Source organism: Erythrobacter longus (assembly GCF_000715015.1).
In the GTDB taxonomy this organism is placed as follows: domain Bacteria; phylum Pseudomonadota; class Alphaproteobacteria; order Sphingomonadales; family Sphingomonadaceae; genus Erythrobacter; species Erythrobacter longus.
Window position 1 is genome coordinate 169925 of record NZ_JMIW01000002.1, and the last position, 112856, is coordinate 282780.

The following is a 112856-nucleotide window of genomic DNA, read 5'->3' on the forward strand; positions in this document are numbered from 1 at the left end:
CTGGGCGGTAACATCGGCATCGACTTTCCAAGCCTAGAGGCCAAATCGGATCGGCGCGCGGTCGATGAAGCGTTGGCCAAAGCGCTGGACGACTGGCCGCATGAACGCACCGCGATGAATGGGTTTGGCTTTGTCCAGATTGTTGCCCGGTTGGAAGGCCCCTCCCTGCTCCACCGCTTCGCCACATCGCGCACTGGCATGTGCGCCCGTTATGCGATGCGCGTCGCAGAACGCGCTGAGGGGATCGGGCCTGCCCTGCTTCTCACCGTGCACCCTGCCCTGAAAGCCAAGCTCAAGCCAGAATGGCTCAGCGAGCTTTCAGCGCGCAAAGGTTGCGAAGTGCGGATAGAAACCAATCCGGCCCTTGCCTTGGAAGCGCCGAGCGCACAAATCTTGAGCCAATGACTAAGACCCGCCCCAGCCGCCCATGCCCCATGTGTAGAAGGCCTCGCTCCGAGGAATTCACACCCTTTTGTTCGCAGCGCTGCAAAGACCGCGATCTCGCACAGTGGTTTGGCGATGGATATTCCCTTCCCGCCGAGCCTGTGGACCCGGAATCCATCGCGCAAACGGACTGGGACGGGCAAGAATAGGCAAAAGGCAGAGATTACTCTCATTTCCCTCTTGCCAAGTTCGGCAAGCCACGCCATAGCGCCGCTCTCATTTGCTCGCCGGGGTTGATAGTCAGCCTCGTCGCCGCAGCGAATGCCCGGGTAGCTCAGGGGTAGAGCAGCGGATTGAAAATCCGCGTGTCGGTGGTTCGATTCCGCCCCCGGGCACCATTCGCTGATGTAGGGGAATTCACGACGATGTCCCGCCGCTCCAAGTTATACGAAGGCAAGGCCAAGATCCTCTATGAGGGTCCTGAACCCGGCACGCTTATCCAATATTTCAAGGATGATGCGACCGCGTTCAATGCCGAGAAAAAGGGCACGATCAACGGCAAAGGCGTGATCAACAATCGCATTAGCGAGCATGTGTTCACACGGTTGTCGCACATCGGCATCCCCACCCACTTTATCCGTCGCCTCAACATGCGAGAGCAATTGGTGCGTCAGGTCGAAATCATCCCGATCGAAGTGGTGCTGCGCAATGTGGCTGCTGGCTCGATCTGCAAACGGCTTGGCCTCGAAGAAGGCGAACCGCTGCCTCACACCCTGATTGAATATTACTACAAAGACGATTCGCTCGGCGATCCTCTGATCGCGGAAGAGCACATCGCGTGCTTTAACTGGGCAAGCCCTGAGGAAATGCAGGACATTTCTTCGATGGCAATCAGGATCAATGATTTCCTGTGCGGTATGTTCGCAGCAATCGACATTCGCCTTGTGGACTTCAAACTTGAGTTTGGACGACTTTTCGACGGCGATTACAGCCGCGTGATCCTCGCTGACGAAATCAGCCCGGATGGGTGTCGGCTTTGGGACACGGTATCGGGCGAGAAGCTCGATAAGGACCGGTTCCGCCGCGATATGGGCGGCGAGGAAGAGGCATACCGCGAAGTCGCGCGCCGCCTTGGCCTGTTGCAAAACGAGGATACGGGACCTGGCGAGGTGCTGGACCTGTCCAGCCATCGTTCACGCCTTCGCGGCACGCCTCCCGTCAAGAAATAAGAGCTAACGGCGCGTTCATCGCGCGTCGTTTAACCTTCCCCCCTTGCAGATCAGGATTTGTGCTGGACGCTTTTGTCCAAGTGCCTATTCTTTGCCTTGGGGGGGTTTTGGCATGATTGCATTTTTGCGGATTTTGTTGGGCTTGGCAGCGCTTGGCATCGCCCTGCCCGACGCAGCCCAAGCGCAAAAGGTCGCTCTGGTCATCGCCAATTCTGACTATGATCACACCTCGCAGCTCGCCAATCCGCCCGCTGACAGCACACTGATCGCAGGCGCGCTTCGCCAGATCGGGTTCGACACCGTAGAGCTCGCTGAAAACCTCGATCAGCCAGATTTTATGAAAGCCTTGCGCGATTTTCGCGAGCTTGCCGATGGAGCGGATACAGCGCTCGTATACTACGCAGGCCACGGAGTTGAGAGCAAAGGGCGCAACTGGCTTGTCCCGACCAGCGCCACCTTGGCGGCAGAAAAAGACATGCCGTTCGAAGCGGTTGAATTGAACCGCGTGCTCGACACCCTCGAAGGCGCAAAACTGCGCATTGCGATCCTTGATGCGTGCAGGAACAATCCCTTCGCCAATCGTTGGGAGGGAGAAAGCCGCAATGTATCGCGCGGCCTCGCCCCGCTTGAAGTGGACGACATGCTGGTCATTTATGCAGCAGCCCCGGGCGCCTTTGCCTTTGACGGAGCGGACGGGAACTCACCCTTTGCCCTCGCTTTGGCCCGGCGCATTGTGCAGCCGGGTTTGCCTGTCCAATTGCTGGGCGGGATGGTGCGCGATGATGTTTTGCTGGCTACCGATGGAGAACAACGCCCCTTTATCTCTGCCTCCATGACCGGACAGCCGCTGTTTCTGGTCGATGGGCCTGACACGCAGATGGAATGGCTTGCCAGCCTCAATGCGGGCGTGGCCTCGCAGGAGCCCTCCAACCAGCTTGCCCTCGTCGATTTTGCCAGTGCAACAGACCGCATTGCCTCCAGCCGCGGCGTATCAGCACAAGATACCACGCTGCTTGATGAGAAAGTCTGGCTCGAAGCTCTCGCCCGCGACCGGGTTGAGGGATACCGCGCCTATCTGAAGCAATTCCCCGATGGCACATATGCAAGATTTGCGAGAGAAAACATCGAGCAATTACTCGATCCGACGGCTAACGGAGGGGAGCTTAATAGCGACAAGCCCTGGATCATCTCCTTGGGCGCGGCATTACCGGGGCGCTATGCGGTGGACCTTGGCGAACCCTTGCCGATCGACGGTGTTTGGCGTCTTTCCACCAATGACAAGCGGATGCGGATCGAGCGAGGCCGCGCGTTTGCGGTTGATGGATGGAATTACGCGCTGCTTTTCCGGGTCAACCCTGAACAAGTGACAATGACGGATTTGAGGCGCGAGAGCCCGGGCGTCTATCTTGGGCGCGACATCCTCTTGAATGGCGCTTCAAAGCTTACGCTGCGCGCAGATGGCAATCTCGGCGTCAGGATCGCAAGCTTCCCATTCCCGGTTGAGTTCGTGCTCATTCGCGAAGCGCTTGACGATCCAGCGATGTTGGACGAGGAGCTTCCCCAATGAGCCCCAATAGGGCTGTGCGTGGCGGTGGTCATTTCGTTCACCCAGAAACCACCTGACAACCGCGATTTACTGGCTAGATTGCGACGCCTGAGAGAGACCCGAGAGACAAGCCCGAGATGAGTTTAGGCCTTTGATGAATTTTGCAGCCCGCGTATTTGCCGCTGGTCTATTGTTGCTTTTGCCCGTCGCCCCTGTGTTTGCGCAAGATACGCAAGGCGAGGTCAGCGAAACCACGACAACAAAACACCTCTGGCCGTTTGAGGCGAGCGACATTCCGGTCGATCCGGGCTTTGTTTTTGGTCAGCTTGAAAACGGAATGCGCTATATTCTGCGCGAAAATGCAACGCCCGAAGGCACCGCTTTGGTGCGCATGCGGATTGGTTCTGGCTCGCTCGAAGAAACCGAAAGCGAACGCGGCCTTGCGCATTTCCTCGAACATATGGCGTTCAACGGATCGACCAATATTCCCGAGGGCGAAATGATCCCGTTGCTGGAACGCGAAGGTCTTGCCTTTGGCGCGGACACCAATGCAACCACCGGGTTTGAGGCGATCACTTATATGCTCGACCTCCCGCGCAATGATGAAGAGCTTCTAGGCACTGCCATGATGCTTATGCGCGAGACCGCGAGCGAGCTGACGATCGCGCCTGAGGCGGTGGAAAGAGAGCGCGGCGTCATCCTTGCCGAGCGGCGCGACAGGCGGGGATTTGCACAACGTGCGCGCGAGGACGGGTTTGAATTCATCTCGCCCGGTGCCCGTTATACCCAAAGGCTCCCTATTGGCACGCTTGAGGTGATTGAGAACGCCACGGCAGCAGATCTTCGCGGCCTGTATGAACGCACCTACACTCCTTCGAACACGGTAATGATCATCGTTGGAGACTTTCCCGTCTCCGTCATGGAACAGGCTATTCGCACGCGCTTCGCCGATTGGGCGCCTGCGCCTGCGCCGCCCGAGCCGGTGAGTGGTCCGGTCGACACAGCGCGCAAAGGGGCAAGCGATATCTTCATCGATCCCGCCTTGTCAGAAAGCGTGACGCTCACACAGCTTGGCCCCCATATTGACGAACCCGACACGCTTGCGCGGCGCAAGGCCTCGCTTTTGCGAGGGGTGGCTTATGGCGTCATCCGCAGGCGACTGGCCCGACTGGCGCGCTCATCAACCGCTCCGTTTCGGGGTGCGAGCTTCTCCCAAGGATCAATCTTTAAAGATGCGCGGACCAACACGCTCTCTATTGCAAGCGAAGACGGAAAGTGGCGCGAAGGCATGCTGGCAGCGGTTCAAAGTATACGCGAAGCCGCAACCTACGGGTTCACAAAAGCCGAGATCACAGAACAGTTATCCAACATCCGCACGACCCTTGAAAACCGAGCGGCGGGAAGCGACACACGGGCTAACAGTTTTTATGCGTCGGCTGCGATCAACTTGGTCTCCGATGAAAGCGTGCCGACAACTCCGGAATTTCAGCTCGCGTTCTTCAACGATTTGGAAGATGCAATCACACCCGGCGCTGTCCTTGCCGCTTTTCGCGATAGGTACATCCCATTGGGTGATCCGCTGATCCGGTTCCAAGGCAGGACCGCCCCTGAAGGCGGCGAAGAAGCGCTGCAAAGCGCCTTTGCACAAGCGATCGCCCTGCCCATTGCGCCCCCGCAAGAAGGCAGCGCAAAAGAGTTTGCCTACAGCGATTTTGGTGAACCGGGTACGGTTATCATTGATAAACGCGATGAGCGTCTGGGCTTTCGCACAATCACCTTTGCCAACAATGTGCGCCTCACCCTAAAACAGACCGACATTCGCGAAGACAGGGTCGCGTATAGACTGCTGCTGGATGGCGGCGCCTTGATGAATACGCGCGAAGATCCCTTGCGCACCTATCTCATCGGGTCGCTTTCTGCAGGCGGGCTTGGCGCGCATAGCCGCGATGAGTTGCAGACCATTTTGGCCGGACGAAGCGTTGGTTTTAGCGCGTCGAACACGGCCGACACGTTCAGCTTTACAGGAGCGACCACGCCGCGCGATCTTGCGCTGCAAATGCAATTGCTGACCGCGGCCCTCACCGATCCGGGGTACCGCGAAGAAGGCCTTCAGCAATTCAGGCGCGGCATCGACAATTTCTTCCAGACGCTCGATTCCACCCCGTTTCGCGCCCTTTCCAATGCATCAGGCGCAATCCTTTCCGACGGCGACCCCCGGTTCAGCCTTCAGACCCGCGATGAATTCTTCGCTCTGAATTACACAAAGCTGGATGAGGCGATTGGTGACAGGCTTGCATCAGGCGCGATTGAGCTGTCTTTGGTGGGCGATTTTGACGAGGAAGAGGCGATTGCGAGGGTTGCATCAACCCTTGGCGCATTGCCACCGCGTGAGCCTGAGTTTCGTCTCCGTAAAGACGCGCGCGAACGTGCCTTTACGTCCAATCGCACTCGCCACGTCCTCACTCATACTTGCGAACCCGATCAGGCTTTGCTGCGAATGGTTTGGCCCACTGATGATGACGCCGACTTTACCGAAGAATTGCGCATGTCCTTGCTCGCCCGGATGGTCCGCATCGAGCTAACCGACCGGCTTCGAGAAGAGTTGGGACAGGCATATTCGCCCAATGCGTCCAGCTCGATGAGCAAGATTTACCCCGGCTATGGCACGTTCACGCTGACGGCGTCGGTAGATGTGACAGAATTGGAAGCGGCGCGCGGTGCAATTGCCAAGCTTATCACGGACCTGCGCGAAGAACCTATTGATCCCGACCTTATCCAGCGCGCGCGCCAGCCTTTGCTGGAAGCTTATGACAATGCGTTAAAATCACTTGGTGGCTGGCTCCAGCTTGCCGACCGGGCGCAAAGCGAAAGCGACAGGTTGGAACGCTGGTTTAAAGGACCTGACACATTGCGCGCCATTACCGCTGATGATCTGAGCGAGGCTGCACGCAAATATCTATCGCCTGAAAGCGCGGTAGAATTTGTGGTCCTGCCCAAAGGGGAAAGCGACCAAGGCGTTTTGGCTGTACCCTCGTCATAAGCCAGAAAAAGGAAAGGCTGACAGGTCGCCTCCTGCCAGCCTACCCATTGGGAACATTACCCTTTGGAAGCTTCAGCGCTAGCGCAATGGCGAACGCATACCAAGCCCCAAATCCCAACAAGCCCACGGTTGAGACATGAGTTTGATCCAAAGCGATCTGTTTTGATCGTGGGTGATTGTGCAACTTCGCAAGATTGCACGTGCAGTTTGAGACGCTATAGGCGTGGGACAACAGATAACAATCGGCTGATCGGCCCCAATCCTTAGGACACAAAGCCCTATGAAAGTTCGCATCCTCGTTCGTCTTAAGCCTGGCGTGCTCGACCCGCAGGGACGCGCAGTGCACCATTCCCTCGATGGCCTTGGCTTTGAAGGCGTCGAAGATGTGCGCATTGGCCGGATGATCGAAATGGATGTGGCTGAGGGTACAACGGACGAAACACTCACCAAAATGTGCGAGCAGTTGCTGGCCAATATGGTGATTGAGGATTTCGCGATTGAACGCCTTGACGATGCGAAGGAGCCCGCCTGATGGGTTTCAAAGCAGGCGTAATCACCTTCCCGGGCTCCAATTGTGACCGCGATATGGCGGTGGCGCTTGAAGCGGTATCGGGAGAGCCAGCAATTCGAATTTGGCATGGCGATGCCGATCTACCTGACGGGCTCGATTTCATCGCATTGCCCGGCGGCTTTTCTTACGGTGATTACTTGCGCTCAGGCGCGATGGCAGCCCGCAGCCCAGTTCTGCGCGCGGTGGTAAGTGCCGCCAATCGCGGTGTTCCCGTGCTTGGCGTATGCAATGGTTTTCAGGTTCTGACGGAAAGCGGTCTTTTGCCCGGCGCCCTCATGCGTAATGCAGGCCAGACCTTCGTATGCAGAACAGTCGATCTGGAAGTCGTCAACACAACATCGATTTACACCAGCGGTTTTGAACAGGGCCAAAACTTGCGCATTCCGGTCGCGCATCACGATGGCAATTACTTCGCAGATGAAGCCACCCTCGACGCGCTTGAAGGCGATGGCCGTGTGGCGTTTCGTTATACAGACGACGTGAACGGATCACGCCGCAATATCGCAGGCGTATTGAGCGCCAATGGCCGCGTGCTTGGCATGATGCCGCACCCGGAACGTGCGATTGAACCTGCTTCGCACCCCTCGCTTGGCGGCGAAGATGGACGCGCTCTGTTTGAAAACGTGATCAACAGCCTGGTTGCCGCTTAAGCGCGTTTCATCCGGGTCCAGTTGTCGTCGAAAAGACGTTTCGCATCATCAGCCGGCATTGGGCGACCAAAATAATACCCTTGGATTTTATCGCACCCAAGGTTGCGGATAAGTTCGGCTTCTTCTGAGGTTTCGACGCCCTCTGCCGTGGTTGTCATATCAAGGCTTTTCGCCATCGCGACAACGGCATTGATAATCGCAAAACTTTCATTGCTGCCCTGCGAGGCGCCTTCGACAAAAGTGCGGTCAACCTTGATCGTTGAAAAGCGGAGCTTGCGCAAATAGCCAAGCGATGAATAGCCAGTCCCAAAGTCATCCAATGCGACCGAACAACCCAAAGCCATCGCTTGTTCAAGCGCATTTCGGGCAATGCTGGCATCGCGAAGGAAAATACTTTCCGTCACTTCGATCTCAAGGCGCTCAGGCCGAAGGCCACTGGCAGAAAGAGCATCGATCACTTCCTGATGGAAATTGGGCTCGAGCAATTGTTCCGGCGATACGTTTACGTTCACCTTTACATGCTCTGGCCATTTACGCGCTTCGAAACAGGCCTGGCGAAGAACCCATTTGCCAATCGGGACAATCAGGCGGGTATCTTCTGCAAGAGGGATGAATTTGCCCGGACTTACAAAGCCATGCTCTGAACTGTTCCAACGCACTAAGGCTTCAAAACTGACAATGCTTTCAGTGCGCGCATCAACCACTGGCTGATAGTGCAAGATAAATTCATCGCGGCCCAGCGCGTTGCGCAGCGACACCTCTAACTTTCGCCGTTCCTCTGCGAAGGCGTGCAAATTCGGCTCAAATCGGTAATGAGAGCCGCCGCCAGTATCCTTGGCCCGGTACAGCGCCAAGTCGGCATTGCGCATCAGTTCCTCGACCGTCTTGCCATCGCGTGGACCAATCGCAGAGCCAACGCTCGCTCCGACATACAGAGTGTGATTGTCGACCTGATACGGCTCTGAAAGGCTGGAGATCACCCGCTGAGCGAGGCTGCGCAGATAATTCAGATCGCTTGCATCCCGAATAACAACCGCAAACTCATCCCCGCCGAGCCGGCCAATAATGGCGTTGTCGCCCATGAGCGTTTGAAGCCGCGCAGAAACCTGTGCGAGCAGCTTGTCGCCGGTCATATGACCAAGACTATCGTTCACTGCCTTAAACCGGTCGAGATCGATCATCATCATCGCGCAGCGTGTGCGCCAATGGTGCGCATACTCAAGCGCATCACCCAGTGCCTCGGTCAGCATCAAACGGTTAGGCAGCGAGGTCAGCGTGTCATAGCGCGCAAGATACTCGATTTTCTCCGACGAATGGCGCTGCTCTGTGACATCAGAGCCAACGCCGCGAAAACCGGTAAACTTACCCCGTTCATCGCGAATGGGTGTGCCAGAAAGCTCCCACCAACGCTCAACGCCTTTAATCGAGACCTGCACAAATAAATTGGCGAAATTCTCGCGATTGCGCAGCTTCTCAGCCAGCTCATGTAGACTTCGCGGGAAATCACCGCTTTCCCATTTGTCGCCTGCGATAAGCGCCAAAAGCGGTTTGCCTTCGACTTCGGCATCTGATGAATTCAAGGCAAACGCAAAACGGGGGCTGACCGATTGGAGGCGTCGTCGGGTGTCGATTTCCCACAACCAGTCCGCTTCGTTTTCCTCAAATTCGCGCAACAGAAGCGATACCACTTCTTCTTTCTCTGCAATCACGCTTTCTGCGATACGGGCGCTCATATGCGATCTACCCACTTCAACTGCGCCCAACATGGTGCAGATCGTGAACAGTATGACACCGCCTGAGATCACCAAGTCGCCCATCAACGCGAAGGGCACCGCTGCCCCAATCCCATTAAGCACGGTAACAATCATCATGTTGAACGGTGTGGTCGTGTAGAAATAAACCCTTGCTGCCATGAGCAGAAGGACGATCACCATGATCGTAACCGCGCTCTCTTTGGGGCCATAGGGCGCAAACGCCACAAAGGGAACCAACCACAGCAACGCAGTCGCAATAGTGAGGCCCGAGTGAATACGGGACTTGGCCGCCTTCGCAGCCTTGCTGTGAATGTTCTTTGCGCTGCGGTCCATCCACATGCTGTACAACTGGGTGCCGACAAGCGCCGCGAACCATATTCCAAGCCCAACGGCGGAAATCAAACCGATGTATATCTGGACCACGAACAGTCCAACCAAGGCGTGCACGTAGGCACGGTGGAACGTCAGCCGGCCAAGGTCACGATCCTCCAACCCCCGCAACCGTGACCAGTCGCTTTGGCCTTTATCCGAAAAGCCAAGGACGGTGGAGGTGGGCATTTTTCGCGCAATTGATGGCGGTGGGAAGAGGTCGGGTGCGTTCACGCAGCCTTGGTTAATCGCCAAAGGTTATGACACGGTAAAGCCCGAAGCATTGCGTGCAGAAAAAATTAAGCGGTAATCCGCCGATTTTCCAAAGCTATTCAACCGTCACCGATTTCGCCAAATTGCGTGGTTGATCGACGTCTGTGCCCTTAACAACTGCGACATGATACGCCAGCAATTGTACCGGAATTGCATAGACTAAGGGCGCAATCAGAGGGTGAACCACTGGCATTTCGATCGTGGCTAAACATCCCTCGCCCGCTTGCTTAATCCCGGCCGCATCAGAGATCAAAACGACCTTTCCGCCGCGCGCCCGAACTTCCTCCATATTGGAGACAGTTTTTTCGAACAACGGTCCAGACGGTGCAATCACTACTACGGGCACATCATCATCGATAAGCGCAATAGGCCCATGCTTCATCTCGCCAGATGCATATCCTTCGGCATGGATATAACTGATTTCTTTGAGTTTTAATGCACCTTCGAGGGCCAATGGGTAGTCCTGCCCGCGCCCCAGATAAAGGACATCGCGGGTCTGGGAGAACAATGGCGCCATGGCGGCAATATCGTCGTCGTGATTGAGCGCTTCATTGAGCGCTGCTGGTGCTTCTAGCAGATGGGTGACAACCTCGCGTTCTTCTTCGCGCGTCAGGCGTCCCTTTTTGACTGCCATGTGGGCAGCTAGCGCGGCAAGAACCGCGAGCTGGCAGGTGAAAGCTTTGGTCGAGGCAACGCCGATCTCAGGCCCGGCGTGGGTCGGCAAAAGAAGGTCAGCTTCGCGCGCCATGGAGCTGGTGGGCACATTGACCACCACCGCGATTATCTGACCATTTTCCTTGCAATGGCGCAGCGCTGCGAGCGTGTCGGCGGTTTCACCGCTTTGCGAAATAAAGAGTGCGAGCCCCCCTTCTTCAAGTACGGGGTCGCGGTAGCGGAACTCGCTAGCCACATCGATATCAACGGGCACACGGGCGAATTTCTCGAACCAGTATTTGGCGACGAGGCCTGCGTAGTACGACGTGCCGCACGCAACGATGGTCAGGCGGCGAATGGCGGACAAGTCAAAGTCAAATTGGGGAAGCGCAACCGAAACATCTTCCCGGCGCAGATAAGAGGAAAGCGTTTGCGCAACCACGGTGGGTTGTTCAAAAATCTCTTTTTGCATGAAGTGGCGGTAATTGCCCTTCTCAACCGCAGCGGCAGAGGCACCGGACGCTTGAATTTTACGCTCAACCGGCTCATTTTTCGCGTCAAATATCTGCGCACCTTCCTTGGTGATGACAACCCAATCGCCTTCTTCAAGATAGGAAATACGCTGGGTCAAAGGCGCCAATGCAAGCGCATCAGAGCCCAAATACATCTCATCTTCACCGTGCCCAAGCACGAGCGGGGAGCCAAGCCGCGCTCCAATCAGGAGATCAGGGTGCCGGCGAAAGGCAATCGCAAGCGAGAATGCACCGCGCAGCTTGGGCAGGACTTCGGCGACCGCTTCTTGCGGTGTAGCGCCCTTTTCAATGCGCGAGGATATCAAATGCGCGACGACTTCGGTATCGGTCTCGCTCGCATAGGTGCGGTTTTCGTTCTTCAGCTCTTCGCGAAGCGCCTTGTAATTCTCGATGATCCCGTTGTGAACCAGAGCCAGTTCTTCGGTCGCATGAGGGTGCGCATTGGCGGCTGTCGGAGCGCCGTGCGTGGCCCAGCGAGTGTGTGCTATCCCGGTTGTCCCTTCGGCAGGATCGTTCTCCAAAACGCCGACAAGATTGAGCAACTTACCCTCTGCGCGCCGCCGCACCAACTCGCCTTCATGCAGCGTGCAGATGCCTGCGCTGTCATAGCCGCGATATTCCATGCGTCTCAGGCCATCGACCAAACGGTCTGACACAGGTGAAGAGCTCACGATCCCGATAATGCCGCACATAGACTGATCAATTCCTTTGGGTTTTGCGCATGGCCGTTCGCCAATCTGAAGGCGCCCCCCTTAATTACAAAGCTTGAACAAGACTTGAAGGGCAAGCGCGCTTTGAAGCCCAGATTTTTACCTCACCGCGCCAACTCTGCCTCTGCACTTACTTATCATGGTTTACGATTGCTTAAACACCCCCCGCTAGCACGGCTGCAACACGAGACGCGCGTGCGCTTTTTTAGGCGCGTCTTTTAGGGGCAAGAATAGAAACATGAAGCTCATTATCCAGATACCCTGCCTCAACGAGGCCGAAGTGCTGCCTGAAACGCTGGCAAAATTGCCGCGCAGCATACCGGGTGTGGACACAATCGAATATTGCATCATCGACGATGGCAGCAGCGATGACACAAGCGGCGTCGCAAAACGCTGGGGCGTGCAGCATATCGTGCGCCACCGCCGTAACAAGGGCCTAGCCGAGGCGTTTCGCAGCGGGATCGACAAATGTTTGAGCGAAGGCGCAGACATCATCGTCAACACCGATGCCGATGGACAATATGAAGGGGCAGACATCGCAAAAATCGTCGCGCCCGTTGTCACTGGTGAAGCCGACATTTGCATTGGTGATCGCTCGGTTGGCAACAACGCGCACTTTGGGGCGGGCAAACGTCTGCTGCAACGCCTTGGGTCCTATGTCGTGCGCACTTTGTCTGCCACCGACATAACCGATGCGGTCAGCGGGTTTCGCGCGATCAGCCGCGATGCAGCGCAGCGCATCAATATTACCACAGATTTCAGCTACACAACCGACATGCTGATCCAGGCAGGCCGCAAGAAGCTTGCCATCACCAGCGTGCCCATCCGCACCCACGCCGCCACGCGCCCTTCGCGATTGTTCAAATCCATCCCGAAGTTCATCCAACAAACCGGCGTGACGATCCTGCGGGCTTACACCACGTTCAACTCGCTGCGCGTGTTTGTGGGACTTGGGATGTTGGCAACGCTTTTGGGCGTCTTCCCGATCGCGCGCTTCCTTTGGTTCTTCATCACAGGCGATAGTCAGGGGCACATTCAATCGCTGGTTATTGGCGGCGCGCTTTTGACAGTCGGAGTGTTGGTCACAGTGCTGGGCATCCTTGCCGATCTCATCGCCACCAACCGCAAGCTGCTTGAGGCAAATATGCTGAAATTGCGCCGGATTGAGGAAAAGCTGGACCAGCCGAAGCAATCGGCCAAACCTGCTCCTTCGGCAGACGAGGGCGACAGCGATTTCAGGCGACGCGCATGACAGCGGCGGCAATCGAACAGCCGGAGGCGCCCAGATCGCCATTTGACGGCCTGCTCTCCAAAACATCCACCCTTTGGGTCTATGCGCTGCTCGTTTTCCTCGCGGCGCTTCATCTGCATTTGGCGCTCACCCGGTCGATCAATTGGGATGAGTTCTGGCATTACGGGCTTGTTGAAACCATCGCGCGCGGCGACAGCTTTCAACCGTTACAGACACTTTTCGTGCGCCTGTTCTCATGGTGGCTGCCGCAAACGCCCGGAAATGAGATTGACCATATCATCACCGCGCGCCTGTTTATGCTGGGTTTCACCGGAATTGCGGCCTTTGCGACCTACAAGGTCGCGCGTAGAATCACAGGTCATACCGGTGCCTGCCTTGCGGTTGCGGCCTATTTGGGCGGCGGCTTCGTGCTCAACCACGCCACGTCTTTCCGTATCGATCCCATGGTCGCCGCAAGCCTGTCCAGCGCTCTTGCAATCGCCATGCACAGCCGCCTTCGAGCAGGATCACTGGTGGCTATGGGGATGCTCATCGCTTTGTCGGCAATGTTCACGATCAAGTTTGTGCTCTGGCTGCCAGCCTTTGCCGGGGTCGCGTTGTGGCGCTGGGAAGAGGAAGGTTTTGAGTGGACCTATGTCTTGCGCTGGGTTGGTGCCGGATTGGTCGCTCTCGCCGGCTTTGCAATCCTTTTTGCGCTGCATAGCTGGCCGCTGGAGAGTTCTGCGTCTGTGGCAAGCCCCACATCTTATGCGGGCGGCTCTGCTGCTAAGATGTTTGGAATTTTGCACTCGCCCTATTTGCCGATGACGAAAGAGGCGGTTCTGTTCGCCCTTCCCCTCGCAGCAGCGGTGATTGCCGCGCCTTTTCTCATCGCGAAATCGGACCTGCCTCTTGCCAAGCGAACTGCGGTTTTCGCGCTTTGGTTGCCGGTTCTCACGCCGCTCTTCTATCACAACAGCGCGCCGTATTTTTACGTCTTTATTCTCCCCCCTGTCGCGGTCGCCGCCTCGGTAAGTCTTGCCTTTGCCGCAAAGCGTTATGGCGCTGGCCCGATCTCTGGCATCATTGCGCTGTTCTCTTTGGTGGTGTGGTTTGGCGGCGAGGCTCCTGTCAAAGAAAAGCAGCATACCCTCCTCAATGCAGTCCACGCGACATTTGAAGAACCCGTCGCCTATTTCGATTGCTGCGCAATGGTTGGCTCCTTTCGTCAGATGAATGGGTTTTTGACCCCGTGGGGATTGGAAGGTTATCGCAATTCAGGCGTTCCACGCTTTAAACAAGCCATGGAACAAGGCCCGGTTCCTTTGCTGCTCGACAATGAACAGATGTTCGCGCCGCTCTTTAGCGGCGCTGCAAATGACGCATTCCACCCCAAGGATGCGCAGGCCTTGCGCTCTAATTATCGCCGTTTCTGGGGGGACATCTTCATCGCAGGGCGCAACCTTGCCCCCGGTGAAACCATTGCTTGGAATGTCCTTGTTCCCGGCACTTACACAGTTTCAGACGCAATGGTGATTGATGGTCGACAAGTCGCAGCAGGCGCGCAGGTGGAGCTTTCGCGCGGGCTGATTGAAATCCGCAACCTTTCCAGCGAGCAAGCGAACCTTACCTGGGGCCGCGATACGCGCGTGCCCGACGCTCCTCCTGTGCAGGATTACTGGGGCGGGTTTTGACGCAAAAAGCAGCCCCTCAAAGCGATGCAGGCCGCCGCGCATCAAGCCTTGAAGCTGGCGCAAGGGTGCTTTTCATTACGCGCAAGTGGGGGCCAGCGGTAGGCGGGATGGAAACCTACAGCGAACGCCTCACGCAAGAGGTCGCCAAACTTCAAACGGTCGATGTGATCGCTCTGCAGGGACGCGACAACGGCCTTCCCCCCAGCATTACATCGCTTTTGTTTTTCCCTGTCACCGTCTTCGGCAGGCTTTTTCGTGCCCAACACAAACCTCAAATCATCCATTTGGGAGATATGGCGATCTGGCCTTTGGCATTGATGGCGCTTTTCTTTTTCCCGAGTGCAAGGGTCGTCTTGTCCGCACATGGCACCGATGTATCCTATGGCGCGCGCGGCGGCATTAAGGGTGGGCTTTATAACCTGTTCCTCAAACTGGGTTCAGCCCTGCTTTCAAAAGCTCGGGTAATCGCCAATTCAAACGCGACAAAAACGCGGCTGGAACAGATCGGATGGCAATGCAATGCAGTCGTTCCCTTGGCCACGGATTTACGCTGCGAACCCAAGAGCGATTTCAACCCAAAACAGCTCCTTTTTGCAGGGCGATTGATCACACAAAAAGGGCTCAGCTGGTTTGTGCGCGACGTGCTGCCACTGCTTCCCGACGACCTTCGCTTAACCGTTGTTGGTACGGTTTGGGATGAAAGCGAAAAGGCGGCTCTTGACCACCCTCAAGTCGAATTTCTCGGACGGATGCCGCAAAGCAAGCTTACCCAAAGCTATGCGCAGGCGGCGTGTGTGATTGTTCCCAATATTGAGCGCGAAAATGGCGAATTTGAAGGCTTTGGCCTTGTCGCGTGCGAAGCGGCAAGTTCTGGCGGATTGGTTCTTGCCGCTGACACCGGTGGCCTGCGCGATGCGGTCAAAGATGGCGAAACAGGTTTTCTGATCGAAGCGGGCAATGCGCAAAAATGGGCCGCCAAAATCGCGCAGGTTCTCAGCCAAGGCGCTGAAAAACGCGCTCAATTCCTAGTCCGCTCTCAAAGCATTGCACAAAGCCATTATTCATGGGCCCGCGTAGCAGAGCAAACGGCTGAGATTTATACCTCGCGCAGCTAAGGTCAGGCGCGCTTTCTGTTCTTGAGGGATTTGAACGCAGTCCCCGGATCGCTCAAAACAGCGCCTGCCAAAGGCAGCAAAAGCCAGCGCGCGTGCCAAAGAAACGCCGACACTGCTTTTGGTGAGGACAGCCCGCCACCCCGAGACAGAATAGCATCCGCCAGAAGGCCCGCTGTCATTCGCATGACCCAGCGGCCATGCAGGCGTGCATTGGGTAAGTCATGCGCCAACATCGCATTTACCCCTGCGGCCGCCGCTTTTACAGTCTCGCCGTTTGCCTTTGTATTGTAGGCGAACATCTCGATCAGCGGATTGAGCTTCTCGACGACCTCTTGGGGCAAACGAACGCTAAGGTTTCTGTGGCCAATCTCGGCACAATTTTGTGCCTGCTCATAACGTTTGGAATGGGTGATTGCCCCGTCATGGCGGCGATACTTTACGAGAGGGTCACTCAAACGGTGGGTCGGTCCCAGCGCTGCCAACCGTCCCCAAAGGTCAAAATCCTGCGCAGTGCGAAACCGCTCGTCATAGAAAATGGGGGTTTTGCCATCCGGGCAACGCTTGAAGAAATAGGTTGGGTGCGGCGCAGGCGGGTTCCAGCCCAACAGCCACCGGATTTGCCAATCATCGAGTGGATCAACTGTGCGCCCCAATTCGCGCCCCATCGCATCAATCATGATATAGCCCGAGGTAACGCCGACACATGCCGGGTTTTTGCGCATGTATGAAAGCTGTTTTTCAAGCCTTTCGCTCATGCATACATCATCGGCGTCAATGCGCGCGACAAATTCACCCCGTGCCTCGCCAAGGCCGCGGTTCAGCGATCTGGTCAGGCCAATGTTGCCTTCATTGGTCAAAACACGAATGCGCGGATCGTCAGCTGCAGCGCACTCCAATATCTGCGGAGTGCTATCGCCGGACGCATCATCTACGATGACGAATTCGTAATCCTCAAACGTTTGGGCAGCAACGCTCGCCAACGTTTGCGCAAGGAATTGCTCGCCATTGTGCACTCCCATCAAGACGGTGATTTCGGGCATGGTTCAGGCGTTTGCGTCCACGCGGTAGAGTGCACGGTAACCTTCGTGCGTTGAGTCCACCCAAACGGTTTCACCATCGCGTGACCATCGCGGATGAAGATCGCAGCGCCATTCATCTTGATAGCGCCGGTCAGCAAGAAGACGTCCGATTTCGCGCCGTTCCCCTGCATCGGGGGAAAGCGTGAAAAGCGTCTGGTCACTGTAGAGATCAGGATAGGTATCAGTGATCCACTGCCCCGTTGCCTCACTTTTGCTGGGGTGACCGTCAACGCTCGGCGCAGCGTTCGATAGCGGGGTCAATGACTGATCGCGGCAATCAAAGACCACATAATTTGCAAAGATGCCCTCACCCGCCGTGTAAACAATCCGGTCTTCATCAAGCCACCAATAATGCGATGCCCGGCCGTTGAGCGGCACACGGATGAGGCCAGAGCCGTCGCAATTGCCGATCATTGCATCAACGGTCCAATTGTGGACAGCGCCCGCTTCGGGAAGACGTTTATAGAGCACCGTAAAGCGCGTGGCCTTGGGGCTCAACAATGCTGCGTTGAGGTAATGATATTCGCGTTGCGTCGCGCCGGGCACAGCCTTTGCAAATTCAGGCATGGGATAGACAAGCTCGCCCTTCCCCGTGGCCAAATCGACCAAGGTGACGCCGTCGCCATCTGGCAAATTATCGTCTGCAAACGGGTCTTCAAGTCGCGGATAGCCATAGCCGGGGCGGCAATGGGCCAGCCTGCCAAAATTGAGCGACAGGCCGATCCCAGCTTCTTCGCGCGCGTCAAACAATGGCCAGTCGCATTGCGCTCGCACGCCGCTTTCATCGGCCACAGCGTGAACGGCCTTTCCATCAACAATCGTATTAAACGCCAATGCGCGCGGGCCTGCACTGTCCCACCAACGTAGCCGCGCTCCCATTTGCCAGCACCACAATTGGGTCTGGGCAAGTTCGTGCCATTCGCCTGTCTCTATCTCGAACCAGCCAAGCCGCGCGCTCTCCTTACCGGTCAAGGCTGAGCGGGCAGCAACGCTGGCATGCGCCAACACGGCCATGCCATCTGCCGATACGGGTTGAATTTCGTAATAGCCTGCAAAGGTTTCGCGGCCCGGCACCCGGTATTCGCGCGCGACGGGAGCATCGGGGTTTTTGCCTTGAGCCCGGCGCACCGCGCGCAATACCGGAGGCAGAACCTGCGTTTTTAGCCCCCGGCGCACCGGTCGGGGCACCATCATGGCAATCGAGGAGAGCATCGCTTTGGACATTGTTCAGACATTAACCATGCAGTTACTAAGATTTCTTAATCAAAGGCACGAGTTTTGCAGCGCTGCCTGTGAGCGCAATTGAGAAAGCATGAAATGGCCATCACCAACGAATCCCCCGATTCCCTTTACGGCAGCGATTTTCACGCTGACCGCGATGCGCGCACGCGTGCAACAGCGAGGTCAGTGCTCGCGAAGGTAAAAGAGTGGATCGACCCTCAAAGCGCGGCGGATGTGGGTTGCGGTGTTGGCACCTGGCTCGCCGCTGCGCGCGAAGTGGGGATAGCCGACGTTCAGGGTTTCGAGGGACCTTGGGCAAAAACCGCGAACCTTGTGCTTGCCGATAATGAAGTGAGTTTCCAAAATCTCGAAGAAACGGTTTCAATGGATCGCCGATATGATCTGGTGATCTCGCTCGAAGTGGCTGAGCATTTGGCTCCCACTCGCGCTCGCGATTTTGTCGCTGACTTGTGCGAACTTGGTGATTGCGTGCTCTTCTCCGCTGCCATTCCGATGCAGGGCGGGACGGGCCACGTAAACGAACAATGGCAAAGCTATTGGGCGGACCATTTTGCAGCCCACGGCTATGTCGCATTTGATCCGGTGCGCCCCTTGATCTGGAAAGACAGCTCCATCGCGTTTTGGTATCGTCAAAACATGCTCCTTTATGTGCGCGAAGGTTCTGCGGCCGAAGCGAAGATGAAAACCGCTGGTTTTGCACCCGCTGCGATGCTCGATCTGGTCCACCCCGATCAATATCTTCACGCAGAAGCAGCACAACCAGCGCGGGCGCTTTCACGCAAAGTCAAACAGGTATTTGGCCGGAGTTAATCGCGCTTCATCTGCCTACGGCAAAGTTGCGGCCTTACGAGCCTTTCCAGCTGTCACGCTCCACCCGTAAATTGCCCACACAGCCTCAAACGCAAGATGCGCAAACACGGTTGCGACTAGGCCGAGCGGCGAAATCAGCGCGAAAAGTACGCCGAAAAACGCAATGTTTCCCAGCAAAATCATAGTGGTGAACTGCTTGGCGATATCAAGCGCCAGCATCATCGGGGGCAGCGCCGCCCCTGCCAGGTAGAGAACTTTTGCCAGCATCAGGCCAATGACGATCCAGTAAGCAGGTTCAAACTCTGGCCCGAATGCCGTGGTAAGCACAAATGGTGTCAGGACGAGCATAGTCGCGGTGCCGATAAGGCCAAGCGCTGCGACCCCGAGGCTGGATTTTAGCGCAAAGCCAAAGGCCCGCCCCGTTTCTCCCACCGCTACAAATCTCGCAATCGGAACGCTTGATGCCCGGTGTAGAGGAGCGCCAAACTGACCGATAAGCGCAGCAAGGTTCTTAGCCGCTTTTAGCAATGCCGCAGCCGCCTCCCCCAAAAGTGCACCGACAACAAGAACATCGCCTTCCTGACTGAAAATGCGCAAGCCGTATGTGAAATTGGTCTGCCACATCATTTGCCAGAAATTGCGCGAGCCCTGGATCGCTTCGTTGGCATTCGCGCCCTTCAATTGCGCAAGGCCTTCGCGCCTCAATGTGAGCATCGACCAAATCAAAAAGGCAATGTTTGCGAGAGCTTCCGCGCAGAGCCAGACTATAAGGAGCGTCTGCGCCGTCCCACTTGTTACCCAGACAATCAGCGAAGCGAAAAGGATCGTCGAAGATGCAGTGACAGGGCGCAAACTGATCGCACCAAACCGGTCAAAGCATCTCAATCCTGCCTCGATAGCGCCAAAGGTCCGCGTCAAAATGACAAGGCAATAAGCGGCCGCAAACCAAAGCCAGTCCTCACCAAACCCGAACAATTGATCAGCGAGGGGCAGGCAAAGAAGCGCGACCAGCGTTGCAAAAACCGCTGTACCAAAATCGACAAAGAGCCCCGCCTTGAACAGGCCCCTCAGCCTGTCGGGACCAGCCTTTTCCTGAGCGTCAGCCATAAAATTGGTGAGGACATTGACGGATTGGAAATTTAGCAATCCATCCACAACACGGACATAGGCCTGTATCAGGATGATAACGCCCAGCGCGGCAAGCTCTAGCGCCTGCGCTGCGATAGCAAAGATAGCGAGTTGTAACAGGCCATTAGCGGCATTCCCGCTGACCAGTTTACCCCAAGCACCCAGCAGTTTTTGCATTTACACCGTCCGTCCATGCCCTGCGATTTTTCAGCAGGTTTCACCAAACCCCAAGCGACCTGAGCCGTGTTTACGTCCCACTACCCCAAGCTTAAGAGAAAGACACGCAGTGCGGCATAGCTCATCCCATAATCTTGTCGATGCCAACCCATCATCGCCTACCTTTTTTTCCGGGCAAACTTTCAAACTTATGAAACACTTTTCAATGAGTTCGGCGCAATCAATGTGATTGTACCGGGTGTGATCGGCATTTGGCTTGTCCCCACTATTCAGCTCCGGATTTTCGCGAAAAATTAAGGTTTCCAAATTATTCACCACAAATCGAGAGACGCTCTTCGTGATAATTCGCGATAGAGTTAAGTGGTTTCAGTTTGAGCCTTGGGGGCTAAGTTAATGAGCGCATTTGGCAAAAAAGGTGGCGCAGGCGGCATGAGACCGGGCGCAAAACCTGCCTTTGGCGTGGCACGGCCGATGAAGGGTGGCAACTCTTCATCAGACGAGGAAAAGGGCGGCGAGCAATTCCCACCCCTACCAAGTGGTGGTGGAAGCTCCGAGCCTGCGAAATCGAGCGCACCCCCACCCCCCAAAGCTTCCAAAAGCGGGTCGACCGCTGATGCGATGGACCGCCTGACCGAGCGTATGAATGCAACGCACGCCTCAGAATCAGAGACTGGCGGCTTTGAGGCAAGCGTCCACAAGATTAAAGAGCAGGTGCTCCCGCGCCTTCTCGAGCGCGTTGACCCGGAAGCCGCGGCCACTCTCACCAAAGAAGAGCTGTCCGAAGAATTTCGCCCGATCATTTTGGAAGTGCTGGCCGAATTGAAGGTCACGCTGAACCGGCGCGAGCAATTTGCTCTCGAGAAGGTTCTGATCGATGAGCTTTTGGGCTTTGGTCCACTCGAAGAGCTTCTAACCGACCCAGACGTGACCGATATTATGGTCAACGGCCCGGACCAGACCTACATCGAGAAAAAGGGCAAGCTTACCATCGCGCCTATCCGGTTCCGCGATGAGCAACACCTTTTCCAGATCGCACAGCGCATCGTGAACCAGGTCGGCCGCCGCGTCGACCAGACGACGCCGCTTGCCGATGCCCGTTTGAAAGACGGCTCTCGTGTGAACGTCATCGTTCCGCCGCTGTCCCTTCGTGGCACCGCGATCTCCATTCGTAAATTCTCCGAAAAGCCGATCACCTTGGACATGCTCAAGGAATTTGGTTCGATGTCGGAGAAGATGTGTACCGCCCTAAAAATTGCAGGCGCGTGCCGGTTTAACGTCGTGATTTCAGGGGGTACGGGTTCTGGTAAAACGACCATGCTCAACGCCCTTTCAAAGATGATTGATCCGGGCGAGCGCGTTCTGACGATTGAGGACGCGGCCGAACTTCGCTTGCAACAGCCGCACTGGCTGCCACTTGAAACACGTCCTCCAAACCTTGAGGGGCAAGGCGCAATTACCATTGGTGACCTTGTGAAAAACGCCCTGCGTATGCGTCCCGACCGCATTATCCTTGGTGAGATTCGCGGGGCAGAATGTTTCGACCTTCTCGCTGCCATGAACACCGGCCACGATGGCTCCATGTGTACGCTTCACGCTAACTCCCCGCGCGAGTGTTTGGGCCGTATGGAAAACATGATCCTGATGGGCGACATCAAGATTCCAAAAGAAGCGATTTCACGCCAGATCGCAGAGTCTGTGGACCTGATCGTTCAGGTGAAACGTCTGCGCGACGGTTCGCGTCGTACCACCGACATCACCGAGGTGATCGGGATGGAAGGCGATGTGATCGTGACGCAGAACCTGTTCAAGTTCGAGTATCTCGACGAGAGCGAAGACGGCAAGATCATGGGCGAATTCCGCTCATCGGGTCTGCGTCCCTACACGCTGGAAAAAGCGCGTCAGTTTGGCTTTGATCAGGCTTATCTTGAGGCTTGCTTGTAAGTTTGTGATCTCCTGCGAAAGCAGGAGTCCAACTTCAATGCCCCGAGATGGCCTCCTGCTTTCGCAGGAGATCAAATTCACAAATTCCCCAGCACAACCGGCAGGCTCATCGCAAGGCATCCGCCACCGATAATCGCAAGCCCCAGGAAGAGCCCCGTCCATGGGACAAAGCCCACACGCTCTAGCCGGTCGAGTGATCGGTGTTTCTCGCGAAGTTTGTCCATGACCAGGCAAACCCCCGCCAGCGCCCAGCACGTGAGCCCGGCAAAAGCCAGCAAAGCTGCATCGCTTGCAAAGGTGAGAGGGTTCATAAACTCCATGGCAGCGCCCATTTAGTCCTTGCGCACACGCACGCAAGCATTGCGCAATCACGCAAGGCGCTTAAAGCCTTGCAATAATGGATGGATCGGTTGCCCGCCCTCGCCCCTTTTTAGCGCTTGGCTTGCGACTGGCCGCAGCCGGAACCCTTGCGACACTCTCGATGCTGGTCAAACTCGCAAGCGAGCGCGGTGCTTCACTGACGGAATTGGTCTTCTGGCGGCAATTTATAACGCTCATCGCGATCACTGGAATGTTGGCTGCGATGGGGAAGCTTGCTGACGTTAAAACCAAGCGCATCAAGGCGCACGGCGGGCGAGCCGCTGCTGGCATTACTGGCATGTTCTTTGTTTACGGCGCGGTCGTGCTTTTGCCTCTGGCCGAAGCCACCGCGATCAGTTTCACAGCGCCTTTTTTTGCAGTCATCCTTGCCGTGGTATTGTTCAAAGAACGTGTTGGCAAATTTCGCTGGGGCGCGGTGGCCTTGGGCTTTGCAGGGGTTCTGGTGCTGACCCAGCCCGGATTTGGTCTTGGAATAGGCGGCGGGATTGATCCGCTGGGGGCAACAATCGGCCTGATCGCCGCATTTCTCGTCGCGTTTATCAGTTTTCAACTGCAAGATTTGAACAAGACCGAAAGCCCGTGGAGCATCGTGTTCTGGTTCACCTTGTTCACGGCGCCTGCCATGGCGCTAACCCTACCGTTTGTTTATGTTCCGCACAGCGGCGAAACCTGGGCGATTATTGGCGCGATGGGCCTGTGCGGCGCTCTGGCCCAACTCCTACTTACAGCTAGCTTGAGGTTTGGGTCTGCGGGCGTGATCCTGCTGATGGATTACACCGCTTTGTTATGGGCGACCTATTACGGGTGGAGCGTATTTGACACCGCGCCCAGCACAAATCTGTGGCTTGGTGCCCCTCTCATCATTGGCGCAGGCGCTCTCATCGCATGGCGCGAACGAAGACTGGCAAAGGAAAAGGTGCTGCAAGGCTAAGTAATCTTGCAGCACAGGCTAAATCGTGTAGTCTAATTATCGAGGAACCCCGCAACTAAAGGACGAAACTATGACACGTCTCCCCCGTATGCGCTCCGCTCTATCAGTCCTGCCACTTGCCGCATTAGCACTTGGATCAGGAGCGGCCTTTGCTCAGTCAGCAGACAATCAAATCATTGTATCGGGCACCCCGATCGAGGAGTCTGGCCGCGCGCTTGCCGCTTGTATTGAACAAGGCTGCCCACCTGAAGAAGACATCGCGCTCACCCTCGCTCATGCCGAGAATCAATTCATCGCTGGCGATTACAAGGACGGCGAGGCAACGCTGAGCCGTTCACTCAGCCGCAACCGCCAGCACAAAGCCAGCGTCCCCGTGCCGCTATCCGACCTTTACCGTGCCAGTGGCCGGTTCGCCGTCCATCTGGGCGAAGCGCGCGATTTCAAACACGCGACACTCGATATGCGCGATGTCCTCAAAGATGCGTTTGGAGACGATGACCGCCGCGTCTTGATCGCCGACACCGAAGTGGGCGACAGCCGCGCGATGCTTGGTTTCCCGAACGGCGCGCGCCGGATCTACGAGGATGTCGAAAAACGCGCTCTGGAGCTTGGATACCCGCGCGTTGCCAGTTTTGCCCGCCTGCGTCAGGCATTGCTCAGCCAAGCTGAATGGGATGTTCGCGAACACAACCCTGCCCTCCTTGAAAAGTATGAGGCCGCGCTTGCCCGGCTTATTCATGAACCACTCGAAAATTCAGCGGACTTCGTAATGGTGGCAGAGGTCATGAAGGCTCGTCTCAACCGCAAGCTGGACAGGCCCGGCGCAACTGATGCCTTGATCGAACGCTTCGTAGCCATGGGTGGGACAGATACGCCCGTTCTCCTGTTCAATGAACCGCTCGATAGTGTGAGCGAAGGAGGCTTCCCGGTCGATCGGCGGTTTGGTTTCATACAAAGCAATACGCTCGACCGTCTAACCACACCACAGCTGAATAAGCCGCGCTTTATTGATGTTGGTTTCTGGGTGCGCCCTGACGGGACAACCGATGAAGCGGAGGTTTTGCGCGCACAGGGACCAGAAGGTTGGCACGGCGCCGTTCTCGATAGCATCTCCTCGCGCCGATATGCGCCGCTTGATATTGATCGCACATCGCCCGGTTTCTTCCAGGTTGAGCGATATACGCTGACCTCGCGTTTCGCAGATGAGACAACCGGTACACGCATTCGTCGCCGCGAGCCCGGCTTTCGCATCGAGCGGCTTGATCTGACGCCGGAAAACACCAAGGATCTGATCACCACGCAAAGTTAGATCGTGAGGCCAAACTTCCACCTCTCATAGAGGGCAACTCATCGCAACAAAGGGCTGGCCCATCGTGGGCTGGCTCTTTTTTGCTGGAATATGGCACCAACGCACGCCAACTTGGGTGAAGAACAGTCAGACAATTCCTCTCAACGGAGACAATCCATGATCCGCAACGCTCTTATCGTTCTTTTGCTTGGTGCAGTGACAATGACAGCGACGGCCTGCAACACGGTCAAAGGATTGGGCCGCGATATTGAATCCGTTGGCCGCGCCGGCGAAGAAGCGATTGACTAGAGCACTTTCCGACCATCTGCCCAATTTTCGGGCTTACTACCCAAAACGGTAGATCAGCATCAGATTGTTAGCCGGCATTTCATAGCGCGCGGTGCGTTCAAAACCGTGCGCGCGCGCAGTCATGTCTATTTCTTCGACATGGCGAATGCCCCAACTCGGATTTCGAGCCTTTAAGCTTAAATCAAAGGCAAGGTTGGATTCCGCTGGCCCCACCCCCTGCTCAAAGAATGGTCCGTAGAGGATCAAGGGAAATCCCTTAGCGCTCTCGCTTTGCGCAGCGGCCCTGGCTGTGCCTTCGAAAAGACCAGTGCACGAAGCGTAGGCAGTGATGTGAATCATGTTGATGCACAAAGCAGCGGCAATTTCAGGGGGTAATGCCCACGCTTTGGGCAGCTGCGCATCGACCTCTATGGGATCCCTTATGTTATTTCCCGTATATTCCTGCGTATATGCCCTGATCGAATTTAAGGCAGCAACTTCAAGGTCGCTAGGCTGCCATGTGAGCGCTGGAAATGCCTGCGCAAAGAAAACGACGTGTTCTCCGGAACCGCTCGCGACTTCCAGCACCATGCCTTTCTTAGGGAGTTCTTCGGAAAGGACGCGCGCAATAGCCTCGCGGTTGCGCAAGGTGGCAGGGGCGTGTTTCTTCATAAGGGAGCGTGCCGCCTTTATCAGACCTGCCGGTTAGGAGACCTGCCGGTCCTGACCTTCCCAATAAGGCGCGCGCAATTGGCGGCGGAGGATCTTGCCCGACGCATTGCGCGGCATTTCCGGGATCACATCGACGCTTTTAGGCGCTTTGAACGCGGCAATGCGTTCGCGGGCGTAGGCGATGATATCGCCCGCCTCGATCTCCATTCCAGGTTTTGGCACGCAGCAGGCTTTTACCTCCTCGCCCCATTGTGCAGACGGGATGCCAATCACGGCCACTTCTGCAACCGCCGGGTGGCCAAAAATCGCATTCTCCACCTCTGCTGGATAGACGTTTTCGCCCCCCGAAATGATCATGTCCTTGATGCGGTCCTGGATATAGACATAGCCGTCTTCATCCATGATCCCTGCATCCCCTGTGTGCAGCCAGCCGTCAGAGTCTATGGTATTGGCGGTCGCCTCGGGAAGCTTCCAATAACCGGCCGTGTTGGAGGGTGAGTGGATGCAAATCTCTCCGATTTCACCGCGCGGCACTTCGCTATTGTCCTCGCTGCGGATTTGCACCTCGACACCGGGGACAGCTTTCCCGGCTGAACGCATCCGCTCGTTGCCCTCAAGAGAGTGGTCCTCTGGCGGAAGCATCGTGACCGTGCCGCAGGTTTCGGTCATGCCGTACACTTGCAAAAGGCCTGCTTGCGGCATGGTCGCAACGGCCTGTTTCAACAGCTCCAACGGCATCGGGGCCGCGCCATACATAAGGTAGCGTAGACGCGAGAAATCGGTTTCCTTCGCCAGTGGGTGCTGGATCACGAATTGCAGCGCGGCCGGCACAAGGAACATATGCGTTGTCCCGCTCTGGATTGCGCGCAGGACGCCATCGGGCGTGAACTCAGGCAGAACGAGCGCTCTGATCCCGGCAGACGTCGCAATCGCGCTAAGCCCGGTGCCGCCAATATGCGCGCATGGCATTGCGGCAAGGATACAGTCATCTTCGTAATAGGTCTGCCACGGCACCGCGACATCCATGCTAGGCTTGCGCAGCGAGAACATATTGCGGTTCGAAAGACCAACGCCTTTGGGATTGCCGGTCGTGCCCGAGGTGTAAAGCTGCAAGATCGGGTCGTCCAAAGCCGCGGGCTGATAATCGGCAGGAGCCATATCCTTGGCCATGCGGAACGCGGCTTCCGCTTCGAGAACCTTAGGCGCATTTTCCATCGCCGCGGTGACCTCGCTCGCGGTGTCGATAAAGCCTTCTTCAACGAACAGCACTTTGGTGCCAGTATCGCCCAAAATATAGGCCATTTCAGGCGGGGCGAGCCGCCAGCCAACAGGCGCAATCACTGCGCCCATACGCGCGGCGGCATAGAGGAGCAGGAAATACCGATCAGAGTTCTTGCCAAGCCATGCGATCCGGTCGCCGTGGCCCACTCTATTTTCGCGAAACAAAGCGATCAATTGGCGAGTGAGCACGTCGGCTTCGCCGTAAGTGGTGGTTCTCTCCCCCATTTCGAGAGCAATTTGATCGGGGCTCTCCTTGGCCCAATGGTTCAAAAGCTCATCAAACGACAAGAAATCCTGCTGGATTTTTACAGCCATGCTTTTCTACCCCCATACTTTGGCGTATCATTAAGCATTTACAGCCCCTTACGTCCACATATTTACTGAGAGAAACCAAGTAAAATCTAGCGCCAGCGTCCCTGACGCCTTGCCGCAGGCTCGCGCAGGATTAACCAAAGCAACAAACCGGCCGGACCTGCCATCAAGGTAAGCGCCAAGATCGGCGCCTGAATGAAGCGGGAGATTGATTTTGCATCGGCATCGCGAGCGATCCAAAGGCCTACGAACAGGTCAAATGCGAGATAATGTATCCACCCGATAGTGACGCCCCCATCGCTGGAAAAAATGGCGCGCACCCCTTCGATGGTGGAGAAATTGGCGCCCGCTCCGCCCCCTCCTGCAGCAAGCAGGCCCGACACAACGCCAATAAGAGCGGTCGTGTAGGCAAGGCACAAGACGGCTACACCAAGGTACATCACCGCTGAGAGCAAGGCGGGCCAGCGCGGCAGGAGAATGAGCGCGACCCAAGCGACAAGGGCAAACATATTTGCGAGCCTGAAGGCCAAGTCCCAATCCATTACCACTCCCCTTTGCGCCTCTTTGGCGTCTGTTGCTTTTAGCCGGCTTTTGCTCGCCAATCGCGCGCTGCTCGCTTGATCGCGTCATTGTCATGGTTGAAACACCCGGCTGCCTTGCGCAATGCCAACCCCATTGCGGCCTCGCACACGTGATCTGCATCGATCGAGCGAAGCCCCTGCCACTTATTTGGCAAAAGCGGATCGAGCACAGGGCTTACCAGCTGCGCGATCGCTTCCAGAGGCCGAAGGTCATCTTGCCGTGTGCCTTTCAAAAGGCCGGGGCGCAAAATATCGACCCGGTTGAACCCCAATTTCGATACCGCGTCCTCGGTCTCGCCCTTGGTCCGCAAATAAAAGTTCTTGGCGTTGCGGTTTGCACCTGAGGAACTCACCAGAACAAAGTTGGGAACGCCTGCCTCGCGTGCTGCTTTGGCGGTTGCCACGATCAGATCATAGTCGACAGTTCGAAACGCCGCTTCGTCGCGACCTGCCTTGCGCCACGTCGTACCCAGGGCGCATATCAAGGCTCGCGGCTTCACCGCTTCAAGGATTTCGCCCCATCTTGCAGGGTCAGCAACGAACATCTCAACTTTGGCGCCTTTTGGCAATTCAGGCTCGCGCCGGGCAATGCCGACCATGCGAACCTCTTCGCCGGCGCTCGATAATTCGATGAGCCTTCGCCCGATCAGGCCTGTTGCCCCGACAAGACCGATGCGAACGGGGCCTTGGGGATGATCGCGGGGCTCAGACATTGATCAAACCATCGGGCACAGAGCCATAAATCCTGGCGCATGATTGCATCGCAAATCGGTCGCTCATCCCGGCCACAAAATCGGCAATCATGCGTGCGCGATGGGGTTCTTCATCTGGAAGGCGGCTTTGCCATTCGGGAGGCATAAGCGCGGGGTCCTGCGAATAAGCAGCAAAAAGCTTTGCCACGACATCGCGCGCATTTTCAGCCGCAGAAACCTGCTCGCTATGATAGTAGAGTTTGTCGTACATAAAGGTCTTAAGCTCGCGTTCCTGCGCTGCCATGGCGGGCGAAAACCCGGCCAATTGGCGGCCCGCTTCACGGATTTGGCTCACTGTTTCAAACCCTTTGGTTGACGCGCTTGTGTGCTCAAGCACGTCATTGACCATCAGTCCGATCTGATCCCGGATAAGCTCACGCAACAGGCGATCTTGTGGGGCGTGTGGAAAGCGTTTTTCGACGACACGCCATTGGCTTGCGAGGAAATCCAGTTCCATCAGCTCATCAAGCGTCAAAAACCCTGCGCGAAGGCCATCATCAATGTCGTGATTGTCATAAGCGATGTCATCGGCAATCGCTGCAATCTGGGCCTCGATCGACGGCCATGTGCCAAGATCAAGAGGGAATTCTTCGTCAAGCTTGCTCAACGCCCAGTTCGGGTCAGTGATCGGCCCATTGTGTTTCGCAAGACCTTCAAGAAGGTCCCACGTAAGGTTCAATCCTTCATGCGTGGGATAGGGGCTTTCGAGCCGCATAACCGTGCGCAATGTCTGCGCATTGTGGCAAAACCCGCCATGTGCCTCCATCGCTTCGGCAAGCGCATCCTCTCCTGCATGACCAAAAGGTGGATGGCCAAGGTCATGCGCAAGACAAAGCGCTTCGGTCAGATCTTCATCCACACCCAAAGTGCGTGCCAGAACCCGGCCAATCTGAGCGACTTCGATGGTATGGGTCAGGCGCGTGCGATAATGGTCCCCATCAGGCGCGATAAAGACCTGTGTTTTCGACTTAAGCCTGCGAAAGCTCATCGAGTGGATGATACGATCGCGGTCCCGCTGAAAATCGCTTCGTGGTCCCCGGCGTTCGGCAGTTAAGGCCGGAGAGGAAACCGCAGTCGGCTTTGCGGATGCGAATTCGCGGCCGCCATGGGCATGGGGATTGCAAGCGAATGGAGCTCGATTGGGTGAAGCGGCGGATGTCACGGCTTAACCGCTTAAGTCAGCGCGGCGGGCGGCTCAACGGGAACAAATCGTCAACGCAGAGGAAATATGGTGGACAGGGCGCAACTAAGAGGTGGCAGAGGCGTCATTGGAAAAAAATGGGACCGCTCACCGGGTGCAATGGGGGGGTGGTAAGCGGTCCCAAGAGCTTTTCAGCTCTCGGGTCATCGGCGCGACCCGATGCCCAAGCCTGTCTTTTATATATTACAACAGGCCTTGACCTTCGCGTAAGCTGCCGCAGTTAATCTTGCACCCCGCCCGATCTTTCGATGAGATGAAGCGTTTATCCAGAGCGACAGTCCGAGCTCTAATTCACGACTTCTTGTTCCAGCACCCAATTGGCAGCCGCTTCGCAGTGAATTCGGGTGGAGTCAAAGACTGGCAAGACGTTAGCGTCAATGTCAACCACCAGGTCAAGTTCAGTGCACGCAAGCACGATCGCCTCTGCCCCGTCCTGAGATTTGTTGGTGATGATCGTCTTCATCGCTCGCTCCGCATTGCGGGTGACTTTACCCACCATCAATTCATCGTAGATGATGCGGTCCATAATCTCGACATTGGCCATGTTTGGCGGGAGCAGATCAACGCCTTGGGCTACCAATCGCTTGCGATAAAAGCTTTCGGTCATGACGTTGCGCGTGCCGAGAATGGCGGCGCTTTTACAACCTGCAGCCTTGAGCGCTTTACCGACGCAATCGGCGATATGAAGGATTGGAACGTCGACGCTGGCTGCGATTTCATCATAGAGTTTGTGCATGGAATTGGCATTTATGATGAGAGCCTCGGCCCCTGCCCCTTCCAATCGCTTGGCACTTTCGGACAAGATCTCGCCTGCACGCTTCCACTCCTTGTCTTCTCGAAGGGCGTAAAGCTCACAAAAATCGAGGCTCTCAATCAACATCGGCGCAGATGCCATAGGAGCCGCGCGGCGTTGCACGATACGGTTGATACGGTCGTAATAGATACGGGTAGAGACCCAGCTCATCCCCCCGATCATTCCCAATTTGCGCAAAGCTAAAGTCCCTCGAATCCTAAGTGCCGGCCAACGCGTGGGCCGGGGTTGATGTAGCGAGGATAGGCCGCTTTCGTCCATAGCGGCTGATTAAGATCGTCAAATCAGCAAACAGCGTGCAGAATTAGCCTTCAGGCGCTGCGACTTCGAAGCTGGCCAGCCATGCTTTCACATCGGCTAAGGTGACCGCTGGCGCTTCCTCATGGGGAAGGTGTCCGATCTGAGGATAAACGACCAGCGATGAGGCAGGCATAGTCTGGTCAAGCCACTGGCCTGCTTCCACCGGGATCAGCCTATCTTCATCTCCCCAAAGGATCAGCGAAGGCACTGTTATCGCGGCAATCTCTTCCTTGGTTAAAGGCTCATAGTCGGCAGAAAAGCGTGCCATGGTCGCAGCCCGGTTGCCGGGATAGCGCAACAATTGCCAGTATCGATCGACGGCTTCTTCGGTCACAACTGCCTTGTTTGAGACGCTTTGTTCAAGGCTTTGCTTGATAAGCGAGCGCGGGGTGATGTGCTCAGCAATGCGGTTGATGCCGGGCATTCGCGCGATGGCAAAGCCAATGTTGCCGCCGTCATCTGCTTCCAGTTCAGCCGGGTCCATCAGCGCCTCAACCTCGGCCTGAGGCGCTCCCCCTGCATCAACAAGGATAAGGCCTGCAATGCGATCTGGATATGCGCTTGCCACGGCCAGCGCGTGTTTCCCGCCCATGGAATTGCCGCCCAGGATGAATTTTTCGACGCCCAAAGCATCGGCGACCTCGATCACATCGGCAGCATAGTTTGCTCTGGAATAGTCACCTGAAGGGTCAGGCCCCGTGAGGCCGTGGCCAACCTGGTCAAAGCGGATGATACGGTGCGTCGCTTTGAGCCCCTCAACCCAAGGTTCCCACGTGTGCAGGTCTGCGTTTGAACCATGCAGCAGAATAATAGGTAGCCCCACTCGTGCACCTTCATCGCGAAGGTGGACGGTCACCCCGTTGCCAATCTCGACATATTGCGAAGGCTCCCCGCCCCAACGCGCGCGCATCATCTCGGGATCTGTATCCGGCACGCGCAGAACGAGGAAGGCAATCACCAAAATCGCAAGGATCGCAAAGACGATCCGAATAGCCCACTTCATTCACCCATCTCCGCAATCCAATCTCTCATCAGCTTAACCGCCTCGTGGTCGATGGTTGAACGGCCAAGCTCTGGCATCGCAACGCCAGGCTCATCGGAGTTCATCCGGTGAACCAGGATCGACTTGTCAGGTTTACCCGGCTCAATCGAGACAAGCAGCCCCCCTGCCCCGCGCCCCGCTGCAACCGGAGGCTTGTTGATACCGATGGCAAAGGCGTCGGTCTGTTCCCAGCTGAGGTCGAGCCCGGAATTGGACGCGCCGCCTCCGGGCCTGTGGCAATGGGCGCAATTCACATCGAGATAGGCGCGGGCGCGTCTATCCGTGCTGGCGCTGGCATCGCTCCATTTGGGTAGAGCGTTTGCGCCCTCGGGCACGGCATCTAATCGGCCGCTATCGTGCATTTCGCTGAGCCACTCCGCAGACAAATTGCGCGCTTTGGGGCCGATAGGGATGACCTCGCCGTCAACTGAGTGACACGCCTTGCATTGGTTCTTGTTTGGAATGCGGTAGCTAATTTTTTCGCCCGATGGCGTGGTGATCGGCACCCGGCCTCCAGCCAGAGCAAGCCTCGCCTCGGTCTGCTCCTCGTTCCAGCGATAGGGCAGCGCAAGCCACCCGTCCGCACGATGCAAGAGAACGCGCGTTTCGATGTAGCGCTGATCCTCGCCTTCACCAAAGGCGAAGGTTTTGATGATGGCGCTGCCCACAGGAAATTGCAGAAGACCATCACCGTCCGCGTCAAGCTTTGCGCCTTCTGGCACATAAATATAGCGCAGTTTTTCGGCCCCATCGGAGAACAAAGGAGTGTTGAGCTCGTAAGCGTGAACCCGATCAGACGGCTCGCGCGCGCCTCCGTCCTGGAAGAAGGCATACTCGGCCAAGACACGCGGGAAACCCTCGCCTTGCACTTTTGCGTCATTCACCATGATCTTGGGCGCCCCGGTCGCCTGAGCGACAACCGACAGACCAAGCGCTGACAACGCAGCAAAGAGAAGACCAATCCCTCGCATCAGATGCGCGCATCCAGTTCAGCCGGGGCACCGATTTCCGAACGGTCAAACTCGGCCTCTGGCGCTGGTGCATTAAGCGGTGATGGATTCGCCCCGCTCAAACCCTTCCCCTGTTCGGTCAGATTAAGCGACCAACCTGCGGTGTCGGGCGTTGTATAAAGGCTGCCCAATCCATCCCACATGACAGGAGGCAACGCCCCGCCAAAGGCAGCGAGCAGCATCTCTGCCCCGTCAAGCTGTGGGTCGTCACCGCCGATACCGTAATTGTTCGCGCCAACCACAACTCCGCGCGGCAGCGGGTTGTAGCGTTCATCATCATATTGCAGCGTATAGGCAATCACCATGATCGGCGCGGTCGGATTGTTATGAAGGATGTTGTCTTCGATCAGCACGCTATCATTGGCCATCACCATGATCCCGGTACCGCGCCGCACGCCTGCGACGATATTTCCAGGAGGCGCAAAATTCGGCGTGTCGTTCGACACCACCAGATTGTTGGCAATAATCACATTACCGCCGCCCATCACCGGAAGACCGGGCAGGTCAAACACCAGAATTCCGCCCGTGTTGCGCGTGGCGACATTGTGTTCGACCAGCGCGTTGCGGCTGTTCTCGATCTCGATGCCCGCAACGTTCGCCTCTGCAATCGAATTGCGCACCGTGATCCGATTGGATTGACCGACATAAATGCCAGCATCAGAAGCTCCGGTAACCTTCACACCGTCGATCAGCACGCCCGTGCTTTCGACCGGATAGATCGCATAGGCTCCGTTGCCCGCATCGGGTCCGTTGGTCCATGTCACCCGAACGCGATAATAGACGATGTTGTCGGCGCCCTTGGACTTGATGCCATCCCCCTTGGGGTTCTCAAGCGCGAAATCGCGCAAGGTGACGTTGTCCGAGGTAACCAGCAGCCCTTCGCCGGATCCTGCCTGCGTGGTGAAATCCAGCACGGTCCCGTCCATTCCAGCGCCGCGCACTGTCACGCCATCAATATCAAGCGAAAGACCGTCAGTGAGCGTGTAGCGTCCTGCTTTAAGTACGATCTCATCGCCGGGCTCAGCCAGAATGAGTGCCTCTTGCAGGCGTTCCTGCGCGCCTTCGCCGGGGCTTATCGTGTGGGTTTCCGCCAAAGCCGGGGCCGCACTCGCTAATAGGGCGGTGGCGAATGAAATCCTGATCATCAAATGTGTCTCCCTCTTCGCCAGACACTGTGCCTAGCATAAGGAAGAATGCAAGCGTTTGATCGTTAGCCTATACCAACCGCACAAAGACCTGCGCTTGTGGTCACAACCGCGACCGCCTCGCCGTCTCCTACACGCCTCAGACGCTTCACCAGTTCACCAAACCCATAGTCTGCCTCAGGCTCGCCTTCACGCGCTGCCATGCCTTGCCGAAGCTTGTAGAGCTGCCATACCGTAAGTCTGTCCACCATACGGTCCGCCATACAATCGGCGCGCTTATCAGACATACCAGCCTCCACTAAAGCTGTTTCAACCCGCCATTTGACGATGGGATCGGCCACACCTGTCTGCAACGCGACCGCGCAAAGCAGCAGCAAAACAAGCATAGAAAACAGAAATTTACGCATCTGTAGCCTAGTCTAGCGCCTTCACAATGCCTTCGACCATCTTCTTGGCATCAGACAAGAGCATGACGGTTTGCGGCATGTAAAAGACATCATTGTCGACGCCTGCATAGCCAACGCCGCCCATCGAACGCTTGATGAAGAAGACCTGCTTGGCCTTGTCCACGTCGAACACGGGCATACCGTAAATGGGCGATGATTTGTCGGTCTTGGCCGCTGGGTTCACGACATCGTTTGCACCGATGATGAAGGCAACGTCAGCTTGCGCAAACTCGCTATTGATGTCTTCAAGCTCGAAGACCTTGTCATAATCAACAGCAGCCTCGGCAAGAAGGACGTTCATATGGCCCGGCATCCGCCCAGCCACAGGGTGGATAGCGAATTTGACCTTGACGCCCTTCTCTTCGAGCAAGTCACACATTTCGCGAAGTGCGTGCTGTGCCTGTGCCACTGCCATGCCGTAGCCGGGGATAATGATAACGCTTTCAGCCTGTTCCAGCATGAACGCTGCATCATCCGCGCTGCCCTGTTTGTAAGGACGTTGTTCGCGCGGTTCCCCGCTGCCACTGCCAGCGCCGTCTTCAGCGCCAAAGCCGCCTGCGATCACACTGATGAAGCTGCGGTTCATCGCGCGGCACATGATGTAGCTGAGGATCGCGCCGGAAGAGCCCACAAGCGCACCTGTGATGATCATCGCGGTATTGCCAAGGGTGAAGCCCATCGCCGCTGCGGCCCAGCCGGAATAGCTGTTCAACATCGAGACCACGACCGGCATATCCGCTCCGCCAATCGGGATGATCAGAAGAAAGCCGATCGCAAATGCAAGCGCGGTGATCGCAATGATTTCCCATCCGATGCCGGGTCCGCCATTGGGCGAGACTGTATAATACCCGATGATCCCTAGGATACCTGCGAGCGTGCCAAGGTTGATGATGTGGCGTCCGGGCAGCAGGATCGGAGACCCGCCCATCCGACCAGAAAGCTTCAAGAAGGCTATAACTGAGCCGGAAAATGTGATCGCACCAATTGCGATACCAAGGCCCAGTTCAACCCGGCTAACCGCAAGAATCTGACCAGCAGCATCGAGAATGCCGAATGCGCCGGGGTTAAGCCACGCAGCAAGACCCACCACCACAGCGGCAAGTCCGACAAGGCTGTGAAATCCCGCAACAAGTTCTGGCATCGCTGTCATGGCAATTTTGCGAGCAATCGTGACGCCGATGATTGCGCCTAGGAAGATCGCAATCCCGATCTCGACGATATTGGCGATGTCATGGGTGACAAGCGTCGTCACCAAGGCAATCGCCATCCCGATCATGCCATTGCGATTACCCGCACGTGATGTGGCTGGGCTAGACAGTCCGCGAAGTGCGAGAATGAAGAACACGCCCGCGGCAAGATAGGCGAGCATGGCCCAAGCGGGGGTGCCGCCCACACCATCGGCGGCGGCGGCGAGAAGCGAGAAGCTCATCAGTTCTTCTCCTTCTTCTTATACATTGCGAGCATACGCTCGGTCACGGCAAAGCCGCCAAAGATGTTGATCGAGGCCATCACAACGCCTGCAAGGCCAAGCCATTTGGCAAGCGGGCTCGTCGCCTCAGCCGCTGCGATCAAAGCGCCCACAATGATGACGCTGGAAATCGCATTGGTCACAGCCATCAAAGGCGTGTGCAGCGCAGGCGTCACCGACCAGACCACATAATAGCCGACGAAGCACGCCAGCACGAAGATCGATAGGATTGAAATAAAGTCCATGAACGCTGATCACTTTCTTACGGAAACGCCGTTATCTTATGGTCACCCTAGTGGAGACGGCGAAAGGCTGCTCATCAAATGGATCGTCGATCCGCACTCGGATCGCGTCGTCCTCAAAGCCTAAAACGGTAAACGAGGCACCTAAGCCCGATATTTCCACGGTGCTGGGCAGGTCATCGCCTTTCGTCGAGTATTGTCGTGTAAGTTCGCTTGATGCGTCATCACCACCGAATTCGACGCTAAAGAAACGAGAAGACGCAAGACCAAGGAAACCGCGGCCCTCGAACTTGACCGCGACGTAGTAGGCGCGCTTCAAGTCTCTCGGATCAATCGTCTCAAAGGAACCTCCGCTGATTTGACGAAGCTTTTTGCGGTGCTTGCCCGACAATTGAGGGAAAAAGCCGTTGCCCAACTTCTTTTTAAAGGATCCGTCGAACACTCCATCGCCATCGACGTCTTTGAAACACTTCGCCTGCAATACAGCGCCAACAAACAGTGCTCCAACGGGATTGATTTCGGGCTTTTCATTGAGGCAATACACTCTCCCTGACCCTGCCAGAACACCGTAAAGCTCGTCACCGGCTTGGGCGACAGTGTCCCCGTCATCATCGGTAATCGCTTCGGTCAACTTTGCAGCGGAAGGCGGAAGCAACCTCTGCTGCATCACGAGGCCATCCGATTTGATGGTCCTCTCGGTTCCGTCAACGCTTGGATTATTCTGCTCTTCAAGAAGATCGATTTCGGAGACAACCCACTCCGTCCGTATGCCGCGCTCATGCAGATCCTGAGCGACGGCGATTGCAGGGGATATAACCCCCGAGAAAAACACCAGAATAAGGAGTACCCACTTGAAGCTCACCCCTTGAGCCTCTCGTTCACGACTTCCCCGCCCTTGGTAAGACGAATGGCATCGCCGATCTCTTCGTCGAGTTCGGGCTTGCCCGCTTCGGCATCCCAAAATGCGGAGAGGAAGTTGTAGTGGTTGCGCGCGAACAAGGCTGAGGCATCTGCCGCGAGGTGTGCAGGCGTGTTGGCATAGCCGATGATTTTAACACCGTGCTTTTCAACGATTTCGTCAGGCTTGGAGCCTTCGACATTACCGCCTTGTGCAACTGCCAGGTCATAGATCACACTGCCGGGCTTCATCGAAGCAATCTGTTCGTCAGTGATGAGCACAGGCGCAGCGCGGCCGGGGATGAGCGCGGTGGTGATGACGATGTCCTGTTTCGCGATGTGCTCGGACACAAGCTTGGCCTGCGCTGCCTTATACTCATCGCTCATCTCTGTCGCATAACCGCCAGAGCCTTCGCCCTCAATGCCTTCGACCTCGGTCACGAAAATGGCTTTTGCACCAAGGCTTTCGATCTGCTCTTTGGTCGCTGAACGCACATCGGTTGCCGAAACCTGAGCGCCCAAACGCCGCGCGGTCGCAATCGCCTGAAGCCCTGCAACGCCCACGCCCATGATAAAACAGCGCGCGGCCTGAACCGTGCCAGCCGCCGTCATCATCATCGGAAATGCGCGGCCATAGGTATCGGCAGCCGCCAGAACCGCTTTATATCCGGCAAGGTTCGATTGCGACGAGAGAACGTCCATCGACTGCGCGCGGGTGATACGCGGCATAAATTCCATCGAAAGCGCTTCGAAGCCCGCTTTTGCATAAGCCTCAATTACATCGCCGTTCTGAAACGGATCAAATAATGCGGCGACCCATGCCCCCGCATTGGCGCCTTTAAGCTTCGCAACCTCGGGCGCCTGCACACCCAGCACGATATCTGCGCCTTTGATGGTGGCAGCAGCGGTGCCAACGCTCGCCCCTGCCTCCTCGTAGGCTTCATCAGGGATTGAGGCGGCAAGGCCTGCACCTTTCTCCACCGAAAATTCGTTACCTAAAGCAATGAATTTCTTCACCGTCTCAGGCGTTGCAGCCACCCGCATTTCGCCAGCAGCGCGCTCTTTCAGAACAGCAATTTTCATGCAAGCAGCGCCTTACGGCGCGATGAGTGCGATGACGATGAAAGCGATGATCGCGATAAGCGGCACAGTCCATTTAAGGGTGCCCATAAAGCTATCATAAGTGGAGCGTGCATTGTCCATATCATTGGCTGACATTGTCGTTAGTCCCTTCAGCTTTCTTTCTCTCAGGTCGGCTCCGGCGCTCCCTTTATTGCGAACCACCGGCACCTGTAATTTGTTTCTTCCCTGAACCCCGTATCGAAGGGATCGCAGATGCTCAACCCATCAACGACGATTGCGGTTCCAAGAAGCGTGCAGATTGCAGGACGTGGGTAACATCGCAACAGCCTTAATTCTGTCTTTACCCCGCTCCGTTATGGCCTTGGCTACGCCTAACCCCGGGGCGAGTGCTGGGGATTGAAGGAACTGGGGCCGAATTTATGGCGCAAAGCGACGAACACGCTGAGGTTTTGCCCGAATTCGCTGGCAGCGAAGGGCTCGAGATCGAGCCCTGTGCGAAAGACGAATCGGAAGCCGATACACGTATCGTCATGCTCATCGACGATGAGCCTGCGCAAGGCCGCCTGATTTCTGCGATTGCGGCGCGCGATGGATGGCGCACCGTGGTGGCAAGCGACGCTGAAACCGCGATTGCCATGCTTGGCACGCGCGAGGGTATGCAATTGTCCGCGATTCTGCTCGACCAGTGGGTGCCTGGCGACGATACCTGTTCGCTGATCGCCGAGCTTAAAGAACGCCGTCCTGCCCTGCCGATCCTGATGCTCACCACCAGCGCGTCTCCGCTGCTTGCGGTAGAGGCCATGCGCGCAGGGGCCAGCGATTATCTTGTTAAACCCGTTTCGCCTGACCGGTTGATGGATGCCCTTCGTGCGGTCACCACCCGCGAAGCGCCGCGCGATGAGCTTGCGCCGCTAACCGAGAAGATGTCGGCAACCCTCGATTTTGATGCCATGATCGGCACAGCGCCACCTTTTCGCACCGCTCTTGCCCAGGCAGCAAAGGCAGCGCGCGGGCACAACCATTCGCTGATCGAAGGCGAAAGCGGGACCGGCAAAGAGATGCTGATGCGCGCCATGCACGCAGCTTCTCCGCGTTCGAAAGAGGCCTTACGCATCGTCAATATCGCCAGCGTTCCGCCAAACTCGGTCGAATCTGTCCTTTTTGGGCACGAACCCAACGCCTTCCCGGGAGCCTTTGACCGCCAGATCGGCGCGCTTCAGCATTGCGACGGGGGCACTCTTGTCCTCGACGAGGTCGACCGGCTCAGCGTGGCAGTCCAAGAACGCCTCAGCGATGCGCTTGAGACAGGCATTGTCAGGCCGATGGGCGCAACCCATGGTTTCCGTATCGACGTTCGCCTCCTTTCCGCCAGCAATATGAGCCTCGCGCGCCTTGTTGAAGGCGGCCTGTTTGACGCGGGCCTTGCCCAAAAGCTTGGCGCAACCCGTGTCCAGCTTCCACCTTTGCGAGAGCGTACGGGCGATATATCCGCGCTCACCCGCCACTTCCTCACCCGTATTGGAGAGCAGCCGGGCCTCACCCACCTCTCCATCGCTGACAGCGCGCTAGCCCTTCTTGCCGCTTACGATTGGCCGGGCAATGTGCGCCAACTGCAATCCGTGCTCTTCCGCGCTGCGGTGTATTGCGAAGGCGATACGCTGACCGCTGAAAGCTTCCCGCAACTCTCCGAGATGATCGGCGAACTCGACAGCACCACGCGTTCTGCCCAGCACGAAGGCGTTGGCGTCATGCTCTACACCGAGGATGGCAATCTGCGTCCTCTCGAGGAGATCGAAGCCGATGTGATCCGCCTTGCAATCGGGCATTACCGTGGCCGGATGACAGAGGTTGCAAGACGCCTCGGCATTGGTCGATCAACGCTCTACCGCAAGCTTTCCGACCTCGGCATCGACAACGCAGCGTAACGGGCTGCTTGATCTGTCGGCTGCGCGCCCGTAGCGGTGGCACATGACAATTCTCAAAGACTTTAGCGGGCGCACTGCCCTCGTCACTGGCGCGGCTTCCGGCATTGGCGCTGCTTGTGCAAAGCTCCTTTCGGAGCGCGGCGCGGCCAAGCTCTTCCTTGTTGACGTTGACGCCGAGGGTCTCGCCGCTCTCGACCTTGAATGCGAGGTTGAAGCGGTCATTGGCAGCGTTGCCGATGAAGCCTTGTGGGAGGACCTTACCCCCAAGCTTTCGGGCCTTGACCATGCGGTTGTGAACGCTGGTGTTGGCGGGTTTGGTACTATTGATGAACTCTCCTTCGATGAATGGCGCCGCGTTATGGCGATCAACCTTGATGGCGCTTTCCTTACTTTGCGAGCCGCTTTGCGAGGCATCAAAGCCAATGGCAAAGAAACAGGCGGCAGCGTTGTTATCACCGGCTCCTCCACCGGGGTGAAGCCTGTTCCCGGCATCGGTCCTTATGGCCCAGCCAAAGCCGCCGTTGCCCATATGGCGCGCATTGCCGCGATGGAGAACGCACCCGCCAATATCCGCGTCAACGCGATTGCGCCGGGCGGCGTTGACACCGCCATTTGGGAGGGCGGCGAGGACTTCAAGCGATCCGTCGAAGCCATTGGCCGCGAGGAAACGCTCAAACGCATGTCCAAAACGACACCCAATCGCCGCTTTGCCACGTCCGAGGAAATGGCCGGAACCATCCTCTACATGCTCAGCGATGCAGGCTCCAACATCACCGGGCACGTCCTGGTCAGCGATGGCGGGTTCACGCTGTAAGGGGCCAACAGGCCGCGTTTAAAGAGGCAGCCCGCTAAAGTCCGTCAGCGCCGCATCGCGAAGTCCGCGCCACACATTGCGCGCCTGAACCGTCTCGGCCACATCGTGCACACGCAGCATATGCGCACCGGCATTCATCGCCGCCGTTGCCAAGGCAATCGAGCCACCAAGCCGTTCGTGCGCAGGCTCTTCATTGCTTAGCGCGCCAATCATCCGCTTGCGGCTTAGCCCGACCAGAAGCGGGCTTCCCAAAGCGTGGAACAGCGGCAGCGCATTGATAAGCGCCAGATTGTCGCTGAGCGATTTGCCAAATCCGATGCCCGGATCAATCATGATGCGATCCTCATCGATACCGTTTGCGATCGCCTTTGCCCGCTGGTGGTAAAGCGTGTCGAACACATCGCTCACCACATCACCGTATGCACCCCCGCGTAACGCTTCCATGGAGTGCAAATCCTCACCCGTACCGGGCGCATGCATCAACACCACAGGGCACTTCGCGCTCGCCACAAGGTCGAGCATTCGCGGGTCATAACGCAGCGCGGAGACATCGTTTGCCATATGCGCGCCTTTGGCAAGAGCCGCCTCAAGCACCCCTGCTCGCCTTGTATCCACGCTGATCGCAGCGCCCATGCTCGCGCAATATTCGATGGCCGGGACAACCCGCTCAATCTCGTCGCCTTCAAAGGTGGGCGTGCTGCCGGGCCGTGTGCTTTCCCCGCCAATGTCGATGATCGCGGCCCCTGCCTCGACCATGGCAGCGGTATGCGCGCGCCCTGCGTCGGGTTTTTCAAGCCATTCGCCGCCATCGCTAAAGCTGTCTGGCGTGACATTCAGAACCCCCATCACCTGCGGCTGATCAAGGCGGATGGTGCGTTCGCCCAATGTCAGCGGCGCGTGGGTCTTTTGCAGATTTGCCCACTGCTGCTCCGCCTCGCGCGTCAAAGTGCCGCCGGGTTCTGCCAAAGCCTCTCCTGCATCGCTCACCCCAAAGATACGGCGGTGAATAACCTTTCCTTCGTCGCGCACGATCAGGGCAAAACGGCTCGCATAGACCATCGTGCCGCCAAGCCGGATCGCGCCGGGGCCGTTGCCGGTGGATTCGGTTTGCGGACCAAGCGCAAGGCCGACCGGACGAAGATAGATGCTCGATGTCATAGGCTGCTGTAATCTCTCAATTATCGCCAAGTTTTGACACACTTGACACACTGTTCAGGGCCAAAAAACCTGTGCGCTCCAAATCCCTCTCTAAAACGCAGGGGTGATGGGGTCATTTCGTACATAGCTGCACCTGTTTAGCAAGCCAGCGCGATGTAGGACACTCGCTAACGAAGATGGCACAAACGAAAAAGGGCCGCGCATCGCTGCACGGCCCCTTCCCATTGCAATGTGGGTCAGCTGTTAGCCGCCAAAGCGCACCCGCACCCCTGCGGTGACGAGCGATTGCTGGGCTTCGACATCAAGGGTTGCAGGGAGAAGTGTCAGTGGAATGTCCACGTCTTCGGTGGTATCGCGGAACGTGTACTGCCCGAAGACCTCGACATTATCGGTCACAGCGTAGCTTGCGCCAGCCATCAATTGATAGGCAAACACGCCGTCACTGTCTTCGCCCACGGGAACGCCTGATGGCTGATAGTCAACATCGACCCACTGATACCCAAGACCGCCGCCAATGTATGGCTTGATCCCGGTGCCGGTGTTGATGTCGTAATAGACATTACCAAACAGGCCGAAGGTCGACACATCGCCTTGACCATCAGAAAGGATATCGCCCACGGTCGGGTTTGCGGCACTTGCCGGACCGCGTGTGAGAACGGCTGAATCCACGCCATCAATGATCGCGCCGCCAACCGACAGATCCTCGTGATCGTCAACGCTGTAATCTGAATACGCCGCTTCGACTTCGAGACGGAAACCGTTTTCAAACGCGTAGCCCGCCTGACCGCTGATGGTGTAGCCGGTGTTGAAATCGGTTTCCCAACCAATCGGCGTGTCTGCCGGGATCGAGCCGAAATCGTCGGTTTCAGGAATGGCGGTGGTGATCGTGCCAGTATTCTCGCTGTCTTGAGGCAAGGCGATGCCGCCGCTTACCCCGATGTAGGGCCCAGATTTCGTGGTGTCCTGAGCGCTTGCCGGAACAGCAATCATTGCTGCCAAAACAGCCGGGGCTAGAATAAATATCGATTGGTATTTCATGAGTTACCTCTTGCATTGAACCAACGCACGTTTGTTAGGGGGATGTGCGAAGGCCACCCATTTACAAAGAGTTTACATGAATGGCCGCCAACGGTTCGACGACCCGTGCAATGCGAGCGCCAATCAGTCTCAGTTTTCGACAAACTGCCTTTTTAGGGCGATATCAGTCTTCGTTGGCCAGCCGGTACAGCTCGCGCGCAGCATCAACCGGCTTCATCTCGTCGCCGTCCTGATAATACCAGAAGGTCCAGCCATTACAGCTTGGCGCGCCTTGCAGGTCCTTGCCAACACCGTGGATGGAGCCTTGAAGCTTACCCTTGGGTGTTTCACATTCAAGCGAACCATCGGCGCGCACGGTTGCAAACCAGCGGCGCTTCTTGTCGAAGATCTGGCTGCCCGGTTTGATCAGCCCGCTTTCCACCACAGCGCCAAAGGCGACGCGCGGGGCGGCCCTTTTGGATTGCATGGTGGTGAGCGCGCTTTCATCCAGCGGAAGCTCTTTTGCGATCCGTTTGTAGGCAGCATCGCGGTATACGTCTTCGCGCTCGCACCCGATCCAATCGCGGCCCAAACGCTTTGCAACCGCGCCCGTTGTGCCAGTGCCAAAGAACGGGTCGAGCACCACATCGCCGCGCTCTGTCGTTGCCAGAAGCACGCGGTAGAGCAGGCTTTCAGGCTTCTGCGTCGGGTGCACTTTGGTGCCGTTTTCCTTCAACCGCTCATTGCCCGAACAAATCGGCAGCACCCAGTCAGAGCGCATTTGCAGCTCATCATTCAGCGTCTTCATCGCGCGGTAATTGAACTGATAGCGCGCCTTTTCACCCTGGCTCGCCCAGATCAAAGTCTCATGGGCATTGGTAAAACGCGTGCCTTTGAAATTGGGCATGGGGTTGGTTTTGCGCCACACGATATCGTTCAGGATCCAGAAGCCAATGTCCTGAAGGATTGCGCCCACGCGGTAGATATTGTGGTAGCTGCCAATTACCCACAACGCGCCATCAGGCTTAAGAACACGTCTCGCTTCGATCAGCCAAGCCTTTGTGAATTCGTCATAAGCTTTGAAGCTGTCGAATTGATCCCAGTGATCGGTGACCGCGTCCACTTCTGACCCGTCGGGGCGATTGAGGTCGCCGCCGAGCTGAAGGTTGTAGGGCGGGTCTGCGAACACGCAATCGACGCTATTGTCGGGGAGCGAACGCAGCGCTTCGATGCAGTCCCCGTCGAGGATCTGGCCCAGCGGAAGGAGCGCGCGCACATCCTGCGGGGTCACTTTCGCTGCCCGCTCGGTCCGCTGCTTTGTTGTTTCGATCACGCCCATAATTCTGCCCCAGAGGTCACTATTCGCCAAACTTATCCACAGGGGATGAGTCCTCGCGTGTCTCGCGTCAAGCGCTTAGTTTCTGGGCTCTTATGGTTAATGCTTAGTAAACGCCGCTAAGTTGCGCACGGAACAAAACGGGGCCCCACACGATCTTGAGTCCCCGCGCAAAAGCGGGACTCCATATCTTGGGGGTGTGGCGTTGAGGACTCGCTTCAGCCAACAATTGGGTCGGCTTACAATTTGGCCAGCCCTAAATCCAGTTAGCCGCTGCCTTTGGTCTTCGTCTTGCCGGCCCTGGCGTTCTGGACCACAAAATCGATGATCGTGCCCGCCACGTCTTTGCCGCTTGCCTTTTCGATGCCTTCGAGGCCGGGCGAGGAGTTCACCTCCATAATCACCGGCCCGTGGTTGGACCGCAGCATATCGACCCCGCAAACATTCAGCCCCATATGCTTGGCCGCGCGCACGGCGGTGGAGCGTTCCTCTGGCGTGATCTTCACGAGCTGCGCGCTGCCGCCGCGGTGCAGATTGCTGCGAAAATCATCAGCAGCGCCCGTGCGCTTCATCGCCGCGACCACCTTTCCACCAACTACAAGAGCACGAATATCCGTGCCCCCTGCCTCAGCGATAAACTCTTGCACGAGGATGTTGACGTTGGCCCCGCGAAAGGCCTCGATCACGGATTTGGCGCTCGACATGGTTTCAGCGAGAACCACGCCGATCCCTTGCGTTCCCTCAAGCAGCTTGATGACCACCGGCGGTCCTTTGACCGCTTTGATGATTTCTTCGGCCGCCTTGGGATCATTGGCATAGGCGGTGAGCGGCAAGCCCAGGCCATATTTGGCCAGGATCTGCATCGAGCGAAGTTTATCACGGCTGCGGCCAATCGCGACGCTTTCGTTCAAAGGCCACACGCCCTGCATCTCAAATTGACGCAGCACCGCAAGGCCATAGTTGGTGATCGAGGCGCCGATGCGCGGGATCACCGCATCGTAGCCATCAATCTTGTCGCCGTTGTAGGTGAGCGTTGGACGGTGGCTGGCAATATTTACATTGCAGCGCGTGGTATTGAGAATATCAAGCTCATGCCCGCGCTGCTCAGCAGCCTCCTTCAGACGCTGATGCGAGTAAAGGTTCGCGTTGCGAGCTAGCATGGCAATTTTCATTATTTGATCCCTTTTGCGGTGGTGCCTTTTGGCGTTGTGAGCCATGAGTGGCCGCTGTCGACTACAAACCTGCGACGAAGCGCGGTTCGGCCGATCAACATTGGAAACTTCATGTCAGATCGATCAGCAAGACTTATTTCAGCTTTGAATTCGTGATTGCCGATTTTGAGCGGCGTCTTGATGACATAGCGTTTTTGGGTTTCGCCATTGGAGCTGGTGATGCCCCTTACATCGACATGGATGGCAATGCCTTCATGCCGCTCTCCTTCCCAATCTACAGCAAAGCGCAGATATTTGCCATCCTCGCGCTCAAATTCTTCAAGCACCTCAGCGTGAAGCGAGGTGGTCCGCGCGCCCGTGTCGATCTTTGCAGGAATTCTAGAAAGACCAAGAGCCGGCAGTCCGACCAACTCGCGCCAGCCCACGATTTCTGGAACAGGTTTTTTCATGACGCAAACACCAATACAACATTGGCAACGAAAGCGGCGAGCAATAATCCGCCAAGCGTGCGCCCGATGCTTTTTGCCAGCCACAACAGCGCCAGCAATGCAGCCGTGCTTGCGGTAAGGAGCGCCATTTGCAGGCCTCCCAAATCAGCAGGAAGGGCAGTAGGCGCGATGCTCATCGTTGCCCCTCCGATGAGCAGGATATTGTAGATATTGGAGCCCACCACATTGCCCAGCGCCAGCGCCGATTTTCCGCGCAAGGCCGCCGCGACAGAGGCAGCGAGTTCGGGCAAGCTTGTGCCAACGGCAACCACGGTGAGGCCGATGACCGTTTCTGGCACTTCGAAAATCGTCGCAAGCTCAATCGCGCCGGTCACCAATGCGTCTCCGCCCAGGACCAGAATGCCCAGCCCTACGGCGAACAAAGTGCCTGCGATAACGCCGTTTTGCGGGCCTTCCTCGTCCTCTTCATCCTCAAGGGCTTGCCCCGGATTACGGTAACGCCAAACGATATAGGCGATGATGCCAAACAACAGTGCAAAGCCAATCCAGCGCGCGCCATAGCCGGACAGTACAAGCCCCCACAAAAGCACGGTCACAGCCAATGCAACCACCGCATCGCGGCGTCCAACACCCGTCAGGATAATCGGTGCCACCAGCGCCGAAAGGCCTAGGATCAGGAGGGTGTTTGCAAGGTTGGAACCAATGATATTGCCCCATGCAATCTCGGGAGAGCCGGCAAGGCTTGCCTGAACGCTGGCGACCATTTCGGGCATGGATGTCGCAAAGCCGACGATCACCAGCCCTGTAAACAGGGTCGAAACGCCCAGTTTTTGGGCAATACCAACGGCGCCGCGCACCAAAAGCTCGCCGCCAATTCCAAGGCCCACAAGGCCCGCCAGACTCAATAGGATCGCGTTTAACATCGACGCCCTTTAGCCGGGCATAGGGCAGACCGCTAGAGTGGTTCTCTTGCCCACCCACACCGGCCTATCCACTGAAACACCGTCATCCTGAACTCGTTTCGGGATAACCCTGTCGGCGGCGCGCAAGGGCGCTTGTTATCCTGAAACAAGTTCAGGATGACGAGTTGAGTGGTTTTGGAGCCATTTAAAGCAACCTTGCCTGCGCAACGGGGGCAAATGTCTGGCGGTGGAGCGGGGTTGGACCATGTTCTTGCAAAGCATCCATATGCTCTTTCGTGCCATAGCCCTTGTTGCGGTCCCATCCATATTGAGGATGCGCCTTTGCCGCCTCGATCATAATTCGGTCGCGCCATTCCTTGGCGATGATCGATGCGGCGCTGATCGAAGGCTCAATCGCGTCACCGCCCACAATCGCGCGCGCGGGCCATCGCCACTCAGCGCACCGGCGCTCTGGCGTTTGATTGCCGTCGATCAGGACGATCTGCGGTTCACCCTCCAATTGGGCCGTCAAATCGCGCACGCACCGGGTCATGGCTTCCATCGTGGCCTGGAAAATGTTGATCTGGTCAATCTCATCGGCTTCCACCACCGCGACCGCCCATTGGCACCCCTCGCGCAGCTCTTTATCAAGCACGGCGCGCCGCTTGGCCGATAATTTCTTGGAATCTGTGACGCCCGCCGGTATCGCGTCCCCCATAACAACGGCGGCGGCCACCACCGGCCCTGCCAATGGTCCCCGCCCCGCCTCATCGATCCCTATGACGATAGGCCCTACCACAATAAGTTGGCACCAATTTTGAGTTCAGGAGTTGCCTTGCACATGAACACTCTTTCAAAGCTAATCATCGCATCCTCTCTCCCCTCGCTCGCGCTCGCAAGCTGTGCGGCTGCACAAACCGGGGAAAGTTCAGGCACAGGTTCAGGGACAGAAGGCCTGACCATCACGCAGATGGGCGAATTTGAAAAGCCATGGGCTATCGAATTTGCGCCGGGCACGGATATGCTGTTCGTGACCGAGAAAGAGGGCGTGCTGAAGGTGATGGACACCGCCAGCGGCACCTCTGCCACTGTTGCAGGTGCACCCGAGGTAGCCTTTGGCGGACAGGGCGGCTTTGGCGATATCGCGTTCTTGCCAAGCGAAGCGGGCGCAAATGTCGATGGCCGCACGATTTATTTGAGCTGGGCTGAAATGGGCGAGGATGGCGACACGCGCGGCGCGGTCGTCGGCAAAGCCACGCTTGCTTGCCCGGCGATGGACAATTGCGCTCTTGAAGGGCTTGAAGTCATTTGGCGTCAAGCGCCCAAGGTCGAAGGCCGCGGCCACTATTCGCACCGCATCACTTTCTCCCCCGATGAAAGCCACATGTACATCGCCAGCGGCGACCGGCAAAAGATGACGCCTGCACAAGACAAGACCAACACGCTTGGCTCTATTGTACGGCTCAACCTTGATGGGACGCCTGCCGAGGGCAATCCGTTTGCAGCAGAAGGCGGCGTGACAGCTGAAATCTGGTCATACGGCCACCGCAATGTGCTGGGCATGGACTGGGATGCACAAGGCCGGTTGTGGGACATCGAGCATGGCCCTGCTGGCGGGGATGAGCTGAACCTGGTTGAAGCGGGCGCCAATTATGGCTGGCCCACGCGTTCATATGGCGAGCATTACAACGGCGACCCGATCACCGATCACTCGGACGACGACGGCTTTAACAAGCCTGCCATCTGGTGGACCCCGGTTATCGCGCCGGGCGATATGCAGTTCTACACCGGCGATATGTTTGCCGATTGGCAGGGAGATGCGCTGATCGCTGGCCTTTCCAGCCAAGCCATCGTTCGGGTTGAGATCGACGGCGAAAACGCGGTCGAAGCGGCGCGCTATCCGATCGAAGGCCGCGTTCGCTCGCTCGATATCGCTTCTGATGGCAGCATTTGGGTCGCCACCGACGAAGGTAAAGTGCTGCGCTTGTCAATGTAAGCTTGGCAAATCAGCACCAAGGTCTTAGCGCCCGGCGCGATGTCTGAAACAGCTACCCTAGTCCCGCTTTCGGCGGTTCCGCCTGCCATGATCGAGGAATTGCTCGACCGTGTGTTTGGCGATGACCGCCATGCCCGCACCGCTTACCGCATTCGCGCCGGGATGGAGTGGCTCGACGCTTTGTCATTCGCAGCGCTTGATGAGGACGAAATGCTGGTTGGCACGATCCAGTGCTTTCCCGTCGGGCTCCAGGCGAAAGACGGGGCACGCGTGCCGCTCGTGATGGTTGGCCCCGTGGCAGTGGTGCCCGAACGCCAGGGCGAAGGGTTTGGCATTGGCCTTATGATGGCGATGCTTGATGCAGAAAGCCGCATGGCAGGCGAAGGCTCTCCAGTGTTCCCGCAAATCCTGATTGGCGATGAAGAATATTATGGGCGCTGGGGCTTTACCGCTGCTGCAACGGGGGGCTGGAAATGCCCCGGCCCCTATGAAACGCAGCGACTTCTGGCGCGCGGCGCGGCCCTTGCACAAATGCCGCAAGAGGGCATGCTCGGGCCTTGGACAGGGTTGAAACCTTCCTGAACCCTTGCGCGATTGGCGAAGTCGTAATTTGCCCTTGGTGTGCAAATGCACTTTCCTACGCCCCAAGCTTCTGCCATCGACTTTGCCAACTATGCCATACGAACCGCCACCCTATCTCGCTGAACTCAGCCTCGCTGAAATCGCTGCCCAAGTGGAGCAGCGCAAACTTCCCCCGGTTGAAAACTGGGCTCCGCAAAAGCTGGGTGACAGCTTTATGCGCATTGCTGCTGATGGAACGTGGTATCACGAAGGCGATCCGATCCGCCGCCCAGCGATGGTGCGCGCGTTTTCCGGGCTGTTGACGCGCGATGATGCTGGGCAACACTGGTTGGTGACGCCATTTGAAAAGCTTACAATCGAAGTCGACGATGCGGCATTCATCGCGGTTGATTGTGTCGCAAAAGGCGGCGACCTTGCCTTTCGTCTGAGCACCGATGATCTGGTTGTGGCCGGCCCTGACAACCAATTGCGCGTTGCGGGCGATCCCGACACCCCTGCAATTTATCTTCACGTCCGGCGCGGGCTCGAAGCGCGTCTAAACCGCTCGACTTACGCGCAGCTTGCTGAAATCGCGCTGGAAACCGGCGGAGATGATTGGATTGTGTCCAGCCAAGGCGCGCTCTTTTCGCTTCAGGGGTAGGCGCGGCGAGTGGACAGGGATTTATTCGAAAAGCTTAGCGGCCTTTATGATGATGGCCACGCAAAAGAGCTGAACGGCCTGTTGGACGACGCCGAGCTTGCCGATGGTGAGCGCGGAACGCCAGCCGCAGTCCTGATTGCTGTCACCGACCGGCCAGAGCCGGGCGTACTCCTGACACAGCGCCCGCGAGGAATGCGCGATCATCCCGGCCAAGTCGCCTTTCCCGGTGGCAAATGCGATCCGGGCGAGGATGCGGTTACCGCAGCTATTCGAGAGGCCGAGGAAGAGCTTGCCCTGCCCCGCGATCAGGTGCGCGTCATCGGGACCAGCGATCTTTATCGCACGGGCACGGGCTTTGACGTCACACCCGTGCTTGGCGTCGTGCCACCAGACTTGCCGCTCATCCCCAGCCCATCCGAGGTTGAGGCGTGGTTTGAGCCCCCGCTTGCGCTGCTGCTCGACCCTGCCAATTGGACCACACAAGAGGTGTTCTGGAAGGGCCAAAACCGGCGCTATCTTGAGATGGAGTATGAAGGTTTTCGCATCTGGGGCGTGACAGCTGCGATCATCGCCAATCTTGCGCGCCGGATCGAATGGGCCATTGACTGAGCAACATCGGTATAAACGCAGCTTGTCGAAACGCGGCTTTTCTGTTTAGCGCTCTTCCCACTGTGACACGCATGCTTTCCACCACTCTACCTGGCGCTGATTGGCCCCGCCGCGAAGGGCTCAAACTGCTGATCCAAGCCTTGGGCGCAGACAATATGCGCTGGGTGGGCGGCGCCGTGCGCGACACTCTTTTGGGCTCTGAGGTTCACGATATTGACTGCGCGACCACCCTCACCCCCGATGTGGTGATCGACAGATGTGCAAGCGCTGGCATCCGCACCGTCCCCACCGGGATTGACCACGGTACGATCACCGCAATCCTTGATGATGGAGGAGGCGCAAAGTTGACGGTCGAAGTCACCACCATTCGCCGCGATGTTTCAACCGATGGCAGGCGCGCCACGGTCGCCTTTGCCAAGGAATGGCGCGAGGATGCGGCCCGCCGCGATTTTACGATCAATGCGCTTTACGCTCACCCGGAAACCCTTGAAATCGAAGACTACTTCGGCGGCCTTGTCGATTTGAAAACCCGCCGCGTACGCTTTATCGGACAGGCGCGTGAGAGGATTGCAGAAGACCACCTTCGCATCCTTCGATATTACCGGTTTCAGGCGCGCTTTGGTGCTGAGCTCGACGATGAGGCGGAGCAGGCTTGCGCCGAACTCGCTGGCACGCTCAAGGGCCTAAGCCGCGAACGCGTGGCCGATGAATTGCTGCGTCTGCTGGCCCTGCCTGATCCGGGCGCGACGGTGCTGCGAATGTTCGAACGCGGCGTTTTGCCGGTTGTGCTGCCCGAGACGTGCAAGGTGCATATCAAGGCGCTTCATTCGCTGATCAAAGGTGAGAGCGAGCAGGCGATCGCAGGTGATCCGATCCGCCGCCTGGCTGCGCTTCTCCCACCCTCACCCGACGTTGCCGAAGGGGTGGCCGCACGCCTCAGGCTGTCACGCGCTCAGCGCGCACGCCTCGTTTCGGCATCGGAGAGATTGGCAAGCGACGCTGAGAACCCGCAAACGCTCGCTTACAATCTCACTGTGCCGTATGCTGTGGACCGGCTGCTTTTGCTGGGCGAGGACGCGCGTGAACTTGCGACATGGGAACCGCCGAGGTTTCCTCTCAAAGGCGGCGAAATCGTTGCGCGCGGGGTAGCGGCAGGCCCCGAAGTCGCCCGCATTTTGCAAACGGTAGAGCGCCAATGGGTCGCCGAAAGCTTTCCCGATGAGGCACGGATTGAGGCAATTTTGGCGGAAGTGCTTGCGGGTTAGGCCTTCGCAGGCCCACCCCGCTGCGACTAAGCCAGCAAGCTGACAAGTCTCGCTCCCCTCCCGCAAGCGGGAGGGGTAAGCTCAGTTTTCCGTGCCTTTTCTCAAGAGCCGTTGGGGGTGGGCAAATCCTAGAACCGGTTGTCCTTCGGGAACCCTTGCGGCGGCATCCGTCCGGCGGCACCGCGTGCGACTTTCCATTGCCAGATATCGCTTTCGGTGCGCGTGCGCTCACCCGATCCGCCCATCTGCCAGCTTAACCCATCGGCAAGCGTGAAGGTCGTCGCATCGCTCAATCCACCGTCGCGATAGCGTTGCAGCATCACGCCCTGCCCCCGGGCCATGACCGGCATCTCTTCCATATTGAAGACGATGAGCTTGCGGTTGTCTCCCACCGCCGCCACGTGATCGTGGCCCTCGGGAATTTCGCGGATCACCTGCAGCTTGGCGCTTCCCTTAAGGTTCACCACCTGCTTGCCCTTTTTCGTCTCCGCGATAAGCTCTTTCGTCTCTGCGATAAAGCCTTTGCCATTGCTGGAAGCGAGCAGCAGGCGGCCTTCAGGTTTGTGGACGAGCATCGAGGCGATGCTGCTTTCAGACGGCAGGTCGATCATATTGCGCACCGGCTCACCAAAACCGCGAGCGCCCGGCAATTTGTCGCACCCAAGCGTATAAAACCGCCCGTCTGACCCTGCGATCAACAGCTTATCCGTCGTCTGCGCATGGATGATGAAGGCTTGTGCGTCGCCCTCTTTGTATTTGAATTCCTGGGTGAGATCGACATGACCTTTGGCGCCCCTGATCCATCCCTTTTGGGAGAGGATAACGGTCACAGGCTCTTTTTCAATCATCGCGTCCATCGAAAATTCAACCGCAGGCGCGGCCTCTTCGATGCGCGTGCGGCGCGCACCAAGAGCTGTATCCTCGGCATAATCCTTGCGAAGGGCGCGCAGGTCCTTTTTGAGGCGCGTGCGTTGGCGTGCGGGGCTTTCGAGGAGCTTGTTCAGCTCTTCCTGCTCTTTGAGAAGCGTATCCTTCTCTGTGCGCAGTTCCATCTCTTCCAGCTTGCGCAAAGACCGCAGACGCATGTTGAGGATCGCCTCGGCCTGACGGTCGGTAAGCGCAAACTCGGCCATCATCACTTGCTTGGGCTCGTCCTCGTAACGGATGATTTCGATCACCCGGTCAAGGTTGAGGAAGGCGGTGATATAGCCTTCGACCAGCTCCAACCGCCGCGCAATCTGATCGAGCCGATGCTGTGTGCGGCGTTGCAGAATTTCGATCTGCGCTGCGGTCCAGTTTTGCAGGAGCTCTTTTAGCCCCATGACCATCGGCGTACGGGTCGCATCGAGCACATTCATATTGAGCCCGAAGCGCGTCTCCATATCGGTAAGCTTGAAGATGCTCTCTTTCAGCAAATCCGGATCGACATTGCGGCTGCGCGGGACAAGCACGATGCGAATGCTCTCATCGCTTTCATCGCGCACGTCGTCGAGGATCGGCAGCTTCTTGTCGGCAATGGCTTGCGCGATCTGTTCGATCAGCTTGCCCTTTTGCACCTGATACGGGATTTGCGTGATGACAAGCTGCCATTGCCCCCCACCAAGGCGCTCAATGCCCGCCGCCTGATCTTCCGCTTTTTCAGCCTCAGGCGCGTTGAACACGCCGCGAAGGCGGAAACTGCCCCGCCCGGTGCGATAGGCCGCCGAGATAACCTCTTTGCTGTCCACCAATTGCCCGCCGGTCGCAAAGTCCGGCCCCTGCATCAGCTCCATCAAACGCTCATGCTCGACATGGGGGTTGTCGATCAGCTCAAGCGTTGCATCAATGATTTCAGCGACATTGTGCGACGGGATATTGGTCGCCATGCCCACCGCAATCCCGCTTGCCCCATTGGCGAGCAGATTGGGGAACAGGCCCGGCATAAGCTCAGGCTCTTCTTCCTCGCCATTATAGGTCGGGATGAAATCGACGGTCCCTGCGTCCAACCCTTCCATCAACTGCATCGCGGTCTTTGTCAGGCGCGCTTCGGTGTAGCGATAGGCGGCCGCATTATCGCCATCGATATTGCCAAAGTTCCCCTGCCCCTCGACCAGCGGATATCTCAATGAAAAGTCCTGCGCCAAGCGAACCATAGCGTCATAGGCAGCGGTGTCGCCGTGAGGGTGATATTTACCGATCACCTCACCCACAACGCGGGCGGATTTCTTAAACGTGCTGTCGGGGGACAGCTTCAACTGGCGCATGGTCCACAAAAGCCGCCGGTGAACCGGCTTCAACCCATCACGAAGATCGGGGAGCGAGCGCGCGGTGATCGTCGAAAGCGCATAGACCAGATACCGCTCAGACAAAGCGGCATCAAAAGGCGCATCAACAATCGCGTCGAACGGATCGGTATCATCAGGTGTCGTGGGATCGGCCATGTTCCCCGCTTAGCAAGGTCGCGCCCCCGGTGGGAGAGCAGTTTCCACAGAGAATAAACGGTTTTGGGATTGAGCCGCCGGGACGGATCAGGATTGGCTTTGAGAGCGGTTGCAATTCTCAATGCGGGCTGCTCCCTTGATGCCGGTTTCATATTCGAGCGCAATCTGCATCGAAATCATTTGTGCGCACAGACCCGATTCAAGGTCGCCGCGAGATAGCGCCTGACGCATCCAAAACCGCGCATCCTTGATCGAGCGCGGTGCCGTCCACCCACGCTCTGCTGCAAGGGCAAGGTGCGCAAAGGCATCTGGGTAACCCGCGGTCGCGGCAACCTCGCAATGCGGCACCGCATCGCTGTATTGTTTTTCGCGGACAAAGATCGAGCACAATTGCTGGTCGGCATCGCTGCGCCCGACCTTAGCCATGCCTTGCAAAGCAGCGATAAACACATCCGCCTCTTCAGGAACTGCGTAGACAAGACCATAATAGGCATAGGCATAGCCCGCCTCAGCCGCGAGACGTTGCTGGCGAACCCCTTCGATATAATTGGGTGACTCGGTGTGCTCCGCTGCGCCGATTAGCACGCGCGAATAATGGCCGCGCGCCTTTGCATAATCTTGTTCTGCCGCCGCCTTGTAAAGTTCAAGTGAGCGCACACGCTCCGCATCATCGCGAGCGTTCACCCGCAGGAAATAGGCAAACTCAAGTTGGCCGTAAGGGGTGCCTTGTGCAGCCGCCGCCTCGAGTGTTTTGCGCGCAGCGTCCAAGTCCTTGGGAACGCCAAGGCCAAAGTGCTGCATATAACCAAGCAGATAGGTCGCCAGCGGATCACCGGAGGCAACCAGCGCCCTGATATCGGCAACACTGTGCTCGGCCAGAACGCGCATCACAAGGATCGGTTCATCAATCCGACCCATTTCATCAAGCGTCAGATTTATCGGTCGCGGGAGCTGGACGGCTACCGGCTCAACACGGTCAGATGCCGGTGGCGCCACATCAAAAATCGCAGGCTCCAGCGTGAAAAACGTATTGGGAGACAGTGAGTTATAGGTGAAAGGCACTTGCAACGGCCAAAATCCCTCAGTGCGCTTGAGCACACCGTCGCGGATGGAATTAAAAACGATGCTTACATCCATCCGAGGCACTGTCACCTTCTCGGCAACTTCGGCTGCAAAGGGGCTCACATCCTTTGGCGGAGGCGCAGCATCATATGCGGGGACGCCGCGCCCGGTTGAATAGAGCACGCCAACGCGCGCGCCCGGTTCAAAGTCAAACTCACGCATCCCGCCGGAGGCCGCCTGACGCGTTGTGGGCTCGATGATCACGGGCGCTGGCGCACTCCGGGTGATCGCATCTGAGCGCGAGGATGCCTCGGTCACTTGCCCATCGGTGCGGCACGCATCGAGCATAAAGATCGTCGTGCCTTCATTATACAGGCGCTCGGCAAGCTTTTCGAATTCGATAAAGGTCCGATCGATCTCATCAGAACGAGCCGACAGCCCTGCGTCCACCGGCACAAGGTAATTGCGCCGCCCGTATTCAAACCCGTGTCCGGCAAAATAAAAAACCACGATTTCAGCATCACCGATCGAATTGCTGAAAGTGGTGAGCGCATCGCGCATCTCTTGCCAGGTTCCGTTGGAAACGGTGGTGACTTCAAACCCGATTGCATCAAGCGATCTGCCGACCAGCGCTACATCATTGGCCGGGTTGGGCAGTTTCGTCCAAGAATTGCCCTCCGCGCGCTGCTGATAGTCGGAATTGCCGATCAAAAGCGCATATTTGCCAGCAGCATGAGCCACTGAAGACGTCATCGCCAGCCCTGTCAAAAGGACGCAAAGAATGAAGCTCTTGAGTCTGCAAAACATGCCTCAGCTTACCACGATTTAACGCGTCAGGGGAGGTGCAAACACCCCTAACACAAAGAAAAAGGGCGCATCGGTCCTTTAGGGGAGAGAAACCGGTGCGCCCTTTGCGGGGGGACTGTTTGAGGGGTCGGCGGGGCGGATCAGGCGATGATGCCGGGATTGCTGAAAAAGATGACGGTCGCAAGGACTGCCGAGGTCGAGAGGATCGAGAGGGCGGCGGCGTAAAGGTTGTTCGTGCGGGGCATTGTGGGTCTCCGGATTGGCAAGGGGACTAGGGGATTGGGGAATAGAGGATGGGGTTACCGGGACCCGTCAGCGATCAGGCAAATGCGAGCGGGCTGGCGGGTACGATGGCATAGGCAAACAGGCTAGCCGAGATAACGACTGAAAATGCTGCGGCGAGGAGGTTGTTAGCGGCGATAGTCATTTTGAAATTCCTTTGAGTTGAGTGTTTGTCGAGATTGAAATTAAGCGAACATCGTGGGGCTTGCCGGAACGATGGCGTATGCAAGCAGGCTGGTTGAAACGATGATTGAAAGGGCTGCTGCGAAGAAGTTGTTTGCTGTGTTGGTCATGGTTCGTCTTTCCGTCTGATAAAGTTACTGTGGTCATTTGCGGCTTGTTTCCGCTGTATGCCAACTACTTTGCAGACACCGTGCCAAACTCGAAAAACCGCAGAATTCCGGGGTTCTTGCAGCATCACCCAGACACGCAAAATGCACCCAATCCCAGCGGTTGGGAGATTTTACCAATGTTTAGGATTGGCTTAATCAGCCATTCAGGCGGGATCGTTATGGTCCCGGCTCTTACAGTCCGCGCGGCTTACAATCCGCGTGCATCGTGGCTTTCGCCCGGCACCTTGACGGTTAGGCCGTCCATCTCTTGCGTGACGTCAATCTGACACGACAGGCGCGATGTGCGCCGTGCACCGGCTGCGAAATCGAGCATGTCCTCTTCCTCTTCGGAAGCTTGGGCCAGTTTCTCAAACCACTCGGCAGCGACAATCACATGACAGGTAGAACAGGCCATTTGCCCCTCGCACGTCCCTTCGAGCGGGAGGCCGGCGGCCTGACCAAGCTTCAGAAGATTGTCACCCACCTCGCCTTCGCATGGCACGGGCGCCCCTTTGGGATCGATAAAGGTCACTTTGATTGTCATGAGATTAGCCCCAGAGCTCCTGGTCTTTTGCAGCCGCCAATATCGTTTTGGCCGCCAAGTCAATTTCGTCCAGCGTCGTGTAACGCCCCCAACCCAGCCGGATTGATGATTTCGCCTCGGCATCGGTGAGCCCGATCGCTTTCAGCACATGGCTTGGCCGGCCTGACCCGCTCGCACACGCGCTGCCAGCCGAGAACATCACGCTCCGGCAATCCGACATAAGGCGCGCCACGTCCAGCCCGTCCTTACGGATGTTCATATTGCCATACCAGCGCGACGCCTCGCTGCCATTAAGGGTCCAGCTGCCAAAATGGTCGCGCGCACGGGTCCACAAGGCTTCGACATGGGCGGCGTCTTGCTCCATCCGTTCCTTGGAAAGCGCAGCGGCCGCGCCAAATCCGGCGATGAGCGCTGGCGATAAAGTGCCAGAGCGAAGGCCATGTTCCTGCCCGCCGCCGGTTTGCACCTGTTCTAGCTCCACCCCGTCGCGCACCCACAAAGCGCCAACGCCCTTGGGCCCGTTGAGCTTATGCGCAGAGACCGCGAGCATATCCGCGCCCGCGACGGCGATCTTGCCATAAGCCTGCACCGCATCGACGAGAAAGAGAGCATTTTCCTGTTTGGCGCGGCGCTGCCAATCGAGGGTGGGCTGGGTCGTACCGATTTCATTGTTGACCTGCATCACCGCAATCAGACGGGTCGCTTTGCCCAGATCCTGCGCCGGGTCACAAATGCCGTCGCTGTCCACGTCCAGCATTTTGGAAAGCCCTGCATCGCGCGCCGTGTCTCCGACGGCCGAATGTTCGATGGCCGAGAAGGCAACGTTGCCCTTCCCACTGGTGCCGCGAATGGCGAGGTTAAGCGCCTCAGTCGCGCCGCTGGTGAAGATAACTCTGCCGCCAGCAGGGAAAAGCGCCGCCACGGTGTCGCGCGCCGCCTCGATTGCGGCGGCGGCCTGACGGCCCATTTTGTGAGACGAATGCGGATTTCCGAAGCCGATGCCGTCTGGTCCGTCGAGATAGCGGATCATCGCATCGCGCGCTTCTGGGGCCAGGGGCGTGGTGGCTTGGTTGTCGAGATAGATCATGTGTCGCACACCCTAATCCAAATCTTCGTCATGCTGAACTTGTTTCAGCATAACCGTCTCCGCCTGATGCAAGGGTTATCCTGAAACGAGTTCAGGATGACGCCTCTTTCAAGAAAGGCTGCGCCATGCCTCCAAGAACCGGTCCAAATCCACAGTGGTCGTGTTCCAGCCAAGGCTCACCCGGATGGTGCGCGCGGCGACCTCATCGCTTACGCCGAATGCATCGAGCACGCGGCTTTTCTTGAGCGTTCCCGAAGAACACGCGCTCCCAGCGGAGACGGCAATGCCCATTGCGTCCAAGCGGATCAGGAGAGCCTGCGCGCTCATGCTCGGATGCGCGAGCGCGAAGATGTAGTCAGTCTGATCACCAAAGGTCAGGAGGTCATCGCCTAACTCCTTGGCAAAACCGGCCCGTTCTTTCGGCGTGGTCAGCCAATCACCCGCCTCAAGCGCGCTCGCAAAGCCGAGGGCTGCGGGCATGTTCTCGGTGCCCTGACGATAGCCGCGTTCGTGCCCGCCCATGGGCTCTAGCAAGGCCCAATCGCGCACCAGAAGCGCGCCAATGCCAATCGGGCCGCCCAGCTTGTGCGCGGAAACCACCAGCATATCGGCATCGGGCAGGTCGAGCTTGCCCGCCGACTGCGCGCAATCGGACAAGAGCACAGCGCCCGATGATTTGATCGTCTCTGCCATCTGGGAGACAGGGTTGATCACGCCGGTTTCGGAATTGACATGCTGGACAGCCAGAAGCGTCGAGGCGTCAAATGTGCTTTCGTCCGAGGAGATTTCAGCATCGGGCGCCGCGCGAAACACCGCGTCATGCTCCACCGCGCTTACTATCCGGCGGCTCGCCTTGGAACGATTGAGCGCAAGCCATAGCGATTCGCTGGCCCCGCTGGTGAAGATGACCTCGCCGCTCCATGAAAGCGCCGCCTTCACCCGCGCCCGCGCATCTTCGAGCGCGTTTTTGGCGCGGCGGCCCTCCGCGTGTGGGCTGGATGGGTTTGCCCAAAGCGCAAAGCCTTCTTCCATTGCGGCGCGTGCTTCGGGGCGCAGCGGCGTTGTTGCAGCGTGATCGAGGTAGATACGGTTGGTCAAATAGAGGCCTTATTGCGAACGATTCTTAATAAATTGCACTTTCTCACAAGTGCTTATATAGAGAGCTCACCCGCTGGCACCAGCCGGTGCAACGTCGTAGTTTTCAGCGCAACTCATTTCATAAAGGGTATTTGATGCCATCCGTCATCTTTCCCGGCCCAGAGGGCCGTCTCGAAGGTCGTTTTTCCCCGCCACCGCGTCCCCGTGCTCCTGTGGCGATGATCCTTCATCCTCACCCAGAAGGCGGCGGCACGATGAACGACCGGATCGTTCAACGGCTCTACAAGACCTTCACCGATCGCGGCTTTGCAACGCTGCGTTTCAACTTTCGTGGGGTTGGCCGCTCACAAGGGTCATTCGACAATGGCATTGGCGAGCTTTCCGATGCAGCGTCCGCGCTTGACTGGGTGCAATCGATCCACCCCGAGGCGCAGCAAACCTGGGTTGCGGGGTATTCCTTTGGCGCTTTGATCGGCATGCAATTGCTGATGCGCCGCCCTGAGGTGCGCGGGTTTATTTCCGTTGCGCCGCCTGCGAATATGTATGACTTCAGCTTCCTGGCACCCTGCCCCGCTTCCGGCATTTTCGTGCAAGGGGCAGCGGACACAGTGGTTCAACCAAGCGCTGTCCAAAAGCTCGTCGACAAACTGCGCACGCAAAAGCACATCACGATCCATCACGACGAAATCCCGCGCGCCAACCATTTCTTCGAAAACGAAATCGAAGAGATGATGGGCAGCGTCGACAATTATCTCAATTTCCGCCTGTCGCCGGATTGTCCGATTAAATAAGAGTTTCGTGGTTACGCCCGCATCCGCGGTCGTGTCCTCGCTCGATGTCCTCCGCTACGCTGCGGACCCGCTGCGGGCGGGCGGTCGCCCTTGCGACGCCTGCGGCATCGAATTTGCGTGGGTCATCGGGTTTGCTGCGGAAAACGGTTTCGCCAGAAACCGCAAGCACGACCGCGCGCCCGCAGCGGGGGCAGCTTGCCTGCCCGTCTAGCGAGGACTAAGTCGCGGATGCGGCTTAGAAAATCAAACAACAGTATTAAAAAACAACGGGTTGCACCTTGCGACGGGTCGCGCTTTGCAACTCGATATTGCTTGTCACTCGCAACAACTCCTGTCAGCCTCCACTGATCGCACATCATGAGAGGAGAGAATTCATGAGCTACGCGAACACAGCAAGCCGCCCCAACCCCCTCGCCGCCGTTGGCGCATTGGGCGTGCCTGCCACCTTTGGCTTGATCCTGATTGCGGGCCTCGCGGTCAAACATGTCATGGTCCCGCCCATCCCCAACCCGGACGCAACCAACATCCCCGATGTCGTCGTCACGCCCAAACCAATCGATGATGATCTTCCGCCAACCGATACCAAATCGACCTCAACCCCGGTGCCGATGCCCACATACACAAGGCCACAAAGCGATCTGGATTTTGACCTTGGCCCGGTTGGCCCCATCACACCGGTCGGTGAGTTTGATCCGGGCTCCTTGCTGGGTTCGGACGACTTCACCGGCTCGCTTCCGAAGTTAGAACCGCTGTTCGATCCTGTGGCTGCGGCCCCTCGCGGCAATCCTGCCAACTGGATCACGACCGCCGATTATCGCAGCACCTGGATCAGGCGCGAGCTTACCGGCACAGCACGCTTTACCTTGAAAATCGATGCAGGCGGCAGGGTCACTGATTGCAGGATTACGGGGTCGACGGGTCATGCCGCGCTTGATCAGGCGACCTGCGCTCTCATCGAAAGGCGCGCTGTATTCAACCCGGCCAAAGGCACCGATGGCAAGGTCACGGCGGGCACCTATTCCAGCTCAGTAAACTGGCAAATCCCCTAGCCAACTGAGCAGGCAGCAAACGGCCGGGGCGTTACTGCGTCTCGGCCGCCTGTGTTTCTTCGGCCTGTGTTTCTTCGATGAGGTCAACCGGCGAACTGCCATCTGATGTGGGTATGGTCCAGATCAAGACATTGCCAACCGCGATGACGGCCAGAACCACCATAAGCGCAGGCTGTTTCACCTCGCCTGTTCGCCGCCAATAGAGGTAGGCGCCAAGCACCAAGAAGATCGCAGCGAGCATCACGAGCGAGAAAACCAGATCCGTCATACTTTTTCGCCCATCATACTTTTGTCATCAGTTGTAAATGCTCTGGCAAAGCGTTGCAGAGGACGCTAGCCTCCCCGCAACACCTAAGATGGAGGGACATATGGGAATTTTCAGTTCAATTTCTAACGCGATTTTCGGCGACGACGAGGAAGAGAAAAAGGCCGCAGCAGCGCCTGTCGCAGCGCCGGCCGCACCAGAGCGCGCAGCGATCAGCGCGGATGACGTGGCCGCTCGCATCGGCAGCATTCCAGGTTCAGACAAGCTCAACTGGCAGACATCAATCGTCGACCTGATGAAGCTTGTGCGCATTGACCCAAGCTATGAAAACCGAAAAGCTCTGGCGATTGAAATGGGCAACACCGATTATTCGGGCACTGCCGAAGACAACATCGCGCTGCATAAAGCTGTCTTGAACCAGATGGCAGCCGCTGGCGGTATCGTGCCGGCTCACCTGAAAGACTGATTTAGCTGCGAAATCCTGTCGCCTCCGATATCGGCTTCAGGAAAAGCGCCTAATTCTAATTGCGCCGCCATGCCTGTTTCAGGGATGGCGGCGCTTTTATTTGCGCTTCTTGCCGCCAACTGATGGTAGTCTTGCGCCAGATCACTAAATCATATGCTGACAAGCGATCAGGAGCCGCGCGATGGAACAGTTGGGAAACGATCTCGAAACGATGCGGCGCGTGCCGCTTGCAGATGCGCATGTTGATGCAATCTGCGAAATTGGCGAGGAAAAGATCTATCCGGCGGGTAGCATCGTTGCCGACATCGGCGACCGGATGGACACCTTCGTTTACGTGCTCGACGGCGAGATCGAGGTAGTCGACCAATACACCGGCAAACGCCTGATGGAAGCCTCGCTTGGTCCGACCCAGTTTATGGGGGAGATCGGATTTCTCAACCGGGGTGCGCACTATCTCAAGATGCGCGCGACCTGTGACACCAGAGTTATCGAAGCGCCACGCGAGCAAATGCTTGAGCTGATGAGCCGCGTGCCTGAATTGTCTGACCATATCCTGACCGTCTTTGCAGCGCGCAGGCGCAAGCAATTCGAGCTTTCCAATGGCTCGGTCAAAGTCATCGGCGCTGATCGCGATGCGAAGGTTCAGGAAGTTGAACGGTTTTTGTCGCGCAACCGCATCCCTTTTTCCAGCTACGACATGGACCATGGCGACCGCGAAACGCTCGAGGCGTGCTCCATCGTCAGCCATGAGCCGGGCGTCATCGTTGGCACCGACACGAAACTGGAAGACCCCAGCCCTCGCAAAGTGGCGCAGTACCTGGGCCTTGATCTCGATATCTGCTCCCAACGCGAATTTGACCTTTTGATTGTCGGCGGCGGGCCAGCCGGTGTCGCCGCAGCGGTTTACGCTGGCAGCGAGGGGCTCGAGGCATTGGTGATCGAGGATACGGCTGTTGGCGGGCAAGCAGGCACGTCTAGCCGGATCGAAAACTACATGGGCTTTCCCACCGGCATCAGCGGCACTGATCTCACATGGCGCGGCCAGATTCAGGCGATGAAATTTGGCACGCGCTTTGTCATGCCGCGCCGCGTTGTCGATGTCGAACGGCGCGAGGATGGAAGCTTTTGCGCAAAGCTCGACGATGACGACGAGATTTGCACAAAGTCGATATTGGTCAGCACCGGGGTGCAATATCGCCGCCTGCCCCTCGACAATCTTGAAGAGCTTGAAGGTGCAGGCGTGTTCTATTCCGCCACGGAAATGGAAGCGCGCTTCTGCTCCAACACCGAGGCAGTGGTCATTGGCGGGGGCAATTCCGCAGGGCAAGCTGCAATGTATTTGAGCCGGTCAGCGGCGCATGTGCATCTTGTCGTGCGCTCCGACAGTCTGGCGGCGTCAATGTCGAGCTATCTTTCGCGGCGGCTTGAGGCCGATCCGCGCGTGACAATTCACTACAACACGACCGTCACACGCTTGCATGGAGAAGACTGGCTGAGCGGGGTCACATTTACATCACCGGGTGGAGAGCGCCCGATAGATACGCGCGCACTGTTCATCATGATCGGCGCTGCTCCCAACACGCAATGGCTGGGCGGGCTGGTCGAAACAGATGACAAAGGGTTCGTGATCACCGGTGCGCAAGCAGGCCGGGAGAGCCCGTTTGAAACGGGCACAGACGGCATCTTCGCAGTGGGCGATGTGCGATCTGGTTCCGTCAAACGCGTCGCAAGCGCCGTTGGCGAAGGGTCTGTCGTGGTCAGCCGGATTTGGTCCTATCTTGACAGCTTACGCGGCGACGACGGCTGAAAATTCGCGACTAACGGCTTATCATACCGCCCACAATTGAACCCAGGATACCTCCCAGGCCGCCACCGCTCTGGCCGCCGCCTTGCGCATTGTTGCCCGCTTCCTTCGCCATATAGCCAGCAACTGCCATGGCGAGGATCGGGAGCATCTTTTTCAAGAGCCCTTCATCAATCCCGGTGATCCCGGAGACCTCTCCTGCGACCGAGCGGCTGACATCTTTGGTGCCAAAAATCGCGCCCAGAATGTCATTGCCGGGCTGTGTGGGCGTCGGGCTTGAGCCGAGAACAGCGTCAAGCAATCCCCCGCCAAGCATTCCGCCCAATCCGCCAGCAGCGCCACCTCCTGAGCCGCCACCAAGGATTGCCCCCGCCAAGCTGCCAAGGCCGCCGAGGGGATCAGGCGTCGCATTGCCGCCCGTTGCACTGCGGCCCATGCCAGCGACGATCGCCGGTAGCAAAGCGCCAGCGGCGGTCTTGGCGGTGTTTTCATCAACGCCCAGTTCGCGCGCCATCGACGAAATCGCGCCCGTTTGTTGAAGCATTGCAGCAAGGCTCATGGTGTATCCCCTCTCGTTTGGTCGCGATTATTTCTTGCCGAACAGGCCGCTGGCCATGTCCGCAATATCGTTAAGCGGATTGCCGTCGCCATCCTTGTCGAGCAGCCCCATCAGGGAAGAAGGATCGTTCTTGATAGCGTCTGCAAACTGGGTCAGCGAGCCCTCGCCGCCGATCTGTTCGACCATCTTGCTGAGCACACCGGTATCAAGGCCGGTCTTGGCCGATGCCAGTTCGACCGTATCGCCTTCCATCTGGTGCGTTTGACCCAGCACAGCGATCGCTTTTTCCGCCATCGCGGGATCAATTCCCACTTTTGCGGCGAGATTGACCACATCGTCCGGTGCACCACCGATATTCTTCAAAATTCCATCCAGCAAACTCATGGCGCTTCTCCTTTGTATTTCAGGATACGAGCCTAGAGCGTTGTCGAGCGATGCGAAAGTAAAGAAATGTCCCCGAGGCGCTGGGATTAATCGAGAGGAGTGATACACACGGGCGATGCCCCCGCGTTCCACCATCGCTCTTGTCGCCGGAGGGCTTGCCCTTGCCTCAGCGATCCTGCCGCTGTTTCCAACCGATTTCTGGGCCATCCGGGCGCCCGGCTTCGTACGCGAACCGGCGGGGTATCTCTTTGGCGGGCTTGCGGTTCTGGTGGCGGTTCTTGTGAAGTCCCATCGTCTGATTGCCGCGGCGATGTTCATTGGCGCAGCTGCAATCAATTTCATCGTGGTCTGGCCCTATTCGCCGTTTGCCAACCCGCAAATTGATCTGGCGTCTTCGCATCCGCGCGAGCAATGCTTCACCGCCTATGCGGTCAACGTCAAAATGAAAAACAGGGACCATGACCGGCTGATCGAGCAGGTCCGGGGGGCTGATCCTGACGTTTTGTTCCTGACCGAAGTTGACGAAAGCTGGGCCAATGCCTTGCACCCCTTGCTGGGCGAATATCCATACGCTTTGACCCACCCCCAATCCGATACTTTTGGCAAAGTCTTCGCCAGCCGATTGCCGGTTCTCAACGCGGATATTCTGGAAAGCCCGGGAGAGAACACTCCCAGTGTGTTCGCCTTGTTAAGAGCAAGCGATGACAAGCTGGTGCAATTTGTCGGTCTGCATCCCAAAGCGCCCCTGCCCGGTCAAGACACGACACAGCGCGACAACAGCATCAAGAGTGCCGCTGAAAAGACGAACGGGGACGTCGCCGGCGCTGTCGCAATGGGCGATTTCAACGATGTGCCCTGGTCATCAACTACCACCGCTTTTCGCGAAATCGGCGATTGGAAAGACCCCCGCATCGGCAGAGGCACCTATCCCACCTTTCCCGCATTCGCGCCCGCTTTGGGCTGGCCGCTCGATCAGATCATGGTGAACGGCCAAATCAAGGTGCGCCGGTTTGAAGTTCTGGACGCGAACGGATCAGACCACCGCGCGGTCCTTGGCGAATTGTGCCTTGATCAGGAAATCACCAGAGCCAGCGAAAACCCCGCCTGAAGCACCCTTGAGTACAACAGACGGGGCTCCCCTCTCCAGCTCGTAAACTGAGGTTTGCCTTAGGCGGCAATGGCGCCTGCAGGCGCGGCTTTGCGCACGCCTTCGTCAACGTGGGGCGCGAACTCGGCAAAGTTGTCGATGAACAATTGGACGAGTTTTTGCGCGGCCTCGTCATACTCAGCCTTGTCGGCCCAAGTCGCGCGCGGGTCGAGGATCGTCTGATCGATCCCGGCCTCGGCCAGAACAGGCACATTCACTGGCACATCAAAGCCGAAATTCGGGTCCTTGCGGAACTCGGCCCCGTCCAAATTACCGTCCAAAGCTGCGTTCAAAAGCGCACGGGTCGCCTTGATCGGCATACGGTTCCCAACGCCGTATTTGCCGCCGGTCCAGCCGGTGTTGAGCAGCCAGCATTGAACCCCGCCCTTGGCGATGCGCTCTTTCAAAAGATTGCCGTAAACGCTTGGGTGGCGCGGCATGAACGGTGCGCCAAAACAGGTTGAGAATGTCGCCTCGGGTTCGGTCACGCCGATTTCGGTGCCTGCGACTTTCGCGGTGTAGCCCGACAGGAAGTGATACATCGCCTGATCCGGGGTCAGGCGCGCAATCGGAGGCAGCACGCCAAACGCGTCCGCTGTCAGCATCACGACATTGCTTGGCGCAGGGCCAAGGTTCTTCTCGGATGTGTTCGGAATGAAATCAATCGGATACGCGCCGCGCGTGTTCTCGGCGAGTGTATTGTCGTCGAAGTCCAGTTCGCGGGTTTGTTCATCCATCACCACGTTTTCGAGCACGGTGCCGAACATTTTGGTGGTGGCGTAAATCTCCGGCTCTGCTTCTTCAGAAAGGCGGATCATCTTGGCGTAGCAACCGCCTTCAAAGTTGAAGACCGCCGTGTCGGACCAACCATGCTCGTCATCGCCGATAAGCGTGCGCGAGGCGTCCGCTGAAAGCGTTGTCTTGCCCGTGCCGGACAAGCCAAAGAAAACGGCCGTCTTTCCCCCATTTTTCCCATTGGCGCCGCTGATATTGGCCGAGCAGTGCATCGGCATCACGCCCTTGGTCGGGAGCAGATAGTTGAGGATGCCAAAGACCGACTTCTTCATCTCGCCTGCATAACGCGTGCCGCCAATCAGGATCAGTTTTTCGGTGAGGTTCACTGCAATCACGGTTTCCGAATTGGTGCCGTGGCGCGCCGGGTCTGCGGCAAAGCTGGGCAGATCGATGATCGTGTATTCGGGTGCGAAAGTGCCCAGCTCTTCGACCGAAGGCCGCACCAGCATCGTGCGGATAAAAAGGTTGTGCCAGGCAAGCTCGTTGATAACGCGAACATTGACGCGGTGCTCTGGTTGCGATCCGCCGAAAAGGTCCGCGACATAGAGCGTTTCTTTATCACCAAGCGCGCTCAGGAAGTCTTCCTTGAGATTGGCAAAATGCTCAGGCGTCATGCTGGCATTGACCTTGCCCCACCACACCGTGTCTTCGGTGGTGGCATCGCGCACAATGAACTTGTCCTTCGCGCTGCGCCCGGTCTTTGCGCCGGTCTTCACCACCAATGCGCCGTGCTTGGAAAGCTGACCTTCACCGCCGCTGATCGCAGCTTCGACAAGAGCCGATGTGCCAAGATTTGCGTGGATGGTTGCAGATGTTTCGATGCCCTGTGAGGGGAGCGGTTGGGCCAGCGGGGTCAACGTGTATTCTCCTGTGACGTATTCGCGTTGCGCGTTTGGTTATGCATACGTATGCATCGATGGGTTTGAGAGTGGTAACGGTTTGCGATTACTCGTGTCTGCGATTCGCTTGAAAGTACCTGATCCCAAAGGTCACCGCCCGCATAAAGATGCCACTAGCCCGCGTCAAACCCTGCAAGACACATGCGTGAACTTACGGATATCGCAAAGGACAAATCGGGATGGACGTGAGCGTGATTGTGCCCGCAACAACTTGCAGCTAGGCTCGTTGGACCGATCGAAAAAAGGACGCACAACCAAGATGTCAGGCGATCTTCAAGAGACCTCCCACGCAAGCGATACGATCGATGCGGCCAGCGATGAAACCGCGCCCGCTACGCCGGTCGAAATCGCATTGGTTGATGATGACCGCAACATTCTCACAACCGTCTCCATCGCGCTTCAGGCCGAAGGGTTTGTCACACGCCTTTATTCGGACGGCGAAACGGCATTGAAGGCGCTGATCGAAAACCCGCCTGATCTGGCCGTGTTCGACATCAAGATGCCCAAGATGGACGGTTTGGAATTGCTGCGCCGGGTGCGCGCGACTTCCGCGCTGCCGGTCATTTTCCTGACAAGTAAGGACGATGAGGCTGATGAAGAAGTCGGGCTTGAACTGGGCGCGGATGATTACATCGCAAAACCATTTTCCCTGCGCCTTTTAACGGCTAGAATTCGCGCAATCTTGCGCCGGGCGGAACCTGAGCGCATTCATGGCCAGCCCACCGTTTCAGGCGAGGTCGTTCAGTCCACGCTCAATCGTGGCCGCCTTTTCATGGATCCTGCTCGTCACCATGTGAAATGGGATGACAGATCGGTAAGCCTTACTGTGACCGAATTCTTGATCCTCGAAGCCCTTGCTGCGCGCCCCGGCGTCATTAAAAGCCGCAACCAATTGATGGATGCCGCCTACCCTGATGATATATTTGTCGATGACAGAACCGTCGACAGCCACATCAAACGCATGCGCCGCAAATTCCGCTGCGTTGACCCAACCTTTGATGCAATCGAAACGCTTTATGGCGCAGGCTACAGCTTCACCGATGGCTAGAACCGGCTCTGATCCATCCTCCGGGAAAAGCGGGCCGCTTACTAAGGCTATCGGGCAAGTGATTGAACGGCCTGGCTTTGTAACTCGGTTTTCGCTTACTGCGCGCATTCTGATCGTGAACATTCTGCCACTCGCATTTTTGTCGGGCGGCCTGTTTTACCTCGACACTTACCGTACCCAATTGATCGATGAACGCTTCAAACTGGCCCGGATCGAGGCGCAAATCACGGCAGAAGCCTTGGCCGGAGCCACCAGAAGCAGGCAGGAAGCGTTGCTGGTGCAAATCGGCCAGGAACAACGCATGCGCATGCGCATGTTTGATGCAGAGGGCGCTTTGTGGGCTGACAGTTTTGCCCTGGCTGAACCTGCTTTTGAGCTTAACGACATTACCAATGACACCTGGGAACAAGAGCTTGCCCGCTGGCTTGATCGTACGGTTGATACAATCGTGCGCGCCCCTGCGGTCACCGATTATGTTGAACCAGAGGGACAAACAGCTGACGCTTGGCCAGAGCTGAAACAGGCGCGCGAAGAAGGGCTTAGCCAGGTGCGCCTTTATGATTGGGTCGATGGGACGCCGGTTATTACCGCGGCCGCGCCCGTTGGCCTTAATGGGGCAACTTTGCTTACGGTCCGCAATGCGGTGGACATCACCGAAAGCGTGCGTGCGGCGCGCACGGCACTGATCACCGCAGTGCTGTTGGTGCTTGGCGCTTCGGCTGCGCTCTCGCTTTATCTTGCGCGAACAATAGTCTCGCCTTTGCAACTGCTTGCCGGATCAACGCAGCGCGTGAGGCTGGGGCGCGAACGCGAGGTCGAAGTCCCTCGCCTGCCGGAGCGTAAGGACGAAATCGGACAACTTGCCCGCTCCGTTTCTGACATGACATTGGCCCTGCGTCAGCGGATTGATGCGGTCGACAGTTTCGCTGCCGACGTTGCCCACGAGATCAAAAACCCGCTCGCCTCCTTGCGCAGTGCGATTGAATCGCTGCCTAAGGTCAAAGACAAGGAAACGCGCGAAAAGCTGGAACAGATCGCCACCCATGATGTGCGACGGATCGACCGATTGGTCAGCGAGATTTCCGATGCGAGCCGGATCGATGCCGAAATGAGCCGCGCCACGCTGGAAGTCATCGATATGGCAGACCTTATCCGCGCAATCATCGGAAGCCGAGAAAACCGGGCGGAAAATCACGACCACCGGATTGAGCTTTCAACCCGCGGTTTCAAAGCCAATGTCCTTGGTGTGGGCGCGCGGCTTGAACGGGTGGTGGAAAACCTGTTCGACAATGCGGTTTCGTTCTCACCCGCTGATGCGCCGATTGAGGTGATGGTCGATAATGACGGCGCCTGTGTCACCGTGACCGTTTGCGACAGCGGGCCCGGCATTCCCGAAGATTCGCGCGAGAAAGTCTTTCACCGCTTTCATTCAGTGCGCCCTGAAGATGAGGACTTTGGCAATCATTCGGGTCTGGGCCTTGCGATTGCCAGAGCAATTGCGCAGGCGCACGATGGTTCCCTTGTCGCAGAAGCCCGTCCCGATGGCGCGCAAGGGGCCTGCCTGCGGTTTCAATTGCCAGCGGCCGAATGACGCAGATAGTGTTTTCAGCCAGCGTCGTTTCCATCGGCAGGCTAGCGCTTGCAATCGAGGGGCCGCCGGGAAGCGGTAAATCATCGCTTGCCTTGGCCCTTATCGACCGGGGCGCAGTTTTGATCGGGGATGACGGCGTGACCCTGACCCGCGAGGGGGATCATCTTATTGCTGGCCCTCCCCCCAATATCGGCGGCCTGATCGAGCTGCGCGGCGTGGGCCTGTTTGAGCTGCCCATTGCCCCGCCTTGCCCTTTGGCTCTCATATTGTCGCTTGGCACTGGTGGGGATCGCCTTCCAGAGGCCGTACCGCAGCGCGAGATCCTTGGACTTAATGTCCCTTGCCTGCCCTTCGAGCCCGGGCCAATTGCGCCCGCCTTTCGAGCAGAGATGGCGCTGCAAAAGCACGGTCTACAAATTGCCTAGGCCCAAAATTTGCTTCCATTCTGCATCGCAAAGCGCGAAAAGGGAGGGGCAAACATGACTAGTCCCAATCCAGTATCTGATCCGCAGCAGCGCCTTCTCCTCGTCACCGGACTAGCAGGGGCTGGCAAATCCACAGCGCTTGATGTGCTCGAAGATTTGGGGTGGGAGACGATCGACAATTTTCCCATCCGAATGCTGGAGCGGCTCGTCGGCGAACCGGGCGAAGCGGCACAAGACGCAAGCTCAGCATCGCGCGCGCCGCTTGCGATTGGCTTCGATTCTCGCACGCGCGGATTTGTGCCTGCCGAAATCATTGAGATCATCAAATCCATGGCCGCGCGCGGTGACCTGGACGTCACTTTCATGTTTATCGACTGCAAAACCAGCGAGTTGGAACGGCGGTACAACGAAACGCGCCGGCGTCACCCCATGGCGCAGGAACGCACTGTTCAGGACGGTATCGCAGCCGAGCGCGAGTTGCTCGAACCCTTGCGGCGCTGGGCTGATGTGGTGATCGATACAAGCGAGCTGTCCTCCAATGAGCTGCAATCTCAGGTGCGCGGGCTTTTTGGTAAAGAGCATCAGGCTGAGCCCAGCCTTACCATCTCCAGTTTTGGCTTTGCGCGCGGCATGCCACCGCTTGCCGATCTGGTCTTTGATATGCGTTTTCTCGATAATCCCCACTGGATTGAAGATTTGCGCGAAAAGACCGGCCTCGATGATGAAGTGGGCGCCTATATTGAGCGCGATCCAGCCTTTGCCACTGTTTTTGAACAGGTAAAGGCGCTCCTTCTCACCGTCCTTCCGCGCTATGCGGCGCAAGGAAAAGCATATGTGCACGTCGCCTTTGGTTGTACCGGCGGGAGACACCGCTCTGTGTTTACCGCAGAGGGGATGGCGCAAGCCTTGCGCGAGGCAGGGTTTTCGCCCACTGTCCGCCACCGAAATTTGAAATCGCGAGCCACTGATACAATCGAGGGCGCAAATGAAAGTTAGCGCCAAGGGTTGTATTAAGAGCTTGCATCGCATGGTGGTGTTAGTGTTAGGCAAAGTCGTCTGCAGTTTGAGGCAGGTCGCTCAGTACGAACGGACTGAATTCACAGTATGATCGGTTTGATCCTGGTAACGCATGGCCGCCTCGCGGACCAATTTGTTGAGGCAATGGAACACGTTGTTGGCTCACAATCGGCCGTGGAAACCGTGTGCATTGGCCCCAATGACGACATGGAACAGCGCCGCGCTGATATCGCCAGTGCGATTGAAGCCGTCGATGCAGGCAGCGGTGTCATCATCCTTACCGATTTATTTGGCGGGACACCGTCCAATTTGGCGATCTCGCTGTTGGACGCAGGCCGGGTCGAAGTGATCGCGGGGATTAACCTGCCCATGCTCATCCGTTTGGCCGGGGCTCGCAAAAATCTGAGCGTGGTTGAAGCGGTGGAAGCTGCTCAGATCGCGGGGCGCAATTACATTACTGTTGCAAGCGAGCTATTGGGCGCGGACAACGCCCCCCAGAACAAGCCAGCGCGCGCAGCGAGCGGCGGGAGTTAAGCGTCTTACGATGGGGGAACTGCGGCAAAGTGTTACGATCGTGAACCAACGCGGCCTTCACGCACGGGCGAGCGCCAAATTCGTTGGTGCGGTGGCAGCATTGCCTGAAGGAGCGCAGGTAAAAGTTGCAAAGGGCGCAAACACTGCCGCTGGCGGTTCCATCCTTGGCCTGATGATGCTTGGCGCGGCCAAAGGTGACACGGTTGAGCTGATCGTTGATGGCAATGATAGCGAGACCGTACTCGCCCAGCTCGTTGCACTTGTCGAAGACGGCTTTGGCGAAGACTGAGCGAGAAGCGCACCAGTAATCCTATGACGCGCAAGCACATTTCCGGTTTTTCCAATCCCACTGTGAAATATCTGCGCAGTTTGCGTGAGAAGAAGCTGCGCAAACGTGCCGGGCAATTCCTGGTCGAGGGCCTGCGATTGCTCGAAGATGCACGTGTGAGCGGCTATGTGCCGCGCACTTTGGTTATGGCCGAAGGGCGCGATCCGCATCCTTTGATCGAGGGGCTAGAGCGCGAGATTGAGGCGAGCGGCGGCGAGATCATCACCACAACGCCCGATATCCTCTCAAAGATCACCGGCAAGTCCAATGCGCAAAGCGTGGTTGGGGTGTTCGACGAATTCGATACATCGCTTGAAAAGCTTGACCGCAGCGCCGCCAAAATCTGGCTGGTCGCACAGGACCTGCGTGATCCCGGCAATCTTGGGACCATGCTGCGCACAGGCGATGCCGTGGGCGCTGGCGGGCTGATCCTGATCGACGATTGCGCCGACCCGTTCAGCGCCGAAGCCGTACGCGCAAGCATGGGCGCGGTGTTCACCCAAGGCCTCGCGCGGGCGCGCTGGGACGAGTTTATCCCGTGGCTAAGGGGTGGCGCGGGCCAGCTAGTGGCTGCAAGCCTGCGCGACGCGGTGCCCTATCGCGGGGCGGCGTATCAATCGCCATGCTTCATCCTCGTGGGCAACGAATCGCAAGGCCTCCCCGAGACTTACGAAATGGAATGCGACCTGCGCGTCACCATGCCGATGAAAGGCCGCGCGGACTCATTGAATGCCGCCATTGCGGGCGCGGTGCTGGCGTATGAGGTATTAGAAACATTCGATCCAGCGGCCCAGAACTGATGTGCGTCGCTAAGGCAGAGAGAGTTGGCAGGAAGCTCAATGCGTCACCTTTCTGAAGACGAAAAGTGGGTTCTGATGGAATACCTCAAGGGTGTCGGAAACCTGGCCCTTGCCGGTGGCTGTGCGTTCGGTCTGCTATTCTTGCAGTGGAACCAAGTGATCATCGCAGTTTGGGCAGTCGTCATCGTGTGGGTGTGCGCCGTTGCAATCGCCCTGAACGGGCTGCTCGACCTTAAGACTTACTTCGACAACGCTCACGACCCTGCTCACGCGATCTACATTTCGCTTGCCACAATTCTTGTGGCACCCGTTATGGGAGGAACGCTGGGAGTAGTGATCTTGGCCGTGATCGCCGGGTGGCTGCCCTAGGCTAGTCTATTCAGCCGCGTCCTGTTTGCTTTCGAGCATGAAGTTCGCTTCTTCATCGGCGGCTTTGGCATCCGCCGCGTTGTAGCGCGGGGTGCTTTCGACCAGCGGCACTTCTTCGATCTCGCGCTTGCCGATTTCGACGCCTTTTTCGGCGAGACGCTTGCCTGACGAAAGGACGTTGCGTTCAAAGCTGCCGACGAATTTGTTGTAATTGTTGACCGCAGTTTCGAGCCCCCCGCCAACGCGTTTGAGGTGCTGGGCTGCAGTTTCTAGGCGGCTGTAGAGTTCCGCCCCCATGCGGCCGATTTCCTGCGCTTCTTTTGCAAGACCATCTTGCCGCCAGACTTGTGCGACAGTGCGCGCGATGGCCACAAGATTGGTTGGCGTTGCGAGCAAGACCCGGCGTTCAAATGCAAAATCCCACAAAGTCGGATCAGCGTCCAAAGCGGCGGTCACAAAGTGTTCCCCTGGAATGAACATAATGACGTAATCGGGCGCTTCTTCAAATTGGCTTTGATAGCTTTTCGCGCCCAAGGTTTGGACGTGATTGCGCATGGACTTTGCGTGTGCGTCCAACTCGCGTTTGCGCGTGTCGTCATCATCGGCCTCGAATGCGGCCTGATAGGCGTTGAGCGAGACTTTGGAGTCGATCACCAGCTTCTTTTGCCCCGGCACATTGATGATCGCATCCGGGCGAAGCCGCCCTTCTTCGGTTTCAACCGAATGCTCCATCATAAAATCGGTATGCTCGGCGAGCCCGCATTGTTCGAGCAGGTTTTGCAAAGCCCGCTCCCCCCAGCGGCCCCGCGCTTTGGGAGCGTTGGTCAGCGAATTGCCAAGCCGCTGCGCCTCGCGCCGGACCTCTTCCTGCCCCTCGCGCATGGATTGGATGAGGCCCTGCAATTGGCCAAAGGCATCGGTGCGCTTGGCCTCAAGCTCGTTCACCTGTTTCTCATAGGAAGCGAGCTTTTCGCCCACAGGCGTGAGCAAAGCCTTGATCTTCGCCTCGCCGGTTTCCTCGGACTGTTTGAAGCGTTCTTCCGCGCGGCGCAGGAAGGCTTCTTGCGCTTTGCCAAGCACCTGTGCGCCGGTGTTTTCAAACTCTTTCATTAGCTGCCCGCGCGATTCTTCGAGCAGCCGCTTTTGTTCGGCAAAACTGGCCCGTTCAGCACGGAAATTAGCGTTTTCGGCGCGGGCCGCCTCAAGCTTTTCGGAAAGATCGTCAGCCCGTGCTGCCCGTTCAGACATGGTGGCAAGGTCGGTTGCTGCGCGGCGGAATTTTTCGTCCAGCGCCTTTGTTTCGCCCTCGCTGGCCGCAAGACGGTCCCGCAAGTCAGTAACAGGCCGCGAGGCGAGAAAATATGCCGCACCGCCCCCGAGAAGAAGGCCGAGTATCAGAGCGATGATGAGAAGAATCGGATTTTCCATGCTTCATTATAGCATGGAACAAATGCGGAACACTAGCGCTTTGTTGGATATCCCCAACTACTGCGCAGCTTTGGGCCTAGGCCAGTCTCTTACGGCACAAATCAGGATAACAAGCGCACAGGTAGGCCAGATGTACCAGTCGCTGAGGCCGTTCGAATACTCTTCCCAAGCTTTGAAACCAAAATACGCTGCCATGAAGCAATACATCACGCACCAAATCTTTGATTGCCGAGCAGTCGGCTCCTTCTTTGGCAAACCAAGCGACCAGAACCAATATCCGAACACCAGCAGTCCAATAAGGACCAGGATCATAAAGCTACCGAAGATGTGTTCGGCGGGCCACATCTGGTTACGCCACAGCCCTCAACTTCTTCAGCTTCTTCAGCATCATATTGCGCTTGAGGCGTGAGAGGTGGTCGATAAAGACGATGCCTTCGAGGTGGTCCATCTCGTGCTGGAGACAGGTCGCCATCATGCCGGTGAGGTGCTCCTTGTGGTGGTTGCCCTGAAGGTCTTGGTATTCGACCGTGCAGGATGCCGGGCGATCTACGTCGGCGTAAATCTCCGGCAGCGAGAGGCAGCCTTCCTGGAAGGTGCTCATTTCCTCGGTCTCGGGTGTGATCACTGGATTGATGAAGACGCGCGGCTCTTTCTTCGTCGCGGGATGAGTGTGCTTATGCCCATCGTGCTCGCACTCAACCGGCTCTGCGTCGGGGTCGTCGGGCTGTAGATCAATCACGAGGACGCGTTTGGGTACAGCGACCTGAATGGCGGCAAGGCCAATGCCGGGGGCATCGTACATCGTCTCGAACATATCTTCGACGAGCTGCTTGAGCTCGTCGTTGAACTCTTCGGGTTTAACCGGTTCGGACACAAGTTTAAGCCGGGGGTCCGGCACTTCTATGATTTCGCGGATAGCCATATGGGCAATTTAGTGCGCGTAGGCGTCAGCCGCAAGCGCAAGTGTTCGATCACCGTAATCGGCCATCCCATGGCGGGGGATGTTAGCCCACAGGCCGCCGCGCTCTTAAAGCCTGTGCCAAAGTGCCTTCATCGAGGTAATCTAGCTCTCCGCCAACCGGCAGGCCATGGGCAAGCTGGGTGATGCGGACCTTGTGCTCCTCCAGCCGCTCGGCGAGGTAGTGCGCGGTGGTTTGCCCTTCGAGGGTTGCATTCATGGCGAGAACAACTTCGTCCACTTCGCCGGTGGAAACGCGGTCGATCAGGGAGGCGATGTTGAGGTCTTCGGGGCCGATGCCGTCGAGGGCTGAGAGCTTTCCGCCCAGCACATGGTAGCGCCCTTGAAAGAGGCGAGCACGGTCTAGCGCCCAGACGTCGGCGACATCCTCGACCACGCAAAGCGCTTTCGCATCGCGGCGCACATCCGCGCAGATGCCGCAGGGGTTTATGGTGTCCACATTGCCGCATGTTTCGCACTCGACCAGCGTTTGCGATATCGCGTCCAATGCCTCCAACAGGTCGGGCAAAGCACGCTCACGGTTTTTGACCAGCCACAGCACAGCCCGCCTTGCGCTGCGGGGGCCGAGGCCGGGCAAACGCGCCAATGCAGCTGATAAAGCTTCGATCTCTTGCGATGCCATGTGGGGGGAGATAGGGCGCTTGGTTCAATTCACAAAGGTTTGCCGATCGCTTTATGCGCATAGTTTTTATGGGAACGCCCGATTTTGCGGTGCCTGCTCTGGTGGCTCTTGCGGCTGCGGGGCACGAGATCGCGTGTGTTTACACCCAGCCGCCGAGCCGTTCTGGCCGGGGCAAGAAGCTGCGTCCCTCGCCTGTGCAGGTGAGGGCAGAGGAGCTTGGGTTTGAGGTGCGTTCGCCCAAATCTTTGAGGAATGAAGAAGCACAAAGCGAGTTTGCAGCACTGGACGCCGATATTGCAGTGGTCGCCGCATATGGGCTGATCCTGCCGCAAGCGGTGCTCGATGCGCCCAGGCATGGTTGCCTGAATATCCACGCTTCGATCCTGCCGCGCTGGCGGGGGGCTGCGCCTATTCACCGTGCGATTATGGCGGGTGATGAGGAGACGGGCGTTACAATCATGCAGATGGAAGCGGGGCTCGATACAGGGCCCATGCGACATATCGTGACAACGCCGATTGGTGCGAAGACAACCGGCGAGATGTTTGAAGAGCTAGGCGCGATGGGCGCAGAGGCGATGGTAGAGGTTCTGGCAGACCTTGATGCGTATCCGCCAGTGGCGCAGGATGATGCGTTCACCACCCACGCGGCAAAAATCGACAAGGCCGAGGCGCGGATTGAATGGTCGCGGCCTGCGGGCGAGCTGGTGCGTCATGTGGCGGGTTTAGCGCCCTTCCCCGGCGCCTGGTTTGAGCTGGGCGATGAGCGGGTAAAGCTCTTGTTGGCAGAAGAGGTAGAGGGGTCAGGCGAGACGGGAGAGGTCCTCGACGCTGAACTCACCATTGCGTGTGATGAAGGCGCAATTCGTCCACTCAAACTCCAACGTGCAGGGAAACCTGCGATGGAACGCGAGGACTTCCTGCGCGGAAAGCCGATTGCGGCAGGAACCGTGCTCAAGTGACCCGTTTCGCGCTCACCATAGAATTTGACGGGACGCCGTTCCACGGGCTCCAGCGGCAAAAGCATGGGCCTTCGGTGCAGCAGTCGGTCGAAGATGCGCTCCACCGGATTACAGGCGAGGAGATCACTCTGCACAGCGCCGGGCGCACGGATGCAGGCGTTCATGCGCTGGCGATGCGCTCCCACGTTGATCTTGAAAAAGACATCGACCCGTTTCGGCTTTCGGAGGCGATCAATGCGTATCTTCGGCCTGATCCAATCGCCATTCTCGATTGCCAGATTGTCCCCGATGATTGGCACGCGCGGTTTTCCTGTGTCGAGCGTCGTTATGTCTATCGCATCTGCAACCGGCGTGCGCCCCTGACTTTTGCCAAGAACCAGGTGTGGCATGTTGCGCAGCCGCTCGATCACGAAGCCATGCACCGCGCGGCGCAATCGCTTGTCGGACTTCATGACTTCACCACATTTCGCTCGGTCCAGTGCCAGTCGAAAGACCCGGTAAAGACGCTGGACCGCCTCGATGTGGTGAGAGAAGGCGACGAGATTCGCATTTATGCGCAGGCCCGAAGTTTCTTGCATCATCACGTCCGAAGCATGGTCGGATGCCTCAAGCTCGTCGGCCAAGGGACGTGGAAGGAAGGCCAGATCGCTGATGCGTTAGAGGCGAAGGACCGCGCGCAATTGGGCCTGAACGCGCCCCCACATGGGCTCTATTTCATTGAAGCAATTTATCCAGAAGAGGGATCATAAATCATGGCGAATTGGTACAAGATACCAACCAGTTCACGGATGAAGGAAGGCGACTACCGCGCCGGGCTCAATGCGCTCAACATTGTGTTTGGTGCAGTGCTCGGCTTCGTGCTCGTAGGCGGTGAGAACCTGCCGATCTTCGATTTCGTCGCCCTGCTCGCGATCAGCGCGCTCATCGTCATGATGATCCAGTCTATTGCGCTCAGCGACTTTACCCTGTTTAGCGTCGTTGTGACGGGCGTTGCGATCTATTTCCTGCCGCAAATGGCAGAAGAATGGTTTTCGCTGACAAAAGTCCCCAAACTGCAACCCACGCTGGCAACCTGGGCTGTGATGGCCACAATTATTGAGCTATCGCCGAGAGAGAAATCTGACGACAAAACCAAAGCCGCAACCGAATAATTTCACGATTGAGAGAGACACTTATGACCACCGGCAAACAGCTTTTCACCACGCTTTCGAGCGACGGCAAACTCACCCTTGAGGTTAGCGAGGAAACCTTCCCCGAGCCCAAGGCAAACCAAGTGCTGGTCAAGATGGAAGCGGCGCCGATCAACCCGTCGGACCTCGCGATCCTCACCAGCGCGGCTGACTTTGAAAACGCGGAATATTCGGCTGGCAAGGTTGTTGCGCAAATGCCCGAACCCTTCCTCTCAGGCCAAAAAGCGCGCTTCGACCAGAGGCTGCCCGCCGGTAACGAGGGCGCAGGCACCGTTATCGCCACTGGCGATAGCGATATGGCCAAGGCTCTCATGGGCAAGCGCGTCGCCTGCGTTCCCGGCAATGCGTTCAGCCAATATGCCATTGCCGATGCGATGATGTGCCTGCCGCTGGGCGATCATTCGTGCGAAGAGGGGGCGTCTTCCTTCGTCAATCCGATGACTGCGCTTGGCTTTGCCGAAAACGCCAAGATGGACGGGCAAAAAGCGATGGTGCACACAGCGGCCGCTTCAAACCTTGGCCAGATGCTCATCAAAATCTGCGCTGAAGACGGCATTGAGCTGGTCAATATCGTGCGCAAGGCCGAGCACGTCGAAATGCTCAAAGGGCTTGGCGCGAAATATGTTGTCAATTCCTCTGACGACGATTTCATGGCGCAGCTGCGGTCCGCAATTGATGCAACCGATGCGTTCTATGGCTTTGACCCCATTGGCGGCGGCAAGGCGACCGATACCGTCTTCAAGGCGATGGAACAGGTCGCCGTCTCCAAGATGACCGAATATTCGCGCTATGGCTCGAACCAGGAAAAGCGCATGTTCATCTATGGCCGTCTGGACTTTGGCCCGACGATGCTCACCCCTTCCTATGGCTTTGGCTGGACGCTGTCGGGTTGGTTGCTCACCCCATTCCTCCAAAAGGCCGGGATGGAGACGGTGGGCCGTATGCGTCAGCGTGTGCTCGACAATCTCACCACCACTTTCGCCTCAAGCTATAAGGCGAAAGTCGATCTGGAAGGTATGCTCACCAAGGATGCAATTCTTGACTATCGCCAGATGAAAACCGGGGAGAAGTATCTCGTCACACCTTGGGGGTGATGGGGATTTTTGTGCGCGGCCTGCACATTGGTGTGGGCCGCGGGCAAACCTTTATCCGCGGTCAAACGCCGCTTGAATATCGCCTGCATCGCTGACCCCATTCGCGATCAGCACCATCAGCAAAATGCGCGCTTTGGCTGGACCAAGGGCGCGGGCTGCGATGAAGCCATAGGCTTCGTCATCCACCTCAACATTGCGGTCGACCAGCCCCTCGTCCACGCGGGACGAACGCACCACAGGCACACCGTCTTTTACCGCCCGCGATAGCGCATCGAGCACGCAACGCGGCGCATTGCCCTGCCCCATTCCGGCAAGCACAATTCCCTTGCACCCGATACCAAGCAGCGCATTCACGCAGCTTTCATCCATGCCCGCCCCTGCGTGGAGAATGGCAACGCGGGGAAGCTCCCCCGGCCAATCAAAACGTGCAGGCTCGCCGGTCCGTGTCGCACCGCCAAACCAATCAAGGCTTGAGGGCGTAACCCTTGCGATGGGACCGCGCGGATAGCCTTTGAACGCGTCAATATTCGAGGTTGCCGATTTGCGCACATCCTTAGCCGCAAACACCATATCGCCCATGACGAGCAGAGGGCCCCGCCCGCTTGCCTCCGGGTCACTGGCTACCCGGACCGCATTGGCAAAATTGCGCATCCCATCGGCCCCGACCGCCCCTGCTGGCCGCATCGCGCCGACCAAAACCACGGGCTTTCGCGCTGCCAATGTCAGGTCGAGCAGATAGGCGGTCTCTTCGGCGGTATCGGTGCCATGGGTTACTAGGATACCGTCAATTTCCGGATCGTTTTGGGCAGCGCTGATTTCCTTGTGGAGCGCGTCCCACACCTCCCAGCCCATATCCTGTGAACCGATTTGCGCGATAGGTTTAGCGACAAGCTCAGCCTCAAGGCCCAGCATCGCCACATCGCCCAGCATCGACTCAAGGCTAAGCTCGCCTGCGCAATAGGAGCCGCCCGTTGCGCTTGCTGTGCTGCCGGCGATTGTCCCACCTGTGCCAAGAACCAGAAGTGTCGGAGTCTGCTCGCTCAACGCCCCTGCACCATGCGGCGGATATGGGCAAATGCCACCAGAAGGCCACCGATAACCGTGAGGATCGTCTCGCTAGAGCCGAGTTCCTCTGCAAAAAGCCCTGCGATCAGGAAAGAGATGCCTAGCCCTGCTGGAACCACGAAACCCGGCGTGCGCGCCAAGACATCGCGGAACGGAACGCTTGCTGAAATAATCGCGGCAAGGCCAGCAAACAGCCAATGAAGCCAGACCGCATCCGAAATGACCGCAAGAAAGGGCATCACGCCTGCCAACAAAGGCACAGCGAGGCAATGCACGATGCAAAGGGCGCTGAGCGCGGTAGCGGCGCGGTCGCTTTTTACTGCAAGCTCCATGATATGATGTATCATCCAATAGCGAAGAGCTGCTCACTATGAGGCAAGTGGGCGGGCGTCAATCGCTATTGCTTCTCCCTTGGAGGAACGCCGCACGAAATGCCAGTCATAAGCCCAGCTGTGATCGGTGCACGGGTAACGGAAGGCGCGTTGCAAATTGTCTGTTTCCACCTATTGTCTGGGTCGCCCCACGCGCACTTTCCCACCCCGCGCCAGAATGGACCATCTAACGATGCAATTGGACGTGAGAAATGTCTGCCTGACGTATGGCGATACTCCAATTCTAAACGATACAAGCTTCACTCTTGAGCCGGGTGAACACGCGCTGTTGCTAGGGGCGTCGGGGTCAGGCAAATCAAGCCTTCTCAACATCATCTGCGGATTGCAAACTCCGCTGAGCGGCAGTGTAAGCTTGGGCGGTGAGCCAGTCGGTGATGCTGTACGCAAGGCCCATATGGGGGTCATTTTTCAGACTTTGCGCCTTGTCTCTGCGCTCAATGTCCGGGCCAATCTGATGCTTGCGCAAAAGCTCGCCAATGGGTCGCCTGATGGCGCAAAGGTTGATGCGACGCTGGACCAATTGGGCATTGCGCACCGCGCAAGTGCGCGGCCCTTTGAACTGAGCCAGGGGGAGGCGCAGCGCGCAGCCATTGCGCGGGCTCTGGTCGTATCGCCCAAGCTCTTGATCGCAGATGAGCCCACCTCGGCGCTTGATAAAGGCAACACACGCATAGTCGCAAAGATGTTGATCGATGCAGCCCGCAACGCTGGCGCGAGCCTTTTGGTTGCCACCCATGATGATCGGCTAGCCTCCCATTTTGCGCGCACTTTGACGCTTCAGGACGGGAAAGTGACATGATCTCGCTCGCCCTTGCATACTTGCGTGACCGCCCGCTCACGACCGCTTTGAATGTCCTTTTGCTTGCAATTTCGGTCGCGATGCTGGTCTTGTTGTTGCAATTTGGCGAGCAAGCGCGCGAGCGGCTGGAGCGCGATGCACAAGGGATCGATCTTGTGGTGGGCGCAAAAGGATCGCCCCTGCAGCTGATCTTATCAAGCATCTTCCATGTCGACCAACCGACCGGCAACATCCCCTATGAAAGCCTTGAGACGCTGCGCAACAATCCGGCGATTGCGCGGGTTGTGCCGCTGGCGCTGGGCGATAATTTCCGCGGATTTCGGATAGTCGGAACCGATGCAACATTTGCACAAAGCTACGGGCTCGAACTGGCTGAGGGCGAGCAATTTGGCGGCCCCATGCAGGCTGTGATCGGGTCAAAAGTGGCCGAAGAAACGGGCGCACAGCTTGGCCAGAAATTCATCGGCAACCACGGTTTTGCAAGCGAAGAAAGCCAAGGCCACGACCACGCTCCGTTTGAAACGGTTGGCATTCTGGCGCCAAGCGGGACGGTGGCTGATCGCCTGATCCTTACCTCAGTTGAAAGCGTATGGGATGTGCATGGGATCGAACATGACCACCTTGAGGAAGGCCATGAGGGGCACGAAGACCATGACCATGACCATGACCGCGCAGATATGCCAAAGGCCGCTCAGCCGCAGATGCCCAGCCTTCAGCCCGACCTCACCGCTCTTCTCGTCACCTATCGCAATGCCTCAGCCGCAATCCGCGTACCGGCCATGATCGATCGCCAGACCGAAATGCAAGCGGCTGTTCCCGCGATTGAAACAGCCCGGCTCCTTGAACTGCTCGGCGCAAGTCTAGACGGCATCCGCGTCTTTGCATGGATGTTGGCGGCCACCGGCGGGCTCGCCATATTCGTTGCGCTTCTCAACATGGCGCGCGGGCGCGAAGGGGATCTGGCGCTTTTACGGGTCATGGGAGCCTCCCCTGTTCAGGTCTTTGCAACGGTCATTCTGGAAGGGGTGATTACAGCTACCCTTGGCGCTGTCCTTGGATGGATCGGCGCACATGGCCTTATCGCTATTGCGCGCAGCCAGTTTGCGACTTTGGCAGATTTGGGCCTTGCCGCATGGGCTCCGGTTTCCGGTGAGGTTTTGCTCATTGTGGCTGTCATTGCTATTGGCGCGGTGGCGGCCTTGATACCAGCGATGCGGGTCTACAAAATAGACCCTGCCCGCGTGTTAGCGAGACATTGAGAATGACCAACTTCAAGTTCTTCACAAAAGTGGCGTGGCGAGTGGCCGCCCTTTCGGCGTTTGCTCTTGTCGGCGTGCAAATCTACCTCGGCGTCTCTGGTGGACCTGAAACCGAGGAAATCTCCGTTTCAATCATCAATAAAGCGCGCGCCCAAAACACCGGTGCCTCGCGTTCTGGCGCGCCTGACCCCAAGGTTGGCGCGTCGATTGACGATATCTGGAAGCCTGCTGCAACGCCGCCGGGGGGCACCTCATGGGCGCTTTTAGAGGCGGCCAAGGAAGTCACACGCACCGATGAAAACGGCTTTACTATATCCTATCCGCTCTTCACCAAGCAGCAGCGCGACCTTGAAGGCAAGCGGATCAAGGTATCGGGCTGGATGGACCCGCTTCAGGTCGGCTCGCAGCAAAAGCGGTTTGTGCTGCTCGGCTATCCGCCCGGATGCCCGTTCCACTTTCACGCAGCCCCCATGCAGTTCATCGAAGTCATGGCCAGCACTCCATTCAAAACCGACCGCACCAATGTGATCACCGTCAGCGGGGTGCTGGAGCTCACCGGCTATGATGAAAGCGGCGTTTTCTATCGCTTGTGGGATGCACGGCCAGCCTAAAATGGCAACTCAAACTCAGCGCGCAAATTGTCGTGCAATTGTCTTCATCCGATACCATATTGGATGCGTACCTCAGGGCTCCAAACAGGGATGATCCAAACATGTCACAAACGCTGATCGCAAACAGCATTTCAAACGGCAGCAATCGTCGCCAATTCCTTGCCGCCACCAGCAGCGCTTTTGCAGCGCTTGTGGCAAGCGGGTGCTCCACCCGTGGAACGGGGCTTGCCTCGGCGATCGGCGCGGGGGCCTCATCTTTTGCTGGCTACGGTCCGCTTGTGAAAGACCCTGCCGGGATGCTCGATCTGCCCGAAGGGTTTTCTTACCGCGTCCTCTCCAGCCTTGGCGATGCGATGAGCGATGGCGGCACTGTTCCTGACAAGGCCGACGGCATGGGCTGTCTCGATATCGGAAATGGCGAAATCGTGCTTGTACGCAACCATGAATTGATCCCCAGCGATGATGCAGGCGGACCAATCGCCAAAGGCTTTGGCACGCGCAATGGCGAGATCGTGCCGGGCGGTACGACCAATATCGTGCTCGATGCGGAAACTCTCGAAGTGAAACGTCAGTTCCGCACGCTTGGCGGGACGATCCGCAATTGTTCTGGCGGGGTGACACCGTGGGGCAGCTGGCTGACCTGTGAAGAGGCGCCCACTGGCCCGGGACAACGCTATGGCGATGGCCTTGCGGTCAACCATGGCTGGACTTTTGAAGTCCCCGGCAATGCGACCGGCCTTGTCGATCCCGTTCCCCTTCGCGCCATGGGCCGCTTTAACCACGAAGCGGCCTGCGTGGACCCTGAAACGGGCTATGTCTATCAAACCGAAGACCGCGATGAGAGCGTCTTTTATCGCTTCGTCCCCAATGTTCCCGGCAAGCTTTCGCAGGGCGGCAAATTACAGGCGATGGTGATCGAAAACGGTCCTGCCGACACACGCAATTGGTCTGCTTCGACCATGCCTTTGGGTGAAAGCTTTGCTGTTCGCTGGATAGACTTGGACGATGTGGAATCGCCCAAGGATGATCTGCGCATCCGTGCAGCAGCAGCCGGCGCAGCGGTCATCGCGCGCGGCGAAGGCGTCCATATGGGCGATGGCGAGCTTTACATCTGCTCGACCAGCGGCGGGGCCAAGGGTCTTGGCCAAATCTTCCGCTTTGTCCCCGGCCAAGGCGCCGCTCCTGATCGCTTTGAGCTGTTCTTCGAAAGCGAGAGCAAAGAGCAGTTCAACTATGGCGACAATCTGTGTGTTGCGCCAAACGGTCACCTTGTAGTGTGCGAAGACCAATACACAGAGATCGTCGACAATTATTTGCGCGGGATCACGCCTGATGGCCGCCCCTATGACCTGGGACGCCTGACCATGCAAACAGAGCTTGCTGGCGCGTGTTTTTCACCTGATGGCAAGACGATGTTCGTGAACGCCTATGCGCCAACGCGCACGGTGGCGATAACTGGGCCTTGGGTGAACGCCTAAGCCCTGCATCGAGGCGTTCTCACTGGCCTCTTATATAGAGGCGTTCTTGCTGGCCTCTTATATAGAGGCGCCCTTGCTGGCCTCCTACATGGAGGCTCTAATCATCGCCTCAAAGTCTTCGGCGCTCGCCTTGCGCGGGTTTCCACGTGCGGCGAGGTCTTTGAGCGAATATTCGACCATTTCGGCGATGTCGCTCTCGACAATGCCCATTTCGGCCAAACCGCTCGGGATACCGATTTGTGCGTTAAGGTCTGCGATTGCCTGAGCAATATCTGCGCCCGGTTCCAGCCCCATGGCTTGGCGAAGGCGCACATATTTCTCCTCGCATACGCTTTCATTAAAGCGCAGCACTTCGGGCAGGAACACAGCGTTCAGCGTGCCATGATGCGGGTTGAGGCGCCGGATACGGCCCGCCGCATGGCTCATCGCGTGAACCGCGCCCAGCCCTTTGACGAAGGCAAACGCACCCTCGGTTGAGCACATCATCATATGCCAGCGCGCATCCCGGTCCGACCCGTCTTTCACAGCGCGCGGCAGATATTGCATCCCGCGCCACAGGCCATCCAAAGCAACCCCTTCGGCAGGCGGATTGACGTTTGGCGTAAGGAACGCCTCGATACAGTGGGTGATCGCATCCATTCCGGTTGCTGCCGTCATCATGGCGGGCAGGCCCATGGTGAGCTCTGGATCGCAAATCGCGGCCTTGGGGATGAAATGCGGGCTGGCAAAAGTCATCTTGCGCCCGTCTTCAAGGATAATCACAAAGCCAACCGATACCTCGCTGCCCGTGCCAGAGGTCGTCGGCACGGCGATCAGCGGGGTCATACCCTTGATATTGCGCGCACCCCCTTGGAGCGGGTCATATTGTTCGAGAGGACCGCCACTTGCCGCAAGCAGGCCCACAGCCTTGCCAAGGTCCATCGAAGAACCACCACCAAGCGCGATGATCCCATCGCAGCCCGCTGCTTTATATTGAGCGAGCGCTTTCTTCACCGCCTCTTCGGTCGGGTTACCGGGAGTTTCATCAAACACCGGCGCATCCACGCCCATGGCTGCCAAAACCTTTTCGACGATCCCAACTTTCACAAGACCTGCATCGGTTGCAATGAATGGTTTTGTGATCCCGGCGTTTTTCATTTCCTTGGGCAAAAGCTCAAGCGCGCCAAAATCAAACTGGGTCGTCGTCAGATATGTGAGTGTGGCCATGGCCTTGTAAAATCCCTCTCTTTTGTCGCGCTCAGGTTTGAGGGTTCAAGCAGCACTTGGCAACCGGGTTTTTGTGATTTGAGGCAAGGGATTTGCAACTCGTATGGTTTGGGATTAGCACCGGCGCAACGCAACTATGTTCCCAGATGAGGAAACTTCATGAAAGCCACCAAACTTTTGTCATTGGGCCTGCTTTTGAGCAGTGCGCTTGCCATTCCGGCCTCGGCCAAAGAGGGTATGTTCACCCCTGAACAGCTCCCCGACATCGCAGAGCAACTTAAAGAGGCAGGCCTTGAGCTTGACCCGGCTGACCTCACCGATCTCACCGGATTTCCCATGGGCGCGGTGGTTTCGCTTGGCGGATGCTCGGCAAGCTTTGTCTCGCCAGAAGGCCTCGTGGTCACCAACCACCACTGCGCGCGCGGATCGGTGCAGTTCAACTCGACAGCGGAAAACAATTACCTCGAAAACGGCTTTCTTGCAGGCACCAAAGGCGATGAGCTTCCCGCAGCGCCCGGCAGCCGGATTTATGTCACCACAGAGCTGACCGATGTAACGGACCGCGTCCGCGAAGGCACGCTGGAGATGGGCGCGACCGAGCGCTACGAAGCGATTGACCAGCGCCGCAAGGACATCACCGCAGAATGCGAAGCCGAAGCCGGTTTCCGCTGCCTTGTCGCAAGCTTTTATGGCGGGGCGCAATACACCCTCATCAAACGCCTCGAAGTACGCGATGTGCGCCTTGTTTACGCGCCCGCTGATTCCATCGGCAAATATGGCGGCGACATCGACAACTGGCAGTGGCCACGCCACACCGGCGACTTCGCGTTTTACCGCGCCTATGTCGCGCCAGACGGCTCGGCTGCTGATTTTAGCGAAGACAACATCCCCTACGCGCCAGAGCACCACCTTAAGGTAAATGCTGCTGGCCTTGATGATGGCGATTTTGTGATGGTTGCAGGCTATCCCGGCTCAACCAATCGCTACACCCTTTTGGCAGAGGTAGAGAACACCTTTGGCTGGACCTACCCGACGTTCCAGACGCTTTTGACGCAGTGGATTGAAACGATTGAAGAGGCTGCGCCGGACGGTTCGGACGCGCGTGTCAAATATGAAAGCCGCCTTGCTGGCCTCAACAATTACGAAAAGAACCTGCGTGGCCAAATCGACGGGGCGCGCCGGGTTGGATTGGTTGAGCGCCGCCGTGAACGAGAGGCAGGGCTGGCTGAGTGGATACGAGAAGATAAAGCGCGCGGAGATTATCAACCAGCGATCAGGGAACTGGCTGAGCTCAGCGTCGAGACCGCCACGGCCTCGCGCACCAATTTCTGGTACAACAACGCGACGCGCCCTCAGCTGCTGGGGGTGGCGCAACGCCTGCTGCGTCTGGCGCATGAACGCGAGCTTCCCAATGCCCAGCGCGAATCCGGTTATCAGGAACGCGACATGACCTTCTTTCGTCAGGGGCTGCAAGCGCTCGACCGGCGGTATGATGCCGAAGTCGACAAGGCGGAATGGGTGCTGTTCCTGACCGGTTATCTTGCACAGCCCGCCGCAGAACGCGTCGCCGTGTTCGACGAAGCTTTGGGTCTGACGGCTGAGACCACCGCCGACGACCTGCCCGCCATCCTTAACGGCTTTTACGACGGCACCACTCTTGGCGACAGCGAGACGCGCCTTGCGATGATGGAGGCCGATGCCGCCACGATCGAGGCAAGCGAAGACCCCTTCGTGAAGCTTGCGGTTGCACTGTACGAGTATGAGCGCGCTCTTGAGGATGAAGCCGAAGAACGTGCCGGACGCGCGCTTGCGCTTCGCCCTCAATACATGGAGGCAATCACCGCGTGGCAGCGCGAGGAAGGCGCACTGCCTTACCCCGATGCAAACTCCACCCTTCGCATCACCTTTGGCAATGTGATGGGCGGCTCGCCCTTTGACGGGATGGCCTACCTGCCCTTCACCACTCTGGAAGGCATCACGCAGAAAGACACCGGCGAAGAGCCGTTCAATTCGCCGCAAAGCCAATTGGATCTGATTGCAGCCAAGGATTACGGCTCATACGCGCTTGAATCCATCGGTTCGGTTCCTGTGAACTTCATGTCTGATCTGGACGTGACCGGCGGGAACAGCGGCTCGGCGACCCTTAACGCGCAAGGCGAGCTTGTGGGCCTGTTGTTCGATGGCACGTTCGAAAGCGTCAATTCCGACTGGGACTTTGACCCGCGCACCACGCGTTCGATCCATGTCGACTCGCGCTATATGCTGTGGGTGATGGAGAAGGTCGATGGCGCCCAAAACCTGATCGATGAAATGGATGTGGTGCGTTAAAAAGCACCCGTTCCATAAAAACCATCGAAACTGGTCTTGACCGGAGCGCGGCTTCGCCTTAGTGGGCGCGCTCCGATCAGCAAAAAGCTGGTTTTCGGAAACACTGGTTGGGGCGATTAGCTCAGTTGGTAGAGCATCTCGTTTACACCGAGAGGGTCGGCAGTTCGAGCCTGTCATCGCCCACCAGTTTTCGCAAAGTCGCCGGCTCACCCTAAACGGGGTGAACCCGGGCGGACCCTTCAACAACATTGCACAAATTCGCACTTGGCGCGGGCTTAGTCATGCGTCATGCCGTGTGCCATGGACAGCTATTCCATTGCTATCGCCGGATGCGGGCCTGCGGGTCTTGCTGCTTCCATTCTTCTGGATGCACAAGGTCACGATGTCACCATCTACGACCAGTTTGATGAACCGGGCCCGGTCGGCTCTGGCCTGATGATCCAGCCAAGCGGGCTGTCGGTGCTGGACCAATTGGGCTTGGCCAAAGAAACTCTTAAACGCGGTGCTCGGGTGGACGGGCTTCTCGGGCTCGAAGAACACGGCAAGGCGGTGCTCGATGCGCCCTACTCCAAGCTCGGCGTTGCCGGTGCCTTTGGCATAGGCATCCACAGGTCCAGCCTGTTTGGCATTCTCTACGAAGAAGCGCTCGCCAAGGGCATAAGGATCGAAACCGGCCACGCTGTTACCGGCAGCACGCTTACGAAAGAAGGCCGCGCTCTCACCTTTGATACGCGCGAGCCAACGAAGCCACACGACCTGATCGTTGATGCCAGCGGCAGACAAAGCGTTTTTGATACAAGCCCTCCCGGTCATCTGGAGTTCGGTGCAATCTGGGCAAGCCTTCCCACATCAAGCGATGATCCTTTTGCAGGAAACCTGCTCGAACAACGCTATCGCCGCGCGGCGCAAATGGTGGGGGTGCTTCCTATCGGAACCCGCAAAGGAGCATCTCAGGAAGAGGTCGCCTTCTTCTGGTCGCTCAAACGCTCGGACTTTGCCGCTTGGCAGGATGCGCCTTTGGAGGATTGGAAAGAGGATGTGTGCAAACTCTGGCCAGAGGCCGACGTGCTGCTCGACCGGATCACGGCGCGCGATCAACTGACCTTCGCCAGCTATTCGCACCGGACCCAAAACCCGCCCATAAGGGAGCGGATGATCGCGATCGGCGATGCGTGGCATTCGGCCAGCCCGCAATTGGGACAAGGCGCGAATATGGCGCTGCTGGATGCCTGGGGATTGGCGCGCGGATCTGAGCACGGCCGCACGCTTTCGGAAAAGCTGCGCCACGCGGTGTCATGGCGGCATGACCATGTGTGGCTCTATCAATGGGTGACGAAGCTGTTCACGCCGCTCTATCAATCGGACACAAGCTGGCACCCGATGCTGCGCGACCGGTTGATGGCGCCCTTGTCGCAAATCTGGCCGATTTCAAAAATTCAGGCGCAATTGATGAGCGGGCTCTTCGGATTTCCCCTCGCCCCGCTTGGCCTCAGCGTACCCGATTATGAAGCGCTTTCATCTGAGCCAGAGTCGAGGGCCTCGCGCACCTGAGCAATCGCTTCCTCGCTGTCCCATTCATAGCCTCCGGCAACGCGCAAAAGTTCTTTGCCCTCTGCATCGAACAGGACCGTTACAGGTAGTAACCCGCCATCGCTAAACGCCACAGCAAGATCGTTTTGCGGGTCAAGCCATTGTTCAAGATAGCGAAAATCGCGCTGCGCGAAGAATGGCACCACCACTTCTGCGCCGCGATTGTCTTGGCTGATGGTTAGAACCTTGACCTCGCCCTCCATCTCGGCGGCCAGCTGATCAAGCGCAGGCATCTCCACCACGCAGGGCACGCACCACGTCGCCCACAGGTTCACCAGAACCGGCGTGCCCAGTTCGCCAAGGTTGATCGTGTTGCCTTCCGGATCGCTGAATTCAAGCGCGGGAAGTTCAGTCCCGGCAAAAGCGCGCACAATCTGACCCGGCAATTGGGGCGGAGGCGGCGGAGCGGCGTTTTCACCTGAAGAAGCAGCGCTTTCTTGCGCAGGCGTCTCTGCCCCACTATCGCAAGACGCCAGAGCCACAGCAGCCAAACCAATAAGAGCAATTGAGCGGATCATGAGCGTTTCCAATAATAGCACCCAATCCAATACCATGTGGGGCGGGCGGTTCGCTGATGGACCTAGCGCGATTATGCGCGAAATCAATGCCTCGATCCCGTTCGACAAGGCTCTGTGGCGTCAGGATATCGCCGCATCCAAGGCCCATGTCGCGATGCTGGCGGCGCAGAAAATCGTCACCGCTGAAGACGCGCGGACCATTTCCGAAGGGCTCGACCAGGTTGCTGGCGAATACGAAGCCAACGGAGTTCCCGAAGACTGGGACCTTGAAGACATCCATATGACGACGGAAAGTCGGCTTGCAGAATTGATCGGCCCGGTTGCAGGGCGCCTGCACACAGCGCGCAGCCGCAATGACCAGGTTGCGACCGATTTCAAGCTGTGGGTGCGCGATGCGATTGACCGCGCGGATGATGGGCTCAAGGCTCTCCAAATCGCTTTGGTGACGCGAGCGGATGAGAATGCAGCGTCGATCATGCCGGGCTTTACGCACCTTCAAACCGCCCAGCCCGTGACGCTCGGCCATCACCTCATGGCCTATTACGAAATGACCGCGCGCGACCGGGACCGCTTTGCCGATGCGCGGCGGCGCTTGGCGCTGTGTCCCTTGGGGAGCGCAGCTTTGGCGGGGACAGGTTTTCCAATCGACCGCGATATGACGGCTGAGGCGCTGGGTTTTGACGGGCCCACCCACAACAGCCTTGATGCTGTATCGGATCGCGACTTTGCGCTCGATTATCTGATGGCGGCCAGCCAATGCTCGCTGCACATGTCGCGTTTGGCCGAGGAGCTCATCATATGGGCGAGCCAACCTTATGGCTTTGTGCGGATGCCCGATACGCTGTCCACCGGCAGCTCGATCATGCCGCAAAAGAAGAACCCGGACGCCGCCGAACTGGTGCGGGGGCACGCGGGGCGGATCGTGGGCTGTGTCACATCGCTGATGATTTCGATGAAGGGCCTGCCGCTCGCCTATTCCAAGGATATGCAGAACGACAAGCCGCCTGTTTTCGAAGCCGCTGGCCTGCTTGATCTGTGCATCGCGGCAATGACCGGTATGGTGGCCGACAGCACTTTCAACACAGATCGGATGCGAGAAGCAGCAGAGCTTGGTTACGCCACCGCGACCGATCTTGCCGATTGGTTGGTGGTGCAAGCCGACATCCCTTTCCGCGAGGCGCACCATATCACCGGCGCGGCTGTCAAACTGGCCGAGACGCGCGGTGTCGCTTTGGACGCCCTGCCGCTGGCCGACCTCAAAGCGATTGATGAACGGATCGAAGAAAGCGTATTTGCCGCCCTTTCGGTCGATGCATCGGTGGCTGCGCGATCAAGCTATGGCGGAACCGCGCCGAACCAAGTACGTTCACAGGTGAAGCGGGCTCGAAAAGAGCTTGGAATGGAGGGCTGATGGCCAATCTACTCAAACCGGTTTTGATCGTGAGCCTTGCCATTAGCGTCTCTGGCGCGCTTGCCGCTTGCGGTGCGCGCGCGCCGTTGGAACCGCTTGCCAGCAATGAGCTGCCGCCTGTCCCCTATGGAGAGGCCGAGGGCCCCGATGCAGAGCAATTGCTTGAGCTTCCTACCCTTGCCGCGCCAGAGCGCAGCGTAGAACTACGCCGCCGTTCGGAAGAGCGCGAAGACGATCCCTTCGACCTTCCCCCAGATTAAAGACCCCTCAGATCCATGGACCATTTTGCGATTAAAAACGGCGTTATGCACGCCGAAGACGTCCCTTTGCCGCGTATTGCGGAAGAAGTGGGGACACCTGTTTATGTCTATTCCAGAGCCACACTGGAGCGGCACGCCCGCGTCTTTCGCGAGGCATTAGACGATGTACCGGACAAGCTGATCGCCTTTGCGGTCAAGGCCAATCCCAACCTTTCAGTCCTCAAAGTGTTGCAGCGTCAGGGATATGGCGCGGATGTTGTATCGGTCGGCGAAATGCGCCGGGCCTTGGCCGCTGGCATGGCTCCTGAGAACATCGTGTTCTCGGGCGTTGGCAAAACCCGCGCTGAGCTGATCGCCGCGCTTGAAGCGGGCATCGGGCAGTTCAATATCGAGAGCGAAGAGGAAGGCGTCGAGCTTGCCGAAGTCGCCCGCGAGATGGGGAAGGAGGCGCGCTGTACGCTGCGCATCAACCCGGACGTGGATGCGGGCACACATGACAAAATCTCTACCGGTAAAGCCGACAACAAATTCGGCGTTCCCATCAGCGAGGCAGGCCAGATTTTTGGCAAACTAGCCGGCGAACAGGGCGTCAATTTGCGCGGCGTGGCCGTTCACATCGGCAGCCAGCTTGCCGACCTTGCCCCGCTTGAAAACGCATTTACCAAATTGGGTGAGCTTGTGGCGGCTCTTCGCGGGGCGGGCCACACGATCACCCATGTCGATTTGGGCGGCGGGCTTGGCGTGCCGTACAAGCAAGGCGAAGAGCTCCCCAGCCCTGCCGAATATGGCAAGATGGTTGCGAGGCTGACCCAGGATTGGGGTGTAAAACTCATCTTTGAACCGGGCCGTGTGATCGCTGGCAATGCAGGCGTGCTGCTTACACGAGTGGTGCGGGTAAAGCGCGGGATCAAAGACCCGTTTGTTATCGTCGATGCCGCCATGAACGACCTTGCGCGCCCCGCCCTATATGGTGCCTATCACGACTTTACAGCGGTGGAGCCATCGGGCGCGGATATGACCGCCAATATCGTTGGACCCATCTGTGAGACAGGCGATACCTTTGCAATGGGGCGCCTATGCGACAAGCTTGTGGCGGGCGATCTGGCGGTGTTCCGCACGGCAGGCGCTTACGGTGCGACCATGGCGTCGTCCTACAACTCGCGCGGTTTTGTAGCCGAGGTTCTGGTCGACGGGGATAAGTTTGCGGTTGTCGCCGACCGGATCGATGCAAGCTCTATCATGGACGCAGAGCGCGTTCCTGAATGGCTCGACTAGAACGCCGACGATGAGCGAGCTTGCCAGCCTTCCCCTGTTCCACAACATCAAAGGCCAAAGCGTCCTTGTTCTTGGCGACGGGGATGCGGCGGAGCCCAAAAGGCGGCTGGTCGAACGCGCTGGCGGGATCATCGAAGACGATCAGCAGCGTGCCATTGATGAAGGCGTGCGAATTGCCTTTGTCGCCTATGAGGACGCAAAGGCGTGCGAAGTCGCCGCGATCAATCTTCGCTGTGCAGGCATGATCGTAAATGTCGTGGACCGCCCGGACCTGTGCGATTTTACCACGCCGAGCATCCTTGACCGCAATCCGGTATTGATCGCGGTGGGCACTGGCGGGGCGTCCGCCGGGCTCGCGAAACATGTGCGCCTTAGGCTTGAGCGGATTTTACCTCAAAGCCTTGGCGAGCTTGCAAAACGGCTTTTTGCGGCTCGGCCAATGATACGCAAAGCATACCCCGATGGGACAAGCCGGCGCCGGGCGATTGATGAGGCTCTGCGAGAAGGCGGAGCGCTGGATGCGCTTGAGGCTAAATCGGCGCAAGCGGTCGAGGAGTGGGCGCAAGGCGCTGCCAGAACCCCGCAAAGCTTCGGTGGGCGCAATGAAGCTTTCGTGGTGACAAGCAGTGATCCAGAAGACCTAACGCTTAGACAGGCCCGTTTGCTGGGCGAAGCAGACGCAGTGTGCGCCGCTCGCGATGTCGCTCCAGAAATTCTCGCCCGCGCAAGAGCGGACGCGGTGCGTATCACGTGCGAAAAAGGCCCAGAGTGTCTGGGGAATAGCTGCCCCTTTGCTGATCAAAGCGGGCTAACAGTGGTGCTGCGCAGCGCATAATTGAACCCTGAGAGGGGCAATCCGGTTGGTGTGAGCCCTCCGGTTGGGGATAAGAGAGCTCACACCGGTAACAGATTGATATCGTCTTCAAGCTGCCTGAAGCATCGGCATTTCTACTTCTGCAAAGTACCGGGCCATGGCTTGGCGTGATTGATCAGACAGGCCGATAAAGGCGCGCCGTTTGTCATTTTGGTCGGCCACACGCTGAAACACGCCGCAATCAACCAATTGCTTGATCCAGCGAAGTGCTGTTGTTGCAGGGACCATCGCAGCAATACACAGGCTGGTAACGGAAACGCGCTGATTTTCGCCTTCTGCAGCGGTCAGATCAAGGAGCATATCCCAGGCAGGATCTGCAAACAGCTCGCCTTCGAAGAATTTCGCGCGCGCCTGACGCCTTGCGATCAGAGCCCGCACGGCCCCAGGATCAGGCAAGCGAGGGTATCCCGCCTCTGAACTCGCAATCGAATTCCGCAGCGGATTGGCCTCTGGTCCGCGAAAGTCCCGTTTGAAGTCAGAAAGCTTGGCACCAGAAGAAGGTGCCGACTGACCACGCGGGCCCGAAAGCTTATCAAGCTCTTGCGCAATCGCATCCACCTGGCGCGAGAGATAAAGCAGGCCGAGCCTGTCCTCTTCGGTCATTTCTCGGACCCGGGCATTGCCGCTGCGCATCAACGTTCGCCCCACAGCAATCACACGCTCAGCGCGGCTGGAATCGACAAGTATTTGCGGCTTGGACTGGTCAAGCGCGCTAAAGACACAGTCGAGCGCTTCTAACGAGGTCGAGACGATCAATTCTCCTCCTGTTTCAGCGATGCGCATATCGAGCTTTACGAGTGCAGCGAGTGTGCCACCACCCACGGATAGGCAATCCACAATAACCACATCACCGAGAAGCGGAGCCGTGCCGTCAAGCAAATCGGACAAACCGCCCGCATCAATCGTCCTGAAACCTGCGCCCGATAAATCTTCTTCGATTTCTCGGCGCATATTTGCACGGTCAGCATAAATAGCGACGCGGGCAGGCAAGCCCGATGCATCTTGAGCGGTGTCATAAGAAAAATCTTCGGTCGCTGTATCTGTGTCGAGCATCGACTCACCCCCTTGTTGGAATGGAACACGATTAGAACAAATAGAGATCAAGTCAAGATTTTCGTCTATGCGCCAGTTTTTTCACGCAAAGTTTGAACAATTTGAGCGCTTCGGGCGACTACATAGGTGATGACCAAATCAATGCCTTCGTCCAGAACTCGCCGACCCGGCGAGCAGCCATCATCCGCTGCGCTTTATGACGAGTGGCTTGTGATGATGGCCAAAGGCGGTGAGGCGAGTGCTGCGCAAAGATTGTACCAACGTTGGAACCCGCGACTTGCCCGCGCAGCGCGGCGTTATGGCATGGCGGATGAAGAGGCACGCGATCTGGCACAGGAGTGCTGGCTGGCGATTTTCAAGGGGCTTAACCGGCTGCGCGATCCCAAGCAGTTTCGCGCTTATGCCTTTGCCGTGCTCCATCGGCGTGGCTCTGATCACTTGCGCAAATCTCTTCGAGAACGAGACGCGCTTGCCGAACACTCGCGGGAGCAAGATGCGCCTGTTCCCGAGAATTTGAGCGAACGCGCGGCCATTGCCCAGGCTTTTAAAGCCTTGCCTGCGGACCAACGGCTCGCGGCGCATTTGCATTTTGTCGAAGGCCTTACCTTGCGCGAAATTGCGCAGGTTCAAGGCGTCCCCGACGGCACGGCTAAAAGCCGGATATTCAACGCCCGGCGCAAGCTCAAAGCAGCGCTTGGCCCAAACAGATAAAGGAGAAGACGATGGCTCAGATTGATGAGAAAATCACCGAAGCGCTGGACGAGGACGATTATGCGTTCTTGACCAGCCTTGATGCTGATCGCGGTATGTTTCAGCAGATTGGCGACACTTGGAAAGGGCCGCTTGGCGGGTGGGCAAAGCTCTTGTTTGGCTTCACTTTCGTGCTTGGCATGGGGCTGTTGTATGCTTTTTATCAGGTCGCCCATACGCGCCACCCGGTTGAACACACCTTGTGGGCGATCCTTGCGCTAACGCTGATCGTGCTGATGGGTTTTGCCAAGGAATGGATGTTTGCGCGTATGAATATGCTCACCATCCTGCGCGAGATAAAGCGCCTTCAGGTGCAAGTGGCGCTGCTCTCAGATGAAAAGAAAGGCGATTAGGGCCGGATTTCGATGGGTGTGCCGTCGGGCACAATCCGCCATAGCTCTTCGATTTCGTCATTGGAGAGCGCGATGCACCCATCCGTCCAGTCGCCGCGCATGCGCCCACGTTGCAGACCATTGGGCTGTCCGTGAATGAAGATATCGCCTCCAGGGGATCGGCCATATTGCGACGCAAAGGCACGGTCAGCCTCATTGGGGTATGAGATACGAAGCGAGAGATAAAATGAACTTTGGGGATTGCGCCAATCGATCCGGTAAACGCCTTCGGGCGTGCGCTCATCGCCTTGGAAACGTTTATGGCCCATGGGCGCATCGCCGAACTGAAGGCCACGGTAGGCGCGGATAGGTTTGCCATTTTCATAGGCAACCAGCATTCGCTCTGATTTATCGACCACCAGATAGTCGGCAATTGGGTCAAAGCTCGATTGGTTGCGGCGCTCGATAGAGCGGGTGGCGGGCGTGCGCGACGGGGATGATGCGGGGCCTTGCGAATAGGCGCCAAGATCGCCTGCGCCTTTACCCGGATTTTGGCCGGCGCACGCAGCGAGCAGCAAGGTCAATGCAAGGACGACAAAGCGAAACATGGGAGACAGATTAACCGCCTGCGCCCTTCCCTGCAATTGGGGCTGTTACCGCATGTCCCAAGCAAGGACTCATTTAACAGGTTGCCTGCCCTTAATCGACGAATGGATCGCGCATCAGGATGGTGTCGTCGCGCTCCGGGCTGGTGGAGACGAGTGCAACCGGACATTCGATCAGCTCTTGCACGCGCTGAATATACTTGATCGCATTTGCCGGCAGATCAGCATAAGAGCGCGCACCGACGGTGCTCTCAGACCAGCCTTCCATCTCTTCATAGATCGGCTCAACAGCGGCCTGATCGGCGGAATGGGTGGGCAGATAGTCATAGACATTGCCGTGCAAGCGATAGCCGGTGCAGATTTTGACCGTTTCCAATCCATCGAGAACATCGATCTTTGTCAATGCGATGCCCGTGACACCAGAGATTGAGCAAGTTTGCCGCACCAATACCGCATCGAACCAGCCAACGCGGCGCTGACGCCCGGTAACGGTGCCAAATTCGTGGCCCCTTTCGCCAATGCCTTGGCCCACTTCATCATCAAGCTCGGTCGGGAAAGGCCCGCTGCCGACGCGGGTGGTGTAGGCCTTTACAATGCCCAGCACGAAGCCGGTGGAATTGGGACCAAGCCCGCTTCCCGACGCTGCCGTACCGCTCACTGTGTTGGAACTGGTGACGAAGGGATAGGTGCCGTGATCGACATCAAGCAGAACGCCTTGTGCACCTTCAAACAGGATTTTCGCACCCGCCTTGCGCACTTTCTTCAGGCGCTTCCAAACAGGCTGTGCAAACCGAAGCACAAAGTCAGCAACATCGCGCAATTCTTCAAGCAGTTTTTCGCGGTCAACAGGCGGTTGGTCGAACCCTGCACGAAGCGCGTCGTGGTGCGCACACAGGCGGTCCAATTGTGGTTCAAGACTGTCGAGATGCGCGAGGTCACACACGCGGATTGCACGCCTTCCGACCTTGTCTTCATAAGCAGGGCCAATGCCGCGCCCGGTGGTGCCGATCTTGCCTTTGCCCGCTTGCGTTTCACGAAGGCCATCAAGGTCGCGGTGAAGCGGCAGGATCAGCGGGCAATTGTCAGCAACCGCAAGGTTGTCAGCGGTGATTTCAACGCCCTGGCTTTCCAGCTTGGCGATTTCATCGCGCAAGGCCCAAGGGTCGAGCACCACGCCATTTCCGATCATGCTCATCGTGCCTGAGACAATGCCCGATGGGAGGAGCGAGAGCTTATAGACCTCGCCGTCGATTACCAGGGTATGGCCGGCGTTGTGACCGCCTTGGAAACGGACGACAGCATCAGCACGGGACGCTAGCCAATCGACGATTTTGCCTTTGCCTTCATCGCCCCATTGGGCGCCAATCACGGTGACGTTGGCCATGCTGTTTCAAGCTTTCTGTGTCGGAGAAACGAGTCTGCTGTTGCGCGCGCGGGCGTAAGCGCTCGCGGCCTCAAGAGCAAGCGCGCATTCCCGGCCTGCCAACGCTTATTCGAAGAAAACCGCACCCTCTTCGCATACGTTTATCTGGCCCACTTCAATTTCGCGGTCGCTGGCCGTCACAGCGCGGAAATCAAACAGGCACGCAGCTGAGCCGTCGGTTACCTCAACATTCCATTGCTGATTGCGGGCAAGCGTGTTGTCAGCAAGCTTGTCCTCGCCCCAGCCAATGGTCGCCGAATTGGACCAATACAGGCTGACAAGCGCTTCCCCGGTATTATTGTGAAGCGAGACATTGCGGTTTGCCTGTGCGTCTGCACCAGGCAGCCCTTTGCGAAAGCCGATGATCTGGCCCGGGCGTGCAATGGGCGGTCTGGGCCGAATTGGCCCTGCGACATACGGACCGTCCTGCTTGCCGGCGGCTGTGCCCGCACCTTCTTTACCAAATGCAATGGTGAGCGTGTTTCCGCTCTCCCCAAGATTGCTGACGCTGATTTGGTAGTCCTTGCATTGCCCTTCGGGATCGATGGTGAATTCGGTTGCATCTGTAAGGTCGTAATCTGAGTGCACCGAACTGCCTGCGCCGTCTGTCACATCGAAATCGAGATCGGTGCCACCACCGCCGCGCGCGGTGACTTTGGTCTTCCCGCAAATCTGAAGTGCGACTTTTGTCGCTGCATTGGCCCCTATCAGATATTCGCCCTCACCAATTTCGCCGGTACGGGTCGCCGGATCGATGAGCGCGACCTCAAACACATTTTCGGTAACGCCAATGTTGCTGACTGCGAGGCTGTATGTCTCGCACTCGCTCGGCGCCTCCAATGTCTTGAAAGTTACGTCGGACAGATCGACATCGTTAAGGATTTCGTCGCCGCCACTATCCGACAGGGCAAAATCAAGATCGCTCGCCCCGTTACCGCGCACCTCTAGCCGCTGAACGCCGCACACGGGCAGATCGAGAACAAAGCGGGTGTTTGGGGCGGCGGTGTATTCACCCGGCCCGCTGGTTTGCGCTTCGATGGTGGCAAGGTCACCGCCTTCGTCGCCGCCGGTTGCAGTTGTTGCCGTAAGCGTAGTGGTGGGAGCGGTCCCTGAAAACTGCGTCGGGGTATAGCCCTTAGGCTCAACCACCAACATCATCGCATTGTAAACAGAGCCAAGATTGGTGACTTCGATCTCAAATGTCTCGCAATCTGAAAGGAGCCCGGCAAGCTCGGCACTGGTTTCATCGCTGGTGCCATCATCTTCGTGCACGATCCCGCCATCGGAATTGCGGATGATAAAATCGAGATCGGTGTCCCCGTCGCCTCTCACGCTGACCTTTGCAGATGTGCCGCAGGCTTTGAAGCTGTGCGTCTCGGTAGTCTCGCCTTGGATGAGGTATTTCTTGACCCTGGTTGAACCCTCAAGCACCGGGGTAAGGACAACGGTCACGTCGTTCTTTTCTTCGCCAAGATTGGAGACGTAAAGATTGAACTGCGCGCATTCATCGCTGCTATTTTCAAGAACAAGGCTGATGTAATCGTCGATCCCGGTATCTGACAAAAGCACATCGCCATCCGGTCCGGTGACCTCAAAATCAAGATCCGTGCCGGTGTCTCCGCGCACCGCAAGCTGGCTTTCGGCGGAACACACATCAAGGCTGATCTGAAGGCGCTCAGAGGGCTCGACCGGATATTCATCAACAGCCGCAAAAGCAGGGCTGGCAGCAAGAGCAAGAACGGCGGCTGGACCTGTAACCGAGCCTGAAAAGGCCATAAGAGTTGCTCGAAGAGAGATCATAGACGCCGCCTTACACGTAAATTTTTCCAACGATCCCAGCGTATAGGGTTTCACTGCTGAATAACAGCTTGATCGCTATTGCGTGGTCAAGCGTAAGTTCGAAAAGCCCCCTGATTACGCCGGAATGCGACACTGCGTTAACAACTGATACAAATTGCGACCCGCAAGGTGCAAAGCTTGCGTTAAAAGCAGTGCCGCGCCTTTGGCCGCATTGACAAACCGTTTCGGTATCACAGCCTTGATCGCATGCAGAGCAATCATCCGGCGTATTATTTTTCGGGAGTTCGAAATGACCAGACCTTCGATTTCAAAAGGGGTAAAGCTCCTTGGCCGGACCGTGACCGCAAGCTTGATCGCGGGTCTTGTGGCGACCCCAATTCTTGCCGAACGCCAAGATCGCATGCCGCGCGAATGTCGCCAGGAAATTCGCAAGCTTTGCGGTAATGATCGCGGCCAGATGCGCGAGTGTTTGAGGCAACGCGCAAGCGAGCTTTCGGAAAAATGCAGCGGAGAGCTTCGCAGCCGGGTATCGCAACGACGCAACGGCGAAGCCACTTCGCAAACCGCTGAAAACACTCAAAACCGGTATCGCAATGCGCGCCTTGCGGCAGGCTCAATTCTCTATGGCCAAAGCCAGAGGCAACAAGTGGACATCTATTCTCCCCAAGACGCGGTCGATGACTTGCCCGTCATCCTGTTTGTGCACGGCGGCGGCTGGTCGATGGGCGACAAGAGAAATGTTGAATCAAAGCCCGCCCATTTCACCAGTGCTGGCTATATATTTGCGTCCACCGGTTACAGGCTTGTGCCAAACGTGACAGTCGAAGATCAGGCCAAGGACGTCGGCGCCGCGGTTCAAGCATTGGTTGGCCAGGCCAGCGCAATCGGCGTTGATCCTAACCGTGTGGTCCTGATGGGCCATAGCGCAGGCGCTCACCTTGCAGCGCTTGTGGCCGCTGACCCGAAATATGCAGGCGATGCCTTTGCCGCGATCAAGGGCGTTATCCTGTTGGATGGTGCAGGATATGATGTGGCGCAGTCAATGGAGGCCGCTGAACCCAGCCGATGGCAGATGTACAACGCCGCCTTTGGCAATGACCCTGAACGCCAAGCGGCGCTCTCGCCTTTGACCCATGTCGGCGGGCAAGACGCGCCGCATTGGCTTGCGCTGTATGTCGAAGACCGCACCGCATCGCGCGATCAATCACAAGCGCTCGTTAATGCACTTGTCGAAGCAGGATCATCTGCAAGCGCGGTGCCCATCGCTGATACCAATCACAGCCGGATGAAACGGGAATTGGGAACACCAGAAGGCGCCGCACAAACCGAGGCGGTCGATGCGTTTCTGGAGATGGTCTTTAACTAAGGCGCGGCAAATTCACCGAGCGCCGCCTCACAATTCGGTAGGCTTCCCGAATTCCAATGTGTGCGTGCAACCCAGCGCTTTGGGATCGTCGTTGTCGCTCAACTGCGCTTTGGTCCGCCACCCTTCGCTGCGCAAACGGGTGGCAATCGCCGCATCATAGCCAAACGGCAAAAATACCATCGGTTCGATTTCAGGCTGAGGCGCGATTCGCGCAAGCGCGTCGAGATAGAGCGTAAAGCCGGTCGCCGGTTCCCCGCTCCCACCGATTTTATACGTGCCGCCCCTGCCAATCGCGCCGTGGAGTCCCTCCGCATAAAGGGTAAAGCCAAACCAGCTTTGATATTCAAATCCGTGGCGCTCTGTTGGGTCAAGGGTCACGCGGGCGCGATCGCCAATGCGCGTCGCAATCGCGGCAAGGCCATCAAGCCGCGTGGTGAGCGCCCCTTCGCTGTCATATTCGCGCAATTGGGACAAAGCCTTGTCGATTGGCCCGGTCGCGTAAAGCAGCGGGAGGAACGCCTCGCCGCCAACCGCTTTGAGGCCGCCTGCATCTTTGGTGTCAAGTTCGCGCCTGATGGCATCGGTGGCGTCTTCATCAAGCGCGGCATTGCCGCCTGCCAAGGTCTGGACCAGATCGGGCATAGTGAAATCTACCGAGATTCCGGTGATACCAGCCTCCTTGAGCGCAGCGATTGCGGTCATCGCGCTTTCCGCTGCTGCCTCGACCGTATCTGCGCCGATCAACTCTGCGCCCAATTGCAAACGCTCGCGCGCAGGGTTGAGCTGGCTTGCCTTGATAAGCGCGGTGTCTCCGCAATAGGCAAGGCGAAGCGGGCGCGCTGCGTCTTTCATGCTGGTTGCAGCAATGCGCCCGATTTGCGGGGTGATGTCGCTACGAAGAGCCAGCGTGCGCAGGCTCACCGGATCAATCATCCGGAACATTTTGCGCGTTTTAACGCCCCCTGTCTCACCGGCCATCCGGCTAGCCAAAGAGCTTTCAAACTCAAGCAAAGGCGGGCGTACACGGTCATAGCCGTGGGCATTGAGCGCATCCAGACAGGCGCGCATCGCTGTCGTGATACGAGCAGCGCCTTCAGGGAGGCGATCTTCGAGACCTTCAGGCAAGAGGTCGGTTTTACGGGTCATGGGCTCGGTCATAGGTGCGCCCCCTAGCCAATTCGTCACCCCAGCGCAAAGACTAGCAATGGCTGGGGTGACGAGAAATTATACTCGGCCTAAAAGGCCAAGCCCTTGACCATCTTCACGCCTTCAAGCGCTTCGGCCTCAGCGACAATCGCAGGATCAAGCGCTTCATCAAGGCTAAGCAGCAAAACGGCCTCACCCCCTGCATCGCGGCGGCCCAGGTTAAAGGTACCGATGTTGATACCGTGGTTACCCAGCATAGTCCCGATACGGCCAATAAAGCCCGGCTTGTCGTCGTTAACGATATAAAGCATGTGGCCTTTAAGCTCGGCCTCGATCCCGATGCCGAAAATCTCAACCAGACGCGGCGCTTCATTGCCAAACAAGGTACCCGCCACCGAGCGCGTGCCCTGATCGGTTTCGACCGAAACGCGGATAAGCGTGTTGAACGCGCCATCGCGGTTCTGGCGGATTTCGCTGACTTCAAGGCCCCGCTCTTTGGCAAGAAACGGCGCGTTGACCATGTTCACCGTGTCGGAATAACGGCGCATAAGGCCGGCCAGGACAGCGCCTGTAATCGGCTTGCCATTCAGTTCAGATGCCGCACCTTCGCGCTCAATGCTGATCTTGGTGAGGTTGCCGTGGGCAAGTTGGCCAACGAGCGAGCCTAGACCTTCAGCCAGAGCCATGTAGGGCTTGAGCTTGGGCGCTTCTTCCGCGCTCAGGCTTGGCATATTGAGAGCATTGGTGACGCCGCCATTGACGAGATAGTCGCTAAGCTGTTCGGCGACCTGAAGCGCAACATTGACCTGCGCCTCTGTTGTGGACGCCCCCAGGTGCGGGGTACAAATGAAGTTTGGCGCACCAAACAACGGATTGTCCTTGGCAGGCTCCTGAGCAAACACATCAAGAGCCGCGCCTGCGACATGGCCGCTTTCAAGACAATCCTTGAGCGCTGCTTCGTCGATCAAACCGCCGCGTGCACAGTTGATGATGCGGATCCCAGGACGTGCCCCTTCAAGGCGTTCCCGGCTCAAGATATTGCGGGTTTCATCGGTGAGCGGAGTGTGAAGCGACACGAAATCGGCGCGTTGCAGGAGTGTATCAAGGTCAACCTTCTCAACCCCAATTTCGATCGCGCGATCTTCGGTGAGGAAGGGATCGTAGGCGATAACCTTCATGCGAAGACCAATTGCACGGCTTGCTGCGATCGAACCGATATTGCCAGCTCCGATCAGACCAAAGGTCTTGCCGGTGACTTCAACGCCCATGAAGTCTTTCTTTGGCCATTGGCCAGCCTGAGTGCCGGTGTTTGCCGCCGGGATTTGACGGGCAAGCGCCATCATCAGGGCGATAGCGTGTTCAGCGGTGGTGATGGAGTTGCCAAACGGCGTGTTCATCACAACGACGCCTTTGCCGCTGGCGTATGGGATATCGACATTATCGACGCCGATACCTGCACGGCCAATCACTTTGAGATTGGTGGCCGCATCAAGGATTTCCCTGGTCACCGTGGTCGAGGAACGGATCGCAAGGCCGTGATATTCGCCGATGCGTGCTTTCAATTCTTCGGGCGTTTCGCCGGTGATTACGTCAACTTCGCAGCCACGCTCTTCGAAAATGCGCGCAGCGTTCGGGTCCATCTTGTCGGAAATGAGTACTTTTGGTTTGGTCATGATAACCTCATCGCTCCAGCGTCACGCTGGAATCTAAATTGGGAGAGGGGAGTGTTGGCTTGAACGAGATCCCGGCTTTCGCTGGGATGACGCGAATAACGAGAGGCTCAGCCGCTCTTGACGGCTTCGTAAGCCCATTCAATCCATGGCAAGAGGCGCGAGATGTCCTCTGCCTCGACCGTGCCACCGCACCAGATGCGCAAGCTTGGCGGGGCATCGCGATAGCCATTGAAATCGTAGCCAACATTGCGCTCTTCGAGCATTTGCACGATTTTCTTGGGCACAGCTGCCTGATCTTCGACCGACAAACCGTCGTACCAATCACCAGTAAATTGCATACAAACGCCGGTATTGGTGCGCTTTGCCGGGTCAGAAACCATGTTCTTGAGCCAAGGCTTGGCCTCGATCCAGTTCTTCACGATGTCGGCATTGGTGTTCGCCCGCTCAAACAAAGCTTCGCGCCCGCCAATGGACTTGGCCCACTCAAGCGCGGCGATGTAATCTTCGGTTGCCAGCAGCGAAGGCGTGTTGATCGTCGCGCCTTCAAAGATGCCGCGATTGATCTTGTCGCCTTTCTTCAGGCGGAAGAGCTTGGGCAATGGCCACGCGGGGTCATAGCTTTCAATCCGCTCAACCGCCTTGGGTGAGAGAATAAGCATGCCGTGCTGGGCCTCTGAACCCATGACTTTTTGCCATGAGAAGGTGGTTGCATCGAGCTTTGCCCAATCCATTTCCATCGCGAAGATCGCGGATGTGGCATCGTTGATGGTGATGCCCTTGCGGCCTCCTTCAAGCCAATCTGTGTTCGGGATCATCGCGCCTGAAGTGGTGCCGTTCCAGGTGAAGACAACGTCATTGTCCTGCGGGATCGTGGCAAGGTCAGGGATTTCGCCATAATCGGCGGTCAGCGTTTGCAGGTTTGGCAGTTTCAGCTGCTTTACCGCATCCTGAATCCAGATGTTGCCGAAGCTTTCCCACGCAGCGACCGAGACAGGGCGCGCAGGATCAAGCATTGTCCACATGGCAGTTTCAAGAGCGCCAGTGTCCGATGCAGGCATGATGCCGACAAGATAATCGTCTGGAACGCCAAGCAATTCGCGGGTCAGGTCAATCGCGTATTTCAGGCGACCTTTGGCGTGCGCTGAACGGTGCGAGCGACCGAGCGAACTTGTTTTCAGCTTGTCTAGGGACCAGCCCGGGAATTTAACCGTGGGACCGGAAGAAAATTGGGGGCGCTCAGGTTTGAGCGGCGGCTCGTGCAAGAGCCCACGTACGTAGTCAGTCATTGTATTCTCTCCTTACAGAGAGCTCGCGCGGCGTTGGGACCGCGTGGCCCGGAGCTGCGTTTAGAGACACCCGGTGACTTGTCAATGAACATTGATGCGAAATTCGGCAACTATGGTAACGCAGGCCGCAATCCCCTAGATAAAGCCCTCCATGCAAATATCCGATCTTCACCCTTCTGAACTCAGATCGTCTGATCTTAGCCCGTCTGATCTTAGGATCGCCCTGTTCAGCGGCAACTACAATTACACCCGCGATGGAGCGAATCAGGCGCTTAACCGCCTTGTCTCCACTTTGCTTGGCAAAGGGGCGAAGGTGCGTGTCTATTCGCCAACCGTAGCAGAGCCCGATTTTGAGCCAACGGGGGACCTTGTCCACATTCCCAATGTGCGCATGCCGGTAAAAGGGCGCGGCGAATATCGCCTCCCCTTGTGGCTTGGCAGCGCGGTAAAACGCGATCTTGTAAAGTTTGAGCCCAATATTGTGCATATCGCCTCGCCCGATCCTGCTGGCCATGCGGCGCTTCGTTGGGCGCAAGAATATGACATTCCGGTGCTTTCGTCGGTTCACACACGGTTTGAAACCTATCCGCGCTATTATGGTCTGGCTTTCCTCGAACCCTTGGTCGTCAAAATGCTGCGCCGGTTCTACAATCGCTGCGATGCTTTGGTTGCGCCATCGCAAAGCATGATTGACGAGCTACTCGACATGAAGATGCACGATGATATCGGACTTTGGTCACGCGGAGTTGATCGCTCCATCTTTGCCTCGGAAAAACGCGATGTGGAATGGCGACGCAGTCTTGGGCTTGCTGATGATGATGTGGCGATCGTCTTTCTTGGGCGCCTTGTGATGGAAAAAGGGCTCGATGTTTTTGCCGAAACCATCGTCCAGTTGAGAAAACGCCAAGTTCCGCACAAAGTGCTGGTCATTGGCGATGGCCCTGCGCGCGAATGGTTCGAGGCCGCCCTGCCCGGCGGCATATTCGCAGGGTTCAAGACCGGCGCTGACCTTGGCCAAGCTCTGGCGAGCGGGGACATCTTCTTCAACCCCAGCGTGACCGAAACCTTCGGCAATGTCACCTTGGAGGCGATGGCTTGCGGGCTTCCCGTGGTAGCGGCAGGCGCGACCGGGGCATCAAGCCTTGTGACCGATGGCGAGACGGGGCGGCTTGTGCCGCTTGTCGGCAAGAAGGGGGCAGAAACTCCGTGCAGCGAAGCCTTAGCCGAGGCGATTGCGCCCTATTGCCTTGATGCGAACCTGCGCCGCGCGCATGGCGCAGCAGGTGAAGCGCGCAGCCTCGAATACAGCTGGGAGGCGATCAACAGCATAGTTGCGGACACTTATGTCCGATTGGTCGAGGAACGCCGCGCGCTGCAAATGGCCGAGGCGCCCTCTGCGTAAAGGGCCCCTGCGTAAAGGGCCCCTGCGCAAAGGCGGCCCCAGCCTACTGAAGCTTACCGAAGCACGCCGTTCACCTGCTGACGCCGCGCGTAGATAAACAATGCGATTGTGATTACCCAAATCAATGCGGCGAACAGGCTGTGCCCCATGGTCTGGTAGGATGCGGGCAAATCAGAAAGCAGCCGTTGATATACGGTAAGGCCCAAGAGGCCGACCAAGGATATGCCAAAAAGCGCTGTTGCAAAACGGCTGCGCAAAAGCAGCGCACCTGATCCCAGCAGGCATCCCCATACACCCAAGGCCCAGAATGCACTGGCCCAGGCGGGAATGTTGGCGAGATATTCGATTTGCTCAGCTGGAATACCGCTCCCTTCGAGCATACCAAGCTTGGTTGTAGTGTAGCTGACCGCGCCGCCGCTGTTCCACAGCAGGCTGACACCCCCAACCACCCAAAGGTGCCAAGGTGTTTTTGCGCCAGCACCAGCGCCACCATTCAGTGTCGTTTCCATGAGTTTCCCCTCCTCTTGAAACGTGTCGTCCAAGAAGAGGGGTATACTCTTGTGCTCCCTAGAGCAAATCGCTGACTGAGATCACATGCGCTCGATGCGCTTGGCGACCTCATCGATAATGTCGACGATTTCGTTGATTGCCGCTTGGTCGAGCTTGCCCGCTTTTGCGCGGTTCTTAAGGACCGTGCCAAGGTTGCCCATTGCGCGGAAGAGGTCGGGGGATTTTTCCTTGATCCGCTCAGTGCGTTCCCCGTGTTCGCCAAGACGCTCCATCAATTCGGCCACTTCTTCGGCGCGCGCTTCAAGCTCTGCCTTGCCCGATTTGGTCGCTTTGAAAGGCTTCTTGCCGCTGGTGTCCCCTTCTTCGCCTGACTTGGCTTTTGCAGGCTTAATCAAGCCCTCTTCTTCAAGCAGTTGCAGCGTTGGATAAACGGCTCCCGGCGATGGGGCATAGCTGCCACCAGTCATGTCTTCGATCGCGCGAATAAGCTCATAGCCGTGGCGTGGTTCGCGGGCAATCAGGGCAAGCAAGGCAAGCCGAAGTTCGCCTGTACCAAACATGCGGCCACGGCGTTGACGACCAGCCCCGCGGCGAGCAGGTCCCCTGCCCACGGAATCGTCGTGCCATTCTCTCGACTTGCGACGCGAACGGCGCTCCGCGTTGTCCCAATCAGATGCGGCAGAAGCTGCCATCATCGCAATCATCGGCCCCAGCTTTTCCCAGCCGCCATTTCTGCCATTCCAAGTCATTTTGCATCCTCCTGATAGTCTTTACGTTGGTTAAGATATATCTTCGACCTATCATTTCAAGAGGCCGGCGCCTTGATTCTGGCATTTCCCGACGAACGGCTTATGCCGGTCTGCGAATGGCTGATTTGTTTGAAAGCGACGTGCCGCAGGAAAATTCCGGGCGTGACGAGGCGGTACGCGATGATGCGCCGCTGGCCGATCGCTTGCGCCCGCGCGCGCTGTCAGAGGTGATCGGGCAAGAGCATTTGACCGGGCAAGAAGGCGCGATTGGGCGAATGGTTGCGGCAGGCAAGCTTGCAAGCATGATCCTTTGGGGCCCGCCCGGCACTGGCAAGACCAGCATTGCAAGACTACTCGCCGCGAGCGTTGGTATGCGGTTTCAATCGATCAGCGCGGTCTTTTCAGGCGTCGCTGACCTCAAGAAAGCCTTTGCCGAGGCGGACAAGATGGCCGCAGCAGGTCAGAAGACGCTCCTTTTCGTGGACGAAATCCACCGCTTCAACCGTGCGCAGCAAGATGGGTTCTTGCCGTTTGTGGAGCGCGGGACGGTGACGCTTATAGGCGCAACAACTGAGAACCCGAGCTTTGCTTTGAACGCGGCGCTTCTTAGCCGGGCACAGGTGCTTATCCTTGAACGGTTGGGGCACGAAGCCTTGGGCGCTCTGCTAGCCAGGGCGGAAGACCTCGAAGGGGCCCTTCCCCTTACCGATGACGCACGCGCGGCCCTTATCGCGAGCGCGGATGGCGACGGGCGGTTTCTTTTGGGGCAGGCAGAGACACTGTATAACGCCAACCTGCCAGAGCCGCTCGATCCAAAAGGGCTTAGCACATTCCTACAGCGCCGTGTCGCTGTGTACGACAAAGACCGCGACGGGCATTACAACCTCATCAGCGCGCTGCACAAATCCCTGCGCGGCTCCGACCCGCAAGCATCGCTCTATTACTTGGCGCGCATGCTGACCGCAGGCGAAGAGCCGCTCTACGTCCTTCGCCGCCTCGTGCGATTTGCGAGCGAGGATATTGGCTTGGCCGACCCTGCCGCCCTCACCCAGTGCCTTGCCGCCAAGGACGCGTATCAATTCCTTGGCAGCCCAGAGGGCGAGCTCGCGATTGTGCAGGCCTGCCTTTACTGCGCCACCGCGCCCAAATCGAATGCGGCTTACGCTGCGCAAAAAGCTGCGTTCAAATCCGCGCGCGAAACCGGAAGCCTGATGCCGCCCGCGAATATCCTCAATGCGCCCACCGCGCTGATGAAAGACATCGGGTATGGCGCGGGATATTCCTACGATCACGAGGCCGAAGACGGGTTTTCCGGCGACAATTACTGGCCCGATGAACTGCCGCCGCAGACCTTTTACGAGCCGGTCGAGCGCGGATTTGAGCGCAAGGTCAAAGAGCGCATCGACTATTGGAACAAGCTGCGTGGGGAGCGCGCGTCCTCAAGTAGCGAAGCGGTAGGACATAAAAACACGTCCTCAAGTAGCGAAGCGGTAGGACACAACAATGCGCGAGTTTGATCATTTCCTCGCGATTGATTGGTCCGGTGCAAAGGGTGAGCGCCACAAGGGGATTGCGCTGGCCCTTGCCACCAAAGCGGGCGAAGCGCCCGTTCTTGTCGAGCCACCAAAAGGCGGGTTTTCCCGGACCGATGTGTTTGAAATCCTGCGCGATGATCTGCCCGTCAACACGCTTGTCGGGATTGATCTGGGGATCAGCCTACCGTTCAACGATTGCGGCGCGTTCTTCCCCGGTTGGGAGCGCAGCCCCAGCCACGCGAAAAAGCTCTGGGCGATGATCGATGCCATTTGCGATGGCGAACCGCATTTGGGCGCAAACAGCTTTGTCACCCACCCTGAAGCGCGCAAGTACTTTCGCCACGGTAAAGATGATGAGGGCGAACACTTCCACCTTCCCGATGCCGTCAGCCGCCAAGGCCGGTTTCGCGAGGCCGAAATTGCGCAGTGGCGTCAAAAATGCCGCCCGGTAAGCAATTTCAACCTCGTGGGCGCTGCACAAGTGGGCAAAAGCTCGCTCACCGGTATGCGGATGCTGCATCAATTGCGCGGGCATTTGCCGGTGTGGCCGATGGATAAAATGCCCGAAAAGCGTGTGCACACCGGCGGATCAATGTTGGTTGAGATTTACACCGGATTAGCTTCGCGCGAGGCAGCCGCGCGCAGCGGTTCTCGTACCAAGCTTCTCACCTATGCCGACCTGAACGCAGCGCTTGAGGCTATTGAATGCCCGCCAGTGGATGAAGTGGGGGAGATCGACGACCACTCCTCTGACGCGCTTCTCACAGCGGCATGGCTGCGCAAAGCGGCGAAAGAAGAAGAACGATGGGAACCACGCGCTCTCACGGCTGAGATTGCGTGGACTGAAGGCTGGACCTTCGGAGCGTTTTAGGCGCTTAGCGATAGATCCGGGTGATGTCGTCGCGGCGCTCTTTGCGATAGCCGGTTTTCTTCAGATCATCGAGCATCGCTTGGCGGCGCTTATCGACCTCATTCGCAACCGCCTTCGGAGCCTCCTTTTGAACCTCAACAGGCTTTTCAGGGCCATAGATCATGTCGATCGTTTTCAGGTTGCGCTCATTGATCATGCCGGGGATCAGGAACAGGTCGATCAACCACAAAAGCGCAAGGATCGACCAACCGATGACGGGAATGATCAACATGATCAGGCGCACCACCGCCGATTTGGTTTGCCCGGCGTAAAACCGGTGCGCGCTGAACGCGCCAAAGAACAGCCAAAGGAGATAAGCCACCGCCTTGGATTTCTCATTCTCTTCAAACAGCAGCTCTTTTTGCTGAAGCGTGTCCATTTCCACCCGTCCCAAATTCAAATGCCAAGATATATCTCAAGGTCAGCATTGCAAGGCGATAAGACCGCTTTGGACGCCTTCTTCGACGAAGTGATGACGGTGTTCGGCGAATTCATGTGAAAAGGGGTCTGGACATATGCCCCCCTTTGCGGCTAGCGGGCGCTCTCGCAAGGCGTTGCGGTGAATCGCCGCCTTGTGATTTTGAAAATGGGCCGGCTTAGCTCAGTTGGTAGAGCAGTTGATTTGTAATCATCAGGCCGCGGGTTCGACTCCTGCAGCCGGCACCATTTCCCCGGCATCTCTGGCATTATCGACACCGCAGCTCGCGCCATGATGATTGGTGCTACAAATTGCATCGGTTTGCAGCCCTCCCCATTTGCTCAACCTCAGGTGAGCTTGAGTTTCTGCGCGCTTGCTGATCACCAAACCTGAACCTCACCCATGCTTCATGTTTAACCTCTTGGCCAGAAGCCACGTTTGTGGCTGGCGTAAGCCGAATTTCAACACTGTGAGCGACCTAGGCCGAAAAAGCGCTTTTGAACCGGGCAATTGCGGGTTATCCCCCCGCGT

General features: G+C 57.6%; 112 protein-coding genes and 3 tRNA genes (2 of these 115 running past the window's edge). 59 read left to right on the forward strand and 56 right to left on the reverse strand.

Annotated features, from left to right (window positions below; translation table 11 throughout):
- From EH31_RS06780 to purQ, 8 genes are all read left to right on the forward strand, one after another.
- Positions 1–405, forward strand: the 3' end of a protein-coding gene (locus EH31_RS06780; RefSeq protein ID WP_241765851.1) for an Rne/Rng family ribonuclease. The gene continues 603 nt to the left of window position 1, outside the view; only the last 405 of its 1008 coding nucleotides appear in the window; its start codon lies off the left edge, out of view; it ends in the stop codon at positions 403–405.
- A gap of 29 nt (positions 406–434) precedes the next feature.
- On the forward strand, positions 435–593 hold the full coding sequence (yacG, locus tag EH31_RS17205; RefSeq protein ID WP_338390475.1) for a DNA gyrase inhibitor YacG: 159 nt from the start codon (positions 435–437) through the stop codon (positions 591–593).
- Between the two features lie 114 nt (positions 594–707).
- Positions 708–782, forward strand: a tRNA-Phe gene (locus tag EH31_RS06785).
- Between the two features lie 27 nt (positions 783–809).
- A complete protein-coding gene (gene purC, locus EH31_RS06790) occupies positions 810–1613 on the forward strand; it encodes a phosphoribosylaminoimidazolesuccinocarboxamide synthase (RefSeq protein ID WP_034959323.1) in 804 nt (267 codons plus the stop codon).
- Positions 1614–1725: 112 nt separating this feature from the next.
- Positions 1726–3180, forward strand: coding sequence for a caspase family protein (locus tag EH31_RS16830; protein WP_051699036.1), 1455 nt, complete (start codon positions 1726–1728; stop codon positions 3178–3180).
- 133 nt (positions 3181–3313) lie between these two features.
- Complete coding sequence (locus tag EH31_RS06800; RefSeq protein ID WP_034959324.1) at positions 3314–6199, forward strand: M16 family metallopeptidase; 2886 nt, start codon at positions 3314–3316, stop codon at positions 6197–6199.
- A gap of 280 nt (positions 6200–6479) precedes the next feature.
- Positions 6480–6731, forward strand: coding sequence for a phosphoribosylformylglycinamidine synthase subunit PurS (gene purS, locus EH31_RS06805; protein WP_034959325.1), 252 nt, complete (start codon positions 6480–6482; stop codon positions 6729–6731).
- A complete protein-coding gene (purQ, locus tag EH31_RS06810) occupies positions 6731–7420 on the forward strand; it encodes a phosphoribosylformylglycinamidine synthase subunit PurQ (protein ID WP_034959326.1) in 690 nt (229 codons plus the stop codon). Before purS ends, purQ begins: the two co-directional genes overlap by 1 nt.
- On the opposite strand, the gene EH31_RS06815 is transcribed toward purQ, so the two are convergent.
- Entirely contained in the window at positions 7417–9732 is a 2316-nt protein-coding gene (locus tag EH31_RS06815; RefSeq protein WP_051699037.1) for a putative bifunctional diguanylate cyclase/phosphodiesterase, read from the reverse strand. The two genes, purQ and EH31_RS06815, sit on opposite strands and share 4 nt — an antisense overlap.
- A gap of 139 nt (positions 9733–9871) precedes the next feature.
- A complete protein-coding gene (glmS, locus tag EH31_RS06820) occupies positions 9872–11695 on the reverse strand; it encodes a glutamine--fructose-6-phosphate transaminase (isomerizing) (RefSeq protein WP_034959330.1) in 1824 nt (607 codons plus the stop codon).
- Positions 11696–11951: 256 nt separating this feature from the next.
- Here glmS and EH31_RS06825 point away from each other — a divergent pair, with 256 nt between their 5' ends.
- From EH31_RS06825 to EH31_RS06835, 3 genes are read left to right on the forward strand one after another with little or no spacing between them, the layout of a single operon-like run.
- The gene (locus EH31_RS06825; protein WP_034959331.1) at positions 11952–12965 is read left to right on the forward strand and encodes a glycosyltransferase family 2 protein; all 1014 of its coding nucleotides are present in this window, start codon (positions 11952–11954) and stop codon (positions 12963–12965) included.
- Entirely contained in the window at positions 12962–14638 is a 1677-nt protein-coding gene (locus EH31_RS06830; protein WP_034959332.1) for a hypothetical protein, read from the forward strand. Before EH31_RS06825 ends, EH31_RS06830 begins: the two co-directional genes overlap by 4 nt.
- Positions 14635–15753 (forward strand): glycosyltransferase family 4 protein, encoded by a 1119-nt coding sequence (locus EH31_RS06835; protein WP_034959334.1) that lies wholly within the window; start codon positions 14635–14637, stop codon positions 15751–15753. Before EH31_RS06830 ends, EH31_RS06835 begins: the two co-directional genes overlap by 4 nt.
- 2 nt (positions 15754–15755) lie before the next feature.
- Here EH31_RS06835 and EH31_RS16835 read toward each other — a convergent pair whose 3' ends face one another.
- Together EH31_RS16835 and EH31_RS06845 are read right to left on the reverse strand one after the other, a co-directional pair.
- On the reverse strand, positions 15756–16793 hold the full coding sequence (locus EH31_RS16835) for a glycosyltransferase family 2 protein (protein ID WP_051699038.1): 1038 nt from the start codon (positions 16791–16793) through the stop codon (positions 15756–15758).
- A gap of 3 nt (positions 16794–16796) precedes the next feature.
- The gene (locus EH31_RS06845) at positions 16797–18056 is read right to left on the reverse strand and encodes a hypothetical protein (protein ID WP_034959335.1); all 1260 of its coding nucleotides are present in this window, start codon (positions 18054–18056) and stop codon (positions 16797–16799) included.
- Positions 18057–18149: 93 nt separating this feature from the next.
- On the opposite strand from EH31_RS06845, the gene EH31_RS06850 reads away from it, so the two are divergent.
- Entirely contained in the window at positions 18150–18884 is a 735-nt protein-coding gene (locus EH31_RS06850) for a methyltransferase domain-containing protein (protein WP_034959336.1), read from the forward strand.
- 15 nt (positions 18885–18899) lie between these two features.
- Here the strand turns inward: EH31_RS06850 and EH31_RS06855 are convergent, their stop codons facing one another.
- Positions 18900–20189 (reverse strand): lipopolysaccharide biosynthesis protein, encoded by a 1290-nt coding sequence (locus EH31_RS06855; RefSeq protein WP_034959338.1) that lies wholly within the window; start codon positions 20187–20189, stop codon positions 18900–18902.
- Positions 20190–20582: 393 nt separating this feature from the next.
- Between EH31_RS06855 and EH31_RS06860 the strand changes: the two genes are divergently transcribed.
- Complete coding sequence (locus tag EH31_RS06860) at positions 20583–22130, forward strand: TadA family conjugal transfer-associated ATPase (protein ID WP_034959339.1); 1548 nt, start codon at positions 20583–20585, stop codon at positions 22128–22130.
- A gap of 77 nt (positions 22131–22207) precedes the next feature.
- Here EH31_RS06860 and EH31_RS06865 read toward each other — a convergent pair whose 3' ends face one another.
- Positions 22208–22462, reverse strand: coding sequence for a hypothetical protein (locus EH31_RS06865; RefSeq protein WP_241765852.1), 255 nt, complete (start codon positions 22460–22462; stop codon positions 22208–22210).
- A gap of 65 nt (positions 22463–22527) precedes the next feature.
- Between EH31_RS06865 and EH31_RS06870 the strand changes: the two genes are divergently transcribed.
- From EH31_RS06870 to EH31_RS06880, 3 genes are all read left to right on the forward strand, one after another.
- On the forward strand, positions 22528–23442 hold the full coding sequence (locus EH31_RS06870; RefSeq protein WP_034959340.1) for a DMT family transporter: 915 nt from the start codon (positions 22528–22530) through the stop codon (positions 23440–23442).
- Positions 23443–23512: 70 nt separating this feature from the next.
- Entirely contained in the window at positions 23513–24751 is a 1239-nt protein-coding gene (locus EH31_RS06875) for a hypothetical protein (RefSeq protein ID WP_152553495.1), read from the forward strand.
- 156 nt (positions 24752–24907) lie between these two features.
- Positions 24908–25039 carry an entericidin A/B family lipoprotein gene (locus EH31_RS06880; RefSeq protein WP_034959344.1) on the forward strand — a complete coding sequence of 44 codons (132 nt, stop codon included), beginning with the start codon at positions 24908–24910 and terminating at the stop codon, positions 25037–25039.
- 36 nt (positions 25040–25075) lie between these two features.
- Here EH31_RS06880 and EH31_RS06885 read toward each other — a convergent pair whose 3' ends face one another.
- The 15 genes from EH31_RS06885 to EH31_RS18060 form a co-directional block, all read right to left on the reverse strand.
- The gene (locus tag EH31_RS06885) at positions 25076–25690 is read right to left on the reverse strand and encodes a DUF938 domain-containing protein (RefSeq protein WP_051699039.1); all 615 of its coding nucleotides are present in this window, start codon (positions 25688–25690) and stop codon (positions 25076–25078) included.
- A gap of 33 nt (positions 25691–25723) precedes the next feature.
- Entirely contained in the window at positions 25724–27286 is a 1563-nt protein-coding gene (locus tag EH31_RS06890) for a long-chain-fatty-acid--CoA ligase (protein WP_051699040.1), read from the reverse strand.
- Between the two features lie 86 nt (positions 27287–27372).
- Positions 27373–27825 carry an ABA4-like family protein gene (locus tag EH31_RS06895; protein WP_034959346.1) on the reverse strand — a complete coding sequence of 151 codons (453 nt, stop codon included), beginning with the start codon at positions 27823–27825 and terminating at the stop codon, positions 27373–27375.
- A 38-nt stretch (positions 27826–27863) separates the two neighbouring features.
- On the reverse strand, positions 27864–28577 hold the full coding sequence (locus tag EH31_RS06900) for an NAD(P)H-binding protein (RefSeq protein ID WP_034959348.1): 714 nt from the start codon (positions 28575–28577) through the stop codon (positions 27864–27866).
- Positions 28570–29778, reverse strand: a complete 1209-nt coding sequence (locus tag EH31_RS06905) for a deoxyguanosinetriphosphate triphosphohydrolase (RefSeq protein WP_034959349.1) — start codon at positions 29776–29778, stop codon at positions 28570–28572. Before EH31_RS06905 ends, EH31_RS06900 begins: the two co-directional genes overlap by 8 nt.
- A gap of 325 nt (positions 29779–30103) precedes the next feature.
- Positions 30104–30808: an aspartate/glutamate racemase family protein gene (locus EH31_RS06910; RefSeq protein ID WP_034959350.1), complete on the reverse strand. Its 705-nt coding sequence runs from the start codon at positions 30806–30808 to the stop codon at positions 30104–30106.
- 124 nt (positions 30809–30932) lie between these two features.
- Positions 30933–31931 carry an alpha/beta hydrolase gene (locus EH31_RS06915; RefSeq protein WP_034959352.1) on the reverse strand — a complete coding sequence of 333 codons (999 nt, stop codon included), beginning with the start codon at positions 31929–31931 and terminating at the stop codon, positions 30933–30935.
- On the reverse strand, positions 31928–32941 hold the full coding sequence (locus EH31_RS06920; protein WP_034959353.1) for an SO2930 family diheme c-type cytochrome: 1014 nt from the start codon (positions 32939–32941) through the stop codon (positions 31928–31930). Before EH31_RS06920 ends, EH31_RS06915 begins: the two co-directional genes overlap by 4 nt.
- Positions 32941–34125: a parallel beta-helix domain-containing protein gene (locus EH31_RS06925; protein ID WP_034959354.1), complete on the reverse strand. Its 1185-nt coding sequence runs from the start codon at positions 34123–34125 to the stop codon at positions 32941–32943. The genes EH31_RS06920 and EH31_RS06925 overlap by 1 nt, the downstream gene beginning before the upstream one ends.
- Positions 34126–34190: 65 nt before the next feature.
- Positions 34191–34532 (reverse strand): hypothetical protein, encoded by a 342-nt coding sequence (locus EH31_RS17855; protein WP_034959355.1) that lies wholly within the window; start codon positions 34530–34532, stop codon positions 34191–34193.
- 7 nt (positions 34533–34539) lie between these two features.
- Positions 34540–36000 (reverse strand): NAD(P)(+) transhydrogenase (Re/Si-specific) subunit beta, encoded by a 1461-nt coding sequence (locus EH31_RS06935; protein WP_051699041.1) that lies wholly within the window; start codon positions 35998–36000, stop codon positions 34540–34542.
- Entirely contained in the window at positions 36000–36284 is a 285-nt protein-coding gene (locus EH31_RS06940; RefSeq protein WP_034959357.1) for an NAD(P) transhydrogenase subunit alpha part 2, read from the reverse strand. Before EH31_RS06940 ends, EH31_RS06935 begins: the two co-directional genes overlap by 1 nt.
- A gap of 31 nt (positions 36285–36315) precedes the next feature.
- Positions 36316–37143 (reverse strand): hypothetical protein, encoded by an 828-nt coding sequence (locus EH31_RS06945; protein WP_034959358.1) that lies wholly within the window; start codon positions 37141–37143, stop codon positions 36316–36318.
- Positions 37140–38261, reverse strand: a complete 1122-nt coding sequence (locus EH31_RS06950; protein ID WP_034959359.1) for an NAD(P) transhydrogenase subunit alpha — start codon at positions 38259–38261, stop codon at positions 37140–37142. Before EH31_RS06950 ends, EH31_RS06945 begins: the two co-directional genes overlap by 4 nt.
- Before the next feature lie 12 nt (positions 38262–38273).
- Positions 38274–38396: a hypothetical protein gene (locus EH31_RS18060; protein ID WP_277813507.1), complete on the reverse strand. Its 123-nt coding sequence runs from the start codon at positions 38394–38396 to the stop codon at positions 38274–38276.
- Between the two features lie 395 nt (positions 38397–38791).
- Between EH31_RS18060 and EH31_RS06955 the strand changes: the two genes are divergently transcribed.
- Complete coding sequence (locus tag EH31_RS06955; protein ID WP_034959497.1) at positions 38792–40186, forward strand: sigma-54-dependent transcriptional regulator; 1395 nt, start codon at positions 38792–38794, stop codon at positions 40184–40186.
- A 43-nt stretch (positions 40187–40229) separates the two neighbouring features.
- Positions 40230–41000, forward strand: a complete 771-nt coding sequence (locus tag EH31_RS06960; RefSeq protein ID WP_034959360.1) for an SDR family NAD(P)-dependent oxidoreductase — start codon at positions 40230–40232, stop codon at positions 40998–41000.
- Positions 41001–41018: 18 nt separating this feature from the next.
- Here the strand turns inward: EH31_RS06960 and folP are convergent, their stop codons facing one another.
- The 7 genes from folP to EH31_RS06995 form a co-directional block, all read right to left on the reverse strand.
- Positions 41019–42158, reverse strand: a complete 1140-nt coding sequence (folP, locus tag EH31_RS06965) for a dihydropteroate synthase (RefSeq protein WP_034959361.1) — start codon at positions 42156–42158, stop codon at positions 41019–41021.
- 243 nt (positions 42159–42401) lie between these two features.
- Positions 42402–43196, reverse strand: a complete 795-nt coding sequence (locus EH31_RS06970) for an outer membrane protein (protein ID WP_034959362.1) — start codon at positions 43194–43196, stop codon at positions 42402–42404.
- A 163-nt stretch (positions 43197–43359) separates the two neighbouring features.
- Entirely contained in the window at positions 43360–44514 is a 1155-nt protein-coding gene (locus EH31_RS06975) for a site-specific DNA-methyltransferase (RefSeq protein ID WP_034959364.1), read from the reverse strand.
- A 263-nt stretch (positions 44515–44777) separates the two neighbouring features.
- Positions 44778–45683, reverse strand: coding sequence for a 30S ribosomal protein S6--L-glutamate ligase (gene rimK, locus EH31_RS06980; protein WP_034959365.1), 906 nt, complete (start codon positions 45681–45683; stop codon positions 44778–44780).
- The gene (locus EH31_RS06985; RefSeq protein WP_034959366.1) at positions 45683–46132 is read right to left on the reverse strand and encodes an ATP-dependent zinc protease family protein; all 450 of its coding nucleotides are present in this window, start codon (positions 46130–46132) and stop codon (positions 45683–45685) included. The genes rimK and EH31_RS06985 overlap by 1 nt, the downstream gene beginning before the upstream one ends.
- Complete coding sequence (locus EH31_RS06990) at positions 46129–47055, reverse strand: calcium/sodium antiporter (protein ID WP_034959368.1); 927 nt, start codon at positions 47053–47055, stop codon at positions 46129–46131. The genes EH31_RS06985 and EH31_RS06990 overlap by 4 nt, the downstream gene beginning before the upstream one ends.
- A gap of 184 nt (positions 47056–47239) precedes the next feature.
- A complete protein-coding gene (locus EH31_RS06995; protein ID WP_241765854.1) occupies positions 47240–47833 on the reverse strand; it encodes a ribonuclease HII in 594 nt (197 codons plus the stop codon).
- 42 nt (positions 47834–47875) lie between these two features.
- Between EH31_RS06995 and EH31_RS07000 the strand changes: the two genes are divergently transcribed.
- The 5 genes from EH31_RS07000 to EH31_RS07020 all read left to right on the forward strand — a co-directional run bounded on the left by EH31_RS07000 (position 47876) and on the right by EH31_RS07020 (position 52126).
- The gene (locus tag EH31_RS07000) at positions 47876–49030 is read left to right on the forward strand and encodes a PQQ-dependent sugar dehydrogenase (protein WP_034959371.1); all 1155 of its coding nucleotides are present in this window, start codon (positions 47876–47878) and stop codon (positions 49028–49030) included.
- 39 nt (positions 49031–49069) lie between these two features.
- Positions 49070–49612 (forward strand): GNAT family N-acetyltransferase, encoded by a 543-nt coding sequence (locus tag EH31_RS07005; protein WP_034959372.1) that lies wholly within the window; start codon positions 49070–49072, stop codon positions 49610–49612.
- Positions 49613–49703: 91 nt separating this feature from the next.
- Positions 49704–50252, forward strand: a complete 549-nt coding sequence (locus EH31_RS07010; RefSeq protein ID WP_034959374.1) for a DUF1285 domain-containing protein — start codon at positions 49704–49706, stop codon at positions 50250–50252.
- 9 nt (positions 50253–50261) lie between these two features.
- Positions 50262–50861 (forward strand): CoA pyrophosphatase, encoded by a 600-nt coding sequence (locus EH31_RS07015; RefSeq protein WP_034959376.1) that lies wholly within the window; start codon positions 50262–50264, stop codon positions 50859–50861.
- Between the two features lie 71 nt (positions 50862–50932).
- Positions 50933–52126, forward strand: coding sequence for a CCA tRNA nucleotidyltransferase (locus tag EH31_RS07020; RefSeq protein ID WP_034959377.1), 1194 nt, complete (start codon positions 50933–50935; stop codon positions 52124–52126).
- 128 nt (positions 52127–52254) lie between these two features.
- On the opposite strand, the gene parC is transcribed toward EH31_RS07020, so the two are convergent.
- From parC to EH31_RS07045, 7 genes are all read right to left on the reverse strand, one after another.
- On the reverse strand, positions 52255–54546 hold the full coding sequence (gene parC / locus EH31_RS07025) for a DNA topoisomerase IV subunit A (protein WP_034959378.1): 2292 nt from the start codon (positions 54544–54546) through the stop codon (positions 52255–52257).
- A gap of 87 nt (positions 54547–54633) precedes the next feature.
- Positions 54634–56361: a caspase family protein gene (locus tag EH31_RS07030; RefSeq protein WP_034959379.1), complete on the reverse strand. Its 1728-nt coding sequence runs from the start codon at positions 56359–56361 to the stop codon at positions 54634–54636.
- 373 nt (positions 56362–56734) lie between these two features.
- Positions 56735–56842, reverse strand: a complete 108-nt coding sequence (locus tag EH31_RS17800) for an enoyl-CoA hydratase (protein ID WP_199797004.1) — start codon at positions 56840–56842, stop codon at positions 56735–56737.
- A gap of 40 nt (positions 56843–56882) precedes the next feature.
- Positions 56883–56990, reverse strand: coding sequence for an enoyl-CoA hydratase (locus EH31_RS17210; protein WP_081853275.1), 108 nt, complete (start codon positions 56988–56990; stop codon positions 56883–56885).
- A gap of 247 nt (positions 56991–57237) precedes the next feature.
- Complete coding sequence (locus tag EH31_RS07035) at positions 57238–57573, reverse strand: 2Fe-2S iron-sulfur cluster-binding protein (protein WP_034959381.1); 336 nt, start codon at positions 57571–57573, stop codon at positions 57238–57240.
- A gap of 4 nt (positions 57574–57577) precedes the next feature.
- A complete protein-coding gene (locus EH31_RS07040) occupies positions 57578–58660 on the reverse strand; it encodes a cysteine desulfurase family protein (protein WP_034959382.1) in 1083 nt (360 codons plus the stop codon).
- A gap of 108 nt (positions 58661–58768) precedes the next feature.
- A complete protein-coding gene (locus EH31_RS07045) occupies positions 58769–59758 on the reverse strand; it encodes a cysteine desulfurase family protein (protein WP_034959384.1) in 990 nt (329 codons plus the stop codon).
- A 134-nt stretch (positions 59759–59892) separates the two neighbouring features.
- On the opposite strand from EH31_RS07045, the gene EH31_RS07050 reads away from it, so the two are divergent.
- Together EH31_RS07050 and EH31_RS16840 are read left to right on the forward strand one after the other, a co-directional pair.
- Positions 59893–60549 carry an alpha/beta hydrolase gene (locus EH31_RS07050; protein ID WP_034959385.1) on the forward strand — a complete coding sequence of 219 codons (657 nt, stop codon included), beginning with the start codon at positions 59893–59895 and terminating at the stop codon, positions 60547–60549.
- Between the two features lie 374 nt (positions 60550–60923).
- The gene (locus EH31_RS16840; protein ID WP_051699042.1) at positions 60924–61598 is read left to right on the forward strand and encodes a TonB family protein; all 675 of its coding nucleotides are present in this window, start codon (positions 60924–60926) and stop codon (positions 61596–61598) included.
- 31 nt (positions 61599–61629) lie between these two features.
- Here EH31_RS16840 and EH31_RS07065 read toward each other — a convergent pair whose 3' ends face one another.
- Positions 61630–61866, reverse strand: a complete 237-nt coding sequence (locus EH31_RS07065) for a hypothetical protein (RefSeq protein ID WP_034959387.1) — start codon at positions 61864–61866, stop codon at positions 61630–61632.
- 100 nt (positions 61867–61966) lie between these two features.
- On the opposite strand from EH31_RS07065, the gene EH31_RS07070 reads away from it, so the two are divergent.
- Positions 61967–62329, forward strand: a complete 363-nt coding sequence (locus EH31_RS07070) for a DUF3597 family protein (protein ID WP_034959388.1) — start codon at positions 61967–61969, stop codon at positions 62327–62329.
- Between the two features lie 181 nt (positions 62330–62510).
- The gene (locus EH31_RS07075) at positions 62511–64136 is read left to right on the forward strand and encodes an FAD-dependent oxidoreductase (protein ID WP_034959389.1); all 1626 of its coding nucleotides are present in this window, start codon (positions 62511–62513) and stop codon (positions 64134–64136) included.
- A 10-nt stretch (positions 64137–64146) separates the two neighbouring features.
- On the opposite strand, the gene EH31_RS07080 is transcribed toward EH31_RS07075, so the two are convergent.
- Together EH31_RS07080 and EH31_RS07085 are read right to left on the reverse strand one after the other, a co-directional pair.
- Entirely contained in the window at positions 64147–64692 is a 546-nt protein-coding gene (locus tag EH31_RS07080) for a DUF937 domain-containing protein (protein ID WP_034959391.1), read from the reverse strand.
- A 27-nt stretch (positions 64693–64719) separates the two neighbouring features.
- Positions 64720–65076, reverse strand: a complete 357-nt coding sequence (locus EH31_RS07085; RefSeq protein ID WP_034959392.1) for a hypothetical protein — start codon at positions 65074–65076, stop codon at positions 64720–64722.
- 115 nt (positions 65077–65191) lie between these two features.
- On the opposite strand from EH31_RS07085, the gene EH31_RS07090 reads away from it, so the two are divergent.
- On the forward strand, positions 65192–66184 hold the full coding sequence (locus EH31_RS07090; protein WP_034959393.1) for an endonuclease/exonuclease/phosphatase family protein: 993 nt from the start codon (positions 65192–65194) through the stop codon (positions 66182–66184).
- Positions 66185–66243: 59 nt separating this feature from the next.
- Here EH31_RS07090 and EH31_RS07095 read toward each other — a convergent pair whose 3' ends face one another.
- Positions 66244–67875 (reverse strand): phosphoenolpyruvate carboxykinase, encoded by a 1632-nt coding sequence (locus EH31_RS07095; protein WP_034959394.1) that lies wholly within the window; start codon positions 67873–67875, stop codon positions 66244–66246.
- 301 nt (positions 67876–68176) lie between these two features.
- On the opposite strand from EH31_RS07095, the gene EH31_RS07100 reads away from it, so the two are divergent.
- The 8 genes from EH31_RS07100 to EH31_RS07135 all read left to right on the forward strand — a co-directional run bounded on the left by EH31_RS07100 (position 68177) and on the right by EH31_RS07135 (position 74029).
- Positions 68177–68965 carry a response regulator transcription factor gene (locus EH31_RS07100; protein WP_081853276.1) on the forward strand — a complete coding sequence of 263 codons (789 nt, stop codon included), beginning with the start codon at positions 68177–68179 and terminating at the stop codon, positions 68963–68965.
- Positions 68958–70556, forward strand: coding sequence for an ATP-binding protein (locus EH31_RS07105; RefSeq protein ID WP_051699043.1), 1599 nt, complete (start codon positions 68958–68960; stop codon positions 70554–70556). Before EH31_RS07100 ends, EH31_RS07105 begins: the two co-directional genes overlap by 8 nt.
- Complete coding sequence (locus EH31_RS07110) at positions 70553–70981, forward strand: HPr kinase/phosphorylase (RefSeq protein ID WP_034959395.1); 429 nt, start codon at positions 70553–70555, stop codon at positions 70979–70981. The genes EH31_RS07105 and EH31_RS07110 overlap by 4 nt, the downstream gene beginning before the upstream one ends.
- Positions 70982–71035: 54 nt before the next feature.
- The gene (gene rapZ, locus EH31_RS07115) at positions 71036–71977 is read left to right on the forward strand and encodes an RNase adapter RapZ (protein ID WP_034959502.1); all 942 of its coding nucleotides are present in this window, start codon (positions 71036–71038) and stop codon (positions 71975–71977) included.
- A gap of 108 nt (positions 71978–72085) precedes the next feature.
- Positions 72086–72532 carry a PTS sugar transporter subunit IIA gene (locus EH31_RS07120; RefSeq protein WP_034959397.1) on the forward strand — a complete coding sequence of 149 codons (447 nt, stop codon included), beginning with the start codon at positions 72086–72088 and terminating at the stop codon, positions 72530–72532.
- 10 nt (positions 72533–72542) lie between these two features.
- On the forward strand, positions 72543–72821 hold the full coding sequence (locus tag EH31_RS07125) for an HPr family phosphocarrier protein (protein ID WP_034959398.1): 279 nt from the start codon (positions 72543–72545) through the stop codon (positions 72819–72821).
- Positions 72822–72844: 23 nt separating this feature from the next.
- The gene (locus EH31_RS07130) at positions 72845–73660 is read left to right on the forward strand and encodes a TrmH family RNA methyltransferase (protein ID WP_034959399.1); all 816 of its coding nucleotides are present in this window, start codon (positions 72845–72847) and stop codon (positions 73658–73660) included.
- 39 nt (positions 73661–73699) lie between these two features.
- On the forward strand, positions 73700–74029 hold the full coding sequence (locus EH31_RS07135; RefSeq protein WP_152553497.1) for a hypothetical protein: 330 nt from the start codon (positions 73700–73702) through the stop codon (positions 74027–74029).
- A gap of 6 nt (positions 74030–74035) precedes the next feature.
- On the opposite strand, the gene EH31_RS07140 is transcribed toward EH31_RS07135, so the two are convergent.
- From EH31_RS07140 to recR, 3 genes are all read right to left on the reverse strand, one after another.
- Complete coding sequence (locus EH31_RS07140) at positions 74036–75457, reverse strand: DNA recombination protein RmuC (protein ID WP_034959403.1); 1422 nt, start codon at positions 75455–75457, stop codon at positions 74036–74038.
- Positions 75458–75806: 349 nt separating this feature from the next.
- The gene (locus tag EH31_RS07150; protein ID WP_034959405.1) at positions 75807–76379 is read right to left on the reverse strand and encodes a peptide deformylase; all 573 of its coding nucleotides are present in this window, start codon (positions 76377–76379) and stop codon (positions 75807–75809) included.
- Positions 76380–76461: 82 nt separating this feature from the next.
- Positions 76462–77058 carry a recombination mediator RecR gene (gene recR / locus EH31_RS07155; RefSeq protein ID WP_034959407.1) on the reverse strand — a complete coding sequence of 199 codons (597 nt, stop codon included), beginning with the start codon at positions 77056–77058 and terminating at the stop codon, positions 76462–76464.
- A gap of 53 nt (positions 77059–77111) precedes the next feature.
- Between recR and fmt the strand changes: the two genes are divergently transcribed.
- Genes fmt through EH31_RS07175 form a run of 4 tightly spaced genes read left to right on the forward strand, consistent with a single transcriptional unit; the run spans position 77112 to position 80301 of the window.
- Positions 77112–78017 carry a methionyl-tRNA formyltransferase gene (gene fmt / locus EH31_RS07160; RefSeq protein ID WP_034959408.1) on the forward strand — a complete coding sequence of 302 codons (906 nt, stop codon included), beginning with the start codon at positions 77112–77114 and terminating at the stop codon, positions 78015–78017.
- On the forward strand, positions 78014–78766 hold the full coding sequence (truA, locus tag EH31_RS07165) for a tRNA pseudouridine(38-40) synthase TruA (RefSeq protein ID WP_034959409.1): 753 nt from the start codon (positions 78014–78016) through the stop codon (positions 78764–78766). Before fmt ends, truA begins: the two co-directional genes overlap by 4 nt.
- Positions 78767–78769: 3 nt before the next feature.
- Entirely contained in the window at positions 78770–79168 is a 399-nt protein-coding gene (locus EH31_RS07170) for a hypothetical protein (RefSeq protein WP_152553498.1), read from the forward strand.
- A gap of 23 nt (positions 79169–79191) precedes the next feature.
- A complete protein-coding gene (locus EH31_RS07175) occupies positions 79192–80301 on the forward strand; it encodes a zinc-binding dehydrogenase (protein ID WP_034959411.1) in 1110 nt (369 codons plus the stop codon).
- Between the two features lie 51 nt (positions 80302–80352).
- Here EH31_RS07175 and EH31_RS07180 read toward each other — a convergent pair whose 3' ends face one another.
- On the reverse strand, positions 80353–81345 hold the full coding sequence (locus EH31_RS07180) for an asparaginase (protein ID WP_034959412.1): 993 nt from the start codon (positions 81343–81345) through the stop codon (positions 80353–80355).
- On the reverse strand, positions 81342–81713 hold the full coding sequence (locus EH31_RS07185) for a MerC domain-containing protein (protein ID WP_081853278.1): 372 nt from the start codon (positions 81711–81713) through the stop codon (positions 81342–81344). Before EH31_RS07185 ends, EH31_RS07180 begins: the two co-directional genes overlap by 4 nt.
- A 202-nt stretch (positions 81714–81915) precedes the next feature.
- Here EH31_RS07185 and EH31_RS07190 point away from each other — a divergent pair, with 202 nt between their 5' ends.
- The 4 genes from EH31_RS07190 to EH31_RS07205 all read left to right on the forward strand — a co-directional run bounded on the left by EH31_RS07190 (position 81916) and on the right by EH31_RS07205 (position 85905).
- Positions 81916–82557, forward strand: coding sequence for an ABC transporter ATP-binding protein (locus EH31_RS07190; RefSeq protein WP_152553499.1), 642 nt, complete (start codon positions 81916–81918; stop codon positions 82555–82557).
- Complete coding sequence (locus EH31_RS07195) at positions 82554–83816, forward strand: ABC transporter permease (RefSeq protein ID WP_034959416.1); 1263 nt, start codon at positions 82554–82556, stop codon at positions 83814–83816. Before EH31_RS07190 ends, EH31_RS07195 begins: the two co-directional genes overlap by 4 nt.
- 2 nt (positions 83817–83818) lie before the next feature.
- The gene (locus EH31_RS07200) at positions 83819–84427 is read left to right on the forward strand and encodes a DUF3299 domain-containing protein (protein WP_051699044.1); all 609 of its coding nucleotides are present in this window, start codon (positions 83819–83821) and stop codon (positions 84425–84427) included.
- 101 nt (positions 84428–84528) lie between these two features.
- Positions 84529–85905, forward strand: a complete 1377-nt coding sequence (locus EH31_RS07205) for an alkaline phosphatase PhoX (protein ID WP_034959417.1) — start codon at positions 84529–84531, stop codon at positions 85903–85905.
- Between the two features lie 84 nt (positions 85906–85989).
- Here the strand turns inward: EH31_RS07205 and EH31_RS07210 are convergent, their stop codons facing one another.
- Positions 85990–87111, reverse strand: a complete 1122-nt coding sequence (locus EH31_RS07210; RefSeq protein WP_034959418.1) for an iron-containing alcohol dehydrogenase — start codon at positions 87109–87111, stop codon at positions 85990–85992.
- A gap of 159 nt (positions 87112–87270) precedes the next feature.
- On the opposite strand from EH31_RS07210, the gene EH31_RS07215 reads away from it, so the two are divergent.
- From EH31_RS07215 to EH31_RS07225, 3 genes are all read left to right on the forward strand, one after another.
- The gene (locus EH31_RS07215) at positions 87271–89439 is read left to right on the forward strand and encodes a S46 family peptidase (protein ID WP_034959419.1); all 2169 of its coding nucleotides are present in this window, start codon (positions 87271–87273) and stop codon (positions 89437–89439) included.
- Positions 89440–89549: 110 nt separating this feature from the next.
- Positions 89550–89625: transfer RNA gene (locus tag EH31_RS07220), tRNA-Val, on the forward strand.
- A 114-nt stretch (positions 89626–89739) separates the two neighbouring features.
- Entirely contained in the window at positions 89740–90990 is a 1251-nt protein-coding gene (locus EH31_RS07225) for an FAD-dependent oxidoreductase (protein ID WP_034959420.1), read from the forward strand.
- On the opposite strand, the gene EH31_RS07230 is transcribed toward EH31_RS07225, so the two are convergent.
- Positions 90942–91547, reverse strand: coding sequence for a TlpA family protein disulfide reductase (locus tag EH31_RS07230; protein WP_034959422.1), 606 nt, complete (start codon positions 91545–91547; stop codon positions 90942–90944). The genes EH31_RS07225 and EH31_RS07230 overlap by 49 nt on opposite strands.
- A 34-nt stretch (positions 91548–91581) precedes the next feature.
- Between EH31_RS07230 and argH the strand changes: the two genes are divergently transcribed.
- From argH to EH31_RS07250, 4 genes are read left to right on the forward strand one after another with little or no spacing between them, the layout of a single operon-like run.
- Positions 91582–92958, forward strand: coding sequence for an argininosuccinate lyase (argH, locus tag EH31_RS07235; protein WP_034959505.1), 1377 nt, complete (start codon positions 91582–91584; stop codon positions 92956–92958).
- Positions 92958–93218, forward strand: coding sequence for a hypothetical protein (locus EH31_RS07240; protein WP_034959423.1), 261 nt, complete (start codon positions 92958–92960; stop codon positions 93216–93218). The genes argH and EH31_RS07240 overlap by 1 nt, the downstream gene beginning before the upstream one ends.
- Positions 93219–93233: 15 nt before the next feature.
- On the forward strand, positions 93234–94493 hold the full coding sequence (gene lysA, locus EH31_RS07245; RefSeq protein ID WP_034959424.1) for a diaminopimelate decarboxylase: 1260 nt from the start codon (positions 93234–93236) through the stop codon (positions 94491–94493).
- Between the two features lie 10 nt (positions 94494–94503).
- Complete coding sequence (locus EH31_RS07250; RefSeq protein ID WP_034959426.1) at positions 94504–95328, forward strand: precorrin-2 dehydrogenase/sirohydrochlorin ferrochelatase family protein; 825 nt, start codon at positions 94504–94506, stop codon at positions 95326–95328.
- Between the two features lie 87 nt (positions 95329–95415).
- Here the strand turns inward: EH31_RS07250 and EH31_RS07255 are convergent, their stop codons facing one another.
- The gene (locus tag EH31_RS07255; RefSeq protein ID WP_034959428.1) at positions 95416–96420 is read right to left on the reverse strand and encodes a helix-turn-helix domain-containing protein; all 1005 of its coding nucleotides are present in this window, start codon (positions 96418–96420) and stop codon (positions 95416–95418) included.
- A 129-nt stretch (positions 96421–96549) separates the two neighbouring features.
- Between EH31_RS07255 and EH31_RS07260 the strand changes: the two genes are divergently transcribed.
- Positions 96550–97131 carry an RNA polymerase sigma factor gene (locus tag EH31_RS07260; protein ID WP_034959429.1) on the forward strand — a complete coding sequence of 194 codons (582 nt, stop codon included), beginning with the start codon at positions 96550–96552 and terminating at the stop codon, positions 97129–97131.
- Positions 97132–97142: 11 nt separating this feature from the next.
- A complete protein-coding gene (locus EH31_RS07265) occupies positions 97143–97523 on the forward strand; it encodes a DUF6768 family protein (RefSeq protein ID WP_034959430.1) in 381 nt (126 codons plus the stop codon).
- Here the strand turns inward: EH31_RS07265 and EH31_RS07270 are convergent.
- The 3 genes from EH31_RS07270 to EH31_RS16845 form a co-directional block, all read right to left on the reverse strand.
- Positions 97520–98110, reverse strand: coding sequence for a L,D-transpeptidase family protein (locus tag EH31_RS07270; RefSeq protein WP_034959431.1), 591 nt, complete (start codon positions 98108–98110; stop codon positions 97520–97522). The genes EH31_RS07265 and EH31_RS07270 overlap by 4 nt on opposite strands.
- Before the next feature lie 91 nt (positions 98111–98201).
- Positions 98202–99491 carry an adenylosuccinate synthase gene (locus EH31_RS07275; protein ID WP_034959432.1) on the reverse strand — a complete coding sequence of 430 codons (1290 nt, stop codon included), beginning with the start codon at positions 99489–99491 and terminating at the stop codon, positions 98202–98204.
- Between the two features lie 105 nt (positions 99492–99596).
- The gene (locus EH31_RS16845) at positions 99597–101330 is read right to left on the reverse strand and encodes a hypothetical protein (RefSeq protein WP_152553500.1); all 1734 of its coding nucleotides are present in this window, start codon (positions 101328–101330) and stop codon (positions 99597–99599) included.
- A gap of 289 nt (positions 101331–101619) precedes the next feature.
- Here EH31_RS16845 and EH31_RS16850 point away from each other — a divergent pair, with 289 nt between their 5' ends.
- Positions 101620–102696, forward strand: coding sequence for an alpha/beta hydrolase (locus EH31_RS16850; RefSeq protein WP_152553501.1), 1077 nt, complete (start codon positions 101620–101622; stop codon positions 102694–102696).
- Positions 102697–102723: 27 nt separating this feature from the next.
- On the opposite strand, the gene EH31_RS07290 is transcribed toward EH31_RS16850, so the two are convergent.
- From EH31_RS07290 to EH31_RS07300, 3 genes are all read right to left on the reverse strand, one after another.
- A complete protein-coding gene (locus tag EH31_RS07290) occupies positions 102724–103854 on the reverse strand; it encodes an ATP phosphoribosyltransferase regulatory subunit (RefSeq protein ID WP_241765855.1) in 1131 nt (376 codons plus the stop codon).
- A gap of 77 nt (positions 103855–103931) precedes the next feature.
- Complete coding sequence (gene serA / locus EH31_RS07295) at positions 103932–105515, reverse strand: phosphoglycerate dehydrogenase (protein ID WP_034959433.1); 1584 nt, start codon at positions 105513–105515, stop codon at positions 103932–103934.
- Between the two features lie 107 nt (positions 105516–105622).
- The gene (locus EH31_RS07300; protein ID WP_034959434.1) at positions 105623–106801 is read right to left on the reverse strand and encodes a phosphoserine transaminase; all 1179 of its coding nucleotides are present in this window, start codon (positions 106799–106801) and stop codon (positions 105623–105625) included.
- Between the two features lie 151 nt (positions 106802–106952).
- Between EH31_RS07300 and EH31_RS07305 the strand changes: the two genes are divergently transcribed.
- Positions 106953–108203, forward strand: coding sequence for a glycosyltransferase family 4 protein (locus tag EH31_RS07305; RefSeq protein WP_034959436.1), 1251 nt, complete (start codon positions 106953–106955; stop codon positions 108201–108203).
- Positions 108204–108256: 53 nt separating this feature from the next.
- Here EH31_RS07305 and EH31_RS07310 read toward each other — a convergent pair whose 3' ends face one another.
- Together EH31_RS07310 and EH31_RS07315 are read right to left on the reverse strand one after the other, a co-directional pair.
- Positions 108257–108712 carry a hypothetical protein gene (locus EH31_RS07310; protein ID WP_051699047.1) on the reverse strand — a complete coding sequence of 152 codons (456 nt, stop codon included), beginning with the start codon at positions 108710–108712 and terminating at the stop codon, positions 108257–108259.
- 81 nt (positions 108713–108793) lie between these two features.
- On the reverse strand, positions 108794–109462 hold the full coding sequence (locus tag EH31_RS07315; RefSeq protein ID WP_034959437.1) for a PadR family transcriptional regulator: 669 nt from the start codon (positions 109460–109462) through the stop codon (positions 108794–108796).
- A gap of 116 nt (positions 109463–109578) precedes the next feature.
- Between EH31_RS07315 and EH31_RS07320 the strand changes: the two genes are divergently transcribed.
- Together EH31_RS07320 and EH31_RS07325 are read left to right on the forward strand one after the other, a co-directional pair.
- A complete protein-coding gene (locus EH31_RS07320; protein ID WP_081853279.1) occupies positions 109579–110979 on the forward strand; it encodes a replication-associated recombination protein A in 1401 nt (466 codons plus the stop codon).
- Positions 110966–111868, forward strand: coding sequence for a hypothetical protein (locus EH31_RS07325; protein ID WP_034959438.1), 903 nt, complete (start codon positions 110966–110968; stop codon positions 111866–111868). The genes EH31_RS07320 and EH31_RS07325 overlap by 14 nt, the downstream gene beginning before the upstream one ends.
- Before the next feature lie 4 nt (positions 111869–111872).
- Here EH31_RS07325 and EH31_RS16855 read toward each other — a convergent pair whose 3' ends face one another.
- Positions 111873–112286, reverse strand: coding sequence for a TM2 domain-containing protein (locus EH31_RS16855; protein ID WP_051699048.1), 414 nt, complete (start codon positions 112284–112286; stop codon positions 111873–111875).
- Positions 112287–112497: 211 nt separating this feature from the next.
- Between EH31_RS16855 and EH31_RS07335 the strand changes: the two genes are divergently transcribed.
- Together EH31_RS07335 and EH31_RS07340 are read left to right on the forward strand one after the other, a co-directional pair.
- Positions 112498–112573: transfer RNA gene (locus tag EH31_RS07335), tRNA-Thr, on the forward strand.
- A gap of 262 nt (positions 112574–112835) precedes the next feature.
- On the forward strand, positions 112836–112856 hold the 5' portion of the coding sequence (locus EH31_RS07340) for an ATP-binding protein (protein ID WP_152553503.1). Its footprint extends 2202 nt past the window's final position; 21 of the gene's 2223 nt are visible here — the first part of the coding sequence; its start codon is at positions 112836–112838; the stop codon falls past the right edge of the window.

Excerpts from the sequence above, each read along its gene's own strand:
- EH31_RS06830 (WP_034959332.1), top strand. The coding sequence starts at position 12,962 with ATGACAGCGGCGGCAATCGAACAGCCGGAGGCGCCCAGATCGCCATTT.
- EH31_RS07125 (WP_034959398.1), top strand. The coding sequence starts at position 72,543 with ATGGGGGAACTGCGGCAAAGTGTTACGATCGTGAACCAACGCGGCCTT.
- EH31_RS07105 (WP_051699043.1), top strand. The coding sequence starts at position 68,958 with ATGGCTAGAACCGGCTCTGATCCATCCTCCGGGAAAAGCGGGCCGCTT.
- EH31_RS07195 (WP_034959416.1), top strand. The coding sequence starts at position 82,554 with ATGATCTCGCTCGCCCTTGCATACTTGCGTGACCGCCCGCTCACGACC.
- EH31_RS07190 (WP_152553499.1), top strand. The coding sequence starts at position 81,916 with ATGGACCATCTAACGATGCAATTGGACGTGAGAAATGTCTGCCTGACG.
- lysA (WP_034959424.1), top strand. The coding sequence starts at position 93,234 with ATGGACCATTTTGCGATTAAAAACGGCGTTATGCACGCCGAAGACGTC.
- EH31_RS16850 (WP_152553501.1), top strand. The coding sequence starts at position 101,620 with ATGACCAGACCTTCGATTTCAAAAGGGGTAAAGCTCCTTGGCCGGACC.
- EH31_RS07240 (WP_034959423.1), top strand. The coding sequence starts at position 92,958 with ATGGCCAATCTACTCAAACCGGTTTTGATCGTGAGCCTTGCCATTAGC.
- purS (WP_034959325.1), top strand. The coding sequence starts at position 6,480 with ATGAAAGTTCGCATCCTCGTTCGTCTTAAGCCTGGCGTGCTCGACCCG.
- EH31_RS06990 (WP_034959368.1), bottom strand. The coding sequence starts at position 47,055 with ATGTTAAACGCGATCCTATTGAGTCTGGCGGGCCTTGTGGGCCTTGGA.
- EH31_RS06825 (WP_034959331.1), top strand. The coding sequence starts at position 11,952 with ATGAAGCTCATTATCCAGATACCCTGCCTCAACGAGGCCGAAGTGCTG.
- EH31_RS06975 (WP_034959364.1), bottom strand. The coding sequence starts at position 44,514 with ATGGGCGTGATCGAAACAACAAAGCAGCGGACCGAGCGGGCAGCGAAA.
- EH31_RS07030 (WP_034959379.1), bottom strand. The coding sequence starts at position 56,361 with ATGACGTCTTCAGTGGCTCATGCTGCTGGCAAATATGCGCTTTTGATC.
- EH31_RS16830 (WP_051699036.1), top strand. The coding sequence starts at position 1,726 with ATGATTGCATTTTTGCGGATTTTGTTGGGCTTGGCAGCGCTTGGCATC.
- EH31_RS06895 (WP_034959346.1), bottom strand. The coding sequence starts at position 27,825 with ATGGATTGGGACTTGGCCTTCAGGCTCGCAAATATGTTTGCCCTTGTC.
- EH31_RS06920 (WP_034959353.1), bottom strand. The coding sequence starts at position 32,941 with ATGCGAGGGATTGGTCTTCTCTTTGCTGCGTTGTCAGCGCTTGGTCTG.
- EH31_RS06925 (WP_034959354.1), bottom strand. The coding sequence starts at position 34,125 with ATGATCAGGATTTCATTCGCCACCGCCCTATTAGCGAGTGCGGCCCCG.
- EH31_RS07120 (WP_034959397.1), top strand. The coding sequence starts at position 72,086 with ATGATCGGTTTGATCCTGGTAACGCATGGCCGCCTCGCGGACCAATTT.
- EH31_RS07255 (WP_034959428.1), bottom strand. The coding sequence starts at position 96,420 with ATGCTCGACACAGATACAGCGACCGAAGATTTTTCTTATGACACCGCT.
- EH31_RS07185 (WP_081853278.1), bottom strand. The coding sequence starts at position 81,713 with ATGATACATCATATCATGGAGCTTGCAGTAAAAAGCGACCGCGCCGCT.
- EH31_RS06885 (WP_051699039.1), bottom strand. The coding sequence starts at position 25,690 with ATGAAGAAACACGCCCCTGCCACCTTGCGCAACCGCGAGGCTATTGCG.
- EH31_RS07100 (WP_081853276.1), top strand. The coding sequence starts at position 68,177 with ATGTCAGGCGATCTTCAAGAGACCTCCCACGCAAGCGATACGATCGAT.
- EH31_RS18060 (WP_277813507.1), bottom strand. The coding sequence starts at position 38,396 with ATGTCAGCCAATGATATGGACAATGCACGCTCCACTTATGATAGCTTT.
- EH31_RS07325 (WP_034959438.1), top strand. The coding sequence starts at position 110,966 with ATGCGCGAGTTTGATCATTTCCTCGCGATTGATTGGTCCGGTGCAAAG.
- parC (WP_034959378.1), bottom strand. The coding sequence starts at position 54,546 with ATGGCCGATCCCACGACACCTGATGATACCGATCCGTTCGACGCGATT.
- EH31_RS06940 (WP_034959357.1), bottom strand. The coding sequence starts at position 36,284 with ATGGACTTTATTTCAATCCTATCGATCTTCGTGCTGGCGTGCTTCGTC.
- EH31_RS16845 (WP_152553500.1), bottom strand. The coding sequence starts at position 101,330 with ATGATCTCTCTTCGAGCAACTCTTATGGCCTTTTCAGGCTCGGTTACA.
- EH31_RS07175 (WP_034959411.1), top strand. The coding sequence starts at position 79,192 with ATGACCACCGGCAAACAGCTTTTCACCACGCTTTCGAGCGACGGCAAA.
- EH31_RS06970 (WP_034959362.1), bottom strand. The coding sequence starts at position 43,196 with ATGAAATACCAATCGATATTTATTCTAGCCCCGGCTGTTTTGGCAGCA.
- EH31_RS16840 (WP_051699042.1), top strand. The coding sequence starts at position 60,924 with ATGAGCTACGCGAACACAGCAAGCCGCCCCAACCCCCTCGCCGCCGTT.
- EH31_RS07110 (WP_034959395.1), top strand. The coding sequence starts at position 70,553 with ATGACGCAGATAGTGTTTTCAGCCAGCGTCGTTTCCATCGGCAGGCTA.
- EH31_RS06985 (WP_034959366.1), bottom strand. The coding sequence starts at position 46,132 with ATGAAAAAACCTGTTCCAGAAATCGTGGGCTGGCGCGAGTTGGTCGGA.
- EH31_RS06870 (WP_034959340.1), top strand. The coding sequence starts at position 22,528 with ATGGATGGATCGGTTGCCCGCCCTCGCCCCTTTTTAGCGCTTGGCTTG.
- serA (WP_034959433.1), bottom strand. The coding sequence starts at position 105,515 with ATGACCAAACCAAAAGTACTCATTTCCGACAAGATGGACCCGAACGCT.
- EH31_RS07210 (WP_034959418.1), bottom strand. The coding sequence starts at position 87,111 with ATGGCCACACTCACATATCTGACGACGACCCAGTTTGATTTTGGCGCG.
- EH31_RS07260 (WP_034959429.1), top strand. The coding sequence starts at position 96,550 with ATGACCAAATCAATGCCTTCGTCCAGAACTCGCCGACCCGGCGAGCAG.
- EH31_RS16855 (WP_051699048.1), bottom strand. The coding sequence starts at position 112,286 with ATGGACACGCTTCAGCAAAAAGAGCTGCTGTTTGAAGAGAATGAGAAA.
- EH31_RS06875 (WP_152553495.1), top strand. The coding sequence starts at position 23,513 with ATGACACGTCTCCCCCGTATGCGCTCCGCTCTATCAGTCCTGCCACTT.
- EH31_RS06955 (WP_034959497.1), top strand. The coding sequence starts at position 38,792 with ATGCTCATCGACGATGAGCCTGCGCAAGGCCGCCTGATTTCTGCGATT.
- EH31_RS07315 (WP_034959437.1), bottom strand. The coding sequence starts at position 109,462 with ATGACTTGGAATGGCAGAAATGGCGGCTGGGAAAAGCTGGGGCCGATG.
- EH31_RS07035 (WP_034959381.1), bottom strand. The coding sequence starts at position 57,573 with ATGACAATCAAAGTGACCTTTATCGATCCCAAAGGGGCGCCCGTGCCA.
- EH31_RS06850 (WP_034959336.1), top strand. The coding sequence starts at position 18,150 with ATGGCCATCACCAACGAATCCCCCGATTCCCTTTACGGCAGCGATTTT.
- EH31_RS07320 (WP_081853279.1), top strand. The coding sequence starts at position 109,579 with ATGGCTGATTTGTTTGAAAGCGACGTGCCGCAGGAAAATTCCGGGCGT.
- EH31_RS07000 (WP_034959371.1), top strand. The coding sequence starts at position 47,876 with ATGAACACTCTTTCAAAGCTAATCATCGCATCCTCTCTCCCCTCGCTC.
- yacG (WP_338390475.1), top strand. The coding sequence starts at position 435 with ATGTGTAGAAGGCCTCGCTCCGAGGAATTCACACCCTTTTGTTCGCAG.
- EH31_RS07230 (WP_034959422.1), bottom strand. The coding sequence starts at position 91,547 with ATGATCCGCTCAATTGCTCTTATTGGTTTGGCTGCTGTGGCTCTGGCG.
- fmt (WP_034959408.1), top strand. The coding sequence starts at position 77,112 with ATGCGCATAGTTTTTATGGGAACGCCCGATTTTGCGGTGCCTGCTCTG.
- EH31_RS07070 (WP_034959388.1), top strand. The coding sequence starts at position 61,967 with ATGGGAATTTTCAGTTCAATTTCTAACGCGATTTTCGGCGACGACGAG.
- EH31_RS17855 (WP_034959355.1), bottom strand. The coding sequence starts at position 34,532 with ATGCGTAAATTTCTGTTTTCTATGCTTGTTTTGCTGCTGCTTTGCGCG.
- EH31_RS07130 (WP_034959399.1), top strand. The coding sequence starts at position 72,845 with ATGACGCGCAAGCACATTTCCGGTTTTTCCAATCCCACTGTGAAATAT.
- folP (WP_034959361.1), bottom strand. The coding sequence starts at position 42,158 with ATGACATCGAGCATCTATCTTCGTCCGGTCGGCCTTGCGCTTGGTCCG.
- EH31_RS07080 (WP_034959391.1), bottom strand. The coding sequence starts at position 64,692 with ATGAGCCTTGCTGCAATGCTTCAACAAACGGGCGCGATTTCGTCGATG.
- EH31_RS06860 (WP_034959339.1), top strand. The coding sequence starts at position 20,583 with ATGAGCGCATTTGGCAAAAAAGGTGGCGCAGGCGGCATGAGACCGGGC.
- EH31_RS07300 (WP_034959434.1), bottom strand. The coding sequence starts at position 106,801 with ATGACTGACTACGTACGTGGGCTCTTGCACGAGCCGCCGCTCAAACCT.
- rapZ (WP_034959502.1), top strand. The coding sequence starts at position 71,036 with ATGACTAGTCCCAATCCAGTATCTGATCCGCAGCAGCGCCTTCTCCTC.
- EH31_RS07010 (WP_034959374.1), top strand. The coding sequence starts at position 49,704 with ATGCCATACGAACCGCCACCCTATCTCGCTGAACTCAGCCTCGCTGAA.
- EH31_RS17800 (WP_199797004.1), bottom strand. The coding sequence starts at position 56,842 with ATGACTATCGCCGCTAACAACCTCCTCGCCGCAGCATTTTCAGTCGTT.
- EH31_RS07040 (WP_034959382.1), bottom strand. The coding sequence starts at position 58,660 with ATGATCTATCTCGACAACCAAGCCACCACGCCCCTGGCCCCAGAAGCG.
- EH31_RS07135 (WP_152553497.1), top strand. The coding sequence starts at position 73,700 with ATGCGTCACCTTTCTGAAGACGAAAAGTGGGTTCTGATGGAATACCTC.
- EH31_RS06800 (WP_034959324.1), top strand. The coding sequence starts at position 3,314 with ATGAATTTTGCAGCCCGCGTATTTGCCGCTGGTCTATTGTTGCTTTTG.
- EH31_RS07205 (WP_034959417.1), top strand. The coding sequence starts at position 84,529 with ATGTCACAAACGCTGATCGCAAACAGCATTTCAAACGGCAGCAATCGT.
- EH31_RS16835 (WP_051699038.1), bottom strand. The coding sequence starts at position 16,793 with ATGCCCGAAATCACCGTCTTGATGGGAGTGCACAATGGCGAGCAATTC.
- EH31_RS07270 (WP_034959431.1), bottom strand. The coding sequence starts at position 98,110 with ATGTTTCGCTTTGTCGTCCTTGCATTGACCTTGCTGCTCGCTGCGTGC.
- EH31_RS17210 (WP_081853275.1), bottom strand. The coding sequence starts at position 56,990 with ATGACCAACACAGCAAACAACTTCTTCGCAGCAGCCCTTTCAATCATC.
- EH31_RS06880 (WP_034959344.1), top strand. The coding sequence starts at position 24,908 with ATGATCCGCAACGCTCTTATCGTTCTTTTGCTTGGTGCAGTGACAATG.
- rimK (WP_034959365.1), bottom strand. The coding sequence starts at position 45,683 with ATGAAAATTGCCATGCTAGCTCGCAACGCGAACCTTTACTCGCATCAG.
- EH31_RS07305 (WP_034959436.1), top strand. The coding sequence starts at position 106,953 with ATGCAAATATCCGATCTTCACCCTTCTGAACTCAGATCGTCTGATCTT.
- EH31_RS07225 (WP_034959420.1), top strand. The coding sequence starts at position 89,740 with ATGGACAGCTATTCCATTGCTATCGCCGGATGCGGGCCTGCGGGTCTT.
- purC (WP_034959323.1), top strand. The coding sequence starts at position 810 with ATGTCCCGCCGCTCCAAGTTATACGAAGGCAAGGCCAAGATCCTCTAT.
- EH31_RS07265 (WP_034959430.1), top strand. The coding sequence starts at position 97,143 with ATGGCTCAGATTGATGAGAAAATCACCGAAGCGCTGGACGAGGACGAT.
- argH (WP_034959505.1), top strand. The coding sequence starts at position 91,582 with ATGTGGGGCGGGCGGTTCGCTGATGGACCTAGCGCGATTATGCGCGAA.
- EH31_RS07250 (WP_034959426.1), top strand. The coding sequence starts at position 94,504 with ATGAGCGAGCTTGCCAGCCTTCCCCTGTTCCACAACATCAAAGGCCAA.
- EH31_RS07275 (WP_034959432.1), bottom strand. The coding sequence starts at position 99,491 with ATGGCCAACGTCACCGTGATTGGCGCCCAATGGGGCGATGAAGGCAAA.
- EH31_RS07090 (WP_034959393.1), top strand. The coding sequence starts at position 65,192 with ATGCCCCCGCGTTCCACCATCGCTCTTGTCGCCGGAGGGCTTGCCCTT.
- EH31_RS07085 (WP_034959392.1), bottom strand. The coding sequence starts at position 65,076 with ATGAGTTTGCTGGATGGAATTTTGAAGAATATCGGTGGTGCACCGGAC.
- glmS (WP_034959330.1), bottom strand. The coding sequence starts at position 11,695 with ATGTGCGGCATTATCGGGATCGTGAGCTCTTCACCTGTGTCAGACCGT.
- EH31_RS07140 (WP_034959403.1), bottom strand. The coding sequence starts at position 75,457 with ATGGAAAATCCGATTCTTCTCATCATCGCTCTGATACTCGGCCTTCTT.
- EH31_RS07200 (WP_051699044.1), top strand. The coding sequence starts at position 83,819 with ATGACCAACTTCAAGTTCTTCACAAAAGTGGCGTGGCGAGTGGCCGCC.
- EH31_RS06865 (WP_241765852.1), bottom strand. The coding sequence starts at position 22,462 with ATGGGCGCTGCCATGGAGTTTATGAACCCTCTCACCTTTGCAAGCGAT.
- EH31_RS06890 (WP_051699040.1), bottom strand. The coding sequence starts at position 27,286 with ATGGCTGTAAAAATCCAGCAGGATTTCTTGTCGTTTGATGAGCTTTTG.
- EH31_RS07215 (WP_034959419.1), top strand. The coding sequence starts at position 87,271 with ATGAAAGCCACCAAACTTTTGTCATTGGGCCTGCTTTTGAGCAGTGCG.
- EH31_RS06845 (WP_034959335.1), bottom strand. The coding sequence starts at position 18,056 with ATGTCCAAAGCGATGCTCTCCTCGATTGCCATGATGGTGCCCCGACCG.
- purQ (WP_034959326.1), top strand. The coding sequence starts at position 6,731 with ATGGGTTTCAAAGCAGGCGTAATCACCTTCCCGGGCTCCAATTGTGAC.
- EH31_RS07310 (WP_051699047.1), bottom strand. The coding sequence starts at position 108,712 with ATGGAAACGACACTGAATGGTGGCGCTGGTGCTGGCGCAAAAACACCT.
- EH31_RS07290 (WP_241765855.1), bottom strand. The coding sequence starts at position 103,854 with ATGACCGAGCCCATGACCCGTAAAACCGACCTCTTGCCTGAAGGTCTC.
- EH31_RS07005 (WP_034959372.1), top strand. The coding sequence starts at position 49,070 with ATGTCTGAAACAGCTACCCTAGTCCCGCTTTCGGCGGTTCCGCCTGCC.
- EH31_RS06900 (WP_034959348.1), bottom strand. The coding sequence starts at position 28,577 with ATGTCTGAGCCCCGCGATCATCCCCAAGGCCCCGTTCGCATCGGTCTT.
- EH31_RS06815 (WP_051699037.1), bottom strand. The coding sequence starts at position 9,732 with ATGCCCACCTCCACCGTCCTTGGCTTTTCGGATAAAGGCCAAAGCGAC.
- EH31_RS07050 (WP_034959385.1), top strand. The coding sequence starts at position 59,893 with ATGCCATCCGTCATCTTTCCCGGCCCAGAGGGCCGTCTCGAAGGTCGT.
- EH31_RS07020 (WP_034959377.1), top strand. The coding sequence starts at position 50,933 with ATGCTTTCCACCACTCTACCTGGCGCTGATTGGCCCCGCCGCGAAGGG.
- EH31_RS06950 (WP_034959359.1), bottom strand. The coding sequence starts at position 38,261 with ATGAAAATTGCTGTTCTGAAAGAGCGCGCTGCTGGCGAAATGCGGGTG.
- EH31_RS06915 (WP_034959352.1), bottom strand. The coding sequence starts at position 31,931 with ATGAAGTGGGCTATTCGGATCGTCTTTGCGATCCTTGCGATTTTGGTG.
- EH31_RS07170 (WP_152553498.1), top strand. The coding sequence starts at position 78,770 with ATGGCGAATTGGTACAAGATACCAACCAGTTCACGGATGAAGGAAGGC.
- EH31_RS06960 (WP_034959360.1), top strand. The coding sequence starts at position 40,230 with ATGACAATTCTCAAAGACTTTAGCGGGCGCACTGCCCTCGTCACTGGC.
- EH31_RS07065 (WP_034959387.1), bottom strand. The coding sequence starts at position 61,866 with ATGACGGATCTGGTTTTCTCGCTCGTGATGCTCGCTGCGATCTTCTTG.
- EH31_RS06935 (WP_051699041.1), bottom strand. The coding sequence starts at position 36,000 with ATGAGCTTCTCGCTTCTCGCCGCCGCCGCCGATGGTGTGGGCGGCACC.
- EH31_RS07075 (WP_034959389.1), top strand. The coding sequence starts at position 62,511 with ATGGAACAGTTGGGAAACGATCTCGAAACGATGCGGCGCGTGCCGCTT.
- recR (WP_034959407.1), bottom strand. The coding sequence starts at position 77,058 with ATGGCATCGCAAGAGATCGAAGCTTTATCAGCTGCATTGGCGCGTTTG.
- EH31_RS07150 (WP_034959405.1), bottom strand. The coding sequence starts at position 76,379 with ATGGCTATCCGCGAAATCATAGAAGTGCCGGACCCCCGGCTTAAACTT.
- EH31_RS06855 (WP_034959338.1), bottom strand. The coding sequence starts at position 20,189 with ATGCAAAAACTGCTGGGTGCTTGGGGTAAACTGGTCAGCGGGAATGCC.